Origin of the sequence: Streptomyces chisholmiae, assembly GCF_031845445.1 — a bacterium.
GTDB lineage: Bacteria > Actinomycetota > Actinomycetes > Streptomycetales > Streptomycetaceae > Streptomyces > Streptomyces chisholmiae.
Map to the genome: position 1 here is coordinate 228,573 of NZ_JAVREO010000005.1, position 111,895 is coordinate 340,467.

A 111,895-nucleotide genomic window follows, 5' to 3' on the forward strand; every position below is an offset into this window, starting at 1 on the left:
GTAGGGGCGCGCTTCCTGCCGCAGCCCGACAAGGTGATCCTGGGGCTCAAGCTCAACCAGTGGGGCATCGCGCTCTCGGTGACCTCCGCCTGGGCCGGGTTCTGGTCGCTGGTCGGCGGGTTCGAGGGCACCGACGCCGGGGTCGGCCTGATCCTGGGCTTCATCGCGGCGCTGGCGCTGGCCGGCTTCGCCGCCGCCACCCCGATGGTGCCGGCGCTCCAGGCGCCGCTGACCACCTCCTCCCCCGCGCAGCCGGGCCAGCCCGGTCAGCCCGGTCAGCCCTACGGTGGCGTGCAGCAGCAGCCGGGCTACGGCTACCCGGCCCAGCAGCAGCAGCCGCAGCCGGGCGGGTTCCAGCAGCCGGCGCCCGCGCAGGCCGCCGCCGACCCGAACTTCCAGCCGTTCTGGTTCGCCGTGCCGGCCGCCAGGCCGCTGTACGGCGAGGACGGCTCGCCGACCCCGGTGGCCGAGCTGGCCCCCGGCACCTGGTACCTGGCGGTCGAGCAGCGGGGCCAGACCCTGGTGGCGCAGACCCAGGACGGGCGGCGCGGCGTGCTGCAGGACACCTCGGGCATCCAGCGCGGCTGAGCCGATCTGTCCGCGTGACGGCGCGGGAGTTCGCGGTCGAGGTCAGCGGGGGCAGTCGCGGCAGTCGCGGTCCAGGCCGCGGGGCAGGCGGGCGCCGCCGAAGACGGCGGTGGTCGGCGGGTCCCCGGTGAGCGCGGCGACGGCCAGCAGCACCGCGCCGGCGGTCCAGGTGGTCTGCTCGACCGGCCAGAACGCGTCGTCCGGGTAGACGTACCCGGTCCAGTACCGGCCGTCGGCGGTGCGCAGCCGGCCGATGGCGCGGAGGATCTCGACCGCCTCCCGTTCCCGCCCCACCGACCAGAGGGCCAGGGCGAGTTCGGCGCTCTCGCCGCCGGTCACCCAGGGGTTCTCCCGGACGCAGCGCACGCCGAGCCCGGGCACCACGAACTCCGCCCAGTGCCGGTCCAGTCGCTCGCTGGCGGCCTGCCCGCGCACCGCGCCGGCCAGCACCGGGTAGTACCAGTCCATCGAGTAGCGGGACTTGTCGAGGAACAGCTCCGGGTGGCGGCGGACCGCGTGGCCGAGCCGACCGGCGGCGATCTCCCAGTCGGGCTGCGCCTCGCCGGCGAGTTCGGCCAGTGCCAGGGCGCAGCGCAGCGCCTGGTAGCCGGAGGCGGAGCCGGTCAGCAGCGCGTCCGGCACGGCCCGCCCGTCGGCCTCCTGCCGCCAGCCCAACTGGCCGCCGTCTCGCTGGAGTCGGAGCACGAAGTCGACGGCGGCCCGCACCGTGGGCCACAGCCGGCGGCGGAACGCGTCGTCGCCGGTGGCGAGGTAGTGGTGCAGCACGCCGACCGCCGGGTAGGCGCAGAAGTTGCTCTCCCGGCCGAGGTCGCTGGGTCGGGTCGGGTCGCCGTCGGCATAGCCGGCGTACCAGGAGCCGTCCGGGTTCTGGTGCTCGGCCAGCCAGTCGTAGGCGGCGGCGGCGCGCCGGTGTTCGCCCGCGGTGTCCAGCGCCATGGCCGCCTCGACGTGGTCCCAGGGGTCGAGGTGCTGGCCGGTGGACCAGGGTATGGCGCCGTCGGCGCGCTGTTGGCCGGCGATCCAGCCGGCGGTCGCCTCGGCCTGGGCGGCGGTGAGCACCCCGGGCAGCACCAGCCGGCCGGTCTCCTCAGCGCCCGCCACGGTCCACCTCGCCGCCGGCGACCGGCGAACCGGTGCCGTGGGTGGGGGACTTGGCGGCGGGCGGCTCGGTCGCGGGCGATGGCGCGGCGTGCGGCTTGGCGACGTGCGGCTTGGCAACGTGCGCTTTGGTGACGTGCGGCTTGGTGACGTGCGGCTTGGTGGCGTAGGCCACGAAGCTCTTGCCGAGCACCGGGTTGAGGGCGCGTTCGGCGACCCGGGTGGCCAGCGGCTTCTTCATCAGGTCCCAGACCAGCAGCCTGTGGTAGGCGCGCACCGGCAACGCGCGGTCCTTGTCCACCCCCACCGCGCACTTGAGCCACCAGTAGGGCGCGTGCAGCGCGTGCGCGTGGTGGGTGCCGTACGGCCGCAGGCCGGACTCGCGGAGCCGGGCCAGGAGTTGGTCGGCGCGGTAGATCCGGATGTGCCCACCCTCGACCTCGTGGTAGGCGTCGCTCAGCGCCCAGCAGACCCGCTCGGGCCCGTACCTGGGCACGGTCACGGCGATCCGGCCGCCCGGCCGCAGCACCCGGACCGCCTCGGCCAACAGGCCCTTGTCGTCGGGGATGTGCTCCATCACCTCGGAGACGATCAGCGCGTCGAAGCTGTCGTCGGGGAACGGCAGCGCCAGCGCGTCGCCCTCGACGGCGATGGCCGAGGCGCCGGCCGGGGCTTCGCCCGCCTCCCGCATCGCGGCCAACCAGCCGGCGACCTCGCGCACTTCGGCGCCGTCGCGGTCCAACGCCACCACCCGGGCGCCGCGTCGGTAGCACTCGAAGGCGTGCCGGCCGGCGCCGCAGCCCAGGTCCAGGACGCGGTCGCCGGGGGCGAGCGGGAAGCGGGAGAAGTCCACGGTCAGCACGTGGTCAGCCCTTTCTGTGGTCGGTCGGCACGGCACGGGGCGGCCCGGGGCGGTCGGTCGCTGGGGGGCGTTGAGGGAGCGGTCGGGCGGGAGGAACTGGGTGGTCGGGTGGGAGGAACTGGGTGGTCGGGCGGGAGGAACGCAGCGGTCGGCGGCGGGGGTTGGCCCCGTCGGGCTGGCGGGGCGGCGGGCGCGGGTGGTCAACGGACGGTGCGTGGCGCTGAGTTGCGGGACGGCGCGGACGTGGGTCGGTTCGACGGGCGGCGGGTGGTGCGGGACGGGGCGGCGACGGGTGGGCGACGGAGGGGGTCAGCGGGGCGCGGGGGCGCCCCGGGTGCGGCCGGGGCGCTGCGCGGCGATGGCCGCCCGGTAGTGGTCCGCGGTGGCCCGCGCCGTGTGCTGCCAGGTGAAGCGGCCCAGCACCCGCGCCAGCGCGGCGGCGGCCAGCCGTTCGCGCAGCGGGGCGTCGTCCAGCAGCCGGCCGAGCGCGGCGGCCAGCGCCTCGGCGTCGCCCGGCGGCACCGCCAGGCAGGCCTCCCCGTCGGGGCCGGTGACCTCGGGGATGGCGCCGCCGGTGGTGGCCACCAGCGGGGTGCCGGCGGCCATCGCCTCGGCGGCCGGCAGACAGAACCCCTCGTACAGGGAGGGCACGCAGGCGAGTTGGGCGCCGCGCACCAGGTCGGCCAGCTCGGCGTCGCTGATGCCCTTGACGAACTCCACCGCCCGGCCCAGCCCGAAGCGTTCCAGGGCCTCGTGCACCGGCCCGGTGGTGGGCCGGTTGCCGACCACCACGAGGTGGGTGTCGGGGCGTTCGGTGCGCAGCTTGGCGAGCGCCTCGACGAGGTGGACCAGCCCCTTGAGCGGGGCGTCGGCGCTTGAGGTGGTGACGATCCGACCCGGCACCCTGGGCACCGCCGGGTCGGGGTGGAAGACCCGGGTGTCCGCGCCGATCGGCACCACCGCGACGCGGGCCTCGGCCACCCCGAAGTCCTCGACGATCTCCCGTCGTGAGGAGCTGGAGACGGTGAGCACGTGCGGCAGCCGGCGGGCCACCCGGCCCTGCATCCGGGTGAAGCCGTACCAGCGGCGCACCGCGTACCGGCGGCGCCAGCCCTCGGCGGCGGCCAACTCCAGCCGGCGGTCCACGGTGATGGGGTGGTGGATGGTGGTGACCAGCGGCAGGCCGAGCCGCCGGCTGCCCAACAGGCCGTAGCCCAGTGTCTGGTTGTCGTGCACCACGTCGAACTCGTGGCGGCGCGCGGCGAGTTCGCGGCGGGCGCGGAGGGAGAAGGTGAGTGGTTCCGGGAAGCCGCCGGTCCACATGGTGCCGACCTCCAGCAGGTCGATCCAGTCCCGGTACTCGCCGCGCCTCGGGGTGCGGAACGGGTCGGGCTGCCGGTAGAGGTCCAGGCTGGGCAGCCGGCGCAGGGTCACCCCCGGCTCCGGGTCCAGCTCGGGGTAGGGCTGGGCGCCGATCACCTCGACCTGGTGGCCCAGCGCGGCCAGCTCCCGGGAGAGGTGGCGGACATAGACCCCCTGACCGCCGCAGAACGGGTTCCCCTTGTAGCTGAGCAGCGCGATCCTGATCGGGCGATCCGCCCCGGCCTCCGCCGCCACACCCGCTCCCTCGGTCGTTCCGCACTGTCCTCACGCGCCGGCGCGTGCCGGCGCGTGCGTACCTACTCGCGGGTACGCACCCTACTCGCCCGTCGACGGGGGGAATTGCGGCGGGTGGGGCGATTATCACCCTGGCCGGGGGCGGACACCAGGCTGCCCCCCGGTCCGCGGCGCAGGGCGGCGCGGCGGGCGGGGCCCGGCCGGCGGGGGCGAGGACCGGCCAGGGCCGGCGGCCGGGGAAGCCCGGTCGTTCCCCGGCCGGCGCCCCGCCGGTGCCCTGGGCCGCGGGGTCAGCGCCGGCCGACGGTGGCCGAATCCAGGCCGTTAGAGTGACCCCCATCAGTTCACTCACGAGCGGGGGAAGCCGGTGCGAATCCGGCGCTGACCCGCAGCCGTGATCGCGACGCCCGTGGGCGCCCGCGTGAGCCGGAACGCCCGCCCGTGAAAGGCACTGGCTTCGGTCGCCGCCCGGCGACCGGCACCGTCGAGGAGTACGGCGTCGCGCCCGGTGCCGCTTGGCGCTGCGCGCGCCATGGCGGTCAACGCGCCGGCGGCCGGCACAGCGAAAGGCTTCCGCGTGTTCTTCCCCCGTAGCTCGGTCAGGGGCGCGCCGCACGGCGCGGCGCCCGACGCCGCCGACGCGCGCGCCCGGGCGCGGCGCCCGGCGTTCGCGCTGCCGACGGCCGTCGCGCTCGGCGCGCTGGCCGTCGGCGTGGCGGCGGCGCCGGCCGCGGTCGCCGACGAGACGGCACCGGTGCCGGCCGAGGCCCCCGACGGCCTCTTCGGCGACGCCGACCCGCAGTACGACGGCGTGTGGCGGCAGTCCTACGCGCTGCTGGCCCAGCACGCCGTGGGCCACGACACGGCGCCGGAGGCCGTCGACTGGCTGGTCCAGCAGCAGTGCGCGGACGGCTCGTTCCTCCCCTTCCGGGCCGACCCGGCCGAGCCCTGCGCCGACGTGACCGCGGCCGACTCCAACGCCACCGCGCTGGCCGTCCAGGCGCTCGCCGCCGTGGGCGGGCACCAGGACACGGTGGACGCCGGGGTGTCCTGGCTGGCCGGGGTGCAGAACGAGGACGGCGGCTGGGGCTTCAACCCGGGCGCCGCCAGCGACGCGAACTCCACCGCCGTGGTGGTCGGCGCCCTCGTGGCGACCGGCGCCGACCCGGCCGAGACCCGGCGGGACGGCAACTCGCCGTACAGCGCGCTCGGCACCCTGCAACTCGGCTGCGACGCGGCGGAGGACGAGCGCGGCGCCTTCGCCTGGCAGCCGGACCCGGAGTCGGGCGAGCTGTTCGCCAGCGACATGGCCACCGTGGACGCGGTGCTCGCCGCCTACGGCAGCGGGCTGCTGGTGGACCCGGAGACGCCACAGGCGCCGGTGACCCCGCTGGACTGCGCCGGCTCGACGGACGAGGGCGAGAGCACGGACGAGGGTGAGGGTGAGGAGGGCCGGGACGGCGCGGCCGACGGCACCGCCGCCCCCGACGAGGAGCCGAGCCCGCAGGCCCGGGCCGGGTCGGCCGGCGCCGCCCAGCTGGTCGAGGTGCTGGCGGACGGTGACGACCACCTGGTCTCCACGCCCCCGGGCGGGGAGCCGCAGCCCGACTTCGCCAGCACGGCGCGGTCGGTGCTGGCGCTGGCGGCCGGCGGTCACCGGGAGGAGGCCGAGGCGCCGCTGGAGTGGCTGCGCGCGCACCACACCGAGTGGGCCGACTACGCCCAGAACCCGACGGCGCTGGGCCTGCTGGTGCTGGCGGCGCACGCGACCGGCGGTTCGGCCGAGGACTTCGGCGGCACCGACCTGGTGGCCCAGCTCGGCCAGTTGGGCCCGGCGGCGGCCGACCAGAACGGCGCGGGCGAGGACGCCTCGGACGACGGCGGATCGAGCCCGGTGCCGTGGATCATCGGCGGCGGTCTGGTGATCGGCATCGGCATCGGCGCCCTGCTGAGCTTCCGCCGCCGTCCGGAGACGGACGCGGAGACGGGCCAGGAGGCGGACACCGACACCGACGCGGGCCCGGCGGACGGGCCGGCGGACGGCGCGGCGGCGGCCGGCGGCGAAGCGGCCGGGAACGGGGCCGCCGGTGGCACGGCGACGGCCGGCGGGGCCGCCGAGGCGGCGGACGCCGACGGTGACGCCGGGGCCGGCGGCGGGGCCGGGGCAGGCGATGGCGCCGACGCCGACGTTAGGACGGCGGCCGGCGAGGCAACCAGCGGCAAGGGCGCGGCCGATCAGACGACCGACGCCGAGGACGGGCGCGGCACGGACGCGGCCGGCCGGGAGGCCGGCGAGCGGCGGCCTGACCAGCCGTGAGTGACGGTCGGGCAGCCTCGACGGGTGGGGGCAGGACCGCCGGCCCCCACCCGCCCCACCGGCGCGCGGGCGCACCCGCGCGCCGGCTCGCACGCCTGCTGGTGGCGGGTCTGGCCGCGCTGCTGGTGGCCGCCCCGGCGGCGGTCGCCGCCGACACGACGGCCTACCGCTACTGGTCGTTCTGGACCTGGGACGCGGCCGAGGCCGGCTGGGTCTACGCGGCGGAGGGTCCCGGCACCGCCCGGCCCGCCGACGGGGCCCTCGTCGGCTTCCGGTTCGGCGTGGGCGCGGAGGCCGACGACCGGCGACAGCCGCGCGGTGACGCCGGGTTCGCCGACATCTGTGGCGCGGCGCCGGACGGGCCGAGCGTGGCGCTGGTGCTCGACTTCGGCACCGCCGCGGACGCGCCGGCCGGCGCCGAGCCGCCCGAACCGCGCGCGGAGTGCCTGCCGCTGCCGGACCGGGCGACGGTCGCCGAACTGCTGGCCGAGGCGGCGCCCCCGTTGCGCTACGACCAGGCGGGGCTGCTGTGCGGCATCGCCGGCTACCCGGAGCGGGGCTGCGGCGACGAGGTCGGCGACGGCGCCGACCAGGCCGCCGAGGGTGACGAGGCCGGCGGGGGCGGCTCGGCCACGGTGCCGCTGCTGGTCGGGGCGGCCGGGATCGGGCTGCTCGGGCTGGCCGGCTGGGCCCGCGCCCGGCGCCGTGCCGACTGAACCGGCCGGCGCCCGCCCGGCTCGCGGCCGGCTGCTGGGCGCGTTGCGCGCGCCGGTCGCGGCGCGCGGCAACGCGCTGCACGCCGGCGCGTGGTGGCTGTGGGCGCTGGGCCTGGCGACGGCCGCCTCCCGGACCACCAACCCGCTGCTGCTTGGCCTGCTGGTCGCGGTGGCCGGCTATGTGGTGGCGGCCCGCCGCACCGACGCCCCCTGGGCCCGGGCCTTCGGGCTGTTCCTGCTGCTCGGCGCCGTGGTGGTGGCGGTGCGGGTGCTCTTCGCGCTGCTGCTCGGCTCGCCGATCGGCGGGGCGCGGGTGCTGTTCACGCTGCCCGAGGTGCCGCTGCCGGAGTGGCTGGCCGGGGTGCGGCTGGGGGGCCGGGTGACGGCCGAGGCGCTGTACTTCGCGTTCTGCGACGGCCTCCGGCTGGCCACCCTGCTGATCTGTCTGGGCGCGGCGAACGCGCTCGCCGACCCGGCGCGGCTGCTGAAGTCGCTGCCGGGCGCGCTCTACGAGATGGGAGTGGCCGTGGTGGTGGCGATGCAGTTCGCGCCCCGGCTGGTCGGCGACCTGGTGCGAACGCGCCGGGCGCAACGGCTGCGCGGGCGCGCGGATCGGGGCGCGCGCTCCCTGGTGCGGGTGGCGCGTCCGGTGCTGGAGGGCGCGCTGGAGCGGGCGGTGGCGCTGGCCGCGGCGATGGACGCCCGGGGGTACGGGCGGACGGCCGCGGTGCCGGCGGGGGTGCGGCGCACCACGCACGCGTTGTTGCTGGGCGGGCTGTTCGGGGTCTGTGTGGGGAGTTACGGGCTGCTGGCGTCGGCGGGCGCCGGCTTCGGGCTGCCGCTGCTGCTCGCCGGGGCGCTGGCCGCCGGCGGCGGGCTGTGGCTGGGCGGCCGGCGGGGCGCGCGCACCCGGTACCGGCCGGACCGTTGGGGTGCCCGGGCCTGGCTGGTGTCGGCGGCGGGCGCGGCGGCCGCGGTCGGCGTGGTGCTGACCGGCGGCGCCGATCCGGCGGCGCTCAACCCGCCGGCCGTGCCGTTGACCGTGCCGGCGCTGCCGCTGACCGCGGCCGGCGCCGTGCTGCTGGGACTGGCCCCGGCGCTGGTCGCCCCGGTGCCGGCGGCCGGCCGGCGGGCCGGGCGCGGGGAGGTCGCGCGGTGATCCGGTTCGACTCGGTCTCGGTGCGCTACGCCGAGGACGCGGCACCGGTGCTGGCCGGGGTCGATCTGACGGTGCCGGAGGGCGAGTTGTGCCTGCTGGTCGGGCCCTCGGGAGTGGGCAAGTCAACGCTGCTCAACGCGGTCTGCGGGCTGGTGCCGCACTTCACCGGCGGGGTGCTCGGCGGCCGGGTCACGGTGGCCGGCCGGGACACCGCCGAGCACCCGCCGCGGGAGCTGGCCGACGTGGTGGGGACGGTGGGCCAGGACCCGCTGGCGCACTTCGTCACCGAGACGGTGGAGGACGAGCTGGCCTACGGGATGGAGTCGCTCGGCGTGCCGGCGGACGTGATGCGGCGGCGGGTGGAGGAGACGCTCGACCTGCTGGGGCTGGCCGAGCTGCGCGACCGGCGGCTGGACTCGCTCTCCGGCGGGCAGCGGCAACGGGTGGCGATCGGCTCGGTGTTGACGCCGCACCCCCGGGTGCTGGTGCTGGACGAGCCGACCTCGGCGCTGGACCCGGCCGCCGCCGAGGAGGTGCTGGCGGTGTTGCAGCGGCTGGTGCACGACCTGGGCACCACGGTGCTGCTGGCCGAGCACCGGCTGGAGCGGGTGGTGCAGTACGCGGACTCGGTGCTGCTGCTGCCGGGCGCGGGCCGGGCGCCGGTGCTGGGCGACCCGGCCGAGGTGCTGGCCCGGTCGCCGGTGCGGCCACCGGTGGTGCGGCTGGCCGAGGTGGCCGGCTGGTCGCCGGTGCCGCTCTCGGTGCGGGACGCCCGGCGGCGCGCCACCGGGCTCCGCGAGCGGCTCGCGAGCCGGCGCTCGCCGGCGCCGCGCGCCGGGCGCGCGGGCCGGGCGGGAGCGCCGCTGGCCGAGGTGCGCGAGCTGACGGTGCGGCGCGGCGGCGTCGAGGTGCTGCGCGGGGTCCGGCTGTCGTTGGCGGCCGGCGAGACGGTGGCCCTGATGGGCCGCAACGGGGCCGGCAAGTCGACCCTGTTGGGCAGCCTGATGGGGCTGCACACCCCACAGCGCGGCGGCGTAGGACTGGCCGGAGCAGGAGCGGAGACCGAGGCGGCCGGCGTGGTGCCGCACCGGACGGCGCCGCGCGACCTGCTGCGGCACGTCGGGCTGGTGCCCCAGGACCCGCGGGACCTGCTCTTCGCCGAGACGGTCGCCGAGGAGTGCGCCACGGCGGACGCCGAGGCCGGCGCGCCGGCCGGCGGCTGCCGGGCGCTGGTGCGCCGACTGCTGCCCGAGGTGCCGGACGAGGCACACCCGCGGGACCTGTCCGAGGGGCAGCGGCTGGCCCTGGCGCTGGCGGTGATCCTGGCGGCCGCTCCCCCGCTGCTGCTGCTCGACGAGCCGACCCGAGGCCTGGACTACGCGGCCAAGGAGCGGCTGGTGGCGATCCTGGACGAGCTGACGGCGGCCGGCCACGGGGTGCTGCTGGCCACCCACGACGTCGAGTTGGCGGCCGAACTGGCCGACCGGGTGGTGGTGTTGGCGGACGGCGAGGTGGTCGCCGAGGGGCCGACGGCCCAGGTGGTGACCGGCTCCCCGGCCTTCGCCCCCCAGGTGGCCAAGGTGTTGGCGCCGGGGCCCTGGCTGACCCCGGGCCAGGTGGCGGCCGCCCTGGCCGACAAGCCGGCGGGGCCGGCGGGTACGGCCGCCGAAGCCGCCCCGCCGGCCGGGAAACCAGAACCGCCGGCCGGGGAGGCGGGACCACCGGCCGGGCAGCCCACGTCTCCCGACCCGCCCACCGCGCGGCAGCCGCCCGCCGGGCCGGCGCCGGGGCGGCTGGCCGCTCGGGGCTGGTGGCGTCGGCGGGGCGGCTCGTGAGGGGCACCGGGCGGCGGGTGGCACCGGTGCCGCTCGGCCCGCGTTCGGTGCTCGCGCTGCTGCTGGTCTCGGCGGTCGGGGTGGCCGGCTTCGGCTGGCCGCTGCTGGCCGCGCCGGGCTCGGGGCTGGCCCACTCGGCCGACGCCCCCTGGCTCTTCGCGCTGCTGCTGCCGCTGCTGCTGGCCGTGCTGCTGGCGACGGTGGCCGAGGCGGGACTCGGGGCGAAGGCGGTCGCCATGCTCGGGGTGCTGGCCGCGGCGGCCGCCGCGCTCCGGCCGCTGGGGGCCGGCACCGCCGGACTCCAGCCGATGTTCTTCCTGCTGGTGCTGGCGGGGCGGGTGCTGGGCCCCGGCTTCGGCTTCGTGCTGGGCGCGCTCTCGCTCTTCGCCTCGGCGCTGCTCACCGGCGGGGTCGGCCCGTGGCTGCCGTTCCAGATGCTGGCCATGGGCTGGGTGACGATGGGCGCCGGGCTGCTGCCCGGGGCCGACCGGCTGCGCGGGCGGGCGGAGTTGGCGCTGCTGGCCGGCTACGGGGTGGTCGCCTCGCTGGGGTACGGGCTGGTGATGAACCTCCAGGGGTGGCCCTACCTGGCGGGCATGAGCAGCGGGATCTCATTCGTCCCTGGCGATCCGCTGCCGGCGAACCTGGGACGGTACCTGGCCTATGTGGTGACCACCTCGCTGGGCTGGGACGTGCCCAGGGCGGTGCTCACCGCCGGGCTGATCCTGCTGTGCGGCGGCACGGTGCTGCGGGCGTTGCGGCGGGCCACCCGGCGGGCGGCCTTCGACGCGGCGGCCCGGTTCACGCCGGCGGACACCGTCCGGGACGCGCCGGCCGAGACGCCTGCGGTGGCCGCACCCGAAGCGCCGGCGCGCGCGGACGGAAACGCGCCGGGTGACCCGCCGGCGCGCGGCACACCCCCGCCGTAAGCCACCCGCCGACAGGCGCCCGCCACCCGCCGGCAGGCGCCCGCGCGCGGAGCGCGCCCCGGCCGCCCCGCCGTAGGCCGCCTCGGCGGCTCCGGTCCGTCGGCCACCTCACGGCGCGGTGGTGTGCGTCTCCAGCATCGTCCGGGTGGCCGGGCCGTAGACACCCGGCTGGTCGCCCGTCACCCCGTAGGCCATCTGGAAGCGGGCCACCGCCTCCCGGGTCTGGGTGTCGTAGCGGCCGTGCGCCTCCCCGTTGTAGACCCACCGCAACTGGCGCAGCCGGTTCTGCAACTCCACCACCGCCGGCCCCTGGTCGCCCTCGACCAGGGTGCCGTCCGGGTCCGGCTCGGGGTCGGGTTCCGGGTCGGTCGGCTCCGGGTCGGTGGGCTCCGGCTCGGCCGGCGGCGAGGTCTCCGGCTCGGGCGCGGTGGGCTCGGGGTCGGGCTCCGCCGGCTCGGTCGGCGGTGTCTCGGGCTCGGAATCGTGCGGGCCGGGCCCGGTGGGCTCCGGGTCGGCTGGCTGTTCCGGGGTGGCCGGCGGTTCGGGCGCGAACGGGTCATCGGGCCCCGGATCGGCCGACTCCTCGCGCTCGGGCGTGGGCCGGGGCGCGTGCTCCGGCTCGTCGGCCTGTTCCTCGCCGCCGTCCGGCATCACCAGGCTGGGCGAGGGCGGCAGGGTCTGGAAGGCCTCCTCGTTGCGTCCGCCGCCGTTGAGGAAGGAGGCGGCCAGCGCGGTGCAGCCGACGACGGCGGCGACGGCACCCCCGGCGGCGAGCGAGATGCGGTTGCGGGGGCGCGGCTTGCGGTGCGAGGGGGTGGGCCGGGTCAGCGTCACCGGCACCTCGACGCCCAGCTGCTCCAGGCCCGGGCCCCACTCCCGCCAGGGCGCCCCCGGCCGGGCCCTGGGGCGTTCCTCGTCGAGCGGGAAGAGCGCCACGTCGGCCGGGTCGGGCTCGTGTTGCGCGGGGCCGACCGGCTTGGAGAGGGAGTGCGTCAGGCAGTCACAGCTCGGCTCGCCACTCGGCAGCCACAGACGGCCACAGATCAGACAGTCGAGCCGGTCCGTCACCGCGCCTGCCCTCCTGGTCGGTTGGCAGCGATTATGCACCACCCCCATGGGTGAACGTGGGCCAACTTGTTGGGGAAGCCGAGGCGGACAAAAGCCAGCAAACTGACGGTGGGGCCGACCGTTTCCGGTCATCCCGCAGCCGCCAGCGACCCCAGGAGGCAGCCATGGCCACGGGGCCCTCCCCCGCCGACGCCGCCCTGCCGTCGCACCGGGAGGGGGCGGCGCGCGGCCGGCTGCTGCTGTCCATGGCGGCGTTGCTGCTGGGGCTGTTCCTGGCCGCGCTCGACCAGACGATCGTCGCCACGGCGCTGCCCACCATCGTCGGCGACCTGGGAGGTCTCGAACACCTCTCCTGGGTGGTGACCGCCTACCTGCTGGCCGCCACGGCCGGCACCCCGCTGTGGGGGAAGCTGGGCGACAGCCACGGCCGCAAGGGGCTCTTCCAGCTCGCCATCGTCATCTTCCTGGTGGGTTCCGCGCTCTGCGGCCTCGCACGGAATATGCCAGAGCTGATTGCCTTCCGGTTCGTCCAGGGGCTGGGTGGCGGTGGCCTGATCGTGCTGTCGATGGCGATCGTCGGCGACCTGGTCTCCCCCCGGGAACGGGGCCGGTACCAGGGCCTGTTCGGCGCGGTCTTCGGCACCACCAGCGTGCTGGGGCCGTTGCTCGGCGGCCTGTTCGTGGACCACCTCGGCTGGCGCTGGGTGTTCTACATCAACCTGCCGTTCGGCGCGCTGGCGCTGGTGGTGGCGGCGACCGTGCTGCACATCAGCGCCGGGGACCGCCGGCACCGGATCGACTACGCCGGCACCGCGCTGATCGCCGCGTTCGCCATCGGCCTGGTGCTGGTGGCCTCGCTGGGCGGCACCACCTGGCCGTGGCTGTCCTGGCAGGTCGTCGGGCTCGCGGTGGTCTCGGTGGTGTGCCTGCTGGCGTTCGTCCGGGTGGAGCGGACGGCGGCCGAGCCGGTCTTCCCGCTGGAGCTGTTCCGGGTGCGGACGTTCGCGCTGTGCGGGGCGATCTCGTTCGTGGTGGGCTTCGCGATGTTCGGCGCGATGACCTACCTGCCGACCTTCATCCAGGTGGTGCACGGGGTCTCGCCCACCCTCTCCGGGGTGCGGCTGCTGCCGATGGTGCTGGGCATCCTGCTCTCCTCCACCCTCTCCGGCCAGCTGATCAGCCGCACCGGCCGGTGGAAGGTCTTCCCGGTGGTCGGCACGGCGGTGACGGCCCTCGGGCTGCTGCTGTTGCACACCCTGGACGAGCGCAGCGGCATCGCGGTGATGAGCGTGTGGTTCGCGGTCTTCGGACTGGGGCTCGGGCTGGTGCTCCAGGTGATGGTGCTCGCGGTGCAGAACGCGGTGGAGTACCGGAATCTGGGCGTGGCGACCTCGGGGGTGACGTTCACCCGGTCCATCGGCGCGGCCTTCGGGGTGGCGGTGTTCGGCACGATCTTCAGCCACCGGCTGGGGGACGAGCTGCACGCGGCGCTGCGCGGGGTGGCGCTGCCGCCGGGGGTGAGCGAGGACCGGCTGCTGCACGATCCGCAGCGGGTGGCGGCGCTGCCGGCGGCGGCCAGGGAGAGCGTGCTCGGCTCCTACTCGGACGCGATCACCAGCGTCTTCCTGTACGCGGTGCCGCTGCTGGTGGTGGCGCACGCGTTGGCCTGGGCGCTGCGGGAGGACCCGTTGCGGGAGGGCGTGTTGGCCCCGGACCTCGGGGAGAGCGTGCCACCCAACCCGGTGGAGCGGACCTCGCGGGCGGAGTGCGCGCGGGCGCTGTCGGTGCTGGGCAGCCGGGCCGGCCGCCGGGACCTGTACGCGCGGATCGCCGCCGAGGCGGGCACCGACCTGCTGCCGGCGGCCTGTTGGCTGCTGCTGCGGATCAAACGGTACGGCTCGGCGGAGCCGGGGCTGCTGGCGGAGCGGACCGGGGTGCCGCTTGAGGTGCTGTTGCAGGCGGCGCAGCAGTTGGAGGAACGCGGCCTGGCCGCGCGGGAGGGGCATCCGCTGGTGGCCACCGAGGCGGGGCGGGCGGTCACCGAGCGGCTGGCGCGGGCCAGGGAGGCGGCCCTGGCGGAGCTGCTCGGCGACTGGTGGGGGCCACAACGGCCGCGCGACCTGGTCGAGTTGGTGCACGAGTTGAGCGGCGAGCTGGGTGGCTCGCGGGCCGAGTGGCCCCGCTCGACCGGCTGACCGCCGGCGCCGCGCGGGGCGTTGGGGGCGCGCGGGGCGTCGGGGGCGGCGACTTCCCGGGTGAACGCTCCGGGAACGTCACGGTAACGCGGGCGTGATGGGGTGGCGCGACGCCACCCCCGTTTTGTATCGTTGAAAAACAAAGTGGCCCCGCCCGCTCCCCGACCGTTGCCGGGCGGGACCACTTCGTGCCCCCCGCGACGCCCCGCGCGCCCGCCGCCACCGCCAACCTCCCCAGACGACGCCCTGATCGGACCGCTACCGAAGGACGGCCCCCCTTGCGCACCACAGAGACCGTTGGCGTGTTCAGTGCCCTGCTGCTCGACATGGACGGCACCCTGGTCAACTCCGATGCCGTGGTGGAGAGAGTCTGGCGCCGGTGGGCCGTGGAGCAGGGGCTCGACCCCGCCCTGGTGCTGCCGGTGGTGCACGGCCGGCAGGCGCACTCCACCATGGCCGAGCTGCTGCCCGACCGCCCGATGGAGGACAACCTCAGGGACAACGCGCTGATGCTCGCCGAGGAGGCGACGGACGTCGCCGGCGTCACCGCCATCCCCGGCGCCCGGGAGTTCCTGGCGGCCATCGAGGACGCCCCGCACGCCCTGGTGACCTCGGCCGACAGCGCCCTGGCGAAGGCCAGGATGACCGCCGCCGGGCTGCGCATCCCCGACCACCAGGTGACCGCCGAGTCGGTCAGCGCCAGCAAGCCGGACCCGGAGGGCTTCCTCAAGGCCGCCCACGACCTCGGCGTGCACCCCTGGGACTGCGTGGTGCTTGAGGACTCGGCCGCCGGCATCGAGGCGGGGCTGACCGCCGGGATGCGGGTGGTCGGCGTCGGCCCCCGGGCCGCGGCGCACGGACCGACGGCCCAGGTGGACACCCTGGAACAGCTGCGGGTCCGGCCGGCCCCCGACGCCTGCGTCCGCCTGACCATCGTCGGCTGACCGCCGACCGAACGTCGGCTGACCGCCGTCGGTCGGCCGTCGACCGACCGGTTCCGGCCGGGGCCGTTCCCTGGCCGGAACCGGTCGAACGGGCGTCGAACGCACCTCGGCGGACGGGTCAGCCGCTGATCGCCTCGTAGAAGCTGAAGCCGGCCAGCACCAACATCAGCAGCGCCGCCACCCGGCTGATCACCCGCAGCGGCACCCGCTTCATCAGCGCCTTGCCACCCAGCACGCCGACGCCGGCCACCGCCCAGAGCGCCAGCACCGCGCCGACCGCCACCGACAGCGGATCGTCGTACCGGGCGGCCAGGTTGGCGGTCATGATCTGCGTCAGGTCGCCGAACTCGGCGACCAGGATCAGCATGAAGCCGCTGCCGGCCACCCGCCAGAAGGAGGTGCTGGCCGGCGTCCGCACCGACTCCGCCTCCTCGGCCTCGGGGTTCTTCCTGCTCTCCCGGAACAGCAGCAGCGCGCCGCCGAGGAAGAGCACCCCCACCACCGCCTGGAGCGGACGTTGCGGCAGCAGGGTCAGCACACTGCCGGCCGCGACCGCGAGCGCCACGTGGATGGCGAACGCGGCGGCGATGCCGGCGAACACGTAGGAGGCCCGGAACCGGGCGCCGAGCACGAGCCCGGCCAGGGCGGTCTTGTCGGGCAACTCGGCCAGGAACACGACGCCGAAGACGACGGCGGCGGTGGGGAAACTGAACACGGTAGACCTTGCTTGGGCTCGGGCCGCCGGCCGAGACACCTCGCGGGGAGCGCGGACCTCGGCACGGCAGCGTCCAGATGAACACTGTCGGCCGAAGGTCTCGCTGCGGCACGGCACAGGCCGTGGTCCGCTCCGGGCGCCGGGCCCGGCCGCTGGTGGCGGCGGGCCAGTATGTCGAACGCTCCGGCGTAGAGCTACTCCCCTTCAGTGCCCGCCAGCCTACTCGCTCAGCCCCGGCCGGTCTCCCCCGCCCGCGGGTCAGCGCCCGGCCGCTGCCCCGGCGGCACCGGCGGGGCCGGCAGCGGGTGCACGTGTCCCCCCTCGCCCGCCAGCACGGGCCCGTCGCCGGGCGCCGCGGCCGCCTGGTCGGTCGCCGCGGCCACCCGGCTCGGGTCGTCGGCGCCCGCCCCGTGGCCCGGGCCGCCGGACGGCGCGCCGGTGGCGACGACGCCGGGCGGCGGCGCGGGCAGCGGCGCCGCCGGCAGCGTCACGCCCGTGCCACGCCCGGACTGCGCGACGCCCTGGAACGGCAGCGTGAAGCACGCCACCCGGGCGCCCGCGTCGCCCGGCGTGCCGTGGTGCCCGGTGGCGGTGGCGTGCTCGTGGAGCACCACCGAGTGCGCCTCGTCCGCCCGGAACAGCCAGTCCTGCCGCGCGGTGGACCGGCCGGCGCCGCGCCCGTCGGCGGTGACGTCCAGCCACACCTCGTTCTCCGGGTTGGCGGCCCGCGGGTCGTCGCTCGGCTCGTCCTGGTAGTGCGGGCCCGAGTCCCCTGGCCGGTCACCGCAGGGGCTCGTGTGTACGTGGGCGCCGTAGGTGTGGCCCGGGTTGACCCCCTCGACCCGGAGTTCGACCCGGGTCCGCCCCTCGACGACCCGCTGGGTGACCGCGATCGCGGCCCCCGCCGGCACCAGTTCCTCGTCGTAGGTGACGGCCGCCTCGACCACGGCGGGCCGGAAGTCGCCGGCCGGCGCCGCGAACACGCCGGACCAGGACCAGCCCGACGCGTCGTCCGCCGCCGTCCGCTCGGCGGCCGCCGCCGGACCCACGGTGCCGGCAGCCGCGGCGAGCAGCACCGCCAGTCCGCCCGTGACCAGTGACTTCATGGTCTGCTCCTGTCGCTAGACGATGTCTGGGGCTCACCCTGCCGGGCGGCGCCGTATGATGCCGGGCACACGCACCCAGGTGCTCCTGCCGAAGGACGTCGGCGTACGCTGGACGGCGGAACCGCCATGTTCCGCGAGATGGACCAGTCGTCGCGGGCGTAGCCACACGCCTCACGTGCCGGCGGGCGGTCGCATCACGGGGAACGGGGAGAGATCGTGCAGGAGACCTTGGGGATATTGCTGTACGCCCCCTGGATCTACGTGGCCGTCGTGCTCTCCATCACGCTTGACGTCTTCTTCCCCGTGCTGCCCAGCGGCGCCCTGGTGGTCACCGCGGCCGCCGTCGCCGCGGACGCCGCGGCCAACGTCACCGCCCTGCCCGAGCCGCCGACCCCGGGCGGCGTGCTGCCGCAGGTCGCGCTGCTCGCGCTCTGCGCGCTGACCGCATCGGTCGTGGGCGACCTGCTGGCCTGGTGGATCGGCCGGCGCGGCGGGCGGCGCTACGGGCCGGCCATCGCCCGCTCCCGCCGGCTGTCCCGGGCGCACACCCGGCTGGACGACGCGCTCAAGCGCGGCGGCGGCGCCCTGGTGGTGCTGGCCAGGTTCGCGCCGGCCGGCCGCGCCGTGGTGAGCCTCGGGGCGGGCGTCGCCGAGCGGCGGGCCAGGGACTTCCTGCCCTGGTCGGCGCTGGCCGCGCTGGCCTGGACGGCGTACAGCGTGGGCGTCGGCTACCTGGGCGGCCAACTGCTGGGCGCGAGCTGGCTGAGCGCCGGCCTCTCCCTGCTGGCCCTGGTCGGTGCCGGCGTGCTCGCCGCCCGCGTGCTCCGCCCCCGCCCGCAGCCCCCGACGGCGGACGCGTAGCCGCCGCGGAGCGGCGGGCGCCGGCCGGCGCCACGTCCCCGGGGGCGGGTGGGGCAGAGGCGGCAGGGCCGGGGCGGCGGCGCGGACGCCGCCCGGCGGCGGGTGGCGGCTGGCGGGTGGCCAGGCATCCCGTCGATGCGGAGGACGCGTGGGCGGCGCGGACAACGCTGGGTAAGTGGGGGCTATCAACGCGGAGTCGGCGGGCGCGGCATGGGCGTTACCGCGGCCCGGGGCGGCGACGCGTGCCCGGGGACCGGCGGCGGCGTGGGCCTCGTCCAACCGGCGCGCCTGGAGGACCGCGTCGCGCGCCCCAGGCCCTGGGGCTTTCCGCCGCTGGCGGGGCGCGCGGGCGACTATCCCGCGCTGGCGGACGTCAGGAGGTGGTGGCGCCCACCGTCTCGGTCAGGGCCCGGCGGAAGGCCGCCGCCGCCTCGGCCGCCACCCCGGGGCGGCGGCGGGTCGCGGCGTAGACGCCGCGGCGTGGCGGGTCGGCCAGCTCGCGGATCGCCAGGTCCTGACGGAGCGCCGGCACCAGCAGCCGGGGCGCCAGCGCCACCCCGTGGCCGGCCGCGACGAAGGCCTGTTTGCCGAGCCAGCTGCCGCACTCGATGTCGATCCGCGGGGTGAAGCCGGCGCGGGCGCAGGCCGTGGCGAGCGCCGAGGCGGCGCCCGCGTAGTCCTCCACCCAGGTCTCGTCCGCCAGTTCGGCGAGCGGCAGGACCGGCAGCGCCGCCGCCGGGTGCTCCCGGGGCAGCACACAGACCAGCACGTCGTCGAGCAGGTGGGTCAGGGTCAGGTCGGTCTGGGCCGGGAGGCCGGGCGGGTAGCTGGTGATGACCGCGAGGTCCAGCTCGCCGTCCAGCAGCCGGGGCAGCAGCCGTGGCGTGACGTCCTCCGCGAAGGTGACCCGCACCTGCGGCTCGGCGGCCCGGAACGCGCCCAGCGCGGGGGGCAGGAGCGCGGCCGCCGCGCTCGGCACCGAGCCGACCCGCAGGTTGGTGACGGGCCGGTCCCGGGAGGCGCGGACGTCGCGTTCGGCGTGGTCGACGCGTTGCAGGATCGCGGCGGCGTGCTCCAGCAGCACGTCGCCGGCCGGGGTGGGCCGCACGCCGCGGGCGTGCCGGCGCAGCAACGGGGTGCCCAACTCGGCCTCCAGCGCGGCGATCTGCCGGGAGAGCGCGGACTGGGTGTAGCCGAGGGCGCGGGCGGCGGCGGTGAGCGAGCCCGTGCGGTGCACCTCGCGGAAGGAACGCAGCGCGGTGATGTCCATGACCGGCACCCTACGCCAGCCATGCGGGGCGAGCATGGCATCCCTGCGAGATATGCGCTGGTGGGATCGGTGAGTCCTGGCGCAGGATGCCGGCATGACGGAAACGGGACTCACTCATCTCGCGGCGCCCGCCGGCGTCGCGCCAGCCTCCGGCTACGCACAGGTGGTCGTCGGGACGGGCCGGCTGGTCGTGCTCTCCGGCCAGGTGGCGCTGGACGGACGCGGGGAGTTGGTCGGGGCCGGGGATCCGGCGGCGCAGACCCGGCAGGTGTTCGAGAACCTGCGGCGCTGCCTGGCGGCGGCCGGTGGGACGTTCGCCGACGTCGCCAAGTTGACCTACTTCGTGACCGACACCGGGTTCCTGCCGGTGGTGCGCGAGATCCGGGATCGTTTTGTCGACACCGCGCGGCCGCCGGCCAGCACCGCGGTCCAGGTGGCCGGGCTGTTCCGCCCGGAGCTGCTGCTGGAGGTGGAGGCGCTCGCGGTGCTCCCGGAGACCCCGCGATGAGGGTGGCGGTGTGCGGGCTGGGGCGGATGGGGGCGGTCTTCGCGGCGGCCCTGGTCGCGCGAGGGCACCGGGTCACGGTGTGGAACCGGACGCCGAGGGAGGTGCCGGGCGCCCGGACCGCGGGCACCGCGGCGGAGGCGGCCGGTGGTGCGGCGGCCGTGGTGGTGATGGTGCTCGACGGGCCGGCCGCCCGGTCGGTGCTGCTCGGCCCGGCGGGGGTGACGGCCGGGGCCGACCGAGGCGCCCTGGTGGTCAACGCCACCACGCTCGACCCCGGCACGGCGCGGGCGTTGGCCGAGCGGGTGACGGCGGCCGGGCAGCGCTACCTGGAGGCACCGGTGCTGGGCTCGGTACCGGCGGCCCGGCAGGGCACGCTGCGGGTGCTCGCCGGGGGCGCGGCCGAGGACGTGCGCACCGCGGAACCGCTGCTGCGCGCCTGGTCGCACGCCGGCGCCCTGCGGCACGTGGGCGCCGTGGGCGACGCGTCCGCGCTGAAGCTGGTCGCCAACCTCGGCCTGGGGGTGGCGGCGACCGGGCTGCGGGACGCGGTCCGGCTGGCGGCCGACCTCGGGCTGGCCCGGGAGGACGTGCTGGAGGTGCTGGCCAGCGGCCCGCTCGGCGGGCTGGTGGGGGGCAAGCGGGACCGGCTGGCCCAGGGGGCGTACGCGGCGGCCGACTTCACCGTCGCCGCGCTCGCCAAGGACCTGGCGCTGGCGACGGGCGCCGCCGCTGGGTCGCTGCCGGTGGCCGAGGCGGCGGCCCGGGTCGTCGGCCGGGCGGCGGAGCGGGACGGCGGCCTGGACATCGCGGCGCTGGGCGCCGCCCCGGAGCGCGCGCCGAGGGCCTGACCCCGCACGGCCCTGACCCCGCACGGCCTGACCCGCACGAGCCTGACCCCGGCGGGTCAGGGGGCGCGCGAAGCCGCCGCGCGCCGGCGGGTCCGCCGGCGCCGGCAGGTGCCGGGCGCCCGCCGGGGCCGGCCGGGTCAGTCCAGCCGGCCTATCCCGCCGTACCAGGAGACGTCGGCGCGGTCCGGGCGGTCCGCCTCGGCCACGTCGTCGTTGCGCCAGTCGCAGACCACCTGGACGCCGGGGTCGATCAGGCTGAGCCCCTCGAAGAGGCCGGTGAACCGGTCCCGGTCGCGCAGCGTCAGCGGCACCCCCTGGGCGCGGTAGGCCCGCTGCACGCCCATCGCCGCCTCCGGGGCGATGTCGGCGGTGGCGTGCGACAGGATGAAGTGGCTGCCCGGAGCGACGGCCTCGCGCAGGGTGCCGACCAGCCCTTCCGGGTCCTCCTCGTCGCTCACGAAGTGCAGCACCGCCACGGCCAGCACGCCCATCGGCTGCTCGAAGTCCAGCAGGGACCGGACCTGCGGGTCGGACAGCACCGCCTCGGGCTGCCTGATGTCCCCCTGGATGACGGCGGTCAGCGCGTCCCTGGCGAGCAGCGCGCTGCCGTGGACCAGCACGATCGGGTCGTTGTCCACGTAGACCACGCGCGAGAGCGGGTCCACCCGCTGGGCGACCTGGTGCACGTTCTCCGCCGTCGGCAGGCCGGAGCCGAGGTCGAGGAACTGGCGGATGCCGGCCTCCCTGACCAGGTGGCGCACCGCACGGCCGAGGAAGGCGCGGTTCTCCCGGGCGGCGGTACGCAACAGCGGGAACGGCGCCAGCGCCGCCTCGGCGGCCTCCGCGTCCACCGTGTAGTGGTCCTTGCCGCCCAGGAGGTAGTCGTACATCCGGGCCGAGTGCGGCTGGTCCGTCCTCAGGTCCAGCGCCTCAACCGACTGCCCGTCGCCCTGCCCAGTCACCACGCGGTCCTCCACTCCGAGGAAACGATCATGCGATCAACGTCCCCGGCAGCGTAGTCAATGACCGAAAGCCCGTCAGCTCCGACCGGCATGTGCCGCTCGTAGAAAGGGAGTTGGCCGAAATCAGTGGGCGTCGGCCGGATCGGGCGTGGCCCAGCGCAGAGCGCTCGCCGCCGGCCTGGCCAGCACCCGCTCGATCTGGAAGTCCACCATCCGCTCGGCGCCGTCCAGGGCGGCGGCCCGCGCCGGCGACCAGTCCACCCGGGCCCGGCCGGTCAGGTGCAGCAGGGTGCCGTCGGCCCAGTCGACCACCAGCAGCCCGGCCCTGGGGTCCCGGGCGAGGTTGCCGAGGGTCATGTACATCGCGTTGCCACGGTAGTCGGGCCAGCTGATCAGGTCGGGGGCGGTGACCCGGAGGAAGCCGGGTGGGCCGCCGCGGTGCGAGGCGTCCATCGAGCCGTCCAGGTCTCCGCTGGCGACGAAGCAGGTGTCCGCGGCCGCCACCAGCGCCTGCTGGGCGGGGGTCAGCGCCGGCGTGACCCGGACAGGTGGGCGCCGGCGCGCGGCGGGCGCGAGGTGGGTGACCACACGCCGGGTGATGTGGCGCGGGCAGTTGGCGTACACCTGCGCCACCCGCAGCCGCAACTCCCCTTCGGCCGGCCGGACCCAGCCGTTGACCCGCATCCGGCGGCGGGTGGCCGGCTCGACGGCGACGGCGCCGACCGGGGTCTCACCCGCCGCCGTCAACACCTCGGCCAACGGGTCGTCCGGGTCCGGCGCCGCGCGCACGGCGACGGTCCGCTCGTCCGGCGCCGTGACGAAGCCGGCCGGGCCGGTGAGCTGGCTGGCCCAGACCCGGCCGGCCGCGTCCCGGGCGCCGACCACCAGCGTCGTCCGCCCGGCGAGGAAGCCGGCGGCCACCTCCGGAATCCGGTCCCGGATGGCCCGTTGGGCGTGGTCGGCGCGCGCCAACGCGCCGGCGCGCCGCTGCACCCCGCGCTCCCCCGGGTGGTAGTCGGTGGTCATCGCGTCTCCAGGGTTCGGCGAGCCCGGCGGCTCAGAAGAAGCCGCAGGTCGGCGCGGCGCCGGCCGGGGCGAGGGCGGGGTCGGCGCCGGTGGCGGCGAAGATCTCCAGCCGGATGCCGTCCGGGTCGGCGAAGAAGACGCCGCCTGAGGCGGCTCCCTCGCCGTGCGGCACCACCCCCTCGTAGGCGAACTCCACCCCCAACTCCCGCAGTGCCGCCTCCCGTTCGCGCACCTCGTCGATGGATTCGGCCTGGAAGGAGAGGTGGTGGAGACCGGCCAGGTCGGCGGCGAAGCCGCCGGAACCCTGCTGCCAGAGGGTGATCCGCAGCTCGCCGTCCCGCCCCAGGAAGGCCCAGCGGCGGTCGCCGTCCCGGCCCTCCTGGAGCAGGTCGAGCCCGAAGACCGAGCGGTAGAAGGGCAACGAGCGATCGAGATCGGTGACATTCAGCCCGATGTGTCCGGTGGTGAGCGACAACGTGGCCTCCTCGGCCTGGATCCTGACTAACCGTTACCGACAACCATAGGAGTTAGAGGCGAGCGGGTCAACCGGTATAGCGCGCCATACCGGTGAGAGGCGCACGGCGCGGTGCTGCGCGCCGGCCCGCGTTAGGGTGGGGCGCCATGGCAGCCGACGACCCCCGCCCCCTGCTCGGCGAGCCCCTCTCGCTCGACCTGCTCAACACCCGCTGGCGGCTGACCGCCGAGACCCAGGACCTGCTCACCGACGTCGCCGGCCTGGCGATCTGGCTCCGCGCCAACGACCTGCACGAGCTGTGCCCCGCCGACGAGCCCACGCTGGCCGCCGTTCGCCAGGCCAGGACCGCCCTGACCGCCGCCGTCGCCCACCCGGCGGCCCCGGGCCGGGACGCCCGCGCCGCGGTCAACGCCGTGCTGTCGCACGGCCGGACGCGCCGGACACTGACCGCCGACGGCCCGGCCGAGGAGGCCGTCACGGACTCCGCCGCCTGGCTGCCCGGCTGGCTGGCGGTGGACGACTACCTGCGGCTGCTGCGGCTGGACCCGACGCGGATCAGGGGCTGCGCCAACGACAGCTGCCTGCTGCACTTCTTCGACACCTCGCAGAACCGCCGGCGCCGCTGGTGCTCGATGGCGCTCTGCGGCAACCGGGCCAAGGCGGCCCGCCACTACGCCAGGGGCCGGGCCGCCGGCTGACCGGACCCCCGCGGAGCCACCGGCCGGCCGGTCCGGCGCCAGTCCACCGCCCGTCCGCCGTCAGTCGGGCAGGTGCGCGGTGTCGCCGAACTCCGCGGCGCGCAGCCGCGACCCGTCCGCGATCCAGCGGCTGAGCGAGGCGTTGGGCACCGGCGCGGCGGCCGGCGGTTCGGCGCCGATCCCCTCGATCACCCGCCCCGCCGCCACCAGCACCGCGTCGTGCGCCACCAGCAGCACCCGCCGGCCCGGCGCGGCGGCGGCCAGCTCGGTGAGGAAGTCCCGCACCCGCAGGGTGACATCGGCGAGGGACTCGCCGCCAGGCGGCCGGTAGCGCCACTCCCCGACCGCCGCCCGCCGCGTCGCCTCCTCCGGGGCGCGGCGCTCCACGGCCAGCGGGGTCAGCAGCTCGAAGACGCCCATCTCACGGTCCCGCAGCCGTTCGTCCACCAGCGGCGCCGGCGCAGCCGGCCACGCCTCGCCCACCGCGTCCCAGGTCTCCCGGGCCCGCGCGTAGGGCGAGCAGACCACCAGCTCGGGCCGCCTGCCGGGAGGCAGCGCCGCCAGCCGGCGCCCGAGGGCCACCGACTGCTCCCGGCCGCGCCCGGTGAGCGGCACGGTCGCCTCCCGGTAGGCGAGGCTGCCGTCCGCGTGCCCGACCCGGGCGGCCTCGGCGAAGACCACGTTGGAGACGCTCTCCCCGTGCCGGACGGCGAGCAGCTCGGCCAGGGGCAGGGACGGTGGCAGGGCGCGGATCGACATCGCCCCAGTCTGGGCTCCGCCGCCGTCGGAGCCGGGGAGCCGGCCGCCGACCCGCGCCACGCCGCCCGGCCCGGCGCAACGAGCGACGGCGTCGGCCGAGCCGACGGCCGGGCCGGCGCGCACAGCGGGCGTCCACGCCGGCCGGGGCCCAAGCGGCTGGCCCACTGTGCCCGCTGGCGGGCACAGTGGGCGACTCCCCGGCCAGGTCAACCCCCGGGCCGGGCAACGGGCCAGGGCACCGGCCGAGCCGACGCCCCCGACGCGCACCGCGCGCGTCCGCGCCGGCCCCGGCGGCGAACAGCAACGGCACCGGGACGCCCAGCCCCACGACAACGGCCGACCGGCCGGCCGATCCACGCCACCCGGCACCGAACGCCCCGTGCGTGCCCCCTCCGGCGACGGCCGACCGCGCCCCGCACCCCCGGCACCCCGGCACCCCGGCACCGCCGGTCTGGGCGACGGGGCCGGCCGCTCGCCCGGGGGTCAGGGCTCGGCGTTCCGGTCGATGCCGAGGGTGGCGACCAGGTCCTCGTGGAGCTCGAACCAGACGCGGTGGCAGGAGTCCAGGTCGGTGCGGTCCACCCAGCCGCCGTCGCCGGCCGCGGCACGCCGCAGCGCCGCGCCGAACCGGGTGTCGTAGCCCCGGAACCGGCTGAGCACGCCGGTGAGGCGGGCGACGAGCGGGCCGACGGCCCGGTCCACGGCGGCCAGCTCCCGCAGGACGGCCGCGTCCCAGGCCGGGTCGGCGTGGTCGTTGGCGGCGAGCGGGTCGCCAGGGGCCGGCCGCAGCTGCCAGTCGGTGCAGGCGCGCCGCAGCCAGGCGTTCCACGGCAGGAAGTCCCGGTAGACCCGCCGCACTTCGGCCGCCCGGCCGGTGTGGCCCAGCTCGACCGCCAACCGCCGCTCGTTCTCGGCCCGGCCCGCCTCGGTCAGCGACCAGCCGGCGGTGCCGGCGAAGGCGGTGTGCGTCACCCAGCCGCGCGCCTCGGCGGCCCGCAGCGCCTCCGCCGTCGCGGCCACACCGAGCCCGAACCGGTCGGCGACCGCCGGGGTGTCGGCGAAGCCGGTGAGCCGGACGGCGTGCGGCACCAGCAGGTCGAACGGCGAGTCGTGGGGCACGTCCCGGGTCACCCGGCGGCGTCCCGCCGGGAGAGCAGCCGCTGGTAGTGCTGCTGGCACGCCTGCGGGGAGTTGAAGCCCAGCGCGTCGGCGATCTGCGGCCAGGTCAGGCCGGCGGCCCGGGCGGCGAAGAGCAGGCCGGCCTCCAGCCCCTCCGCCTCGGCCCGGGCGGCGGGCAGCAGCGCGAGCGCGCCGAGCAGGTCGTCCGGGGCCAGCTCGGTGGCGCGCCAGAGGGCGTACCTCGCGAGGTCGGCCGCGGCGGGCGGGACGGGCGGGGGCTGCCAGGGACGGGCGTCGAGCTGGTCGGCGCCGAGCGCCAACAGCCGCTCGCGGGCGTCCTGTTCGCGCCGCGCCTGGTCCTGGTCGGCCCGCGCGGCCGGCTCGACCTCGTGCTTGCGTGCCATGCCGCCGAGCATGCAGAATCAACAAAAGATTGTCAATATTCTGTTGATGAAGGGGGTGGCGGTGCCGAACGGGGAGGGCCGCCCGGCGCTGGTGCCGCTGCGCGCGGCCGAGGCGGAGACCTGCGGCGGGAAGGCGGGCGCGCTCGGCGGGCTGCTGCGGGCCGGGCTGCCGGTGCCCGACGGCTTCGTGCTGCCGTTCGACGCCTACCGCGCTGCGGTGCGCGGCGCGGCTGAACGGCCGCCGGCGACCCCGCCGTTCCCCGCCTGGCTGCGCGCCCCGCTGGGCCGCGCGCTGGCCGGCCTGGGTGAGCGGCCGCTCGCCGTGCGGTCCTCGGCGGCGCACGAGGACGGCGCCGGGGCCTCGGCGGCCGGCCAGCACGAGAGCGTGCTCGCGGTGCGCGGCGCGGCGGACGTGATCGACGCGATCCGGGTCTGCTGGACCTCGCTGCACACCCCCCGCGCGCTGGCCTACCGCGGCCGCCGGGTGGCGGAGCCGCTGATGGCCGTCCTGGTCCACCGGCTGGTGGACGCCGAGGTGTCGGGCGTGTTGTTCACCGGCGCCGGCCCCCGGGACGAGGTGCGGATCGAGGCCGCGCGGGGGCTGGGCACCGGCGTCGTCGGGGGCACCGTCACCCCGGACGCCTACCGGGTCGGCGCGGACGGCTCGGTCAGCCGCGTCCCCGGCGTCCAGCCGACCCGGCTGGACCGGGACGGCGACCGGCTCGTCAGCCGCCCGGTCCCCGCCGCCGACCTGGGCCGGCCGGTGCTCGACGACGCGATCGCCGGGCGGCTCGCCCGGCTCGGCCGGGCGGTCACCGAACGGCTCGGCGGGGCACGGGACATCGAGTGGGCGGTCGCCGACGGCCGCCCCTGGGTGCTCCAGGCCCGGCCGGTCACCGTCCGCCCGCCGGCACCCCCGCCGGCCCGGGGCCACCCGGCTCCGGGCACGCTGACCGGCACGCCGGGCAGCCGGGGCACGGCGACCGGGGTGGCGCGGGTGCTCCGCACCCCCACCGACCTGGGCCGGGTGCGGCCCGGCTGCATCCTGGTCTGCCCGCACACCGACCCGTCCTGGACGGTGCTGCTGCGGGCGGTGGCCGGCGTCGTCACGGAGGTCGGCGGCGTGCTCTCGCACGCCGCGATCGTCGCCCGCGAACAGGGCGTGCCGGCGGTGCTCGGCGTCCCGGACGCGACCAGCCTCATCCGGGACGGCAGCCGGATCAGCATCGACGGCACCACCGGCGCGATCACCACGGTGTCCCCCTGAACCCCCCGCCCGCGCCCGCCCCCTGGCCAGGGCACCGCCGGCGGCGGACCGGCCGACGCGCGGCGAACCGGCGCCACGGGACGGCGGGTTGGGGGAAACCGGAAAGGAAACCGGACAGGGCCGGGAGGGGACCGGAAGAGAAGGGGTGGGTGCAGACGGGTTCGAACCGCCGACATCCGCCTTGTAAGGGCGGCGCTCTACCGCTGAGCTATGCACCCCCGGGCGAACCGGTGGCACAGCCTACACGGGGACCGTCCGCCCGGGTTCGACAGCGGGCACTCCCGACCGCTCTCGCATCGTTGACCGGATGGAAGAATGGCGAGCCAGGGGGACTCACCTGGCTCATCGACCACGGGGAGAAGAAGACGTGACAAGCGGCCGAGTGGCGAGGGATCTCACCGTCTCCGTGGTGCTGCTGCCGCTCACCCTGGCGTCGGTCGCGCTGGCGGCCCTGCCGGGGTCGTTCACGCCGGGCGGCACCCGCCGCTGGGGGCGCGGCCGGTCGGAGGAGTCGCGGGCCAGGGCCCAGCAGGCGAAGGACTCGGCGGCGACCGCCTTCTACGAGCTGGACACCGCCCAGCGCGACCTGCGGATCACGCTGGAGACGCTGTCCGCGGCCGAGGAGTCCCCCGAGTCCCGGCGGGCCGCCGCCCGGTTCGCCACCCTCGGCGAGCAGGTGGACCGGATCAGTCACGACTACATCAGCACGCTGGACGCGCACGACCTGGACGCCGAGCAGTTGGACGCGGGCGAAGCGAACCGCGCCTACCGGGAGCTGAGCCGGGTCACCGACGAGCTGGTGCGGGCCCGCGGCGATCTGACCCGGTTCGAGCAGAGCCTGACGCCGCTGGTGAGCCGGGCGCAGGAGCAGCTGGCCCAGGTGGTGCCTGCGGTGGACCGGGCGAAGGCCGCGCTGCTCGCGGCGACCGAGGCGCTGGACGGGGCGCGCCGGTCGGGGCTGAGCGCCGACGAGCTGGCGGCCCGGCTGGCCGGGCTCGGCCCGGAGCTGCGGGCGCTCAACGAGGGCGCCGGGCAGCACGGGGTGCGGCCGACGATCCAGCGGGCCGAGCGGGTGCTGCGGGAGGCCCGGGCGATCGCGGCTGAGGCGGCCCGGCTGCCGGAGCGGGCGGCGGAGATCGACCGCCGGCTGACCTCGCTGCGCACCCGGGCGGAGGCGATCAGTCACCGCGCCGAGTCGGTCGGGCCGGTGCTGAGCGAGCTGCGCCGCCGGTTTATGGCCAACTGCTGGCAGGACCTCCAGCGGGTGCCTGAGCAGGCCGAGGAGGCGGTGCGGGAGGCCGGCGAGGCGCTGGCCGCGGCCCGTGCGGAGCGGGCGGCGCAGCGGTTCGACGCGGCGACCGGGCAGCTGTCCCGGGCGCACGAGCTGCTGGGTGGCGCGGACGAGGCGGTGTCGGCGGCGGGCGACCGGCTGCGCCGGCTGACCGAGATCGCGCGGGACGCCTCCGGGGAGGTCGAGCGGGCCAGGTTCGCGGTGCGGGACGCGCAGCGGCTGGCGATGCGCGGGCGCACGGTGCCCGACCCTCGGCACGCGGGGCCGCTGGACGCGGCGGTGGCCCGGCTGGAGCGGGCGGTCGCGGAGCTGGAGGAGGGCGGGCGGAACCCGGACTACTGGCGGTTCCTGACCGAGCTGGAGGCGGTGCGGGAGTCGGCGGCCTCGGTGGTGGAGGCGATCCGCGCCGGCCGGTAACCCCACGGACCCGGGCCGGCCGGGTCGGGCGGAACGGGTTGGGCGGTTGGGCCGGGACAGGCCGGGCGGAACGGGCCGGGCGGTTGCGCCAGGCCGGTCGGCCGCGCCGGCCGATGGCCCGACGGACCCGGGCCGGCCGCCAGGCCGGGACGGGCCGGACGGGTTGGGTCGGACGGGGCCGGGTACGCGGGACGGGACATCGCGCCGGCCCGCGGCCGCGCGGGCGGCGACGCACACCCGATCCCGAGGAGGTCGCCATGGCGGCATCGGTGTCGTCCCTGATCGGGACGGACGCGCGGGGCGAGCCACGACTCCCCAACGGCGGGCCGCTCGGCCTGCTGAGCCAGGCCAGGCTGGAGCAGGACCGGCCGGCGGACCGACGGCTGAACCGCTTCTACCGGACGGGCGCCGGGCTGGTCGGCCTGGGCCTGGTCGTCTTCGGCGTGCTGGGCATCACCCAGCACCTGGGGGCCTTCTCCACCGGCGACGACTCCGTCTGGGGCCTGAACACCAACGGCGCGCTGAGCTGGCTGTCCGTGGCGGTCGGGCTGCTGCTGGGCGTGGTGATGCTGCTCGGCGGCAACCTGGCGTCCTCGTTCTGTCTGGGCCTGGGCGCGCTCTTCCTGCTCAGCGGCTTCGTCAACCTGGCGCTGATCAAGACCGACGCCAACGTCCTCAACTTCGAGATCCCGAACGTGATCTTCAGCTACGTGGTGGGCCTGGTGCTGCTGACCATCGGCATGTACGGCCGGGTCAGCGGACGGCTGCCGCACGACAACCCGTACTGGCGGGTCCGCAACCGCGCCGCCGCGCGGGACGTGGAGCGCCGGGCGGAGCTGGCCGAGCGGCGGCGCGGTGAGATCAGCGAGGAGTGGCGGCGGGCGGACCGGGCACGGGAACGGCGGTGGGCGCGGGACCGTCAGCGACGTCGGCTGCTGCCGGGGGCAGCGCGGCGAGCAGCGCGCGCAGAATCGACTCCCCGCAGCTGACCCCGCGTTCGGCCAGCCCCACCACGTGCGGGGCGGTCCAGCCGCTGGTCGCCAGCTCGCCGTGGCCCGGCCGCCAGGCCAGGTCGGCGGCGAGCAGCAGGTCCCGGTCGAGCAGCGAGTCGCCGGCCGCCAGGGTGCGGTCGGTGCCGGCCCGCCTGGCCACCTCGGCGACGGCGGCGCTCTTGGTCAGCGGCGCCGGCACCGCGTAGAGCTTCCGGCCCTGGAGGGAGACCGTCCAGCCGAGCGGGGCGGCCCACTCGGCGAAGGTCGCCAGCCAGGTCTCCGGCAGTCGCTCCCGGTCCACCACCAGGTAGGCGAAGAGGTCCTCGGCGACCCGGTCGCGCAGCAGCCAGGCCGGGTCGGCGGTCGCCCTGATCCGGGCCCTGACCTCGTCGAGCGGGGCGCACTCGGCGGCCAGCCGGCCGCGCACCGCACGGTGCCAGTCCTGGTCGGCGACGCCGTCCACCAGCAGCTGCCCGCCGTTGGCGCAGATCGCGTACCGCGGCGGCGGGCCCGGCAGCCGCACCCGCAGGTACTGCTCCGGGGTGCGGGTGGTGGTGGGCACGAAGACGGCGCGCGGGTCGGTGGCGAGCGCCGCGAGCAGCCCGGCGGCGGTCTCGGTCAGGTAGGACTGCGGCTGGCTCTGGTAGGTCTCCACGGTCAGCAGCCGGGGTGCCCGCCGGTCGGGCTCGGTCAGCTCCAGGGCGCGGACCGAGTAGATCAGGGTGCGGTCCAGGTCGCTGGCGACCAGGGTGCGGGCCCGGCTCATCAGGTGGTCGTCCTTCCGTCGGCGCCGGTGGCGCCCCTGGTGTAGCGGGGGTGGATCAACCCCACGCAGCTGTAGGGCAGTTCGTCGATCTCCTCGACCGGCACCCCGCGCTGCTCGGCGAGCAGCCTGATGTGGTCCAGGTCGGCGCCGGCGCCGCGCCTGGCCAGCACCCGCCAGGGCACCCGGCGCAGCAGCACCCGGGTGGTCTCCCCGACGCCGGGCTTGACCAGGTTGACGTCGTGGATGCCGTACTCCTCGCTGATCCGCTCCACGGCACGCCAGCCGACCCAGGTCGGGGACCGGTCGGCGGCCAGCAGCGCCGCGGTGTCCTCGGCGACCGCGGCGCCGACCTCGTCGAACCGGGCGCTGACCGCGTCCAGGAAGTGCCCGGAGAGGTCGGCCTCGGCCAGCTCCCGGTAGTACTTGGCGCCGTGGAAGTCGTCCGGGCCGACCAGGTCGGCGCGGAGCACGGTCCGGGAGACCAGCCCGGAGACGGTGGAGTTGAGGCAGGCCGAGGGGATCAGGAAGTCGTCCCTGGTGCCGTAGGTGGTGACGCAGCCGCCAGGGTCGGCCAGCACGGCCAGGTCTGGGGCGAACCCGGGGTGCGGCGCGAGCGCGTCGGCCAGCTCCCGGGTGATGGCGCCCTTGCCGGTCCAGCCGTCGACGAAGACCACGTCGGCCGGGTCGTGGTGGGCGGCCAGCCAGCGCAGCGCGGTGTGGTCGATGCCCCGGCCGCGCACGATGGAGACGGTGTAGTGCGGCAGGTCGAGCCCGTGGGTCCGCCGGGCCCAGCGGCGCATCAGCACGCCGACCGGGGTGCCGGCCCTGGCCAGCGAGACCAGCACCGGCGGCCGGCCGCGTTCGGCGAGCACCGCCTCGGTGACGGTGCCGACGGCGCGGGCCACCCGGCCGGCCGAGGCGGCCAGCGCGCTGTGGAAGAGCCGCTGGTACTCGGCGCTCGGCTGGTACTCGACCGGCAGCGACTCGGCGTAGTGCGCGCCGCCGGACTGGATGGCCTCCTCGCGCTCCTCCCTGGGCGCCTCCAGGCGCACCGCGGAGAGGTCCTGGAGCAGCCAGCCGACCTCGTCGGGGGCGTAGGAGGAGAACGCGGGGCCGCGCAGCGGCGGCGGCAGCGGCCGGGGCGCCGGCAGCGCGGCCAGCAGCACCCGGCCGGCGTGCGGGGCGAGCCGGGCGAGCAGCCCGTCGGCGGCCCACAGCTCGGCGGTGTCGCCGGCGGCGTCGGTGACGACCAGCACGGCGTCCCAGCCGCCGCCGGTCACGTTGTAGGCGTAGCGGGGGCCCGGGTCGGCCGGGGCGTCGTGGGCGGGGAAGACGAGCCGGCTGCGGATCGCGTAGCCGGGGTCGTCGACCGGCAGCACCGGGGAGCGGGTGGTGGTGGAGAAGCGCACCTCGGCGGCGGCGCCGAGCGCGTTCTGGAGCGCCTCGGCCAACCGCAGCGGGGCGTACATCAGCTCCTCGGTGCCGAGCACCAGCACCCGCGCGGCGCCGGCCGGCAGCTGGGCGGCCAGCTGGCCGCCCAGGGCGGGCAGCGCGGCGGCCAGCCGGGCCCGGTGGGCGGCGGTGAAGCCGTGCCGGCCGCCGTCCGGCACGTCGGCCGGCCAGTGGAGGGCGAGCCGGGCGGGCGCCTCGCCGGCGCGCGGCGCCGGCACCCGGGCGGTTTCGGGCGCCGGGTCGGCTGCCTCGGCGGACTCGTCTGCCTCGGCCTCGCAGGCGGCGACCAGCGTGGCGCCCCTGGTCAGCACGTCGGCGGGCAGCGTCACCGCGCCCTGGGCGAGGGCCACCACCCGTACGGAGGCGCCCAGTTCGGCGGCGAACTTGGCCAACTCGGCCCGGTCCGCGTCGGACCTGGTGTCCACCAGCGCGGCGACCACGTAGTGGTCCCTGGGCCAGCGGCGGTGCAGGGTGGCCACCGTGTTGCGGACGGTGCGCCCGGTGGACAGCTCGTCGTCGACCAGCACCAGCGGCCCGTCGCCGGCCAGCAGGCCGGGGTCGGACGGCAGCAGCAGGTGCGAGGTGTGGTGCGAGTGCTCCTCCTCGAAGCCGCCGACCGGCGCGACGCCGGGCACCGGGCGGCGGGTGGAGTGCAGGTAGCCGGCCGCGCCCAGGCCGTCGGCGACGCTGTGCCCGAGCCCGGTCGCGGTCTCCGCGTAGCCGAGCACCACGGCCCGGCCGGCCGCCGCCTCGCCCAGCTCGGCGGCCACCCGCCGGCCCAGTTCGAGGCCGGTGCCGTGCACTACCTCGGGCCGCTGCGGCACGTGCTTGCCGAGCACCCGGGAGACCAACAGGTGCGCGCGGCGGGGGTTGCGCCGCAGCGCCAGCCCCAGCAGCTCGCGCGCCCCGTCGCCGGCCAGTCGTACGCCGAGTCTGTGGGTGACCCAGTCACCCGGCCATATCGGGGCGGTCACGCGTTGCCCGCCGCGAGGAGATCCACGAAGTCCACTCCGTCCCTGGCGACGCCGAACACCTCGGCGCGCAGCATGGTCCTCTCGGCCCAGGCGCGGTGCGGCTTCACCTCGTTCATCTTGTTGGTGTAGGCGGACCGCAGCACCCCGCCGCCGTCGGCTCCCCGGCGCAGGATGTCGGCCGCGTCGCTGAACTCCTCGTGGCTGACCACGGAGAGGGCGTGCACCGGCGCGACATGGGAGGGGTGGATGCAGGTCTTGCCCTGGAGGCCGTTGGCCCGGTCCAGTTTGATCTCCCGCAGCAGCGCGTCCATGTCGCGCTCCAGCAGCCGGGCGCGCAGCTCCTCGGCGCGGCCGCTGAACGGGGTGTTGCGCAGCTGCGGCTTGAAGATCCGGCCGGGCGCCCGGAAGTACTCCCAGACCGGGCCGGTCACGGTGTAGCCGGAACCGTCGGCCCGGCCCAGCACGTTGACCACGTCGGCTATCACCGAGGCGACCAGGCCGATGTCGTAGGCCGTCATCTCCGGGGTGCGGCGCAGCCCGTAGGCGGAGCAGAAGTCCGTCACCCCCAGGCGCACCGCGGGTATGCGCTCGCGGTACTTCTCCACCAGGGCGGCCACCGCGCGCAGCCCCTCGTGGCGGCTCTCCAGGTGCAGCAGCTCGGGCGACTCAAGCACCGGCATCACCAACAGCCGCCGCCCGCACAGCACCTCGGCCGCGACCAGCGCCTCCAGGAAGGCGGCGCCGCTGGCCGGGGTGAACTTCGGCACCACGAAGCCGGTGAGCGACGCCACGTCGTCGCCGAGCCGGCGGGTCAGCGAGACCAGCTGCTCCGGCTCCCTGACCCGCACGAACAGCAGCGGCAGCGTCTCAGGATCGGCCTCGGCGGCCAGCCGGCGGAACTGGGCGACCAGGTTCTCCTCGGCGCCGGCCACCTCGTCGTCGCCGATGGAGTCCTCCAGGCAGAGCACCATGGAGACCACACCGGCTCTGGCCTGCTTGCGGACGTCATCGGCCAGCCGGGGCCGGGTGGCTGGCGCGTAGAGCGTCGCGCCCAGGGCGAAGCCGAGGGTCCGCACCGGCGAGCCGGGGCCGAACGCGGCCGGCTCCCGGTGGAACAGCGCACGCCGGCGCGCGGCTGAGAGGTGCCCGAAGTGCCGCATGGTGTGTGTCCGTTCTCCCCACCCTCCGGTCGTCGGATGACGTCACCGGTTTCTCGCCATCGTAAGGGCGGCATTGTTTCGGGCGGATGGCCGCAGGCAGGATTCGGGGTATGACCCCTGTGCCCAATCCCGGAACACCGCTGCGGCTGGCGGCCGCCCGGGTCCGGGTCGAGCTGTGCTGGAGCTGGCCGGACGGCCAGGCCGGAGCGCCCGACCTGGACCTGTCCGCGCTGCTGTTGGGGCCGGACGGCCGGGTGGCGCGGGAGGGCGACTTCGTCTTCTACAACCAGCCGAGCCACCCGTCGGGGCTGGTGCGGCGGCTGCCGCGGGCGAGGGCTGGAGACGGCTTCGCCGACGTGCTGACGGCCGAGTTGGCCGGGCTGCCGGCCGGCATCGTGCGGCTGGTGCTGGCGGCCTCGGCGGACGGCGGCTTCCACGCCGAGGCGAGCGGGCCGACGCTGGTGGTGCGGGACGCGGAGGACGGCTCGGCGCTGGCCGAGCTGCCGCTGCGGCCGGCGCCGGCCGAGACGGCGCTGCTCTGCGGCGAGCTGCGGCGGGCGGAGGACGGGGGCTGGGAGTTGGCCGTGGGCGGCCGCGGGTTCGCCGGCGGGCTGGTCGCGCTGGCCGCCGAGTTCGGCATCGGCGCGGCCCGCCGGCCCCGGTCTGCGTCCTGGGGCTACCCGCAGGCCGACCCGGCGTTCGCGCTGCCGCCGCAGGGTCCGCAGTTCCTGCCGGCCGCCGAGGTCTGAGCCGGCCCGGCCACGCGGTGGCGGGCCGGCGGCCGCGCCGGCGTCAGTAGAGCGCGGGGGTGTCGTGCAGGCTCTTGCCCTGCCGGCGGCGCAGCAGGCCGCGGCGGGCCGCGTAGGCGCCGATGACCGACCAGGCGCCGCCGCCGGCGAGGAGCAGCGCCATCTTCCCGGCCGGGTCGACCCGGTCCGCCACCTCCATGGACACCTCGCCCTCCGGGTCCACCAGCACGGCGAGCGTGGTGCCCACCGCGTACGGCGGGGACGAGCCCTGGTAGACCAGCGTCTCCCCCAGCGCGACGCCGTCGGCGGTGCGCACCAGGTCGAACTCGTGCCGCTTGCCGGAGACCTCCACGTCGGCGACGGTGACCTCCGCGCGCTCCCCACGAAACTCCAGCGCCGCCTCCGGCGCGTACTGCACCGCGCCGACGAGCACCGCGACGCCGGGCAGCAGGGCCAGGAAGCCGAGCCAGAACGCCTGGTGGACGCCCACCACGGCGACCACGAAGCCGATGGTGAGCACGACGCCCACCACGATCGGCACCGCGACCACCGACAGCGACAGGTAGGAGGCCAGCGCGATGGCGGCCACCACCACCCAGGCCGCGAGCACCAACACCAGGGCGCGCCACCAGGCGCCCGCCGCCGACCAGTTCTTCCGCGGTGCCATGTGCCCGCCCCCTTCGTCAGCCGAACCGTACCGGAAGGACGCGTGAGGGCTCAGGCGGGGCGCTTCCCCGCGGCTTATGTGCGGCTTGCGGGCGGCCTCTTGTGGCCTACTTGCGGCCCCGGCCCCAGGTCATGCCCCAGCCGTAGAGCCGGTCGATCTCCGACTGGAAGCCGTAGACGTACTTGACCTGCCGCCGGGCCACCAGCTGGCCGTTCTCCGACTCGATCAGCACCACGGCGCAGGAACGCGCCTGCGGGGGCGGGTCGGTGCAGCCGATCTCCACGTTCTTCCCGTCCGGCGTGGCCAGCGTGACGGTCACGTCGGCCCGGTCGAAGGTGGGCGCCCCGTCGTAGATGTAGACGAAGATCAGCAGCCGCTTGAGGTCGTCCTTGTTGTCCAGGTTGATATAGAGATGCTCGCCGGAGCCGGTGCCGAACCGGTCGTCGCCGCTGAGCTTGATGTACGGCGCCTCGTTGAACTCGCCGAGCAGCCCGCCCAGCGACTGCACCACGCCCTTGGAGCCGTCCGTCAGCTCGTACAGGCAGGCCAGGTCGAAGTCCATGTTGGCGACACCGTGCGAGTGGCCCTTGATCTCGGCCGGCTTGAACACCTCCAGCGGATGGCGCCAGTTGTCCAGCCACTTGCGCTGGGAACCGCCGAAGTCGCTGTTGGTGCGGATGCGCCAGGAGAGGTCGACGCGGAGCGTGCCGCTGTCCCGGCCCTCACCGGTGAGGACGGCGGTGGAGTTGCGTCGGGTCAGCTCCGACGCGTAGCTCATCGGCCCGCCGACCGTGTCGAACCGCTGGTTGCCGGCGCCACCGCGCCAGTACGACCACAGGGAGACCATGCGGCCCCACCCCTCACCTCTCCCCCTCCCTTCCGGGAGGGCGCTCGCCACGCCTCGGACCCGCTACGGGGACGGTCCTGGACCGTCCCCGTATGCAGGCTTCCGCGTTTACCCGGGCCTCACACCCCGGCCGAGACCTGCTTCTGTTCCTCGCCGGCCGCGGCGTCCCGCCGGTTGGCCCGGAGGGAGGACCAGAAGGCGGCACCGATCAGGCCCACCCCGACGAGGCCGGTCACCACCTCGGGCAGGTGCCAGCGGATGCTGATCAGCAGCATCACGGCCAGCGCGCCGATCGCGTAGTGCGCGCCGTGCTCCAGGTACCGGTACTCGTCCAGGGTGCCCTGGCGCACCAGGTAGATGGTCAGCGAACGGACGTACATCGCGCCGATGCCCAGGCCCAGCGCCATCCAGAAGATGTGGTTGGTGATGGCGAAGGCGCCGATCACCCCGTCGAACGAGAAGGAGGCGTCCAGCACCTCAAGGTAGAGGAAGAGGAAGAACGCGGCCTTGCCGGCCAGCCCGACGGCGGTGGGCTGGCGGCCGGCCCGGCGGGCGGCCTCCTCGGCCTCGTCCAGCTTCTCCTGGTCGTCCTCCAGGCGGTGCTCGAAGTAGCCGGAGAGCCCGCCGACCAGCAGGTAGGTCAGCAGCCCGGCGAGACCGGAGAGCAACACGGTCTCGGTCTTGTCCACGTGCGCGCCGCCGTGCTGGTAGGCCTGGCTGGCGACGGTGGTGGCGGTGAGCAGCAGCGCGGCCAGCGCGACGCCGACGGAGAAGGCGTCGATCTTGCCCAGCTTGGCGAGCGGGCGCTCCAGCCAGCGGGCCCACATCACCTCGCGCTCCTCGAAGATGAAGTTGAGGAAGATCATCAGCAGGAACATCCCGCCGAAGGCCGCGATGGAGGGGTGCGCGTCGGTGACCATCTCGGAGTACTGGTCCGGGTCGTCGAGCGCCAGCTCGACCGCCTCTATCGGGCCGACCCCCGCGGTGACCGCGACGATCAGCACCGGGAAGACGAGCCGCATGCCGAAGACGGCGATGAGTATCCCGATGGTCAGGAAGATCTTCTGCCAGAACTCGTTCATCCGCTTCAGCACGCCGGCGTTGACCACCGCGTTGTCGAAGGAGAGCGAGATCTCCAGGACGGAGAGGATCGCCACCACGGCGAAGCCCTCCCACCCCCAGAAGTAGAGCGCCACGAGCAGGCCGGCGATCGTCACGCCGAATGACCAGCCGAAGGTTTTCAGTATCACGATGAGTCCAGTCTTCCGCGCGAGGCCGCGACGGTTGTGCGGGGGAACAGGAAAGGCGTCGAACCCGATAACGCTCCCCCGACCCGGGGGGTGCCCGCCCGGCGCGCGACGGCGGAGCCGGGGGCGCGGCGCGCACCGGCCGCGCCCCCTGACCCGCTCACCATCGTCGGTCCCGGCTCACAGCGCCTTGAGGGCCGAGACGTAGTCGTTCAGGTCCCGCGCGTTCGGCAGGTCGTTGACCACCGACCAGCGGACCACACCCGAGGTGTCGATCACGAAGGTGCCCCGCACCGCGCAGCCCTTGTCCTCGGCGAAGACGCCGTAGGACCGGGCCACCTCGCCGTGCGGCCAGAAGTCGGAGAGCAGGGGGTACTCGAAGCCCTCCTGCTCGGCGAAGACCCGCAGGGCGGGCGCCGGGTCGCAGGAGACGGCCAGCAGCTGCACCTCGTCGTTGACGAAGCTGGGCAGCCGGTCCCGCAGCTCGCACAGCTCACCGGTGCAGACGCCGGTGAAGGCGAAGGGGTAGAACAGCAGCACCACGTTCTTCTCGCCGCGGAAGTCCGCCAGCGAGACGGACTGACCGTGCTGGTCTCGCAGCGTGAATGCGGGTGCCTGGGTACCGGGCTCGATCGCCATGCGCGGGTAATCCGTTTCCCTGAGGACGGCAGAGTGACGGGCCCCAGCCTACGTGGCCCCCGCGAGCCCGGGCGTGCCCCCGGGGTGGTAAGCACCCGACCTGGTCGAGGCGTTGCTCGCGGGGGCACCTGGGTCACGCGCTGTTACTTCTTGCCGGCCGTCTTCGGGGTGACCAGCCGGCTGCCCGACCAGTCCTTGCCGGCGTTGACCGTGCTGGTCTGCGCCAGGCCGGCGGTCTGGGCCGCCTCGCCGATGTCGCTGGGCTCCACATAGCCGTCGCGCCCGGTCTTGGGCGTCAGCAACCAGACCGGGGCCCCCGGGTCGATCAGCGTGGTGGCGTCCACCAGCGCGTCGGTCAGATCGCCGTCGTCGTCGCGGAACCACAGCACCACCGCGTCGGCCACGTCGTCATAGTCCTCGTCCACGAGGGCCTCGCCGGTGATCGCCTCGATCCCCTCGCGCAGCTCCTGCTCGGCGTCCTCGTCGTAGCCGAGTTCCTGGACCACCTGCCCGGGCTGAAAACCCAGCCTGGCGGCTGGGTTGGTCCGCTCCTCCGCGTGGTCCGCGGTCGCGCTCACGGATAGCTCCTGTCCTGTCTCGGGTAAGTACCAATGGGCGCCGCGCGTGCGCGCGGCATGGGGCGTAGTCCACACGGGCCGGGCGGATCGCGCAAGTACCCGCCCCCCGAGCCCGCCCAAACGTTGACGTCTTGGCCCATGGCACAGGTGATCCACGCCATAGCGCGGGGAACGGGTGTTCGCGGTCGCGGCAGGCCGGAGGCGTAGGCTGACTGGTCGGCCCTCGGATCGAGGGGTGCCGTCGGAGAGCCGTCCGGACCTGCCGCTCCGGCCCGTGAGGTGAGGATTACCCCCCAGTAGAGATGACGTTTCGCCGCCGGCGGTACACGATGGAGGCGGCGCGACACAGCAGAGCAGACAACTCACAGTGAAGGAACAGCGTGGCTTCCGGATCAGATCGCAACCCGATCATCATTGGCGGCCTTCCCAGCCAGGTCCCGGACTTCGACCCTGAGGAGACTCAGGAGTGGCTCGACTCACTCGACGCCGCCGTCGACGAGCGGGGCCGGGAACGGGCGCGCTATCTCATGCTCCGGCTGATCGAGCGCGCCCGCGAGAAGCGGGTGGCCGTGCCAGAGATGCGCAGCACGGACTACGTCAACACCATCGCGACCAAGGACGAGCCCTACTTCCCCGGCAACGAGGAGGTGGAGCGCAAGGTCCTCAACGCGACCCGGTGGAACGCCGCCGTGATGGTCTCCCGCGCCCAACGGCCCGGCATCGGGGTGGGCGGGCACATCGCCACCTTCGGCTCCTCGGCCTCCCTGTACGACGTGGGCTTCAACCACTTCTTCCGGGGCAAGGACGGCGGCGACGGCGGCGACCAGGTGTACTTCCAGGGGCATGCCTCGCCCGGGATCTACGCCAGGGCCTACCTCCTGGACCGGCTCACCGAACAGCACCTCGACGCCTTCCGCCAGGAGAAGTCCAAGGCCCCCTACGGCCTGTCGAGCTACCCGCACCCCCGGATGATGCCGGACTTCTGGGAGTTCCCCACGGTCTCCATGGGGCTCGGCCCGATCGGCGCCATCTACCAGGCGCGGATGAACCGCTACCTGCACGCGCGGGGCATCGCGGACACCTCGAAGTCGCAGGTCTACGCCTTCCTCGGCGACGGCGAGATGGACGAGCCCGAGTCGCTCGGCCAGCTGACCCTGGCGGCCAGGGAGGGTTTGGACAACCTGACGTTCGTCGTCAACTGCAACCTCCAGCGGCTCGACGGCCCGGTGCGCGGCAACGGCAAGATCATGCAGGAGCTGGAGTCCCAGTTCCGGGGCGCCGGCTGGAACGTGATCAAGCTGGTCTGGGACCGCAGCTGGGACCCGCTGCTGGCGCAGGACCGGGACGGCGTGCTGGTCAACAAGCTCAACACCACGCCCGACGGCCAGTTCCAGACCTACGCCACCGAGACCGGTGCCTACATCAGGGACCACTTCTTCGGCAGTGACCAGCGGCTGCGCGACATGGTCGCCGGCATGTCCGACGACCAGATCCTGCACCTGGGGCGCGGCGGCCACGACCACCGCAAGATCTACGCGGCCTACCAGGCGGCCAAGGAGCACCGGGGCCAGCCCACGGTGATCCTGGCGCAGACCATCAAGGGCTGGATGCTGGGGCCGAACTTCGAGGGCCGCAACGCGACCCACCAGATGAAGAAGCTCACGGTCGAGGACCTGAAGCGGTTCCGGGACCGGCTGCACCTGCCGATCCCCGACAAGGAGCTGGAGTCCGGCCTGCCGCCGTACTACCACCCGGGTCGGGACTCGGAGGAGATCCAGTACATGCACGACCGGCGGCGCGAGCTGGGCGGCTACGTGCCGACCCGGGTGGTGCGCGCCAAGCCGCTGACGCTGCCGGGCGACAAGGCGTACGCGGCGGTCCGCAAGGGCTCCGGGCAGCAGCAGGTGGCCACCACGATGGCCTTCGTGCGGCTGCTGAAGGACCTGATGCGGGACAAGGAGATCGGCAAGCGGTTCGTGCCGATCGCGCCGGACGAGTACCGCACCTTCGGCATGGACTCGCTCTTCCCCTCGGCGAAGATCTACAACCCGCTGGGGCAGACCTACGAGTCGGTCGACCGCGACCTGCTGCTCTCCTACAAGGAGTCGCCGACCGGGCAGATGCTGCACGACGGCATCAGCGAGGCGGGCTGTACCGCCTCCCTGATCGCCGCCGGCTCGTCGTACGCGACGCACGGCGAGCACCTGATCCCGATCTACGTCTTCTACTCGATGTTCGGGTTCCAGCGGACCGGTGACCAGTTCTGGCAGATGGGTGACCAGCTGGCGCGGGGCTTCGTGCTCGGCGCGACCGCCGGGCGCACCACGCTGACCGGTGAGGGCACCCAGCACGCGGACGGGCACAGCCACCTGCTGGCCTCGACCAACCCCGCGTGTGTCGCCTACGACCCGGCCTACGGCTACGAGATCGCGCACATCGTGCGGGACGGCCTGCGCCGGATGTACGGCGAGAACGCCGAGGACGTCTTCTACTACATGACGGTCTACAACGAGCCGATCAACCAGCCGGCCGAGCCGGCCGACGTGGACGTGGAAGGCATCCTGAAGGGCCTGCACCGGGTCAGCGTCGGCTCCGCCGGCACCATCCCGGCCCAGATCCTGGCCTCCGGCGTGGCCGTGCCGTGGGCACTCGAAGCCCAGGGCATCCTCGCCGAGGAGTGGGGCGTGAAGGCCGACGTGTGGTCGGCGACCTCGTGGAACGAGCTGCGCCGGGACGCGGTGGAGGTCGAGGAACACAACCTGCTGCGCCCCGAGGAGGAGCAGCGGGTGCCCTATGTCACCACCAAGCTCCAGGGCGCCGAGGGTCCGTTCCTGGCCGTATCCGACTGGATGCGTTCGGTTCCGGACCAGATCGCCCGGTGGGTGCCCGGCACCTACCAGTCGCTGGGCGGCGACGGCTTCGGCTTCGCCGACACCAGGGGCGCGGCCCGCCGGTTCTTCCACATCGACGCCCAGTCGATCGTGCTCGGCGTGCTCACCGAGCTGGCCAAGGAGGGGAAGATCGACCGCTCCGTGCTGAAGCAGGCGATCGACCGCTACCAGCTGCTCGACGTCTCGGCGGCCGACCCGGGCGCCGCCGGCGGCGACGCCTGAGGCGCGGGTCCACACCCGAGCGCGGTGCCCGGTGGTCGGTCGACCACCGGGCACCGCGCCGTCTCGGGCCCCGACCGAACCCCCGCCCGCCGCACCGGAGATGGCCGGGGGCGGGCCAGCGGGCCGGCCCGGCGGGCGCGTGGCGCCAAGCTGACGCGAACACACCCATCCGGGGGAAGCCGTTTCGTCGGTGCCGAGCCTTACGATGACCCGCATGGGTGATGTGCTGGCCGGAATCCACTCCACATGGGAGTTCGACACCGACTCCGTACTCATCCGCTTCGAACGGGGGATTCGCACGCCGAAGCTGTTCCAGGTGCTGGGCGAGCGCCGCATCCCGTACGAGGCGCTGAGTTCGGTCGAGTTGGCCCCCGGGGCCCGCAAGGGCACCGTGGTGCTGCACGCCGTGCCGCGCGCCGGCGCCGATCCGCTGGTCGAGGCGGCGGCCGGCCAGCTGCGGCAGGCCGCCGACCCGTACCGGCTGGTGCTGCCGGCCGAGCGGGAGTCGCTCGCCGCCTACCACGCGGGCGAGTTGCGGGCCGCGCTGGGCCCGGCGGCCGGCCAGGACGCGGACCGGTACCTGGTCGCGGCCCCGGTGGCCCCGCTCCAGTTCAAGGCGTACGACGGCAAGGTCTCGTTCGACAGCAAGGTGGTCAGCTTCCGCTGGTTCTGGACGGGCGCCTCGTCCGCCAAGTGGAAGGCGGGCGACCAGACCTTCCCGGTCAGCGAGTTGGCGCACGTCGAGTGGCGCTCGCCGGAGATAGCCGGCGGCCATCTGCGGCTGCTGCGGCGCGGCGCGGACGGCCAGCCTGAGCCGGAGCAGGACCCGGTGGACCAGGACCCGGCGGCGGTGGTCTTCGGCCCCGGCTACGGCCTGGTGCACGAGTCGCTGCCGCTGGCCGCCGCGGTGCTGGAGGCGATCCACGCCGCCGAGCCGGAGGGCGCCGGGCCGCGCGACGGGGTCGCCGGCAAGCGGCGCGCCGACCCGGCGGACATCGCGGACCGCATCCGACACCTGGGCGACCTGCGGGACTCCGGGCTGGTCACGGACGAGGAGTTCACCGCCAAGAAGCGCGAGCTGCTCGCCGAGCTGTGAGCCGCGTCACGGCTCAGCGCGCCGCAGGCTCGGCGGCCCCCACCATGTCCGCGTAGAAGCCGATCTTGAAGTCCAGCACCGAGAGCGTGCCCTGCAGCTCGCCGATCCGCCGCAGCACGTCCTCCCGGGTGGCCACCAGCAGCGCCCGCCGTTCGGCGAAGGTGTGGTCGCCCTCCCGCATCAGGTCGGCGTAGCGCACCATGTCGGCGACGGCCATCCCGGTCAGCCGCAGCTTCCCCACGAAGGCCAGCCACTCCAGGTCCGTGTTCCGATACCGGCGCTGGCCGGTGTGCGAGCGGTCCACGTGCGGCATCAGACCGATCCGCTCGTACCAGCGCAGGGTGTGCACGGAGAGCCCGGTGTGCCGGGCCACCTCGCTGATCGTGTAGCGGTCCTGCCCCGCCGGCCGGGGGAACGGCCGGTCCACCGAGGCGCAGAGATCCTCCTCCGGCGGCGCCTGGACATCGTCGGCGGCGCGCGGGGGCGACGAGGGCTGTGCTTCGGGTCGCTCCGTCTTCGTCAGGGTCATGGAGTCAACGCTAGGGCGTTGGAGCGCACTCGAAGCAAGGCCTCCCGGGCCGTTCCGGCCTTGTCGGACGGGGCCGCCGGGCGGCGCTGTCAGCGTCGCGTACTACGCTCGGTGGCATGCGAAGCCTTGCGTTGGTCGACAGTTGGCCGGTGGAGACGGTGGCCACGGGCGTGGTCCTGGCGGACGGCACGCCGGCCGGCTGGCGCGGCCCGGTGGAGCGGCCGTTCCCGCTGGCCTCGGTGACCAAGCCGCTGGCCGCCTACGCGGCGCTGATCGCGGTCGAGGAGGGCGCGATCGAGCTGGCCGAGCCGGCCGGCCCCGAGGGATCGACGGTTCGCCACCTGCTCGCGCACGCCTCCGGCCTCGCCTTCGACGAGCCGCGGGTGATGGCCCCGCCCGGCGAGCGCCGGCTCTACTCCAACGCCGGCTTCGACGCCCTGGGCGACCACATCGCCAAGGCCACCGGCATGCCGTTCGCCGAGTACCTGCGGCAGGCGGTGTGCGAGCCGCTCGGCATGACCGGGACGGAGCTGCCCGGCTCCCCGGCGAAGGACGGCGTCTCCACCGTCGCCGACCTCATACGCTTCGGCGCCGAGCTGCTGCGCCCCCGGCTGCTGGCGCCCGAGACGCTCGCCGAGGCGACCGCCGTGGTCTTCCCCGGGCTGAACGGCGTGCTGCCCGGCTTCGGGCACATGCGGCCCAACGACTGGGGGCTGGGCTTCTCGCTGCGCGGCCACAAGTCGCCGCACTGGACGGGCGCGCGGTCCTCGCCGCGCACCTTCGGGCACTTCGGCCAGTCCGGCACCTTCCTCTGGGTGGACCCGGACGCCGGCGCCGCCTGCGCCACCCTCACCGACCGCGTCTTCGGCCCGTGGGCCGCCGCGGCCTGGCCGCCCTTCACCGACGCCGTCCTCGCGGAGCTGGCCGAGCCGGGCCCGGCCGCCTGACTCAGTCGGCCAGGGTCCAGAGCAGCGCCTCGACGGGGGCGTCGGCGGTCGCGGTCAGCGTGGTCGGCGGCCCGTCGGCGCCGGTGAGCCGGACGCTGTCGCCCGCGCCGACGGGCCGGCCGGCCAGCCGCCCGGCCCCGGCGACGAGTTGCAGGTGCCGCAGCGGCGCCGCCGGCAGCGGCCGGCTCTCCCCCGCCGCCAGCCGCAGCAGCCGCAGGCCGGCCGCGGTGCGCGGCAGCCGGTACTCGGTCCCGGCCGGCAGGCCGCGCACCACCTCGTAGGTGGGCGGGCCGCCCGGCTCGTCCGGCACCAGCCACATCTGCGCGAACCGCAGCGGCCCCGGGCCCGCGTTCCGCTCGCTGTGCCGCACCCCGCTGCCGGCGGTGAGGCGTTGCAGGTCGCCGGGGCGCACCACGGTCCTGGTGCCGGTGTCGTCCTCGTGGGTCAGCTCGCCCTCGATGACCCAGCTGACGATCTCCAGATCCCGGTGCGGGTGGGAGGGGAACCCGGCGCCGGGGGCGAGACGTTCCTCGTTGCAGGCGGTCAGTTGACCGAAGCGCAGGTTGTCCGGGTCGTAGAAGGCGCCGAAGGAGAAGGCGTGCCGGGTGTCGATCCCGGCGTCCGGGTCGCCGCCCCGGTAGCGGTCGGCGGCGGGCACGATCCGGATCTCGGTGGGCGGCATGGGCTCACGTTAGCGCTCCCCGCCCGGTGGGTCGGACCCCCCGGGCATGGGCCGGGAGGAAATGAGGCAGGCTGGTCCCCGTGTCCGATGCCGATGAGAAGCAGGCGCATACCGCCACCGTCCGCCGTCTTGAGCAGTCCTCGGGCAAGCTCGCCGCCGCCGCCATCGCGCGGATGGACCAACAGCTGCCCTGGTACCGGGCGATGCCGCCGGAGAACCGCTCGTGGATCGGGCTGGTCGCCCAGGCGGGCATCGCCGCTTTCACCGAGTGGTTCCGGCACCCGGACGCGCCCCAGGCGATCAGCACCGACGTCTTCGGCACCGCGCCCCGCGAGCTGACCAGGGCGGTCACCCTGCGGCAGACCGTGGAGATGGTGCGCACCACGATCGAGGTGATGGAGTCGGCGGTGGACGAGCTGGCGCCGCCCGGCGGCGAGACCGCGCTGCGCAACGCGCTGCTGGTCTACGCCCGGGAGATCGCCTTCGCCACCGCCCAGGTCTACGCCCAGGCCGCCGAGGCCAGGGGGGCCTGGGACGCCCGCCTGGAGTCCCTGGTGGTCAACGCGGTGATCTCCGGGGAGGCCGACGAGAGTGACGTCTCCCGCGCCTCGGCGCTGGGCTGGCGGGCCCCCGAGCACGTGGTGGTGGTGCTGGGCAGCGCGCCGAACGGCGACAGCGAGCTGACCGTGGAGGCGATCCGCCGGGCCGCCAGGTACGCCAAGCTCCAGGTGCTGACCGGGGTGTTGGGCAAGCGGCTGGTGGTGATCGCCGGCGGCAGCGACGAGCCGGTGCAGGCGGCGCGGGCGCTGATCGGGCCGTTCGCGGCCGGCCCGGTGGTGGCCGGCCCGGTCGTCGGCGACCTGCTCTCGGCGACCCGCTCGGCCCGGGCCGCGGCGGCCGGCCTGCGGGCCTGCGCGGCCTGGCCGGACGCGCCCCGCCCGGTGCTGGCGGACGACCTGCTGCCGGAGCGGGCGATGGCCGGCGATCCGGCGGCCCGCACCCTGCTGGTGGAGGAGATCTACAGACCGTTGGAGCAGGCGGGCTCCGCGCTGCTGGAGACACTGAGTGTCTATCTGGAGCAGGCGAGCAGTCTGGAGGGTGCGGCCAGAATGCTTTTTGTCCATCCCAACACCGTCCGCTACCGTCTGCGACGTGTGACTGATGTCACCGGGTGGCCCCCTTCCGATGTGCGCTCGGCCTTTACCCTGCGCATCGCGTTGATGCTCGGTCGACTCGCGGATGGAGATGCATCCTCCTGATACTTAGAGGTTCTCTACAAATCCGACGACCGTTCTTCGTTCTCGCCACCATCGGTGGCGGACCCCTCACCCGGGAGAGAGTGAGAAGGTGCTCGTACTCGTAGCCCCAGGCCAGGGCTCCCAGGCCCCTGGCTTCCTGCAGCCGTGGCTCGAACTTCCTGGTGTGGCCGCCCGCCTCGGCGAGTGGTCCGACGTCGTGGGTCTCGACCTGGTCAGATTCGGGACCGAGGCGGACGCCGACGAGATCCGGGACACCGCCGTCGCGCAGCCCCTGCTGGTGGCGGGCGCGCTGCTGTCCGCCGACGCGCTCTTCGGCGCCGAGGCGGCGCCGACCCCGGCCGAGGCGCTCGGCGCCATCGCCGGCCACAGCGTGGGCGAGCTCCCGGCCGCCGCGATCAGCGGGGTGCTCACCCCGGCCGAGGCGATGGCTCTGGTGGCCCGCCGGGCGACCGCGATGGCCAAGGCCGCCACGGTGGCGGAGACGGGCATGTCCGCCGTGCTGGGCGGGGAGCCGGACGAGGTGGCCGCCAAGCTGGCGGAGCTGGACCTCGTCGCCGCGAACAACAACGGCGGCGGCCAGGTGGTGGCCGCCGGCGCGCTGGACCGGCTGGCCGCGCTGGCCGCCGACAAGCCGGCGGGCGCCCGGGTGCTGCCGCTGAAGGTGGCCGGCGCCTTCCACACCGCGTACATGGCCGCCGCGGTGGCCGAGATGGCCGAGGCCGCCCGGCAGGTGACGCCGGGCGACCCGCGGGTGCCCTTCGTCTCCAACGCGGACGGCGCCGTGGTCCGGGAGGGCGCCGAGGTGCTCCGCCGGCTGGTGGCCCAGGTCTCCAACCCGGTCCGCTGGGACCTGTGTGTGGACACCTTCCGCGAGCTGGGCGTGACCGCGCTGATCGAGCTGCTGCCCGGCGGCACCCTGTCCAGCCTGGCCCGCCGGAACCTGCCGGGCGTGGCCCGGGTCGCCATCAAGGGCCCCGAGCAGCTGGACCAGGCGCGCGCGCTGATCGCGGAGCACGCCAGCCAGTCCCCGAAGACCCCCGAATAGGAGCCGGACATGCCCCCCGCCACACTCAAGGCCAGCCGAGGCGCGCCCTATGCGCGGCTGGTCGGCGTCGGTGGCTACCGGCCGACCCGGGTGGTGCCCAACGAGGAGATCCTGCGCCATATCGAGTCGTCCGACGAGTGGATCAGGTCACGTTCCGGGATCGCCACCCGGCACTGGGCCGGGCCCGACGAGACGGTCGCCGAGATGGCGCTGGCCGCGGCCGGCAAGGCCGTCGCGGACGCCGGGATCACCGCCCGCCAGGTGGACGCGGTGGTGATCTCCACGGTCACGCACTTCTCGCAGACGCCATCGGTGGCGACCGAGATCGCGCACCGGCTGGGCACCGAGCGGGCCGCGGCCTTCGACATCTCGGCGGCCTGCGCCGGCTTCGGCTACGGCCTGACCATCGGCAAGGCCCTGATCGTCGACGGCAGCGCGGAACACGTGCTGGTGGTCGGCGTGGAGCGGCTGTCGGACCTGACGGACCTCACCGACCGGTCCACCGCCTTCCTGTTCGGCGACGGCGCCGGCGCCGTGGTGCTCGGCCCCGCCCAGGAGCCGGCGCTCGGCCCCACGGTCTGGGGCTCGGAGGGCGACAAGGCCGGGGTCATCCGGCAGACGGTGCCGTGGGACGAGTACCGGCCGGGGGACAAGTTCCCCGCGCTGCAGCAGGAGGGCCAGTCGGTCTTCCGCTGGGCCGTCTTCGAGATGGCCAAGGTGGCCCAACAGGCGCTGGACGCCGCCGGGATCACCGCCCAGGATCTGGACGTCTTCATCCCGCACCAGGCCAACATGCGGATCATCGACTCGATGGTGAAGACGCTCAAGCTGCCGGAGCATGTCGCGGTCGCCCGGGACATCGAGACCACTGGCAACACCTCGGCCGCCTCCATTCCGCTCGCTATGGAGCGGATGTTGGCGTCCGGTCAGGCGAGAAGCGGCGACACCGCGCTCGTCATCGGCTTCGGGGCGGGGCTCGTGTACGCGGCCACGGTCGTTACGCTCCCCTAAGCGAGGACCCGACAACCCCGGGCCCGGCCACAGCCCGGGCCCACCCGACGGTCCACGGACCACAACCACGCGGTACCGCACCGCAGCACACGAAGGAGCGCAGTCATGGCTGCCAGCCGGGAAGAGATCATCGCCGGTCTCGCCGAGATCGTGAACGAGATCGCCGGTATCCCCAACGACGAGGTCACCGAGGAGAAGTCCTTCACGGACGACCTGGACGTCGATTCGCTGTCCATGGTCGAGGTGGTCGTCGCCGCCGAGGAGCGCTTCGGCGTGAAGATCCCGGACGACGACGTCAAGGGCCTGAAGACGGTGGGCGACGCGGTGGGCTACATCGCCGACCACCAGAGCTGACGGGCGTCACGCCCGCGGCACACGCGCTGTTCGCCACCCCGGTCCCGGGTGGCGGCGGCACCATCCCCGATCTAGCGGAGTAAGAGAACTGTGAACGCGACCAATCGAGCGGTGGTTGTCACCGGTGTCGGCGCAACCACACCGCTGGGTGGCGACAGCGCGACCACCTGGGAGGCCATGCTCGCCGGCGAGTCCGGCGCCCGGCCGTTGACCCAGGAGTGGGCCGCCGACCTGCCGGTCACCTTCGCCGCGACGGCCGCGGTCGAGCCGACCGAGCTGCTGCCCCGGCCGCAGGCCCGCAAGCTGGACCGATCCGCCCAGTTCGGGCTGATCGCGGCCAGAGAGGCGTGGGCCGACGCGGGGTTCCAGGGCAGGGCGGGCGAGGACGCGCCGGTCGATCCGGACCGCTTGGGTGTGGTGCTGGCCTCCGGCATCGGCGGGGTGACCACGCTGATGGCGCAGTACGACGTGCTCAAGGAACGGGGGCCGCGGAAGGTCTCGCCGCACACCGTCCCCATGCTGATGCCGAACAGCCCGTCCGCGAACGTGAGTCTGGACGTGGGCGCGCGCGCCGGCGCGCACACGCCGGTGAGCGCCTGCGCCTCGGGCGCCGAGGCGGTGGGCTACGGCGTGGAGATGATCCGCACCGGGCGCGCCGACGTGGTGCTGGCCGGCGGCACGGAGGCCTGTGTGCACCCGCTGCCGATCGCGGCCTTCGCCAACATGATGGCGATGTCCAAGAACAACGAGGACCCGAAGACCGCCTCCCGCCCGTTCGACACGGCCCGCAACGGCTTCGTGCTGGGTGAGGGCGCCGGTCTCGTGGTGCTGGAGTCCGCGGACCACGCGGCCCGCCGGGGCGCGCGGGTCTACTGCGAGCTGCTCGGTCAGGGCCTGTCGGCGGACGCGCACCACATCGCCCAGCCGGAGCCGACCGGCCACGGCATCGCCCAGGCGCTGCGGCACCTGCTGGCGAACACGGACCTCAAGCCGGAGCAGCTGGCCCACGTCAACGCGCACGCCACCTCGACGCCGCAGGGCGACCTCGCCGAGCTGCGGGCGCTGCGCCAGGTGCTGGGCGAGAGCCTGGACGGGGTGGCCATCTCGGCGACCAAGTCGATGACCGGCCACCTGCTGGGCGGCGCCGGCGGGGTGGCCACCGTGGCCGCCGCCCTGGCGCTCTACCACCGGGTGGCGCCGCCGACGATCAACGTGGACAACCTCGACCCGGAGGTGGACGCGGACATCGTCGTCGGCAAGCCCAGGGAGCTGCCCAGCGGCACCATCGCCGCGCTCAGCGACTCGTTCGGCTTCGGCGGGCACAACGTGGTGCTCGCCCTGCGCTCGGTCTAGCGGGCCGTCCCGACGCGCGAGAGGGGGCGTTCCCCGGTCCGGCCGGACCGGGGAACGCCCCCCTTCGTGCGGTGTGGTGCGGGCCCGGTCAGGGGCAGCGGACGACCTGGCCGGCCCAGGAGAGGCCGCCGCCGAAGGCGAAGAGCAGCACCGGCGCCCCGGCCGGGATCTCCCGCCGCTCCACCAGCTTGGCCAGCGCCAGCGGCACGGAGGCGGCCGAGGTGTTGCCCGAGTCGACCACGTCGGTGGCGACCACGGCGTTCGGCGCGTCCAGCCGGCGGGCCAACGACTCGATGATCCGCAGGTTGGCCTGGTGGGTGACGATGCCGCCCAGCTCGGCTGGGCTGACCCCGGCCCGCTCGCAGGCCTGGCGGGCGATCGGGGCCAGCTCGGTGGTGGCCCAGCGGAAGACCGTCTGCCCCTCCTGGGCGAACTGCGGCTGCCACTCCCCCTCGACCCGGACCGCGTCCCGGCGGCTGGGGTCGGAGCCCCAGACGACCGGGCCGATGCCGTCCTCGGGGCCGCCGGCGCCGAGCACGGCGGCGCCGGCGCCGTCGCCGAGCAGCACGCAGCTGGCGCGGTCGGTCCAGTCGGTGATGTCGGACATCTTCTCCGCGCCGATCACCAGCGCGTGCCGGGCGGCGCCGGCCCGGACGGCGTGGTCGGCGGTGGCCAGCGCGGTGGTGAAGCCGGCGCAGCCGTTGTTGAGGTCGAAGGTGACCGCGTCGGGGATGCCCAGCTCGCCCGCGACCCGGGCGGCGATGGACGGCACCCGGTCCCGCGCGCTGCAGGTGGCGACCACCACCAGGCCGATCTCCTCGGGCGCTAGGCCGGCCCCGGCGAGCGCCTTGCCGGCGGCCGTGGTGGCCAGGTCGGCGACGGACTCCTCGCGGGCGATCCGCCGGGTGGCGATCCCGGTGCGCTGCCTGATCCAGGCGTCGTTGGTCTCCACCATGGTCGCCAGGTCGTCGTTGGTCAGCACCTGCTCGGGCTGGTAGTGCCCCAGGGCGTGGATGCGCGTCATGGTCCGCATGATAGCGACCGACCGGTCGGTCGTTAAACCGTGGTGGTCCTATAGTTGACCCCATGAGTCCCCGCAACTCCCTGGCCGAGGCCCGACGGACCCGGGAGCGGATCGTCCAACGCAGCGTGGACGTCGCCTCCGTCGAGGGGCTCAGCGGGTTGACGCTGGGCCGCCTCGCGGGGGATCTGGGCATGAGCAAGTCCGGCCTGCTGGGGCACTTCGGCTCCAAGGAGGCGCTCCAGCTGGCCGCGCTCCGCCAGGGCGCGGTGATCTTCGACCGGGAGGTGTGGCGCCCGGCGGCCGGGGCCGCGCCGGGGCTGCCGCGGCTGCGCGCGGTCTGCGCGGCCTGGATCTCCTACCTGGAGCGCGGGGTCTTCCCCGGCGGCTGCCTCTTCGTCAGCTCGACCTTCGAGTTCGACGGCCGCGGCGGGCCCGTACTGGCGCTGCTGCGGCGGCAGTTCCGGGCCTGGGCCGGGCGGCTGACCGGTGAGCTGCGGAGCGCGGTGGCGCGCGGCGAGCTGCCGCCGGAGACCGACCCCGAGCAGCTGGTCTTCGAGCTGTACGGGGTGATGATGAGCCTCAACCACACGCTCCAGCTGTCCGCCGACCCGGCCGCCGTGACGCGCGCCGAGCGGGCCGTCGACCGGCTGCTGCCTCAGCCGGCGGGCGGCCCGTCGGAGAAGCTGGCGTAGTAGGAGGCGGCCATGTCCTGGCCGCCGTGGCCCTGCGCCGAGGCGCGGGCCAGCCGGTCCAGGCCGGCCGCCGCCACGTCCAGCCGGACGCCGGCCCGCTCGCCGGCGTCCACGATCAGCCGGGCGTCCTTGAGCGCGGTGTCCACCGCGAAGCTCGGCGCCAGGTCGCCGGCCTCGATGGCCGCCGCCTTGGTGCGCAGGTAACCCACGTCCAACGGGCCGCCGGCGATGGCCTCCAGGAACGCGGCCGAGTCGACGCCCAGGCCGTGGGCGAGCGCCAGTGCCTCGGCGGTGCCGTGGGTGATGGCCAGCACCCAGCTGTTGCAGACCAGTTTGAGCCGGGTGGCGGCGCCCGGGGTGGCGCCCAGCCAGATGACCCGGCTGCCGATCGCGGCCAGCACCGGGGCGAGCCGGCCCCTGGTCTCCTCCGGGCCCGCGACCAGCACGGTGAGCATGCCGGCCTCGGCCGGCTGCCGGGTGCCGAGCACCGGCGCGTCGACCAGGGTGAGGCCGTGCTCGGTGGCGAGCGCGACCAGCCGGTCCAGGCCGGCCAGCCCCGCGGTGGTGCACTGGAGCCAGACGGCGTCGGGGGCGAACGCGCCGGCCGCCTCGGCGACCACGTCGGCGGTGGCCTGGCCGTCGTGCAGGACGGTGAGGACGACCCCGGCGCCGGTCACCGCGTCGGCCGGGCTGTCGACCACCCGGATGCCGTCGGCCGCCAGCGGCGCCGCCTTCGCCCTGGTGCGGTTCCAGATCCGCACGTCGAGGCCGGCCTGCGCGAGGTTGCGGGCCATCGCGGCGCCCATGATGCCGGCGCCGAGCACCGCGATGGAGGTCGGTTCCGTGGTCGGTTCCGTGGTCGGTTCCGTGGTCGGTTCCGTGGTCGGTTCCGTGGTCGGTTCCGGGTGGTCGGTGCCGGCGGGGTCGTGGGGCGGGGGAGCTGCGCTGTCGGTCATGGCACCGCACGCTAGGCGCTGGCGGCCGGAACGTCGCGGGGCCGCGCCGCCCCTGGCGGCGCGGCCCTAACTGGCGTCCGCCGGCCGGGTGTTGTCGCCGGTCAGACGACCTGGTGCAGCCAGCGGACCGGGGCGCCCTCGCCGGCGTGCCGGAACGGCTCCAGCTCGTCGTCCCAGGGCTTGCCGAGCAGTCGGGCGATCTCGACCTGGAGGTCGCTCTCGCCGGCGGCGGCCCGGGTGGCGGCGGCCCGCAGCCGGTTCTCCGGGATCATGATGTCGCCGTGTGGGCCGGTGACGGCGTGGTAGAGGCCGAGGTCGGGGGTGCAGCTGTAGCGCTCGCCCTCGGTGCCGGCGCCCGGGTCGGCGGTGACCTCGTAGCGCAGCAGCTGCCAGCCGCGGAGCGCGGAGGCGAGTTGGGAGGCGGCGGCCGGCTCGCCCTGCCAGGACAGCTCGGCGCGCCAGGTGCCGGGAGAGGCGGGCTGCCGGGTCCAGTCCAGACTGACCCGGGAGTTGAGCACGGCGGCCGCGGCCCACTCGATATGGGGACACAGCGCGCGGGGCGCGGAGTGCACATACAGAACACCACGTGTCGTCATCGGGACCTCCACTTCCCAACCTGCGCCCGCGTCGCGCCTCCGGGCGCCCCACCATGCCTCCGACCGCGCACGAACAGTAAACACCATTGCCGCTCTTTCTCGGCAAAGCGGACAGCGTGTGACGTGCGGTCACCTCTTAGTCTTGGTAGGGGGTAACGCAGCCGTGCTGCCCGCCCCTGCCAGAACCAAGCTACCGCTCCGCGGGGTGCCCGCCAGGACAACGCGAGTCCCGGCACCGGGGGCACGCCCGAACAGCGGGAGACCAAGGGAGTTCCCCATGGCCGTGCGTCCGCGCACCACGTTCGCCTCGCTCGCGCTGGCCGCGCTGCTGCTGGGCTGCACATCGGCCGGTCAGGAGCCCGGAGCGGGCGCCGCGGACGGGGCGCCCGACGGGGACGCGGCGGCCGCCGACGAGCCGACCGAGGAGCCGGCGCCGGTGTGGAACACCGAGCCGGCTTCGATAGCGGCGATGGGTGACTCCATCACCCGCGCGTTTGACGCCTGCGCCCTGCTGTCCGACTGCCCGGAGGCGTCCTGGGCCACCGGCACCGACCGGGAGGTGGACAGCCTGGCCCGCCAGCTGCTCGGCGACGAGGTCGAGTTGGCCGACCGGGCCTGGAACGTGGCGGTCTCGGGCGCGGTGATGGCGGACCTGCCGGCCCAGGCGGCCGAGGCGGTGGCGCTGGAGCCCGAGCTGGTGACGGTGCTGATCGGCGCCAACGACGCGTGTGCCAGGGACGTCACGGAGATGACCTCGGTGGACGCCTTCCGGGCCGACTTCGCCGAGGCGCTGGCGCTGATCCGGACGGAGCTGCCGGAGACCGGCGTCTTCGTCTCCAGCGTGCCGGACCTGGAGCGGCTCTGGTCCCAGGGGCAGGGCTCGGTGCTGGCCCGGGCGATCTGGCAGCTGGCCAGCGTCTGCCCGTCGATGCTGGCGGACCCGGGCGAGCGGGGCGCCACGGCGACCGAGCGGCGGGCCGAGGTCAGCGAGCGGGTGCTGGCCTACAACGAGGTGCTGGCCGAGGTGTGCGCGGCGGACGCGCTCTGCCGCTACGACGAGGGCGCGGTGCACGGCTACGCGTTCACCACCGAGCATCTCAGCGACTGGGACTGGTTCCATCCCAACCGGGAGGGGCAGTCGACGCTCGCGGCCCTGGCCTACGAGCAGGTCACCCGGGTATCGGTGGACTGAAGCGCCGCCCCGCCCGAAGATTCCCGTACCCGCCGCCCATTGACAGCGGAACGCCTCGGTGAATACGTTCTGGTCAGCATTTCGAACGTATGACGATATACCGAACAGGTGGAGGTCTCAGCCCGTGCGCATCACCGGAATCAGCACGCATGTCGTGGGCACCCCGTGGCGCAATCTCACCTACGTCCAGGTGCACACCGACGAGGGACTGACCGGCGTCGGCGAGACCCGGATGCTCGGGCACACCGACGCGCTGCTCGGCTACCTGAAGGAGGCCGAGGCCAACCACATCGCCGGCTCCGACCCGTTCGCCGTCGAGGACCTGGTCCGCCGGATGAAGACCGGTGACTACGGGCGCGCCGGGGAGATCGTGATGTCCGGCATCGCCTGTGTGGAGATGGCCTGTTGGGACATCAAGGGGCAGGCGCTCGGGGTGCCGGTCTGGCAGCTGCTGGGGGGCCGGGCCAACGCCTCGGACAACCGGATCAAGGCGTACGCCAACGGCTGGTACACCGTGGAGCGCACTCCGGAGGCGTTCCACGCGGCGGCCAGGGCCGTGGTGGACCGCGGGTACCTGGCGCTCAAGCTGGACCCGTTCGGCACCGGCAGCTTCGAGCTGGACCACGCCGAGACGCTGCGTTCGCTCTCCCTGGTCGAGGCGGTGCGGGACGCCATCGGGCCGGAGCGGGAGCTGCTGCTGGAGATGCACGGCCGGTTCAGCCCGGCGACGGCGATCCGGCTGGCCAGGGAGCTGGAGCCGTTCCAGCCGTCCTGGCTGGAGGAGCCGGTGCCGCCGGAGAACCTCAAGGCGCTGAAGAAGGTCGCCGAGAAGACCACGCTGCCGATCGCCACCGGGGAGCGCGTCCACGACCGGATCGAGTTCCGCGAGCTGTTCGAGTCGCAGGCCGCCGACATCATCCAGCCGGACCTGGGCCACCTGGGTGGCATCAGCGAGATGCGCAAGCTGGCCGCCACCGCGGAGACCCACTACGTGCTGGTCGCGCCGCACAACGTGGGCGGCTCGGTGCTGACCGCGGCCAGCCTGCAACTGGCCGGCTGCACGCCGAACTTCAAGATCCTGGAGCACTTCAACGACTTCGCCGACGCGGAGATCAAGAAGGTCGTCAAGGGCGCGCCCGAGGTGGTGGACGGGTACTTCACCCTCTCCGAGGAGCCCGGCCTCGGCGTCTCGCTGGACACCGAGGCGGCGGCCGAGTTCCCGCAGCAGCAGGCCAGGTTCGACCTCTGGGCCGAGGGCTGGGAGAAGCGCGAGGGCAGCAAGGAGCGGACTCGATGAGCCGACCGGCGCGGCGGCTGGTCGTCGAGCGTCCCGGGGAGTTCCGGCTGGTCACCGGCGAGCGGCCGGAGCCGGGGCCGGGCGAGGCGCGGGTCGCGGTGCACGCGGCCGGGATCTGCGCCAGCGACCGGGAGCTGTTCGACGGCACCCGGCCGGCCGACTACGTCCGCTATCCGGTGGTGCCGGGCCACGAGTGGTCCGGCACCGTCGAGGCGGTCGGCGCCGGCGTGGACCCGGCGCTGCTCGGCCGGGGCACGGTGGCGGAGGGCTTCCGCGCCTGCCAGCGCTGTGACCGCTGCCGCGCCGGGGAGCAGACGTTGTGCACCGCCGGCTACGCGGAGACCGGCTTCACCGAGCCGGGCGCCTTCGCGGACCATCTGGTGGTGCCGGCGCGGCTGTTGCACCCGTTGGCGCCCGAGGTGGACCTGACCTCGGCGGCGTTGTTGGAGCCGGCCGCCGTGGTGGCCGCCGCCGTGCTGCGCGGCGCCCCCCGCGCGGCCGAGCGGATCGCGGTGCTGGGCTGCGGCACGTTGGGTCTGCTGGCGGTGCAACTGCTGTCCGCCTTCAGCCCGGTGGAGCTGCTGGCCGTCGATCCCCGGTCCAGGCCGCTGACGTTGGCGGCCGGGATGGGCGCGACCGCGGCCGTGACACCCGGGCAACTCGACTACGAAGCGGCCGGGTTCGACCTGGTCGTGGAGACCGCCGGGGCGCCGGGCACGGCGGCCGACGCCTGCCGGCTGGCCCGCCGGGGCGGTCGGGTGGTGCTGACCGGGGTGCCGGAGCCGGGCGCGCGGGGCCTGGACCCGGTGCTGCTGGTGGTCAACCAGCTGACGGTGGCCAACGTCTTCGGCGCGCCGCCGGCCGCCTGGTCCTACGCCGTGCACGCCTTCAACCACGGCCTGCTCCGCCCCGAGAAACTGATCTCGCACCAGCTTCCCCTGGAGTCGTTCGGGGAAGCGATGAGACTGGTCGGGAGCGGCGACCCGGGGGTGGGGAAGGTGCTGTTGCGGCCCTGACCCGGGGCCCGGCGGGGCCGGCGCCCCGCCCATCGTCCGAACCCTGATCGACATACCGAACGACCGCACGTCTGGAGCATCGTGTCTGACCCCGCCGCATCCTCCCGCCCCGGCGACGCCGCGCTGGCCTCGCTCGGCCTCACCCCGCCCGCCTCCCCACCCGCCGACTCCTCCCCGCACACCTTCCCCGACGGCGGCACCTGGCGCACCGAGATCCCCTCGGTCGAGGGTCCCGAGGCCCTGGCCACGGTGCTCGGCGAGGCGGCCCGGCTGGAGGTGCCGATCCACCGGATCAGCCAGGGCAGCGGCGTGTGGATGCTGACCGACGCCGAGATATCCGAGATGGTGGACGCCTGCGCCGCCGCCGGCACCGAGCTGTGCCTGTTCACCGGCCCCCGCGGCACCTGGGACATCGGCGCCGCCACCCGCACCCCGTCCGGCGGCGCCGGGTTGCGCGCCCGCGGCCAGCGCGCGGTCGCCGGCTGCGTCGAGGACGCCATCCGGGCCACCGAGTTGGGCGTCCGCTGCCTGCTGGTGGCCGACGAGGGCGTGCTGTGGCTGCTGCACCAGCTGCGCGAGCGGGGCACGTTGCCGGCCGACACCACGCTCAAGGTGTCGGCGCTGATCGGCCCGGTCAACCCGGTCTCGATCGGGGTGCACGAGCGGCTGGGCGCCGACTCGGTGAACATCCCGTCCGACCTGACCCTGGAGCACCTCAGCGAGATCCGCCGGGAGACCCGGGTGCCGCTGGACTTCTACCTGGAGGCCCCGGACGACCTGGGCGGCTACGTCCGGATGCACGAGATAGCCGAGCTGGTCCGGCGCGGCGCGCCGATCTACCTCAAGTTCGGCCTCAGCAAGGCCCCCGCGATCTACCCGTACGGCGCGCACCTGCGCGACGTCACCCTGGCCTCGGCCCGCGAGCGGGTCCGCCGCGGGCGGCTGGCCCTCGATCTGCTGGACCGGCTCGGGGCCGCCGAGGGCATGTCGCCGCTCGGCTCCCGACTGCCGGGCCAGCTGCGTCGCTTCCCCGGCGAGGCGACGCGGTAACAGGCCGTGGGTCACCGGCCAACTGCCTTCAGAACAGGGGCGGTTGAGCGTTCCGGTGGGCCCGGTCCCGGCACTTCCAACAGAACAGTTCATCCAGCATTCTCGTACGGCAACAACCGCACCACGGCACCAACAGCACAAGCGCAACGACAGCACAACTGAGTAGGCGTCACACCGTCGAAAGGAACTGATCGTCCATGTCTCGTGCCCACGCCGCGACCCGCACCCTCGCCGTCGCCGCCGCCCTCGCCCTGTCCCTGACCGCCTGTGGTCAGGACTCGGGCGGGGGCGGTGGTCGTGATGCCGATGCCGAAGGCGGCACCGTCGGCATCGCGATGCCCACCAGGTCGTCCGAGCGGTGGATAGCCGACGGCGACAACATGGTCGCGCTGTTCGAGGAGGCCGGCTACGAAACCGACCTCCAGTACGGCGAGAACCGGGTGGAGAACCAGATCGCCCAGATCGAGAACATGATCGCCAGAGGCCACGACCTGCTGGTGATCGCCGCCATCGACGGCACCTCGATGAGCAACGTCCTCCAGCAGGCCGCCGACGCCGACATCCCGGTGGTCTCCTACGACCGGCTGCTGCTCAACTCCGAACACGTCGACAGCTACGCGACGTTCGACAACCACCAGGTCGGCCAGCTCCAGGGCCAGTACATCGTGGACGCGCTCGACCTGGAGGGCCGGCCCGACGAGAGCTTCAACATCGAGCTGTTCGCCGGCTCCCCCGACGACAACAACACCCGCTACTTCTTCGAGGGCGCGCTCGGCGTCCTGGACCCCTACCTGGAGAGCGGCCAGCTCGTCGTGCGCAGCGGCCAGACCGAGCTGAACGCGGTCACCACCGAGCGCTGGGACGGCGGCACCGCGCAGAACCGGATGGACGACCTGCTGACCGCGCACTACCGGGGCGAGCCGCTGGACGCCGTGCTCTCCCCCTACGACGGGATCTCCATCGGCGTGCTCTCCGCGCTGCGCAGCGTGGGCTACGGCTCGGGGGACACCCCGTTTCCGGTGGTCACCGGGCAGGACGCCGAGTTGGCCTCGGTGAAGTCGATCATCGCGGGCGAGCAGACCCAGACCGTGTACAAGGACACCAGGGAACTGGCCCGGCTGGCGGTGGCGATGGGCGAGGCGCTGCTGGCCGGCGAGGAGCCCGAGACCAACGACACCGAGAGCTACGACAACGGGGTCAAGGTCGTCCCGGCCTTCCTGCTGGAGCCGGTCAGCGTGGACGCCGACAACTACCAGATCATGATCGACGAGGGCTACTACACCGAGGCCGACATCACCGGCTGACCCACGGGGAGGTGGGAACGAGGGAGAACTCCATGGCACAGCACGTGCTGGAGATGCGTGGCATCACCAAACTCTTCCCCGGCGTCCGGGCCCTGGACGGGGTGGACATCTCGGTACGCGCCGGTGAGGTGCACGCCGTCTGCGGCGAGAACGGCGCCGGCAAGTCCACCCTGATGAAGGTGCTCAGCGGGGTCCATCCACACGGCTCGTACGGCGGCGAGATCCGCTTCGAGGGCGAGCCGTGCGCCTTCCGGGACATCCGGGCCAGCGAACGGCGCGGCATCGTGATCATCCACCAGGAACTGGCGCTCATCCCGCAGCTGTCCATCGCGGAGAACATCTTCCTGGGCAACGAGCGGGCCAGCCGCGGGGTGATCAGCTGGTCGTCCACCCTGGTGGCCACCGAACAGCTGCTGCGGCGGGTCGGCCTCTCCGAGCGGCCCGGCACCCGGATCTCCGAACTGGGCGTCGGGAAGCAGCAGTTGGTGGAGATCGCCAAGGCGTTGGCGAAGCGGGTCAAGCTGCTGATCCTGGACGAGCCGACGGCCGCGCTGAACGACGAGGACAGCCGCAAGCTGCTGGAGCTGATCGGCGAACTCCGGGAGCAGGGCGTCTCCTGCATCCTGATCTCGCACAAGCTCAACGAGATCCGGCAGGTCGCCGACACGGTCACGGTGATCAGGGACGGCCGGTCCATCGAGACGCTGACCGTCCGGGAGCGGCCCGGCGAGCCGCCCCGGGTCTCCGAGGACCAGCTGATCGAGCGGATGGTCGGCCGGGAGCTGGACCAGTACTTCCCGGAGCGCACCCCGTACACCGGGGAGCGGGCCGGCCAGGTGGCGCTGACCGTGCGGGACTGGACGGTGCGGCACCCGGTGGACACCACCCGGGTGGTGGTCGACGCGGTCTCCTTCGAGGTGCGGCACGGCGAGATCCTGGGCATCGCGGGGCTGATGGGCGCCGGTCGCACCGAGTTGGCGATGAGCGTCTTCGGCCGTTCCTGGGGCCGGTACGAGCGGGGCACGGTGGAGCTGCACGGCCGGCCGGTCCCGACCCGGACGGTGCCCGAGGCGATGGCCCACGGCCTGGCCTACGTCACCGAGGACCGCAAGACCTACGGCCTGAACCTGATCGACGACATCAGCCGCAACATCTCGCTGGCCGCGCTGCCCCGGATGGCCAGCCGTGGCCTGGTGGACGGGCACGGCGAACGGCGGGTCGCCGAGCGGTTCCGCACCTCGATGAACATCAAGGCACCCACCGTCTTCGAACCGGTCGGCCGGCTCAGCGGCGGCAACCAGCAGAAGGTGGTGCTCAGCCAGTGGATCAACGCCGAGCCCCAGGTGCTGATCCTGGACGAGCCGACCCGGGGCATCGACGTGGGCGCCAAGGCGGAGATCTACGCCGTGATCGACCAGCTCGCGGCGCGGGGCAAGGCGGTGGTGGTGATCTCCTCCGAACTGTCCGAGCTGCTCGGGCTCTGCGACCGGATCGCAGCCATGGCCTTCGGCCGGCTGACCGGGGTGCTGGACCGGACCGAGGCCACCCAGGAGGCCCTGATGCGGCTGATGACCAGGACCGAGGTCCCCGGGGACCGGACCGAGACGGGAGAGGGATGAGATGAGCCAGGCCACTCTCGACAAGGGCGCCGGCGACCGGCGCGACCCGGAGGGCTCGGGACCGGGCACGGTGCGGTCGCTGGCGGCGCAGGCGTTGACCGCGCTGCGCAACAACATGCGGCAGTACGGCATGGTGATCGCCCTGGTGCTGCTGCTGGGGCTGTTCCAGGTCTGGAGCGAGGGCGACATGCTGTTGCCCCGCAATGTCACCAATATCCTTCTTCAGAACAGTTACATCCTGATCCTGGCCATCGGCATGATGATCGTGATCATCAACGGCCATATCGACCTGTCCGTGGGCTCGTTGGCCGCCTTCACCGGGGCCGCGGCGGCCGTGATGATGGTCGACCACGACGTGCCCTGGCAGCTGGCGCTCCTGGTGTCGCTGCTGATCGGCGCCGCGGTCGGCGCCTGGCAGGGGTTCTGGATCGCCTATGTCGGCATCCCGTCCTTCATCGTGACCCTGGCCGGGATGCTGCTGTTCCGGGGCGCGACCCAGATCCTGCTGGACGGGCAGTCGGTGGCGCCGTTCCCCGAGGGCTTCCAGGAACTCAGCCAGGGCTTCCTGCCCGAGGTCGGCCCGGACACCAACTACCACAACCTGACGCTGCTGTTGGGCGTCGCAGTGTGCGCGGTCGCGCTCTTCCAGGAGTGGCGGGCGCGGCAGCAGGCCAGCGCGTTCGAGTTGCAGGTGCTGCCGTACCGGATGTTCCTGCTCAAGTGCGCCGCCATCGTCGCCGCGGTGCTGGCGTTCACCCTGACCCTGGCCAGCTACCGGGGCGTGCCGGTGGTGCTGCTGATCCTGGGTGGCCTGCTGGTGGCACTGGGCTTCGTGATGCGGAACGCGGTGGTCGGCCGGCACATCTACGCGCTGGGAGGCAACCGCGCGGCGGCCCGGCTCTCCGGCGTCAAGGACCAGCGGATCACGATGCTGGTCTTCGTCAACATGGGCGTGCTGGCCGCACTGGCCGGCTGTGTCTACGCCTCCCGGCTGAACGCCGGCACCCCGGGCGCCGGCAACCTCTTCGAACTGGAGGCGATCGCGGCCGCGTTCATCGGCGGCGCCTCGATGAGCGGCGGGGTCGGCACCGTGCTGGGCGCGGTGATCGGCGGCCTGGTGCTCGGCGTGCTCAACAACGGGATGTCGCTGGTCGGCATCAGTCAGGACTGGCAACAGGTGATCAAGGGCCTGGTGCTGCTGGCCGCCGTCGGCTTCGACGTGTGGAACAAGCGCCGGGCGCGCTCCTAGGGCGGCCCACGACCATCCCGAACCCCGATACATGATGCTATGAGCACACTTGATCTTTCAGAAGGAGCCAATCCCCGATGACCACCTCAAGACGAGCCGTGATCGCCTCGGCGGCGGCCGGACTGACCGTCGCCGGCGTCGGTTCGGCGGCGGCCGGCGGCCGGGACGGGGCGGCGCCCCGGCCCGAACCCTTCGGGCAGCTGCCGGACGGCACCGAGATCCAGCGGTGGACCCTGGCCGCCGGCGGCCTCCGACTCGGCGTGCTGAGCCTCGGCGGGGTCGTACAGACCCTTGAGGTGCCGGACCGGGACGGTGAGCCGCTCAACGTCTCGCTCGGCTTCGGCGAGCTCGACCCCTACCTGAACGACTCCCCCTACCTGGGCGCGCTGATCGGCCGGTTCGGCAACCGGATAGCCGGGGGCCGGTTCACCCTCGACGGCACCGAGTACCAGGTGCCGGTGAACGACGGCCCCAACAGCCTGCACGGCGGCACCGAGGGCTTCGACAAGCGGGTCTGGGACGTCACCCCCCACGGCAGGTCGGGGCTGACCCTCACCTACACCAGCGCCGACGGCGAGATGGGCTACCCAGGCGCGCTGACCGTGCGGGTCGACTACACGCTCACCGACGAGGCGGAGTTCCGCATCGACTACACGGCGACCACGGACGCGCCCACCGTGGTCAACCTGACCAACCACACCTACTTCAACCTGGCGGGCGAGGGCAACGGCGGCGTCTACGACCACAAGCTGAGCCTGGCCGCCGGCCGCTACACGCCGGTCGACGAGACCCTGATCCCCACCGGCGAGCTGGCCGAGGTCGGCGGCACCCCGTTCGACTTCCGGCGCGGCAAGACCGTCGGCGAGGACATCAGGGAGAGCCACCAGCAGATCCGCTACGGCCAGGGCTTCGACCACAACTACGTGCTGGACAAGGGCAGCACCCGCCGGCCCGAGCGGTTCGCGACGGTGTACGAGCGGGGCTCGGGCCGGCTGATGACGGTGTCCACGACCGAGCCGGGCGTGCAGTTCTACAGCGGGAACTTCCTGGACGGCTCGCTGGTCGGCACCTCCGGGCGCGCCTACCGGCAGGGCGACGGGCTGTGCCTGGAGACCCAGCACTTCCCGGACTCGCCCAACCAGCCGGACTTCCCGTCCACCGTGCTCCGCCCGGGCGAGACCTACCGCTCCACCACGGTCTACGCCTTCGGCACCCGCTGAGCGGCGCCCGCTCCGGACGTGCCTGGGCCCGTGACCCCGCCGGTCACGGGCCGAGGCACGTCCGGGGCCCGCGCGTTCGGGGCCCGCGCGTTCGGGGCGGGGCGCGTTCGGGGCACCGCGCGTTCGGGGCACCGGTCAGCAGGCGGAACGGAGGCGGGCCGCGGGCTCAGCTGGCCGGGGCGCCGGTCGCCAGCGCCGGCTGGGCCACCGAGAGCACCATCTCCCGCAGCCGCTCGGTGTAGCGCCGCATGCTCGCCCCGGCCGCCTCGGTGTCCGGGAACCGGGTGGCGAACTGGAGCCCCTCGTGCACCCTGTTCAGCCAGACGCAGACCTGGTCGCCATAGGAGACCCGGACCAGCCCGTAGGCCCGCAGCTCCGCCCAGTGCTCGGCGAGCGGCACCGCCCGCCCGTCCACGTAGGAGACGAAGGAGCACGGGTCGGGCGAGGGCGCCGTGAACTCCTCGCCCAGCAGCCCGAGCGCGCGGGCGATCGGCATCCCGGCCAGCGGCCGGTTCGCCCGCAGCGCGGACCGCACCATCTCCAACGCCTCGTCGAACCCGGCGGCCCGGCCCACCGGGACCTCGATCGGCGCGCCGCCCACGTACCAGCCGACCGAGTCGGACCAGCGGGACTTCACCCGGGTGTGGAACGGCACCACCGTGCGGTAGACCTCGTGCCCACCCAGCTCCCGGACGATCAGCGCCGTCGCCGCCAACACCCCGACCAGGGTGCCGCCGTACGGCCGGCAGTGCGCCTCGAAGGCGGCCGCCGCCGGGTCGTCCACCAGCATCTCCCGCTCGAACCGCTGGACCGGCAGCGGCCCTTCGGGATCGACGCCCAGCTCCACGGGGAACGGGGGCAGCACCCCGCCGCAGCGGGCGATGAACTCCCGCCAGCGGGCCACGATCGCGTGGCCGTCGTCCATCGCGTCGGCCGCGCCCCGCTCGCTGGCGCAGAAGTCGATGTAGCTGCCCACCAACGGCATCGCGGGGACCTCACCGCGCAGTTCGGCCGCGTACAGCTCGTGGATCTCGGCGGGGATGCGGTGGATCGAGTGCGCGTCCACGTTGCTGTGGTCGAACGCCAGGTAGAGGCTGGCGCCGTCCGGCCGCAGCACCGCGGTGTAGAGGAAGTTGGGCCAGCTCAGCGCGTCAGCCGCGGCGTCGAAGCGGTCCTGGAGGTAGCGGACCAGCGTCGCCGGCTCGGCGAAGTGCCCCACCTCGGTCCGGCTCAGCGACACGGACTCGGCGGGCAGCGTGAACCGCCGCACCTCGTCGCCGACCCAACGGAAGCCGCTGCGCAGCGTCTCGTGCCGCAGGGTCCAGGCGTGCAGCGCCCGGCCCAGGGCGTCCAGGTCGATCCGCCCGGGCAGGTCGAAGGCGGTGCCCAGCCAGTTGGGCGCGCACAGGCCGGTGGCCCGGATCGTACGGGCCGTCCTGAGGTGGAACTCCTGCACGTAGGCCGGTGGTCGGGAGTCCTCCGGCGCGGTGCTCGCGGCCGCGACGGCCGGCGCGGGCAGCGACCACTCCACGAGGTGCCCGGGGCGCAGCTCGCAACGCTGGATGTCGGTCATTCGCACGGGGGTTCTCCGATCACACGCCACGGGGACAACGGATGGCGCGGGTGGGGGGCGGACGGGGGCGGATGGTCGGGACGCGGCGCGAGGGGGGCCAACCGCGTCCCGGGCGGCCGCCGTCACCGGGCCGCCACCGGGCCGGACACGTGGGGCATGGACCGGTGGCACACCAGGACCAACGCGCCGGGCGGCGCCCGGTCACGCTTCGCGGCCAACGCGGCGCCGGCTGCGCCCTGTTCGGCCCTGTTCAGTCCTCTTCCGGCCTATCCGGATGCTTTTTGGCCGAGACGCTGACGTTTTTTGCTCATTTCGGGACCGGTTCCCGCGTCCCGGGCGGGCTGCCGCCCGGGACGCCCCCTCACTGTCAGTGGTGGCCGCCATCATGGGCTCATGAGCAACGCACCCGTCGGTCCACCCGAGCCGTCCACCCCGCCGCGGTCGCGAGAAGCGGCCGCACCACCCCGGCCGACCGAGCCGTCGTCAGGGCCGGTCGACGACCGCGTCTGGCGGCTGCGCCGCCGGGACGACGGCGAGGAGTTGGCCCGGCTGGTGGTGACGGGCGGGGACATGCCCTGGCTGCACGCCCGGGTCGAGGCGCTGCCCGGCCTGGCGGAGTTCGAGCCGCTCTTCGCCGAGCAGGAGCGGGCCCTCGAGGCGGAGGACTGGGAGGCGGACGACGCCTGTTACCAGCGGATCCGCGCCGCGCTCACCCTGACCTTCCCGGACGGGCGGCCGGTCCCCGAGTTCCTGCTGCATCTGCACGGCGACGGCACGGCCGGCTGGCGCTGGCACCACGAGCCGTTCCCGGAGCCCGACCGGTGAGCGCCGGCGCCGCCCGGCGGCCGGCGGCCTCAGGGCAGCAGTTCGAGGCCGATCGACGGATAGAGCGCGCGCAGCGGCTCCGGGGTCGCGGTGATCACCGGCCACCGGCGGGCCGCGGCCAGATAGGCCACATGCCCCGGCGTGGTGGCCGACGGCCGGTGCGCGGAGCGCAGGATGCCGGAGCCGACGGCGTGCGCCTCGTCCAGCGGGGCGAAGGCCACCAGCGGGAACCGCAGGATCGCGGTCAGCGCGTCCCGGCCGTGCGGGTGCAGGTCGGCGGCGGCGTCCGCGACGCAGCTGGCGGGCGCCAGCAGCGGGATGACATGCCGGTGCGCGGTGCTCAGCAGCGCCCGCATGTGCGGGGCGCCCCGGGCGGCGGCGAGCAGCGCCGTGGTGTCCAGGATCCGGCCGCCTATCGCGGGGGCGGCGCCGGCGGGCGCCTCGGGGTCCGTCACGCGGCGCCGCGTTCCACGCCCGTGGTCCGCTCCTCGGCGGCGTCCAGACCGAGGACCCGGTCCGCCCAGGCGTGGTGCTCCGCGTCGAGCGGCTGGTCGCCGAAGAGCCGCCGCAGCGTCTCGTCCACCTCGGCGGTGGCCTCCTCGCGGCGCAGCAGCTCCTGGATATGGCCGGAGACGCTGGGGATTCGGCCGGCCGCCTCGGCGGCCTTGAGCCGCATCAGCTGGTCCTCGGGCAGCGAGATCGCCGTCTTCCGCATGGTCATACCTTAGTAGTACCACGCGGGGCCGGGCGAGGCCAGCGCCGGCCGGGACCGGATTGCGGGCCCGGCCGGGAGCCGGTCTAGTGGAAGGGCGGGGAGGCTGTCGGGCCAGGGAGCGAGGGATGACACAGCGGACCGCAGCGGACGCCGCGTTGGCCACCGAGACCGAGCGGCTGCGCCGCCGCGACCTGCGGCTGGCGGCCACCGAGGCCGCCGTCGAGCGGCTGACCGAGGACCCGGGCCGCCGCCGGGAGCTGACCGCCGAGATCGACGAGCTGCTCGCCGGGCACGATCCGCGCCCGGGCGACACGGTGCTGGTCGACACCAGGGACGGCCGCCTCGACTGCCGGCTCCGCCGGGAGGCGGACGCCTCGGCCGAGGCCGCCGCCGAGGCGGAGGGCATGCCGCCGCCCGGCTGACCGCCCGGCCCGGGCGGCCCCCCGGGCCGGGCGGTCAGTGCTCGCCGCCGCAGCAGGGGTGCGGGTCGGGGATCTCGAAGGGGATGAAGCCGGTGCGGGCCGGGGTGAGGCGCAGCAGCAGGGTGTCGTCCCGACGTTCGGGGCGCAGGTGGTCGTGGGTCTCGACCAGCGCGTCCGGCGCGGCGGTGGCGCCGCCGAGCACCCGCACCGCCTCGATCGCCGTGCGGGAGAGCAGTTCGGCCACGGTGAGCAGGGCGGGCAGGTCGGCCTGGCCGGGGAAGAGGACGACCCGCCCGCCGTCCGGCGCCGCGGCCAGCGCGGTGGCCGCGTCCGCCGCCCACGCGGCCGGCCCGCGCGGCGCCGCGCCCGGCGCGGCCAGCGCCGCCTCGGGCGCCGCCTTGGCCAGCCGGCGGGCCACCGCCCCGGCGGTGTCGGCGTCCGGCAGCCCGAGGCTGAGCCCGAGCCGGCCGTCGCCCACCCGGTGGCTCTGCCCCAGCGCCTCGGCCGGCAGCGGCAGTTCGGTTGCCAGCCGGTGCAGCAGCCGGTCGGCCGCCGCGTTGCTGGTGTGCCCGGCGGCCAGGCCCAGCCAGTGCGTGGGGCGCGCCGCCCCGGCGGACGAGGACGCGGCGGTGGACAAGGTGGTTGCGGAGGAGACGCGCGGCACGGGAACCGTCCAGGGGTGCGGCGACCGGCGGCGCCCCGCGCCCCGGTCGGTGGAACGAGCGGGCCCCAGCGTGGCGGCGCGAGGCTGACACCGCGCGAACCGGGGGTGAACGGGCGGCCGGCCCCCGGCTGAACTCCCCGCGCCACGGCCTGCCGACCGGCCGCCAAACGGCTCGACGGGGGCCGCCGCCACGGGGTGGAATACCCGCATGAGCAGCGAGGCGCACCCGGACTCCGGGCTGACCGAAAGCGTGTGGAGCGACGCCGACTTCGCGACGATGGGCTGGCACGACGTCACGGTGCACGCGTTCTGCCTCCAGCCGGGTCTCGACGAGAACCCCATGCCACGGCTGCTGCTGGACCTCGACTACCTGCTGCGCTGGGTGCGTCCGGTGCCGCCGGAGCGCAACTTCAGCTTCTGGATCGCCCCCGCCACGCTGGTCTTCGAGGACTGCCACAGCCTGGTGGGCGACCTGGACTTCCGGGGCACGCTCCCCCGCCTGGAGCTCTCCGGGCTGACGCGCGAGCCGCCGGAGAGCGAGGACCGCGACCCCGAGTGGTGCCTGGTCGGCCACGACTTCGAACTGACCTTCCACGCCGCGGGCTTCCGCCAGTACGTCCGGCGCGCCCCGGTCCTCGCCCGCCGCTCGACCCTCACGCCCGTCGAGCGCGGCGGCGTCTCGTTCGCCGAGACCCCGTTCGACTGAGGCCGGCCGAGCGGCCCCGGGGGCGCCGGCACGCGGCACACCCCGGGGCCGTCCGGCCGCCCCAACCCGGACCACTCCAACCGGACCGCTCCAACCCGGACCGCTCCAGCCCATACCACACAACTCGGACCCGGCCGGGTTCAGAACGGAGTCAGGCCAGGCCGGGTCTGGTCAGATCAGCCCCCCGTGCGGGCCGGCTCAGGTCGGGATGACCCAGATGGGGTTGGCGTAGAACCACAGGTCCTCCCACGGGTCGGCGTCGCCGACCACGTCCAGGGCCGGGCCCGCCGGGTCGACCTGGGCGCCGTTGAGGCCGGTCTGCACCCGCTTGCCGTCGGTGCCGCGGAGCCGGACGTAGCCGGGCTCGGAGACCCGGCCCAGGTCGTAGGTGAAGGAGACGGTGCCGCTGGTCTCGTTCACCTCCCAGGACCTGACCACCCGGGCGTCGGGGGTCTGGAAGGCGTCCCGGTCGGTGACCTCGCCGGTGACCGCGCCGCGGATCACGTCGACCCGGGCCAGCCGGGGCACGAAGTTGGCCCAGTTCGGGAGGGCGGCCAGGGCGATCTCGATCCTCAGCTCGACCTTGGTGCCGCGCCGCACGGTCAGCGTGTCGCCGAGGGTGACCGAGCGGTTGCCGCCGCGCAGTTGGACGTCGAGGCCGGCGATCAGCCCACCGTGATCCACCCAGATCCGGCCGGCCCGGATGCCGTCCATCACCGCGGCGTAGGAGAAGCCCTGCGCCCCGACGTGGGTGCGGCTGTACTGGCCGGGCCAGAAGTCCCCGGCGCCCAGGTTGAGGCCGGCGCCGGCGTAGACCGGGTCGCCGTGGAAGCCGTTGCCGTTGAAGTCGGAGCCGTCGGGGCGCCGGGAGGTGTCGGCGTAGTTGACGTGTGAGTCGGAGTTGGCGGTGATCCACCAGGGCTTGCCCTCGGCGAGCAGGCTGTCCCACAGGCCGCCCACGGTGGCGGTCATCCAGTCGAAGCCGCCCCAGGTGCGGTAGCTCTCCGCCGGGTAGCCGGGGAAGGAGTCGGCGCCCGGGCTGCCGCCGTAGTAGCCGCGCGCGTCACCGGAGCCGTGCGGGCTGGGGATGCCGGCGGCCTGGTGGCCGGGGGCGCCCTCGAAGCCGACGGCGATCCGGGGCTGGGCGTCCCGCCAGGCGCGGATCTCGTGCGGGGAGTCGACGCCCTTCCGGGACGGGTGGTTGGCCAGCATCAGCGCGTCCCGCACCTTGCGGCGGCGGACCTGCTCGGCGAGGAAGTCCAGGCCCGAGATGGCGAGCGCCTCGTTGGTCGGGGTGTTGCCGGTGGCGTTGTTGACGCCGCCGTCGTAGTCCCGCTCGAACTGCTTGAGCACGCTGACCTCGTCCCGTCCCGGGTGGACGAAGACGGTGCCGTGCTCGGCGGCCGGGATGTTCCACTCCAGGCCCTGGAAGACGAGGGCGTTCTCGTAGGTCTCGCGGGCGGCGCGGATCTCGGGGTTGACCTTCTCGACGCCGATCCGGCTGTGGTTCTCGTTGCCGTGGTCGGTGATGACCATCCAGTCCAGGCCGAACCGGGAGCCGTTGCGGACCTGGTCGTCGACCCGGTACATGCCGTCGGGGCTGAACTGGGTGTGGATGTGGTGGTCGCCGGCGAGCCAACGCAGCCGGCGCGAGCCGTTGTTGCCGTTGTTGCCGCCGCCGCGGCCGACCTGGCTGGCGGCGGCCGGGGTGCCGGTGGCGCCGGTGACCAGGCCGGCTCCGGCGATGCCGGCACCGAGCAGGCCGGCGGAGCGGAGCATCCCGCGCCGGGAGAGCTGGCTCGGGCTGAGTTCCTCGTCCGGCACGTTCAGGTCGAGGGCCTCGGGCAGCGCGCCCTGCTCCGTGGCGCCGTGCTGGTGGTCGTGGTCGTGTCCGTGGTGGTGGTGCCCGTGATGGTGCCCGTGGCCCATGTTCTGCTCCCGGCGGTTCGTTCGGTGCTCAACGTCGGCACTCTCGAACCGCCGCATGAACGACGGATGAGCGGAAACCGTCAGCGACACACCGTCCGATGGGCGACTTTCGGACAGGTGAGCGAACAGCGGGACGCCCCGCCGCCGCCCGGACCGGTTGGTCGCCGGGCGGCGGCGGGGCGGCCGGGCCCGGTCAGCCGAGCCGGATCAGGTTCCAGGAGAGCGGCTCCAGGGTGGCCCTGAGGGTGCCGTCGACCAGCGTGGTGCCCGCGCCGGCGTGCGGGGTGACCCGGTCCGGCTGGTCCGCGGTGTTGCGGGCGTCGGGGTCGGCGTCGGCCAGCACCGAGTGCTCCACCACCTCGGTGAGGTCGAGGCCGGCCAGCGCGACCTCCAGGGGCAGCGCCTGGTCCTGGCTGCGGTTGACGGCGAAGACGCTGACCGCGCCGGTCTCCTCGTCGCGCACCGCGGTGGCGTGCAGCAGGTCGACCGTGCCGAACCGCTTGGTCTCGTGGGTCGGGCTCTGCGGGCGGACGTCGAGGACCGTGCCCCGGCCGTACTTCGAGGCCTGGGCGAAGGGGTAGAAGATGGTCTGCCGCCAGGCCGGGCCGTCGGGCACGGTGGCGATCGGGGCGATGACGTTGACCAGCTGGGCCTGGCAGGCGACCTTGACCCGGTCGGCGTGCCGGAGCAGCGCGATCAGCAGCGAGCCGACCACCACGGCGTCGGTCACCGAGTAGTTGTCCTCCAGCAGGCGGGGCGCCTCGGCCCAGTCCGCGCCGCGGCCCTCGTCGCTGAGGGTGGGACCGCTGCCGTCCTGGTACCAGACGTTCCACTCGTCGAAGGAGAGGTTGATCCGCTTCTTGGACTTCAGCCGGGCGCCCACGTGGTCGCAGGTGGCGACGACGTTCTCGATGAACGACTCGGTGTCGACGGCGGAGGCCAGGAAGGAGTCGCGGTCCCCGTCGGTCGGGTAGTAGTAGGCGTGCAGCGAGATGTGGTCGACCAGGTCGTAGGAGTGTTCCAGGACGGTCGACTCCCAGGCGGCGAAGGTCGCCATGCCCTGGCTGGAGCTGCCGCAGGCGACCAGTTCGACGTCGGGGTCGATCTGCCGCATGGCGCGGGCGGTCTCGGCGGCCAGCCGGCCGTACTCCTCGGCCGTCTTGTGGCCGGTCTGCCAGGGGCCGTCCATCTCGTTGCCCAGGCACCACAGCCGGATGTCGAACGGGGCGGCGTCCCCGTGCTCGGCGCGCAGGTCGGAGAGGGCGGTGCCGCCCGGGTGGTTGGCGTACTCCTGGAGCTCGATGGCCTCGGCGACGCCGCGGGTGCCGAGGTTGACCGCCATCATCGGGGTGCCGCCCACCTTGCGGACGAAGTCGATGAACTCGCTGAGCCCGAACTGGTTGCTCTCGGTGGACTTCCAGGCCAGGTCGAGGCGGCGCGGCCGGTCCTCCCTGGGACCGACCGAGTCCTCCCACTTGTAGCCGGAGACGAAGTTGCCGCCCGGGTAGCGGATGGCGGTGACCCCCAACTCCCGGACCAGGTCCAGGACGTCGGTGCGCAGCCCGGCCTCGTCCGCGCTCGCGTGGCCCGGCTCGTAGATGCCCTGGTAGACGCAGCGGCCCAGGTGTTCGACGAAAGAACCGAAGATCCGCCCGTCCACCGGGGAGACGGCGAAGGCGGGGTCGAGGGTGAAGCGGGCGGTGTGCTCAGCACTCATGCGGGTCCCTGCTTGCTCACGGGGTCACGGGTCACGGGGTCCAACCGCAGCCGTTCGGTATTTCGTACTGCGATCGCAACTTCGAACAAAATCTATGGTCGGAACGATCCCCCGTCAACGGGGTGCAGGGGATCGTTCCGACCGTTCGGGGCCGTTCGCGACGGCCGCGGCCGGTCACTGGCCGGCGATGCCGGTGTGCGCCACGCCGCGCACGATCTGCCGCTGGAAGAAGACGAACACGATCAGCAGCGGCAGCGCCGCCAGCAGCGCGCCGGCCATCAACTGCGCCCAGCGGACGCCGAACGAGGACTGCACGGTGGCCAACCCCACCGGCAGCGTGGCCAGGTCCGGGTCGGTGGTCACCAGGTAGGGCCACATGAAGTTGTTCCACGAGCTGATGAAGGTGAAGATCGCCACCGCGGCGAGCACCGGCCGGGAGAGCGGCAGCACGATCTGGCCGAAGATCCGCCACCGCCCGGCGCCGTCGATCCGGGCCGCCTCCTCCAACTCCCGGGGCACGCCCTGGAAGAACTTGTAGAGGATGAAGACCATCGCCGGCGCCGAGACCTGCGGCAGGATCACCCCCCAGTAGGTGTCCACCAGGCCCATGGTCCGCACGTTGGCGAAGAGCGGCGCCGTGATCACCGTGCCGGGCACCATGATCCCGGCCATGGTCAGCCCGAACAGCAGCCGCCGGCAGCGGAACTCGGTACGGGCGAAGCCGTAGGCGGCCAACGCCGAGACGGTCAGCGTCAACACGGTCACCCCGCTGGACACGATCACCGAGTTGACCAGCCACTTGGGGATGTTGCCCTCGCCCAGCACGCTCCGGTAGGCGTCCAGGTTCATGTTGGACTGGAGCCAGCGCAGCGGCAGCTTCTGGGTGTCCCCCTCGGGCTTGAGCGAGGTGGCCAACGCCCAGCCGAACGGCACCAGCCACAGCCCGGCCAGCAGCGCGCCGATCGAGGTCAGCGTGAGCTGCCCGGCGTTGCGCCGCAGCCACACGCCGAACGGGCGGCGGCCGGGCCGGGCGGGACGACCGGGACGACCGGCCGGCGGGGAGGGCGGCGGGGACGACAGGCTCTGCGCACTCATCGGACGTTCTCCTCACGGTTTCTGACCAGCCAGAGCCGCGCCAGGGTCACCACGACGACCAGCAGGAAGACGAGGTAGGAGATGGCCGAGGCGTAGCCGATCCGGTAGCCGGTGAAGCCCTGCTGGATGATGTACTGCACCACCGGCCGGGTCTCGTTGTTCGGCCCGCCCTCGTTGATCAGGAAGATCTGGTCGAAGACCTGGAGCGAGGCGAGGATCTGCAACACCACGATCAGGCCGGTGATCTGACGCACCATCGGCACCGTGATGTGCCACATCCGCTGGAGCGGCCCGGCGCCGTCCAGGGCGGCGGCCTCGTAGAGGTGGCCGGGGATGGACTGGAGCGCGGCGAGGTAGAGCAGGAAGCTGAACCCGACCGTCCACCACAGGGTGGCGAGCACCATGGAGAACATCGCCCAGTCGCCGTCGAGCAGCCACGGCACCCGGTGGTTGATGGTGTGGTTGAGCAGCCCGAAGTCCGGCTCGTACAGCCAGCGCCACAGCTCGGCCAGCACCGCGGACGGCAGCAGGAACGGCGCGAAGAACGCCAGCCGCCAGAACCACTTGCCGTGCCGGATGTTGTGCGCCAGCAACGCCAGTCCGAACGCGAAGAGCACGATCAGCGGGGTGATCATGGCGGTGAACCGCAGGGTGTTGCCCAGCGCGTCCCACATCTCGCCGTCGTCCAGCGCCTCGCGGTAGTTGTCCAGGCCGATGAACTCGGTGTTGATGCCGGCCAGGTTGGTCTCGTTCAGGCTGTACCAGAGCCCGGAGACCAGCGGCCAGACCAGGAACAGCGCGTAGACCACCAGGAACGGCGCCACGAACCAGCCGCCGTGCTGGAGTGCCCGGCCCAGCCTGGCCCGCGGCCCCCGGTCCTCGGGGGCCGCTCCCCTCACCTCGTCGACTGTGGTCACGCGGCACTCTCCTCGCCGAAGGGGTTGCGGGTGTCGAGCAGCCGCCGCAGCGCCGACCGGATGCCGGCCACCCCCTCCGCCGGGCTGACCGTGCCCATGGCGGCGGCCGACAGGTGGTGGCCCACCTCGTTCTGGCCGCGCGACGAGGTGCCGAAGAACCACGCCGGCGGGTCGAAGGCGGCCATCTCCATGGCCGTGCGGTACTCGGCCTGCGGCTCCATCTCCAGGTAGGCCGGGTCCGCCAGCACCGGGAGGTAGGCCGGCACATGGCTGGCCCGGGCCCAGTCCAGGCTGTGCCGGGAGAGCCAGGCGACCAGCTGGTGCGCGACCTCGTTGGCACCGCCGCCCCGGCCGCGCTGGTGCGGCAGCACCAGGCAGTGCGCCTCCGCCTGGGTGGCCGGGACGCCGAACAGGTTGGGGTAGGGCATCGCGCCGAAGTCCAGCCCGGCGTGCTGGAAGTCCACGGTCAGCCAGTTGCCGAAGAGCACGAAGCCGCCGCCGTTGACGAAGTACCCGACGAGGTCCTGGCCGGGGATCGCGTACTCCTCGGCGACCAGCCGGGCCATCAGCGCCAGCACCTCCTCGGCCCGGTCGTCGTCCAGCGCGATCTCGGTGCCGTCGGCGGACAGGATCTCGCCGCCGGTCTGGGTGTACAGGCCGAGGAAGGTCCACCAGCACTCGCCGGCCATCAGCGCGTTCCAGCCCAGCGGCGACTGGCCGATCACCCCGCGCACCTCGTCCAGCGCGGCCAGGAAGGCGTCCACGCCGGCCAGTTCGACCAACCGGCCCCGCTCGTCGAGGAGTCCGGCGCTCTCGCAGGCCGGCCGGTTGTAGTAACAGAGCGAGGGGTGGATGTCGAGCGGCAGCCCGTAGAGCCGGCCGTCGACGGTGGCCCGGTCCCACAGCCGGGTGTTGAAGTCCTCCCGGCGCACCCCGTGGGCGGCCAGCAGGTCGGTGTCGAACGCGTCGAGCAGCCGGCCGGGCGCGAAGCCGCCGAGCCGGCCGAGGTGCAGCACGCCGACCTCCGGCGCCCGGCCGCCGGCGCCGGCCATGGCGAGCTTGGTGTAGTAGCGGTCGCCCCACGCCAGGGTGGTGTCCTCGACCTCGATGCCCGGGTGGGCGGCGCGGAAGTCGTCCAGCATGCCCCGCATGTTGGCGCCGTCGCCGCCGCTGAAGAGGTTCCAGAACCGGATCCGGTGGTCGCCGCCGGCCAGCGCCGCCGGCGACCCGCACGCGGCCAGCGGCCCGAGCGCCGCCAGTGCCCCGAAACCGGCGGCGCCACGCAGCAGTTGACGTCTGCTCGGCCGGACGGGCGTCGAGGAGTCAGGGGCCATTCCACACCTCTCGTTCGACATACCGAATGGAGATCGATAATTCGAACGCGAAGGTAGGAGGGCGGGCAGCACTCGGTCAACAGTTCTGACAGAACCGGGCGGATTCGCTCGCCCGCGAAAAACGGCCGAACCGGCCGATCCCGAAGGGAATCGACCGGTTCGGCCCGAGGTCCACGCGTGCCCGACCGGCGCCCGGCCGGCCCCGGCTCAACCGTCCAACCGCACCAGCATCTTGCCGATGTTGCCGCCCCGCATCAGGTCCAGGAACGCGTCCACCGCGTGGTCGATCCCGTCCACCACGGTCTCCCGGCTCACCAGCCGCCCGTCCCGCAGCCAGCCGGCCGCCTCCCGCAGGAACTCCGGGCGCAGCCCCCAGTGGTCCCCCACCAGGAAGCCCTCGATGCGCAGCCGCTTGCCGATCACCACGCCCAGGTTGCGCGGCGCCGCGGGCGGCTCGGTCGCGTTGTAGGCGGAGATCATGCCGCAGACCGCCACCCGGCCGTGGGTGTTCAACACGTCCAACGCGGCCTCCAGGTGGTCGCCGCCGACGTTGTCGAAGTAGACGTCGATCCCGTCCGGCGCGGCCTGCGCCAGCTGCTCGCCGATGGGCGCCGCCTTGTAGTCCAGGCCGACGTCGAAGCCGTACACCTCGGTGAGCGTCCTGGCCTTCTCCGGCCCACCCGCGCTGCCGATCACCCGGCTGGCGCCCAGCAGCCGCGCCAGCTGCCCGGCCGGGCCGCCCACCGCGCCGGCCGCGCCCGACACGAAGACCACGTCGCCCTCGCGCACCCGGGCGACCGCCTTCAACCCGGCGTAGGCGGTCAGCCCCGTCATCCCCAGCACCCCGAGGTAGGCGCTCACCGGCACCTCCCCTCCGGCGGGCACCGCGACCGCGTCATCGGCGCGCAGCACGGCGAACTCCCGCCACCCCAGCCGGTGGGTCACCACATCGCCCACGGCGAACCCGGGCGCCCGGGAGGCCAGCACCTCGCCCAGCGCGTCCCCGGTCATCGGCTCGTCCAGGCCGAACGGCGGCACGTACGACTTGGTGTCGTTCATCCGCCCCCGCATGTACGGGTCCACGGAGAGGTAGCGGTTGCGCACCAGGATCTCGCCCTCGGCCGGCTCCCTGACCGGCACGGCGCGCAGCGCGAAGTCGGCCACCGCCGGCCAGCCGGACGGCCGGGCGACCAGGTGCCACTCGCGGCTGGTGGTGGGCAGGGTCATGGGTTCGCCTCCTGGAGACTCGGGGTCGGCACGCTCGCACACCCGTGAGCGGGCCATCCCCCGGGCAACACGAAGCGCCCCCACACCATTCCACCCACCCCGCGACCGGGGCCCCAACGCCACGGGGAGCAGGGCCAGTTGGGGGAACCGGACGCCCGCCCCGCCGGATGTTCCGCGCCTGGGGCGGCATCCGCGGGGCACGGGCGGGACCGGCCGCGACAGGACCGGCCCGGGCTCCTGCCGGCCGCTCCTACCGGCCGGCGAACGGCGGCTGCGCCACCCCGCGCCCCAGCCCCGGCAGCACCAGCAGCGACCCGGCCAGCGGCTCGGCCCCCGGGTCGGTCCCGACCCGGGCCGTGCTCACATACAGGTCGGTCAGCCCCGGCCCGCCGAAGGCGCACGCGGTGGTCCGACTCGCCGGCAGCTCCACGGTCCGGTCCAGCACCCCGTCGGGCGTGAACCGGCGCACCGCGCCCCCGTCCCAGAACGCCACCCACAGGCAGCCGTCCGCGTCCACCGTCATCCCGTCCGGGAAGCCGGCCAGCCCGCCGGTGTCCACCAGCGTCCGCCGGTCGGCGACCCCGCCGTCCTCGGTCACCCGGAAGGCGTCCACCCGCCGGGTCGGGGTGTCGACGTAGTAGAGCGTGCCGCCGTCCGGGCTCCAGCCCAGGCCGTTGCTGACGGTCGCCTCGGGCAGCACCACCTCGACCTCGCCCGCCGGCGTCAGCCGGACCAGGTTCCCGCCGCCGGCCCGCTCGTCGTAGCGCATGCTGCCGGCCCACAGCGCGCCGTCCGGCGCCACCGCCGCGTCGTTGCCGCGCCGCCCCGGCACCACCTCGCGGTGCAGCCAGCGGAACCCGCCGTCCGGGCCGTACCGGCCGATCCCGTCCCGCAGGTTGACCACCAGGCCGCCGTCCGCGGTCGGCTTGACCGCGCCCACGTGCTGCTCGGTCGGCAGCACCACCCGCCGGCCGCTGGCCGGGTCGAAGCTGTGCACCCGGGCGCCCAGGATGTCCACCCAGAGCAGCCGCTCGGCCACCGGGTCCCAGGTCGGCCCCTCACCCAGCTCGGCGCGGGCCCGTACCGCGATCTCCCAGCCGTGTCCCACCATGTCCCCTCTCTCGTTCCCCTTCCCCCACTTCCCCGACTTCCCCCGCTCTCCGCCCGCCCGGGCCGCGCTCCCCCGCGCCCGACCGTCAGCCGGGCTGGCTGTGGCCCAGGCGCTCGGAGAGCTGCCGGGCACCGTGCCGGGCCAGCTCGGCCAGCTCCCCCTGCCGCCGCTCACTCCAGCGGATCATCGGCACCGAGACGCTCAGCGCCGCGACCACCCGGCCCGCCCGGTCCCGCACGGGCGCCGCCACACAGCTCACGTCGGCGTTGGACTCCTGCCGCTCGACGGCGAAGCCGCGCTCGGCGGTCTCGGCCAGCACCCGGCGCAGCTCGACCACGTCGGTCAGCGAGTTGGCGGTCATCGCGGGCAGCTCGCCGGCCGGCAGCCGGGCGTCCAGCTCCTCGGCGGTCAGGGAGGCGAGCAGCATCTTGCCGACCGCGGTGCAGTGCGCGGGCAGCCGGCGGCCGGCGGCCGAGACCATCCGGACCGCGTGCGTGCTGTCCACCTTGGCGATGTAGATCACGTCGGTGCCCTCCAGCACCGCGACGTGCACCGTCTCGCCGCAGCTCTCGGCCACCAGCCGGGCGACCTGCTGGCCCTCGGCGGCCAGGTCGAGCTGCTCCGCGTAGCGGCTGCCCAGCTGGTAGGTGCGCACCCCGAGCCGGTACCGGCCGGGCTGCTCGGCCACCGGCACCAGGTAGGAACGCGCCGCCAGCGTGGTGACCAGCTCGTGCACCGTGGTGCGCGGCAGCTGGAGCCGGCGGGTGATCTCGGGCGCGGACAGGGTCCCGTCGCCTTCGAGGAAGAGTTCCAATATGTCCAGCGCTCGACTGACCGCCGGTACCCGTCGCCCCATGCCCGATGCCTCCCCGGCCCCGCTCCGCCCGCGCCACCGCGGGAAAAATGTTCGGCATCCCGATCGTGCGACGACATGCCGAACACCACGCTAGCCATCGGCGGGACTTCGAGCAATGCCCGCCGCCCGGCCCGGACCCGCCGGAGCCGGGCGGCGCCACCGGGTCAGCCGGACCAGCCGACGTCAGCGGGTGGTGCCCCAGTCGTCTGCGAACGTCTCGTCCGAGGCGGACTCCCGGCCGCCCACCGCGCGCAGCTTGCCGGCGACGCCCTCCGGCAGCCGGTCCCCGGCCCGGTCGACGACCGCCCCGGCGGCCCGGGCGGCCGCCTGCCGGCCGGCGAGCGCGGCGGAGTCCACGCCGTTCCTGACCGCCGGGTTGGACCTGACGCGCTCGGCCGAGGCCCGCAGCTGCTCGTACCGCTCCCGCCCGGCCTTGGCCCCCAGGACGTAGCCGACCGCCAGGCCCGCGACGAACACCAGCTTGCGCATGGGACGCTCCTCTTCTCGCTTCGGGTTGATCTTCTCCTGAGCCGCCCGACCTCCCATAACCGGGTGACCCGGATACGGATTTCGAAGCACCCCGTCACATGCGCTAATGTATGGCCCGCAGCGCGGTGTCGCTTCCACTCCGGTGGGAGCCGACTCCGAGCGGAGCAGTCCCCTGTAGCTCAATTGGCAGAGCAGCCGGCTGTTAACCGGCAGGTTACTGGTTCGAGTCCAGTCGGGGGAGCATCGCCCAGAGGGCCCCGTTCGGGGCCCTCTTCGCGTTCCCCGGCATCTCTTCCCGGCCCGTTGGGAACCGATCACCCCATGTCCGGTGTCCCCGCTTGTGGATCACCGCCCGCCCCGGGCGGCAGATCGTATGAGCAGCTATGCTGCGGCAGACGGCGCGCACAGATGTGCGCGGCACGCCGAGAAGGGGCAGTAGCTCAGCCGGTTAGAGCAACGGACTCATAATCCGTCGGCCGTGGGTTCGAGTCCCACCTGCCCCACCTTCTCGCCCGCCCCGGGAGTCCACCGCGACCTGGGCCTTTCCCGAAGCGGCCGGCTCCGCAAGCGGTCCGGGGAGCGAGTGGGACCACCTGCCGACTCCCCTGCCGGCCCGCTGCTGGCCCGGGGCGCACGAGAGACGCGTGCGCCGAGCACTTCCCCGACGGGCGTCCTGGGGCGTCGCCAAGGCCGGTGGCCGCCGCTCCCGTCCCTCGCGGCGCGCCGGCCGCGCCCTCGCCCTCCGCCCGTCACCAGGGGCCGCCCGGCACCGGAGCGTGTCCCGCCGCGAGGGCTCCGGAGCGGCCGGCGCGGTGGCCGACCCGCCGGCAGCCGGACCGTGGGGCGCCCCGTGGCGTGGGCCCCGTGCACCGGGGCGAGCCGCCCGGCGCGGGCGCCACCGCGCCGGGCGGCCGCGACCGGGCACGCGCCGGCGCCCCGACCGGACGGACACGGAACGCACACCGTATGCGACCGATCGCGACGCGTAACTTCCTGTCTGGCTTGGCAGTTGGCAGGCGGAGAACCCCAACCGGCGGTCCGCCGTGGGGACATGAGGGAACAAGGAGTTCGACGATGAACGCCAGCTCTGTGCGAAGGCTGTCCCGTTGGCTGGCCGCCGGCGCTTCCGTGGCCGCGGCCGGCGTGCTCCAGACCGGCGTGGCGCACGGCGACGAGACGCACCACAACTCGCACAACGGGCCGAGCGTCGCCCTGGTCAGCACGGGGCAGATCGACGACCCGATGGAGGACGTCCTGGAGCACACCCTCAACTTCGGCGACGGGTACGGCTGGCACTGACCGACTCACGGGGACGCCGGGAAGCCGGGAAGATGGGAAGCCGGGAGACGGGCGCGGGGCGCTACGCCGGGCCGTCCAGCGCGGCGAGCCCCCGCCGCACCGAGTCCGCCACGGCGTCGAGGTGCGCCCGCTCCCGCACCCGCCAGTCAGCCACCAGCCGGAACGAGTCCCCGGGGAACCGGGGGAAGACGTGCAGGTGGAAGTGGAAGACCTCCTGGAAGGCCGCCGCCCCGTCGGCGAGGAAGAGGTTCACCCCGGCGCAGCGGAGGTCGCTCCGGCGCAGCGCCCGGCCGAGACGGTGCGCCAGCTCCCACACCCGCGCGCCCGTCTCGGGTGGCAGGTCCTCCAGCCCGACCACGTGGGTCTTCGGCACGACCAGGAGGTGCCCCGGGGTCACGGGCTGGAGGTCGGCGAAGGCGATCAGGTGCTCGTCCTCGCAGACCACACTCGCCTCGGCCCGGCCGTGTGCGATGGCGCAGAACACACAGGCTTCGTCGTTGCCCAAGGTCGCTCCCGGTGTGGCGGATGGCCGGGCCCACCCGCGCCGTCCGGGGACGGCGCGGGGCGCGGGCCGTGGGCACGACTGTGCCGGACCGGGGCGCCGGGGCCGGGGCTCCGGCGCGCGGGTTCACGCCTTCGGCGGGCGCGGGCGGCGGCGGGTGCCGGTCAGCCCCGGCTCGCGGTGGCCCCCAGGCGCCGGGCGTAGATCAGCGAGAAGTACCGGTAGGAGGCGGAGAGCCGCAGCGGCGGCACGCAGGACCGGTTGGTCTCGTTGAAGTGGCTGACGATGTACGTGTGGCCGGCCTCGTGCAGGCGCGCCAGGATCTCGTGCAGGGTCTGCGGCAGTTCGGCGAAGCCGTGGTACTCGATCAGCACCTGGTCGACCCGCTCCAGCCGGTCCCCCAGCTCGGCGATGACCTCCGCCTCCGCGCCCTCCACGTTCAGCTTGAGCAGGGAGACGGGCTCGGCCGTGTAGGGACTGAGGCGGCGGGTGTCCACGACGAGGGGCTCGCCCCGGGTCACCGCGTTGAGGCTTCCGCTGTCGCGGCCGGTCACCGTGAAGGTCCGTCGGCCGTCCGCGTCCGCCAGCGCGGCCTGGACCGGCTCGACGTTCTGGACGCCGTTGCGCTCCAGGTTCCGGCACAACAGCCGGAATATGTCGGGATCGGGTTCGAAGACGACGATGCGCGCCTCAGGGAAGAGGGCGCGGAAGCGCAGCACGCTCAGGCCGAGCCAGCCGCCGCCGTCGATGATCCGGGCCGGCTCGGCCAGCTCGTCGACGTCGTAGATCCGGTCGCCGAACAGCAGCCGCAGGGTGTAGGCGAAGGCCCGTGGGGCCAGGTAGTCGAGTTCGTAGGGCCCCAGGCGGACGGTGCCGCTCGGCGGGCAGCCGGGGGCCAGGAGGCCCTGGACGACGGACTCCAGCTCCGCCGGGTTCAGGTCGACGGCGGGACGGGCGGGGGCGTGCGGTTCCATGGCACCTGTCTTCCCTCAGGAGAGCCCGCGGTGGGCTCTGTTGGGCGTGGCGGGCGGCCCGGGGCCCGGGCCGCCCGGGCGAACTTGGCGGGCGTTCCGCCGACGGCCCCCGGCCGTGCGGCCCGGCCGGTGCCGAGCGCCCGCCCCGGGCACGGCCGGGAGGCAGGGCGAGGGGGACCGTCAGGGAGCCGCCTCGACACGGGGGAAGAGGGGGGCGCCCTTGGTCACGACACTGCCGGCGAGCCCCTCCAGGCAGCGGTCCGCGCCCGGCACCTCCTCCGGGTCGCTGCCCAGCGAGGTGAGGATCTCCCGGCCGGCCGCCGGGAGGAAGGGGAGCACCAGGCGGGCGATCTGCCGGACCGCGCCGGCCAGGTGGTGCAGCGTGGTGGAGAGGGCCTCCTGGGCCTCGGCGCCGTCGTCCTTCGCGAGGTGCCAGGGGGCGCGTTCGTCGATATAGGCGTTGGTCCTGCGCACCAGGTCCCAGATCCGGGCCAGCGCCTCCCGGTGGTCGTAGCCGCTCATGGCGGCGACGGACCGCTGCTCGGAGTCGGCGATCTGCCGGAGCAGCCCCTCCTCCAGCTCGGTGCGGGGGCCGGACTCGGGCACCACGCCGTCCCGGTACCGGGTGGTCATGCTCGTCACCCGGCTGACCAGGTTGCCCAGCCCGTTGGCCAGGTCCGCGTTGTACCGCTCGATCAGCCGTTCCTCGCTGAAGTCCCCGTCGGTGAAGGGGGAGAAGGCCGCCAGGAGGTAGTAGCGGACCGCGCTCGCGCCGAACCGGTCGATGAGGTCGCGGGGGTCGACGGCGTTGCCCAGGGACTTGCTGATCTTCATCCCGGAGGCGGTGATGTACCCGTGGACCACGACGTCCGTCGGCAGCGGCAGCCCCGCTGACATCAGCATCGCCGGCCAGTACACGGCGTGGAACCGGGTCACGCCCTTCCCCACCACGTGCACACGGCGCTCCGCCTCGGCCCAGTAGCGCTGGTACTCGGGGGTGTCGCGGTCCCAGCCGAGGGCGTTGACGTAGTTGGTGAGGGCGTCGATCCAGACGTACATCACCTGGCTCGGGTCGTCCGGGACCGGGATGCCCCAGCCGCGGGCGCGGGCCGTCGAGCGGGAGACGCTGATGTCCTCAAGCCCGGAGCGGACGAAGCTGGTGACCTCGTTCCGCCGGGTCTCGGGGACGATCCGGATGGTGCCCTTCTCCAGCGCTTCCAGCAGCTGGTCCTGGTAGCGGGAGAGCCGGAAGAAGTAGTTGTGCTCGGAGACGCGCTCCGGCTCGGTGAGGTGGTCGGGGCACTTGCCGTCCGCCAACTCGTCCGGGGCGTAGAACTGTTCGCAGCCGACGCAGTACAGCCCCTCGTAGTCCTTCGTGTAGATGTCCCCGCGGTCGACCATGCGGCGCCAGATGGCGGCGGCGCCCCGCAGGTGGTCGGCGTCCACGCTGGTCCTGATGAACCGGGTCAGGTCGGTCCCCAGCTCGGCGGCGAGCTCCTCGAAGAAGACGACGTTGCGGTCGACCAGCTCCTGGACCGGGACCCCCTCGCGCTCCGCGACCAGCACGTTCTTCAGGCTGTTCTCGTCGGACCCGCTGAGCAGGTAGGTGTCGGTGCCCATGGAGGACATGTGCCTGGCGAAGGTGTCCGTCTGGACGTACTCCAACGCGTGCCCCAGGTGCGGGTTGGCGTTGACGTAGGGGATGGTCGTGGAGATGAAGGCGGCCTGGTTCATGGTCCTCGGGTTTCTAAGACCTGCGGGGCGTGTGATGGCTGGACGTACCCTCTCAGCATAGATCCTGAATGGCGGTCAGCCGGTTGGGTCACGGCGGCCGAACGCGACCGCCCACACCATTCGCACCCGCAACTCTACGGCCGGCGGCCGCGGGTGGCCACCGTCGCTTGACGGTCCACGGCGCGGCCGGTATCTCTTGGCGGGCGGGAGTGCGCTCGGGGCTCTCGCGCGGGGCGCGACGGGGGAGTTGGGGACCATGCGGGCACGAGCGCCTGAGGCTGCGCCGCCGACCATCGAAACCAGCTGCCACCTGGTCAGACACGGCTGGGCCGACTGGTCGGTCGCGGGCCGGGGAGAGCCGGCGCTGGCCGCGGACCTGATCCCGTTGACCCCGGCGGGAGAGGAGCGCGTGCGGACCGCCGGCGACCGGCTGCGGGCGCACCGGCCGACCCTGGTGGTCTCCTCACCGGTCACCAGGGCCCTCCAGTCCGCACATTTGCTGGCCCGCGACCTCGACCTGCGGCTCGCGGTCGAACCCGACCTGCGCGAGTGGCTGCCGGGCGGTGGCCCGGAGGCCGCCGAACAGGTGTCCTTCCGGGCGGCGCTGGCCGAGATGCTGGCGGCGGACGGCGAGTGGCCGGACGGACGCCGCCGGCCCTGGGAGCCCCTGTCGGCGGTGCGGCGCCGGGTGGTGCGGGCCCTGTCGGCGTACGCCGCCGAGAGGCTCGTGGTGGTCACCCACGGGGTGGTGATCTACGCGCTGACCGGTCAGGACGCGCCGCCCGGCGGGCTTGTCCCGGTGCCCGTCGGGGAGTTACGCGTCGACCGGCCGTCCGGGCCGCCGCTGGTGGCCAGCGGGCCGCCCACCGGGGCGCAGGCGCTCCGGCTGCGGCAGCCGGGGCCGGAGCCCGCGCCGCTGTGGGACCAGGTCCTGCTGGCCTGGGAGGTGCCCGACCGGATCGAGGTGCCGGCGCTGGACCGGGCGCTGCTCGACCTCGTGGCCGAACACCCGCCGCTGCGCAGTCGGTTCGTCCGGGACGCGAGGGGCGGCGCGGACCGGCGGGAGGTGTTGGAGCGGGGGGAGATCGCCTGCTGGGTGGTGGACCCGGGGCCGGCGGACGGCGCCGTCGGCTGGGTCTGTCGGGACGTCGGGGACCGGCTCTCCGGGGTGGAGTGGCCGCTGCTCCGGGTCACCGTGGTGCGGGGCGAGCCGGACCTGCTCTGCCTGGTGACGCACGGCCTGATCGCGCGGACGGAGGAGGCCAGGCGGCTGGGCGTCGCGTTGCTCGACCGCTACCACCGGGAGCGGGGCGACGGCGCCGGGCGCCCCGCGCCGGCCGGCCCGCTCCGCGCGGCGACGGACCCGCCGTCCTGGGCGGGTGACGCGGCGCACCACCTGGTGCCGGTCCTGGACGCGGCGCAACTCGCCGGGGTGCGAAGCCGGTTCGCGGCCGGTCCGGCGGGGCTCGCGGACATCGTGCTGGCGGCGCTGGGCCGGGTGTCGGGCGCGACGGACCCGGGCACGGGGCCCGCCGTCGCGCTCCTCGGCGGCGAGCGGTCCACCGGCGGGCCGTGGCCGCCGCACGGACCGGCGACCCGGATCGAGGTGGTCACGCTGCCGCCGGGCGCCCGGCCGGCGGAGGTGGCGCGGCTGCGCCGCGCCGCGGCCGGGCGGGCCGCCCCGGACCTCGCCGGGTGCCGGTACGTCGTCGAACTGGAGGCGGCCCCGGCGGCGTTGGCGTCGCCGGGGGCCCAGGAGCGCGCGCCGGAGCCGCGGTGGGCGGCCTGGCGCGGCTCCCGGCCCGTCCTCGCCTTCCGGGAGACGGCCGGTGGCCTGGCACTGTGGCGGCCACTGGGGGACGGCGCGGCCGGCCGGCGGTCGCCGCACCGCCTGGTGGCCGACCTGCTGCGGCGCTGGGCCACCGGCTGAGGTGCCCGGCGAACCCGCCGATCGGGGGTCAGCCGGGCGCCGGGGGTCAGCCGGGCGCGGGCAGGGCGGTCAGCTCGACGTCCCGCTCGGCACAGCTCGCCAGGAACCTCGGGTCGAGCAGTGCCGCCGTGTCGGAGACCCGGATGTCCCTGGCCCACTTCCAGCGCCGCGAGTCGGGCGAGCACAGGGTCAGCAGCTCCGGGCGGTCCTCGGCCGGGTGCGCGACGACCATGTGGGTGCCGGGCCCCAGCCCGGCGACGTGCCGGGCCAGCGCCTCGGCCTTGGTCGCCGGGTCCTGGAGGGAGAGGTGCCAGAGCGAGTCGAGGGCCATCGGCACCCCCGGCGCCGGCACCTCGTCCCGGCAGGGCAGCCCGAACTCGGCGCTGATCCGGGCCAGCAGCCCGGGGTCCAGGACCCGCACGTGGGACTCCAGATGGGTCAGGCGCACTCCCGCGGTCGTGGCGGCCCGCAGCTGGGCCCGCAGCTCGGCGGCCGCCTCCCCGAGGTCGGCCTGGGCGCGCAGCCGCGCCAGGTCGTCGGGAAAGGCGCCGTCGACCGCCCGCAGGGAGGGCGCCGCCGTGAGCGGCCCCCAGCGCAGCCCCTCCCACTCGCAGAGCAGGGCCAGGTGGGCGCCGAGCGGCAGCCCGGCCGCCAGCGCCGCGGCGATGGCCCGCGGCGCGTCGGGCGCCGGCACGATCACCGAAGCCTGGGTGACCACGCCGGCCTGGAAGCAGCGCAGGATGCCGTCGCTGACGGCCGGGCAGGCCCCGTGGTCGTCCGCCTGCACGACCAGCCGGACCCGGCCGGCGTCCGCCGACCGGGCGGGGCGGGGCATCAGAACATCCTCCCGTAGCCGCAGGTGCGGCACTGCGGGAGCGCGAACTCGCCACGGATGTTGCCGCGGTGCACGGCCAGCCGCTCCGGCGAGGACCAGGCCTCCTCGACGGTGGTGTCGGCCATGTTCCCGAACACCTTGCGGGCCAGGAAGTCCTCGCAGCACAGGATCAGTTGGCCGTGGGCGTTGATGTGCATCTCGTTCATCACCACGCCGCACGCCTTGCGTTGCCTGACCTCGATCGGGATCAGGCCGGCCCGGTTGGAGGCGTTCAGCTTGATCTGCTGGGAGGTCTTGTACCGCAGCTTGGGGTGGCTGCCGCCGGCCCGGTCCAGGATCCGCGCCACGCCGGGCGGCATCTTCTCGCCGTGCTGCGTGACGATGAAGGCGTCCACGCTGGGCAGCAGCCGGTCGAACAGTTCGGGGGTCAGGAAGTCCCCGTTGGTGTAGAGGGCGATCCTGGCCAACGGCATCGCCTCGCGGGCCAGCTCCAGGAGGTCCGGCATCCGCTGGTCGGCCAGCGGCTCACCGTAGTTGTGCGGGCTGAACTGCTGGCAGTAGTTGTTGTCGCCGAGATCGCGGACGATCTTCTCGAACAGCTCCGTGGGCATCTGCACCTCGTTCCGCCGCAGGCCCCGGTCGAAGACGCTGTTCGGGCAGTAGTCGCAACGCCGGTTGCAGTACGTGGTCGTCTCAACCTCGACGAACATCGGCTGGTGGTCGGAGAAAACCCCCATGGTGCACCTCTCCTAGGACGGGGACGGGACGGCGGGGACGTGGTAGACGTGCCAGCGGCGGCCGTTGGTCGGCTCGGTGAGCCGCACCGGCCCGGCGCCGCCGGTGGCCGTGGCGAGCAGCGCGTCGAGTCGGGCTACCGCGGGCAACCAGCGGCTGCCCTGGTCGGCGCGTGGTTGGTAGCAGGAGGCGACCAGCGTCCCGCCGGGCAGCAGCAGGCGGCGTGCGCGCGCCAAGGCGGCGGCGGGGTCGTCGAGGTAGTAGAGGACCTCGCCCGCGACGATCAGGTCGAACGCCGGGACGGCCAGGGGCAGTCGGCCCACGTCGGCGCAGAGGAAACGGTGGCGGGCGGGCGACGGCTGCGGGGGCAGGGCCTGGAGGGACCAGTCCACGCCGAGGTAGCCGCCCTGGTATCCGTCCCCGCCGAGCACCTCGCGGAGCACGCCGGCGCCGCACCCGATGTCGAGGACGCTTCCGGCCCCCGTGCGCCCGGCGAACGCGGCGAGGTGGTCGTACCGGACGGACTCGCCCCGCCCGCCCAGGTAGTCCCACCGTCCGGCGCGGTACTGGGTGTCCCACTCGGCGCGGGTGACCCGCGGCCGGGTCACGACGCTCCCCCGCCGGTGCCGTGCCAGCGCCCGGTGTCGGCGACCGCCTCGGTCAGCGCTTCGGCGGCGGCGGCGACGGCCGCGTCGATCTGGCCGGTGGTGTGCGCCGCCGAGACGAAGTTGACGTCCCGGCGCAGCAGGAAGCCGCGGCGGGCCATGCCGGCGAGCAGTTGTTCGGCCCGGCGCGCGTGGTCGGCCGGTTCCGGGGCCAGCCGGAGGCAGGGCATCGGGTCGTAGCCGACCAGCACCGGCGCCAGGCCCAGCCGGGCGGCCTCGGCGTTGACGCCGTCCCGCAGCCGCCGGCCGAGGGTGGCGATGTGCCGGTAGTAGTCGCCCCTGGCGTACTCGCGCAGGGCGACGCGCATCGCCTCCAGGGCGAGCAGTTCGCCGCCGAAGGTGGTGGAGACCCGGAGCCGGGCGAGGTCCGCCAGCACACCCGCCGGGCCGGCGACGGCGGCCAGCGGCAGCCCGGCGGCCAGTCCCTTGGAGAGGCAGACCAGGTCCGCCCGGACCCGGTGCCACTGCCCGAGACCGCCGGGGGCGAGCCGGAAGCCGGTGACGATCTCGTCGAGGACCAGGAGGGTGCCGGTGCGGTCGCAGGCCGCGCGCAGGTCGTGCAGGAACTCGGCGCGCAGGCGCCGGTGGTAGGGGGTGCTCAGCAGAACGGCGGCCAGCTCGTCGCCCTCGTCCCGCAGCGCCGCCAGGAAGCGCTGGTCGTCCGCGTCGTCGTCCAGCGTGTGCCGTTCGCCGAGCCGCGCCGCGGCGGCCGGGACGCCGGGGCTCGGGCCGCTCAGCTGGTCGTGCCAGCCGTGGTAGCCGGCCAGCAGGATCCGCTCCCGCCCGGTGTGGTGCCGCGCCAGCCGGACGGCCGCGGCGCAGGCCTCGGCCCCGGTCTTGAGGAACCGGACCATGTCCACCCCGGGGAGGGCCGCGGTGAGTTCCTCGGCGGCCGCGACCTCGCTCGGGCTGGGCAGGGACAACAGCGTGCCGCGGCCGAGACGTTCACGGAGCACGTTGTTGATGGCGGGGTGGTCGTAGCCGAGGGTGGCGGCGCCCAGGGCCATCACGAAGTCCACGTAGCCGTTGCCGTCGGCGTCCCACAGGACCGCGCCCGAGCCGCGTTCGGCGTACCCGGGGTAGGCGCCGGGGGCGAAGTTCTCCGGCCGTTTGTGGAAGGTCTGGGTGATCCCGGGGATGACCGCGGCCGCCCGGGTCAGCAGCGCGGCTGACCGGGCCAGCCGCAGCGGCCCACCGGAGGTGGGGGGCGGGGGCAACTCCTCGGCGGCGGCCCGGTGTTCGGGGGTGATCGCCTTGTACCCACCGCGTCGTTCCAGCCAGGCGCGGCCGATGTCGTCGGCGACCACCCGCGGCGTCCACAGCACGTCGTGGTCGCCGGTGGTCTGTTCGGCGATGATCCGTTCCCGGACGCGTTCGTCCGGGCAGCGGAGCGGGTCGGTCAGCGCCAGCGCCCGGGCGATGGTGGGCGCCCAGACCTCGGTGCGGTGCAGGTGGGGGCAGAGCGGAAGGTAGTGGGCGGCCCAGCTGGCGGCGGTCAGCCGCAGCAGCCCGGCGCGGGACGCGGGGACCGGCTCCACCTCCGCGGCTCGTTCGAAGGTGCCGCCGCGCGCCACGTGCGAGTTGGTCAGCACGATCTGGGTGCCGCCGTGCGTCGCCAACTCCTCGACGAGCAGGTCGAGGTCGATCGGGCCGGTGAACTCCCAGTCGTCCTCCAGGTGGACCCCGATCGGGGCGGTGGTGCGGGCCAGCAGGATGGCGAGGGCGCCCTGCAACCCCACCTGCCTGGGGAGCCGGTCGACGACGACCTCCCGCACCCGCGGGTGGGTCTCGGGCAGCGTGCGGAGGAACTCCTCGACCCGGCGGCTCTCCTCCTCGGGTATCTCGTAGGCCGGGTCGATGGTGACGAACACCCGGTAGTGGCCGGAGAAGGAGACCTGGGAGAAGAAGCTGCGGTAGGTGGTGATGATGGTGTCGCGGCCCACGGACGTGGTGGTGATGTCGACGACCCGGCCCGGGTCGGCGGGGCCCTGGCGGTGGTTCAAGGCGTGCCCTCTCATCAGTAGAACCTGCCGGCCTCGCTGACCAGGACCACCGCGCCGGTGCCGGAGCACGTCGAGCACGGTCCGGTGCGCGGCGGGGTCAGGTGCCCGAGGACCGGCAGACGGTGTCGGGCCGCGCACGTGTCGCAGACGGTGCGCAGCAGGTCGCTGTCCCACAGGGCGCGCCGGAACCTGCGGTCCGTGTGGGCCCGCAACCGCCGGTCGCTGGCTGCCAGTTCGGCCCTGAGGGCGGCGTCCTCGGGGAGCGCGTCGACGGGGTCCCGGCGGAGCGGCAGTCGGCGGGTCAGCGTCGTCGTGCGGCCGTGGGTGACGACGAGGGGGGCGCCGGACCTGAGCCAGCGCCGTTCGGCCCGGCGGCGGTGGCCACGGAGCGGGGCGGCGCCGGTGCTGGCGACCCGGACGCCCTGGGCGGCCAGCCGGCGGAGCCAGTCGGCCACTTCGGGAGGCGCCTGGCCGTCCCCCTGGTGGGTGACCCCGACCTGGACCGGGGCCAGGCGGGACGGCAACAGGAGGTGGCGGGGGTCGCGGTGGTGACCGGCGACCAGCGCGAGCAGCTTGCCGGTGAAGCCGATGTCCAGCACGGCGTCGAGGACCCCCAGGGCCCGGGCGCGCTCCTCCGACATGAGGTAGGACGTCGACAACACGGTCGGCCTGCCGTCCGGCAGACAGGTCACGGTGAGGTGGCAGGGCACCCCGTAGCCGGGGTGGGCGTCGGTGGTCACCGAGACCACGGGCAGCGCGAGGTCCGCCAGGAAGTCCTCCAGCGCGCGCTGGTGCCGGTCGAGGGTCGCGAGGGCCTCGCCGGCGGGCACCAGGTGGGTGACCTGGACCGCCGGCCAGATGTACCGCTCCCGGAAGAGCGGTTGCACCGGTCCGCGGAAGTGCCGCAGCAGCCCGCCGACCGCGACCAGCGGGCCGTCGTGCCCGGCGGCGGTGAGCGCGCGCACGCTGGCGTCCAGGTTGTCCGGGCGCAGCACCCAGGACGGCCGGTGGTCGCGGGCCGGCCGGGTGCTGTACACGTTCCGGTAGTCGGGGAAGACCTCCCGGTAGGGGCCGCGAGGCAGCAGGAAGGGGTGCTCGACGCGCTCCGGGTCGCTGAACTCGGCGAGCCGCCGCAGGTAGGCGTCGACCAGCAGCTCCACGCAGGCAAGACCGCGTTCCCGCCAGACCGTGCTGCCGCTGAAGTAGCCGCCGGGCGCGACGAGTTCGGCCTCGGTGAGGGCCCGGAGGTAGGCGGTGTCAAGCATGGCCACCGTCCCCGGGGCCACCCGTCGCCGGCACGGCGGCGGCCCGCAGGCACGGCCGGCCGTGGAAGTCGCCGACGGCGGCCGCCCAGCGCACCGGGGCGTCCGCCGGCGGGGCGACGGCCCGCGCCAGACCGGCCAGTTCCGCGGCGTCGCCGACCGCCTGGACGAGCAGCAGCCGCTGGTGCTGGGCACCGGAGGCCAGGCCCCAGCCGAGCGAGTAGACGCGGCTCATGCCCAGCCGAGGCCAGCCGCGCAGCAGCAGGTCGAAGTCGGTGCCGAAGGACCGCAACGACCAGGGTTCGCCGCGCTGTCCCGCCTCGGCGTCCCCGAGGGCCCGCACCACCTCGGTCCGGTGCGGGTAGCGGACCCGGCCGCGGCCGTCCGCGGGCACCGCCGGCACCTCGCCGACCCGTTCGAAGCGGTCCACGCGCAGGGCGCGCAGGATCGGGCCGAGCGCCGGGCAGGGCCGGTCCCCGTCAGCGGACGGCCGCATCGATGACCTCCAGGACCCGGCGCCGGGTGTCCAGGGCGCAGCGCGCTCCGAGGGGCAGGGTGGGCATCGGGTCGGTGTGTCCGAGGTGGGGGCCCAGGAGACAGGGCACGGAGCGAGCGGCGAACCGTTCCGTCAGGCGCTGTTCCAACTCCGCCTGGAAGCCGGCGCCGCCCCGGAACGAGTGCCCGAACACCAGGCCCGCCATGCGGTCGAAGACGCCGAGCATCGCGAGGTGGTCGAGGTCCCGGTCGATCAGGTCCAGTGTGGTGGCCGTGGTCTCCAGGCAGACGACGGCGCCGTCGAAGTCGGGGAGGAAACGGGTGCCGGCCAGGCAGCACAGGGTCTCCAGGTTCCCGCCGAGCAGCGGCCCCGAGGCGGTGCCGTCGCCGAGCCAGGTCCACTCCGCCGCCGGCTCCGTCAGCCGGGGCCGGTGGTCGGCCGAGCCCCAGGCCAGGAACTCCTCGGTCCACTCGGCGACCGGTTCGATCCTGCCGAGGGGACGCGGGTCGGTCAGCGCCCGCAGGAAGCCGGCCGCCGTCGGCGGCAGCACGTCCGGGTACTCCGCCAGCTCGGGCAGCACCGTCGGACCGTGGAAGGCGACCACTCCGGCGGCGCGCACCGCGCCCAGGAGGAGCGCCGTGATGTCGCTGTACCCGACGAGGATCTTGGGGTCAGCGCGCAGCGCCGCCCAGTCGACCAGCTCCAGCAGCCCGTTGCTGCGGTAGCCGCCGATGGCCGCGACGACGGCCCGCACCTCGGGGTCGCGGATCAGCCCGTTGAGCTCCGCGGCCCGTTCTTCGGCGCTCCGCGACCCGCCCCGACTCGCCGCGACCGGCCCGACGCTGACCCGGAAGCCCCTGGCTTCCAGCGCCCGCACGCCCCGGTCGAGACGTTCGGGGAACAGCACGGGTCCGGAGGGGGCGGCGATGCCCACGACATCGCCCGGGCGGAGCCGGTGTGGTCGGAGTAAAGGCCGGAACGCTTCCGCCTGCTGCACAGCTCTCCCCGCTTCAGTAAGGATCACTATCGCGAATCGCTAGGGGGCACGATAACGTGTGGAACAGGTCGGGCGGCACCCCGTAAGGCGGCGGCCCTCCCCCTGATCAAGGAGCGTGGACGTGACCGGGGCAAGCAACGCCGTGGTGGCGGGCAACCGCCTCCCCTGGCCGGAGGCGCCGCACGAACTTACCGGTGCGGTCGGCGAGTTGCTGGGTTCTCCCATCATCCGACATCAGACACAGTGGGGCGGTTTCTCTGCGGGCATAGCCAGCCGGGTGCGCTGCGCCAACGGCCGTCCGGCCTTCGTCAAGGCCGTCGAACGCACGGCTGACGAGTTCGCCACAATGCTTTACGAGCGGGAATCAGCGATTGCCGTGCGGCTGCCTGGGACGTTGCCGGCGCCCCGGTGCCTGGGCGTGGTCAGGGAGCGCGGCTGGCTCGCCCTGGTCTTCGAGGACGCGGGGGCGTCCGCGGTGGAGCTGCCCTGGGACGACCGCCGACTGGACCGCGTCACGGCGCAGCTCACCCGGCTGACCGCGCTCGCCACCCCGAGCCCGGTCTCGGGCCTGGAGCCCTGGGGTGGCGACCTCGCCGACTGGCGGAACTGGGCGGCCCTGACGGCCGACGGCTCGGCGGAGCGGCACCTGCCACCGCGGTGGCGCCACGGCGTCGCGACGTTGGCCGCCCTGGAGGCCGGACTGGAGGAGGCGAGAGCCGGCGAGACGCTGCTCCACTCCGACCTGCGGTCCGACAACATCATCATCCGCCCCGACGGCGGGGTGGTCTTCGTCGACTGGGCCCAGGCCGCGGTCGGGGCCGCCTGGATCGACCCGCTGATCTTCGCGCTCTGCGCCGCCGTGCAGGGCGCGCCGGACCCCGACCGGCTGCTGGCCGCGCACCCGGCCGGGCACGGCGCGCCGGCCGAGCTGGTCAACCGCGTGCTGGCCGCACTCGCCGGGCGCTTCGCGGTGGTCTCGACGACCCCGGGGCCGCCCGCCGTGCGGTCCTTCCAACGCCTGGAGTCCGAGGTCGTGCTGCGCTGGCTCGACCGGCGGCTGACGTAGCGGGACGCCTCAGGCCGCCGCTTGTGGGCCGTTGACCCCGCGTGTCATGCTCCGGTCGTGAATCCGCTGCTGCTGCCGGTGCTCGCCTACCAGGGGCTGCGCGTTCGGGCCGCGACCGAGGTGTTGCCGCCGGCTGACGGACCGACCAGCGGCGAGGCGCCGGCCGCCGGGGCCGGGGCCGGGGACGCCGGAGGGGACGAGGGCGGTCCGGCGCCGTTCCGGCTCGCCGTGGTGGGTGAGTCGACGGCCGCCGGCTGCGGGGTGGCGACGCACGCCGAGGGCTTCGCCGGCTGCCTGGCCCGCGAGCTGGCCGGACGCACCGGACGTCCGGTGAGCTGGGAGGTCGTCGGGCGGCACGGGGCCACGATCCGGCGCGTCCGGCACCGGCTGCTCCCCGAACTGCGCGGCACCGACCTGGACCTGGCGGTACTGCTGGCCGGCGTCAACGACGTGCTGGCGCGACGTTCCCCCACCGAGTGGGGTGAGGAACTGGCGGCCACCATCGACGAGTTGGCCGATCGGGCCGCGCGCGTCGTGGTGCCGGGCATCCCGCCGTTCCGCGCCTTCCCCTCGCTCCCGACCACGCTGGGCCGCTATCTGGCCAAGCGGGCCGGGGCACTGGACGCGACCTCCCGGCGGGTGTGCGCGGCCCGGCCGGCCGCCGCGTGGCTGGACTCGACCGGACTCGCGCCGGTCGGACCGGACTTCTTCTCCCGGGACCGCTTCCACCCGTCGGCCGCCGGCTACCGCCGGTGGGCCGGCGCGGTGGCCGCCGGGCTGCCCGACTGAGCGGCCCGGCCACCCGGGGTGCCACGGGGGCACCCCGGGGACCGGGGTCAGCCCTCCATCGCGGTGAGCACCTCGCCGAGCAGCTCCACCAGCCGCTCCTCGGAGAAGCCCATGGCGTCACCGCTGTCCCAGTCGGCCCCGCCCAGCCGGATCCTGACGTACCGCTCGCCGATCACGTACCCGGCGTCCAGGTGGGTGCCTATGCCGTTGCCGTACGCGCTGTCCTCGGTGGTGTGCACGAGGTACCCGGACTCCCCGACCGGCAGCGCGTAGAGCGGACCGAGCGTCACCTCGGTGCTCTCGGTGAACGGGTCCACCTCGTTGGCTATCACGCCGCGCAGGTCGCGGCCCAGGTCCTCGGTGGGGAGCAGCCCCTCGGGCGCGCCGCCGTAGTCGTACTGGGTCACCTCGATCCGGTAGTGCGGCAGACCGGCCTCGGCAAAGCGGGGATGCTCGGTACCGATGGCGTACGCGCACTGGGTGGAGGGGAGGGTCCCGCCGTTCGGGCTCTCGGCCTCGACGCCCAGGCTGTACCGCTCGGCCACCGACGCGACGGCGGCGCAGCTCTCCGCCCCGGAGCCGTCCGGCAGCAGCGGCTCGGTCAGCTCCGGCAGGCCGGGGTACTCGGCCAGCTCGGCCGGCGTGATGAGGGGCTCCCCCGTGGCCCCGTCGCCGGCGAGGGTCTTCACCACGTCCACCAGCTCGCCGCGGGTGGTCTCCACGGTGAGCGGCTCGCTGTCGGTGTCGGAGTGCAGGTAGACCAGACTGCCGCTGATGTGGAGGTAGAAGGTGTCGTCGCCGGAGCGGAAGGCGGCCGTGGCGCTGCCGGATGGCCCACCGGTCCAGACGTTCTGGTCGATGAACCCCTCCTCCCCGGCGGGGAACCCGGCCAGCTCGCTGAAGGTGAAGGTGGTGTCGTCGGCGAGGTTCTCCCTGGCCCGCTCGGCGGTGGCGAGGTAGGTGTCGTAGGCGGCGCCGTCGCCCCGGGTGAGGGCCACGACGGCCTGGAGGTTGTGGGAGCCGTCGGCGAGCTGCGAGGTGCCGGGGGCGCCCAGCACGCACTGGATGGTGTCGCCGGCGCTCGAACCGCCGAAGAGCGCGTAGCCGCGGGCGGCCAGCAGCTCCTCGACCGCCAGGCACATCCCCTCCTGGCCGTCCTCGTGGCGCAGCGCGCCGGCGTCGGGGAAGGGCAGCTCCGACAGCTCCGGGTGGACCGCCAGGTCGGATCCGCTGTCGCCGTCGTCACCGAGGAGCAGCACGCCGGCCGTGACCGCCCCGGCGATCAGGACCAGCGCCAGCACGAGACCCAGCAGGGCCCCGGAGCGCCGCCGGCGGGCCGGGGGCGGCGGCCCGGGGTGGGCGGCCGGGCCAGGCCGCTGGCCGGGGCCGGGCGGGTAGCCGTAGCCGGGCGGGCCGTTCGGACCGGGGCCGGCCTGGGCCGGATACCCGTGGCCCGGGTGGGCCGGGAGCGGGCCACCGGGCTGCCGCGCCGGTGGCTGCTGGTAGTTGGACATGCTTCCCCTGTACTGCTCGTGCTCACGGTCGGCCCGGCTCGCGAGAGACCGGGCCAGGCACCACTCTGTGGACGGCGCTTTCCTTCGGCTTTCGTTCGGCTCCGCCGGCCCGTCGCGCGGCCGGGGGCGCTGTCGGCGCCGGCGGCGCGCCCGGCCGCCGGGGTCAGTCGGCGCGGGCCGGGGCGGCGGGCCCGACGCTGGGGGCGGGCGGCTCCCCGGCACCCTCGTCCCGGACCGTGACGCCGAGGACCACCAGCAGCACCGCCGCCGCGACGCCGCAGGCCATCCGACGCCAGCTCGTGGTACCGGTCATTCCGCACGCACCCCCGCACGCCGCGTCAAACCCGTCGCCCACAGGACGCTTGGGCGGGGACGGCCAGTTCCGCGATTGCCAGATTGCTCACGGTTGGCGGCAGTTGATCTCGCCTTGCGGCAGATTGATCGCATGTGATCGCCTCGGCGGGCGCGGCAGCCGTGTCGGCGGCGCCCCCGGTCGGCAGCGGCGGTCCGGTCGGCGGCACGTCCGGTCGGCCGCGGCAACGGCCGTCGGGTGCGCGGCGCGCCTGGTCGGCAGCGGGCCGGCGCCGTGGGCCGACCGGGCGCGGTGGGACGTCGAGCCGCCCCACCGAACCGATCGCGGCGTATCGACGTCCCTGTCGGCGACGGCGTCTACGGCGGCGTCAGTCACGCTGTCAGTGGGCGTCGCTACGATGTGCCAGCACAGAGCAGACGGTCGAACAGCCCCGTGCCGGGGCGTCGGCCGTGCGCGGTGTGGTCGGGGATCGAGCGGTTTCGGGGGGCCGGGGATGACGGAGACTTACGGGGCGCCGGGGACGGTGCCGGTGGGCGGCGAGGCGGCCGGCGGGGCGCGCGCGCCGAGTTGGCGCCGGATCGTGGCGTGGCTGGTGGACTTCTCGCTGGTGCTCGTGGTGGCGACACTGCTCGGCACCTTCACCTTCCAGCGGATCAGCGCCATGCTCACCGACGCCCCCGGGCTCGCCGAGACCGGGGTGTGGAAGGTCGTCACCTCGGGGGGCGACCTCGGCGACGCGGGCCGCGCGTTGGGCGAGTCCCTGTGGAACCGTTCCGTCCGGGCGGTGCAGCAGGGCTTCGGGCTGCTGGTGCTGGCCGTCTTCCTCTACCAGTTCCTGGCGCTGGCCTTCGCCGGCACCACGCTCGGCAAGGGCCTGGTCGGCCTGCGGGTGGCCGGTGCGCGCGAGCCGCGGCCGGGCACGGAGGCGCCCGGCCCGTGGCGGCCGAGCCGTCGCCAGGCGGCGGTGCGGGCCGCCGTCACCACGGTCGCCGACACGGCGCTGCTCGCCCTGGCCTGCGTGCTGTTGATGGCGGGGGCCTTCCTGGCGGCCGGCTTCGTGCTGGTGCTGGCCGTCGTGGTCTATCTGGCCAACGCGATACCGGCCCTGGTGGGCCGGCGCCGCTCGTTGGCCGACCGCTTCGCGGGTACCCGGGTGCACGGTGGCCTGCTCGGGGCGACCGCGGCGGCCACCGCCCGGTACACCGCCCAGGGCGGGCGGGCCGCCTGGCAGGCCGCCCAGCGGGTCGCCGAGTCCGAGCGGACCAGGGCCGTCATCGGCCGGGGACGCCAGCTCATACCGGGCGGCCGCCCGGCCTCGGCGCCCGCCGACCCGCCCGACCCGACGAGCGCCACCGCCGTGCCCGGCGCGCCGGGCGGCGCGGGGGTCCCGGCCACCGCGTCCGCCGACCCGGCCGGTCCGAATGCCCCGGCCGGTCCGAGTGGCCTGGCCGGTCCGGGCGGTCCGGCCGGCGAGCCCGGCCGGACCGGGGTGCCGCCGGGTCAGCCCCCGGCTGCCGCGGGCTGACCGGGAGCCGGCCGGTTGCCGGTTGACCGGTCGGTCCAGGGCGGGGAGCGTCCGCCGCCGGGTCAGCCGGGTCAGCCGGGTCCGCGGGGCCGGCGGGCTTGGCGTAAGGGGGCCGGTGGACCGGCGCCGGGGCGGTCGCACACCGGGCGCGATGCGGGCAAACGATCACCTTAGCAGCGAACCTGCACAGTACGGACCGCTGTTGAACACCTTCCCCTGTCGCCTTACGGTCGGTGAGCACGAGAGGCCGCGCCACGGCAGTCCCGCCGGGTGGCCAGGGGAGGTCGAGAAGCACCATGACCGGGTCGCCGCTGGACGGGGCGCCCCCGTACGGCAGTTCGCCGCGCCGTGCGGCAGCACACCGGATGCCGCCCGGGGCGCCGCCTGGGGTCGCGACGCCCGCCTGTACCGAGCCGGACGCCGGCTGGCAGGGCCCCTGGCTCGGCCCGATCGACCCCGTTTCGGGGCGCCCCCGGCTCGGCCAGCCGCCGCCCGACCAGGCTCTCGCCCCGCCCGCCCAGGCCGTCGACGGCTGGCCCGAGCCGTGGGCCCAGCCGTGGACGGAGCCCTGGGCACAGCCCTGGACCGGGCCCTGGGACGGACCGTCGGCCGGGTCGGCGCCACGACCGGCGGCGCACCCCCCGCCCGAGGCGGCCCCCTGGGCGGACCCCGCCCCGGGCCTGGCCGCCGGGCCCGAAGGCTGGCCGGTGCCCGGGCCGGACGGCGTCGACCCGGTGCGGGCCCGGCTCCGGCTGGCCGTCGAGGACCTGCGCCTGCCCGGCGTGCTGCCGCTGGTGCTGGCCCGCCACCACCGCGGCCGGACCCGGGCCGGCCGCGCCTTCGGCCTGGCCTGGGCCTCCAACCTGGACCAGCGGCTGCTGCTCAGGGACAGCTCCGTGCGGCTGGTCACCGAGACCGGCGGCCTGCTCGACTACCCGGCGCCGGCGGCCGGTTCCGGCCCGCCCGGGCCGGCCGCGCCCCCCGCGCTGCCACTCCGCGGCCCGCGCTGGCCGCTGGTCTGGGACGGCACCCCCGGCGGGGCGATCAGCGTGCGCCGCCCCGACCTCGGTCTGACCCTGCGGTTCCGTCCGCTGGCCGGCGGCTCCGGGGCCGAGCTGCCGTTGGTGGCCGTCGTGGACAGCCGGGGCAACGCGCTGGACCTGCGGCATGACGCGCGGGGCCGACTGACCGAGGTCACTCACAGCGGCGGCTACCGACTGGGGATCGACAGCGACGCGGCCGGCCGGATCGTCGAGGTGCGGCTGCTCAGCGCCGCCGCCCGACCGGCGCTGTTGCGCTGCCGCTACGACCACGCCGGCAACCTGACGGAGGTCGAGGACGCCGCCGGCTCGGTCGAGGGCTACGTCTACGACGGGAACCGGGCGATCGTCGAGTTCCGCGACCGGGCCGGCGACGTCTTCCGGTACCGCCACGACCCGGCGGGCCGGGTCACGGCGGTGGCCGGCCCGCGCGGGTTCCGCTCCCGGCTGCTCGTCCACGAGGGTCGGCACACCACGGTCACCGACGCGTTGGGGCACCGCTGGCTCTTCGAGCGGGACCCGGCCGGCCGACTGGCCGCACTGACCGACCCGTTGGGCCAGGTGACCAGGTACGCCACCGAAGCCGACGGCCGGTCGCACGTCCGCACCGACGCCCTGGGCCGGACCACGGAGCACCGCCACGACCCGCTCGGCCACCGCACCGAGACGATCTGGCCCGACGGCACCCGCCGCACCGTGGAGTCGGACGAGCACGGCCGGCCGGTGCGGCTCACCGCGGAGGACGGCGCCCGCACCGAGCTGACCAGGGACGCGCACGGCGACGTCACGGCGGTGACCACGCCGGACGGCCGGACCGTCCGGCTGGACTACCACGCGGGCGGCGGCCTGGCCGCCGTCACCGACGCGCTGGGCGCGCGGTGGCGCTACGCCTGCGACCGGGCCGGCCTGCCGCTGACGGTCACCGACCCGGCCGGGGAGGTCACCCGGCTGACCCGGGACGAGCGGGGCGCCGTGGTGCGGATCACCGGACCACGGGGCGGGCAGCGGCGGTTGGAGCGGGACGCGGTCGGCCGGCTCGCCTCGGTCACCGAGCCGTCCGGCGCGGCGCACCGCTGGCGGCGCGACCCGCTGGGCCGGCCGCTGTCCCACACCGACCCGGCCGGCGCGACCACCGAGTGGGCGCGCGGCCCGCTGGGGGTCTGTCGCACCCTGGTCCGCCCGGACGGCGGCACGCTGAGCTACCGGCACGACGCGGAGCTGCGGCTGATCCAGGTCACCGATCCGGCCGGCCGGGAGTGGGAGTACGCGCACGACGCGGCCGGCCGGCTCACCGAGATGGCGGACGTCGGCGAGCGCCCGCTCCGGCTCCGGCACGACGCGGCGGGGCAGTGCGTGGGCTGGACCAACGGCGCCGGGCAGCGGGTCTCGCTGCGCCTGGACGCCCGGGGCCGGGTCACCGAGCGGCGCACCGAGGCCGGCCTGGACCGCTTCGGCTGGGACCCGGTGGGCCGGCTGAGCTGGGCGGAGAGCAGCGAGGCCCGGCTGACCGTGGAGCGGGACGGGGCCGGCGCGGTGCTGGCCGAGACGGTCAACGACCGTACGGTGGTGACAGAGCGGGACGCGGCGGGCCGCCCGGTGCGGCGTCGGTTGCCGTCCGGCGCCGAGACGCGCTACGCGTACGACCCGGCGGGCCGGCTGGTCGGGTTGACCGCCGAGGGGCACCGGGTGGCGCTGGAGCTGGACCCGGACGGGCGCGAGGTGGCGCGGCGGATCGACGGCGCGGAGGCGCTGCGGCAGAGCTGGGACGCGGACGGACGGCTGACCGAGCAGATCCTGCTGGCCGGCACCGCGCGCCGGCGCGGCTGGACCTACCGGGCGGACGGCGCGCTGACCGGCAGCACGGACGAGGTGACCGGTGCGGTGGCCTACCGGCGGGATGCCGCCGGGCGGCCGCTGTGGGTGCGGGAGTCGGCCGGCGAGGTCTCCTTCCACTACGACCGGTTGGGCCAGTTGGCCGGCCCGGAGCGGGAGTTCGCCGGCCCGCTGCTGGTCGCCGACGCCTCGGGGGCCGCCTGGCGGCAGGACGCGCGGGGGCGGGTGGTCTCGGTGACCAGGAAGCTGCCGTCCGGCGCGGTCGGCACCTGCCACTACACCTGGGACGCGCTGGACCGGCTGACGGACGTGGTGATGCCGGACGGCCGGCACTGGCACTACGTCCACGACCCGCTCGGCCGGCGGGTGGCCAAGCACCTGCTGGACGAGTTCGGCGAGGTGCGCGAACGTTCGCTGACGGACTGGTCGGGCGGGCTGCCGGTGGCGCGGACCGAGCCGGACGGCTCGGTGACCAGCTGGCACTGGGCGCCGGACGACCACCGGCGGCCGCTGGTGCAGACGGAGTCGGGCGGTCGCGGGTACGCGCTGGTCACCGATCCGGCGGGCACCCCGACCGAGTTGGTCGACGAGCGCGGGGACGTGGTCTGGCGGCGCCGGGCCACGCCCTGGGGCGCGCCGACCGGGCAGGGTTCGGACACCGCGCACTGCCCGCTGGGCTTCCCCGGCCAGCTCTACGACGAGGAGACCGGCCTGTTCTACGACTTCCGGCACGGCCACCGCTACTACGACCCGGCGGACGCCCGCTACCTCAGCCCGGTCGCCGACCCGGCCGCCCCGTTCACCCCGCCCCCGCGTCCCGTCTGAGGCCGGGGCGCGCGCCGGGGCCCGCGCGCCGCTGGCGCGGTGCGGGGGAGGGCGCGGCGCGGGGGAGGGCGCGGCGCGGGGGAGGGCGCGGGCGGCGGCACGGGCGGGCGGCGTGGTCAGTCGGTCCAGAGGCAGAACGGGTGGCCCGCTGGGTCCAACAGCACCCGTACGTCGTCCTGCGGCTGCCGGTCGGCCAGGGTGGCGCCGGCGGCCAGCGCGTGGGCGGTGGCCGCCGCCAGGTCGGGCACCCGGAAGTCCAGGTGCAGCATCAGCTGTTGCCGCGTCGGCGTGCTGGGCCAGACCGGCGGCACGTAGTCGGGCTCGCTCTGGAAGGACAGGGCGGTGCCGCCGCCGGGCGGCACCAGGCGCACCCAGTCCGGCTCGTCGTCCGCCGTCTCCCAGCCGAGCAGCCGCCGGTAGAAGTCGGCCAGTTCCCCGGCCACGGGCGCGTCGAGCACCACGCCGGTGAGAGTGAGGGCGCTCGGGTCGGTCGTCGTCATGCCCCTCCCCTTACCCCAGGCGGCGCGCCGGTGACCAGCGTTCCGCCGGACGGTGACCGGTCGGGGTGGGTTCCGTGGCGGCCGGGCACGGCGCGTGCGGAGCGCGGTCCTCGGCGCTAGGGTCGCCTTCCGATCGCCGGAGGAGGAATCCCTTGACCTACTACGCGGACCTCTCCCCCTACACCCGCGCCCCCGACAGCGTGCCCGCCGGGGTCAGGGCGCTGAACGTGGGCTGGCTCTCCTGGACTAGGCGCTTCCCCCGCTACGGCCGGGGCCAGACGCCGCAGGATCACGACGCGTTCGTGGCCGCGCTGGCGCTGCTCTGCCGGGACGGGCGGCGGGCGGAGACCCGGCGTTTCCACCCCTGCGGTCTGGCCCACCGGATCGCGGAGCCACGGCGGCCGGTCCGGATCGAGGTGGCCGGGCGGTCGGTGCCGCTGGGCAACGCGGAGGTGGTCGCGGTGACGGCCGACGGCACCTGGCTGATCGCGCCGTCCCTGGTCCACCACTATGTGACCCGGCACCGCTACCGGCCGCCGGAGGAGTTCGTCAGGGCCGTGTTGGACGCCAGGGCCTCGGCCGGCGGGCCGGCGCCCGAGGCGGAGGTCAGGGCCGGCTTCCGGCGCTGAACGTCAGCTCGAAGACCGGGTGGTCGGCGGCCACCGCGCGCAGTTCGGCGTCCGTCGAGTCCCGGGTGACGCCCCGGAAGTAGGCGCCGACCTGCGGCTGCCACCGCTTGAGGTAGGCGCGGAGCAGCTCCGGCCGGGCCGCCTCGGCGACCTCGACGGCGGTGAAGGCGTTCTCCCGCCGGCCGAGCCGCAGCCGGCCCTCGCCGGCGGCCCGCAGGTTGTGCGTCCACTGCACGTGGCCGCGGGGGGCGACCAGGTAGTACCGGCCCTCGACCACCAGCAGGTTGACGGGGGCGCGCCGGTCCGTGCCGGACTTCCGCCCGCGCACCACGAGTTGCCGCGAGCCGCCGACCCCGAGGCCGAGCCGGTGCAGCGCGGAGACCAGCGGGTTCGCGAGCCGGCGGGCGACCCAGTCGGGACGCCGGACATAGGGCCGGGGGCGCCGGGGGGCGGGATCGGTGACGTTCTGCTGGGTGGACACGGGAACCTCCGGGTGGACCGAACCAGGAAATGTGAGCACTGCTCTGACTTGTGAGCAACAGTGACAGGAGGCGAGAGCAAAAGCAAGAGCACCGCTCTCTTTGATGGTCACCGATCCAATCTCTGGCAGACTGCACGCCATGACTGCCCCCCGCACCACCACCCTCCGCACGGCCCGCGAGCGGGCCCGTGCGGAGGTGACCCAGGCGATCAAGGAGGAGGCCTGCCGCCAACTGGCCGCCGAGGGCGCCAGCAAGCTCTCGCTGCGCGCCGTCGCCCGCGAGCTGGGCATGGTCTCCTCGGCGCTCTACCGCTACTTCCCCGGCCGGGACGACCTGCTGACCGCGCTGATCGTGGACGCCTACAACGCCCTGGGCGACGCCGTGGAGCAGGCGTTGGCCGCCGGCCACGACCGGGACCCGGTCGAACGCTGGACCGCCGTCTGCCACGCCGCCCGGGACTGGGCGGTGGCGCACCCCCACGAGTACGCCCTGATCTACGGCACCCCGGTGCCCGGCTACGCCGCCCCCGATGACACCTCAGGACCCGGCGTGCGGCTCCCCCTGGCCCTGGTCGCCGTCGCCACCGCCGCGCAACGGGCCGGCCGGCTGGGCCCGCCCGAGGGCGAGCCGGCGCCGCCCGAGGTGCTGGCCGACATCGCCCCGGTGATCCCCGAACACGCGCCCGAGCTGTCCGAGGCGTCCGTGGCCGCGCTGATCGGCGCCTGGGCCCAACTCCTCGGGCTGCTGAGCTTCGAGATCTTCGGCCAGTTCGGCGACGTCCTCCCGGCCCGCCGGGCCTTCTTCGCGCACACGGTCACCCGGCTGGCCCGGTCCGTCGGCCTGCGCCCCGCCCCGTCGGCGGGCGCCGACGGCGGAGCGGCGAGCCCCGCCGGCTGAGCCGGCCGGCCGACCGCACCCGGCCGCGCCCCGAGCCGACCGCGCCCGGCGGCCCGGTCAACCGGCGGCGGGCGCGACGGTGGCGTCGTCGGTGGCGGCGTCAGTGGCGGCGTCAGTGGCGGCGGGCGGGACCAGGACCAGGGCCAGCGGCACCGCGACCAGGCACACCGCGCTCAGCACCAACCACACCAGCGTGTAGCCGCCCAGCAGGTCCCGGGCGGCGGCCGCCGCGAAGGCCGCGACGCCGGCGCCCAGTTGGTGCGCCGCGGTGATCCAGCCGAAGACGACCGGCCCCTCGGCGCCGAACCGCTCGTTGGCCAGGGTGATCACCGGCGGCACGGTGGCCACGTCCACCAGGCCGTAGACCAGGGTGAACGCCAGCAGCTCAGGGCCGGCGCCGGCTGCCAACGCCTGCGGCAGCGCCAGCAGCGTCAACGCCCGCACCGTGAAGTAGCCGGCCAACAGGCGACGCGGGTCCAGCCGGTCCGTCAACCACCCGGAGGCCAGCGCCCCCAGCGCGGAGAAGACGCCGATCAGCGAGAGCATCGAGGCCGCCACCGTGGCCCCGAGACCGTGGTCGTGCGCGGCCGGCATCCAGTTGGACCACATGATCCCGTTGGTGGTGGCACCGCAGATCGCGTACATGCCGGCCAGCAGCCAGAACGGACCGGTGCGGGCGGCCCGGCCGAGCACCCGCACGCCCCGGGCCGCCGCGCCCCTGGCCGGCGGCGGCTTGGGGACCGGGACCCGGGCCCCGTAGGGCGCGACACCCCGGTCCGCCGGGTGGTCGCGCAGCGCCAACGTGACCAGCGCCGCGACCACCAGCCCGGCCAGCGCCAGCGTCACCACCGGTGGCCGCCAGCCGTACCGCTCCACCGCCGAGGCGAGCAGCGGCAGGAAGAGCAGCTGGCCCAGGTGGCTGGCCGCGCCGAGCCCGCCGGCCACCAACCCGCGCCGGCGGTGGAACCAGTGGGCGCTGACCGTCGCCGCGAAGGTCATGGTCAGGCTGCCGGTGCCGATGCCGACCAACACGCCCCAGTAGAGCGTCAGTTGCCAGGCAGCGGTCATCACCGAGGTGAGCAGCGCCCCGACGCTGACCAGCGAGAGTGCCACCAGCACCACGCGGCGGACCCCGAACCGGTCCATCGCCGCGGCGGCGAACGGCGCCGTCAGCCCGTAGAGCACCATGTTGACGGCGGTGGCCAGCGCGATCTGGCCGCGGTCCCAGCCGTACCCCTCGTGCAGCGGGGTCACCAGCAGGCCGGGCACGGTGGAGAAGGCACCGGCCGTCACGATGGCGACGGCGGCCACGGCGGCGATGCCCCAGGCCGGGTGCGGCCGGCGCCGGGAGCGGGCCACCGCGCGGCACGGCGGGCCCGAGCCCCTCCCGGGCTGGGCTGGCGGGGCGGGCGGCGCGCTCGGATCGCTCGTTCGGCAGGTCATGGCCCCAGCCTGGCGACCACGACCACCCGACCCCCAGTGGCCGGAAGGACCAACCGCGCAATAATCGGGCCATGACCGTTCCCTCCACCCCGCTGACGGCCGGCGGCGCCGCCGCGGCGCTCCCGGGCCGCCGGCACCGGGTCGTGGTGCTCGCCAGGCAACACCTGCTCAGCATCGAACTGGGCATCGTCCACCAGCTGTTCGGCCAGGCCAGAGCCGGTGGCTCGGTGACCGGCGAGCCGCTCTACGAGGTGCTGACCTGCGTGCCCGAGCCCGGCGACATCCCCACCGACGGCGACTTCACCATCGCCGTCCGGCGCGGCCCTGAGGCCCTCGCCGAGGCGGACACCGCGCTGGTGCTCTCCTCGCCGGAGGACTACGTCCAGGACCGGCCGACGCTGACCGCCCCACTGGCCCGCGCCCTGTCCCACCTGCGGCCGGGCACCCGGGTGGCGTCCATCTGCACCGGGGCCTTCGTGCTGGCCTCGGCGGGGTTGCTCGACGGACGCACGGCGACCACCCACTGGCGGCACTCCGACACCTTCGCCCGGCTCTTCCCCCGGGTCACCCTGGACCGCGACGTGCTCTACACCGACGGCGGCGACGTGCTGACCTCGGCCGGCTGCGCGGCCGGCCTGGACCTGTGCCTGCACATGATCCGCCGCGACCACGGCATGGCGGTGGCCAACGACGTGGCGCGCCGCACCGTGGTGCCGCCGCACCGGGAGGGCGGACAGACGCAGTACATCCGGGAGCCGGTGCCCCAGCCCGCGTCACCCGGCACGGCCACCGCCCGGGACTGGGCGCTGCGCCGGCTGGGCGAGCCGCTCACCCTGGCCATGCTGGCCGAGCGCGAGGCGATGAGCGTGCGCAACTTCACCCGCCGGTTCCGGGTCGAGGTGGGGATGTCGCCGATCACCTGGCTGACCCGACAACGGGTGCACTTCGCACGGGAGTTGCTGGAGGAGACCGAGCTGTCCGTGGACCGGGTGGCCGAGCGGACCGGCCTGGGCAGCGCCGCCAACCTGCGGCAGCACTTCCACGCGGCGCTCGGCGTCTCCCCCAGCGCCTATCGCGCCACCTTCCGGGGCCGGCCCTGAACGGCCGGGCCACGCCCCCGGCCGGGCTCAGCGCTGGCTGTCCAGGAAGGTCAGCACGGCCAGCACCCGCCGGTGGCCACCGTCGGTCGCCGGCAGGCCGAGCTTGGCGAAGATGTTCCCGATGTGCTTCTGCACGGCGTTGTCCGTGACCACCAGCCGCTCGCCGATCTCCTGGTTGGCCAGGCCCTGCGCCATCAGCGTCAGCACCTCCCGCTCCCTGGGGGTGAGGCGTTGGACCGGATCGGCCCGACCGCTCGCCAGCAGCTGGCTGACCACCTCCGGGTCCATCACGGTGCCGCCGTCGGCCACCCGACGCAGCGCGTCGAGGAACTCGCCGACCCGGCTCACCCGGTCCTTCAGCAGGTAGCCGACCCCACCGGTGCCGCTGGCCAACAGCTCCCGGGCGTAGACCTTCTCCACGTACTGGGAGAGCACCAGAATGGGCAGGCCCGGCTGGCGGGCGCGGAGTTCGAGCGCGGCCCGGATCCCCTCGTCGCGGAACGACGGCGGCAGCCGGACGTCGGCGAGCACCGCGTCGGGGCGCTGCTCCGCGACGGCGGCCAGCAGCCCGGGGGCGTCCGGCACCACGGCGGCCACCTCGACGCCCCGGGTCTCCAGAACCAGCTGGAGCCCGGCGGAGAGCAGCACGTTGTCCTCGGCGATCACGACCCGCACGGCAGCTCCACCCGCAGCACGGTCGGGCCGCCGACCGGACTGCGCACCTCCACCGTCCCGTCGAGCGCGGCCACCCGGCGGCGTATCCCGACCACCCCGGAGCCGCGCCCCTCGTCCACCCCGCCGCGGCCGTTGTCCTCGACGGTCACCCGCAGCCGATCCGCCGTCCGGGCCAGCCGGACCTCCGCCCGCTCGGCACCGCTGTGCTTGGCGACATTGGTGAGGCTCTCGGTGACCACGAAGTAGGCGGCGGCCTCCACCGCGGCCGGCACCCGGCCCAGCTCCGCCAGGTCGAGCCGGGTGGGCACCGGCGCCCCGGAGGCGACCGAGGCCAGGGCCCCCGCCAGGCCACGGTCGGCGAGGATCGGCGGGTACATCGAGCGGATCACCTGACGCAGCTCCACCATCGCCTCCTCGGCGCCCTCCTGAGCCTCCCTCAGCAGCCGGGCCAGGGCGCCCGAGTCGTCCGGCAGCTCCTCCCTGGCCACGCCGAGCCGCATGGCGATGGCGACCAGCCTGGCCTGCGCCCCGTCGTGCAGATCCCGCTCGATACGGCGCAGCTCGGCGCCGTGCGCGTCCACCACCCCGGCCCGGCTCTCGGTCAACTCGCCGACCCGCTCCGCGAGGCGCTCCTCGGCCGAGGGCGCGAGCGCGGCCAGGCAGTCCCGCGCCTGCCAGCGTATGAAGGGCGGCAGCACCCAGCGGGCGAGCGCGGCGAGCAGCGCGAACTGCACGGCGCCCAACAGCAGCGCCGAACCCCACCCCTCGGCCGGCAGCCCCAGCAGGCTGGCCTCTCCCTCCGGCAGCAGCGGCCAGAGCGGCACCACGACCGCCGTGCCGGCCAGGCCACCGAAGCAGAGCAGTCCGAGGAGCCCCAGTGGCAGGCCCGTGCCGACGAACCGCGGCACCCAGCGCAGCGCCCGGCGCACCGCCGGCTCCCGGGCCAACCAACGCCACTGCGCGGCCACCCCGCTCGGCAGGACGGCCCGCCGCGGCTCGACCGACTCCCCCAGGACCCGTGCCGCGCGCCGTCGGTGCAGCTCGGCCCATCGGCAGAGGCCGAGCACCAACCGGGGCAGCACCAGCAGGCCGAGGCCGCCGAGCACGACGCTGAGGAGGCCCACCAGCAACACCGGCAGCACCAGGATCGTGGCGATCGCCGAGGGCAGCCCCACCAACGCGTAACGGGCGTCCCGCCCCAGGATCTTCCCACGCACGGCCCCAGTCTGCGGCACCGGCGGCCCGCGCACAGTACAGCAGGCTGTAGTCTTCGCGGCCCCGCCAGCTGGTGTGGACCCGGGAGGCCCGCCCCCCGGGACCCACCCACCGGCCGCTGGTCAGCGGCCCGTCACCGGTCCGGTGTTGGGCCCGCCCGGCACCGGACACCGCGGCACGGACCCGCGGGGCACCACCTCACGCGGCACCGCCCCGCGCGGGCCCGACCCGGGGTCACGGCCCGCGCGGGCCCGGGTCACTCCCGGGTGAGGTGGAACAGCACCGCCTGCTCCGGGTGCACCGCCGGGATCTGCAGACCGACCCGCTCCAGCACACTGCCGCGCAGGCCGCCGGCCCCCTCCTCGGTGAGCCAGCGCGGGCGGCCCCGCCACAGGCCGGGGCTCTCCGTGCCGGGCGGCAGCACGTCCAGCCGGTAGCTGGCGTCCGGGTCCAGCCCGGGCAGCCGCACCCGCGCGTGCGGCGAGGTCTCCGGGGCACCGACGGCGACCAGCGCGAAGACCGCCTCCGCCTGGTCGCGGGCGACGACGCCGTGCACCCACAGCGCCGGGTCCTGGTGGTCGGCGCGGACCATCCGGCCGCCGTGCAGCAGGCCGCGCAGCCGCTTGTACTGCGCGACCCAGCCGGCCAGCTCGGCGCGTTCCTCGTCGGTGGCCCGGGTGATGTCCCACTCGATGCCGAAGTGGCCGAAGAGCGCGGTCCCGGCCCGGAAGGACAGGTCGTGGGTGCGCCCGGTGGTGTGCGAACGGGGCGAGCCGACGTGCGAGCCGACCAGCTCGGGCGGCAGCAGCGCCATCGTCCAGCGGTTGATCTGCTGCCGTTCCAGGGCGTCGATGCAGTCGCTGCCCCAGACCCGGTCGGTGTGCTCCAGGATGCCCAGGTCCACCCGGGCGCCGCCGCCTGAGCAGGACTCGATCTCCAGCCCCGGGTGGGCGGCCCGCAGCTGGTCCAGGAGCCGGTAGACGGCCAGCGTCTGGCCGCGCACGGCGGCGGCCCCGTCCGGCGAGTGGCCGGCGTCGCCCAGCTCGCGGTTGTGGTCCCACTTCAGGTAGCTGATGTCGTACTCGGTGAGCAGCGCGTCCAGCCGCTCGTGGACGTAGGCGTACGCCTCGGGGTGGGTGAGGTCGAGCACCTGCTGGCCGCGGAGTTCGCCGGGCAGCCGGCCGCCGGTGGCCAGGATCCACTCGGGGTGGGCCTCGGCCAGCCGGGAGTTGGGATTGATCATCTCCGGCTCGACCCACAGGCCGAACTCCATCCCCAGGCCCCGGACATGGTCGACCAGCGGGTGCAGCCCGTCCGGCCAGACCGTCTCGTCCACGTACCAGTCGCCGAGGCCGGCGCCGTCGTGGCGACGGCCGAGGAACCAGCCGTCGTCCAGGACGTAGCGCTCGACGCCGACCTCGGCACCCCGGTCGGCCAGCTCCTTGAGCTTGGTCAGGTCGTGGTCGAAGTAGACGGCCTCCCAGGTGTTGAGGACGACCGGCCTGGGCTTGGTCGGGTGGTGCGGCCGGGCCCGCAGCTGGTCGTGGAAGCGGGCGCTGAGGCCGTCGAAGCCGTGGTCGCTGTGGCTGGCGTAGAGCCAGGGGGAGGTGTAGTCGGCGCCCGGGATGAGGGTGATCTCGCCGGGCATCGGCAGTTCGCCGCCGCCGAAGACGGCCTGCCCGGTGGGCAGCCGGTCGGCCCACAGCCGGTGGTTGCCGCTCCAGGCCAGGTGCAGGGCCCAGATCTCGCCGTGCCGGAAGCCGAAGTCCCGGGTGCCGAGGGCGAGCAGCAGCGGGGCGTCGTGGCCCGGCCGGCCGCGGCGGGTCTCGCGCACCCAGGAGCCCACGTTGAACGGCTGCCGCTGCGGGGAGCGCTCGTGGGTCCAGCGGCCGGTGAGGTCGAACAGCTCGGTGGCCTCGGTGGGCACCGGCAGGGTCAGGCCCAGGCCGTCGAGGGTGTAGGGCTGCTCGTCGTGGTCGTTGCGCACGGTGGCGCGGGTGCGCAGCAGCCCGGAGTCGGTGAGTTCCAGGTCGATGGTGAGGCCGAGCGCGGCCACCCGGTCGCTGGCGACCACCCGGAGCGCCCGGGGCGCGCCGGCGGGCGCGGGGTGGACGGTGACGGTGGCGCCGGCCCGGTCGTTGAGCTCCACGGGGTCCGGCGCGTCGGCCGGCACGGTCAGTTCGGCCGAGTCGACGGTCAGCAGCGGCGACCAGTCGGTGCCGCCCGGGCGGTGGCCGAGCAGGCCCGGGTAGCCCTGCCAGCCGGCGCCGTGCTCGGCGAGCAGGCCGACGGCCGGCGGGATGTTCCAGTTGCCCGGGTGGTTGGGGTCGTCCGGGTTGCCGGGGGACGGCGGCAGCGCGGTGTGCGCGGCGAGTCCCGCCAGGCCGGCCTCCCCGAGCGGGCCGAGGTCGGAGCCCCAGTGCAGCACACGGGGAAGGCGGGGCCCTCCGAGATCAACGACCAGACTGACACCTGCGGCCCGCAGGTGTACGAGGGACGGGGGCTCAACTGGCGCCACGGGGGCGCACCTCCTTGGGTGGTAATGCTCGGCGGCCAACAGCGCGCACGCTGTTCGGTCATGAGCGAAAATGTTGTCGGTGGATTGACCTGTGTCAAGCGCGAACGGGAACGGCGTCTCCGTCGGGCCGCCACGCACCCCGTAGGCTGCCCGGATGAACGAGGACCAGCCCGCCCAGCCGACCGCCGGGGACGCGGCGGACGGCGGGGCCTCCCACGGGCGGCGGCCGGCCCGGGGCCCGGCCGGCCCCGACCCGACGGGCCGGATCGCGCCCCCGCTGGTGGGCGACGAACGCCAACTGCTGCGCGCGTACCTCGACTACCACCGGGCCACGCTCGCCTGGAAGTGCGAGGGCCTCACCGACGAGCAGCTCCGCCGTCGCTCCGCTCCCCCGTCGTCGCTCTCCCTGCTCGGCCTGGTGCGCCACCTCGCCGAGGTGGAACGGGCCTGGTTCCGCCGGACGATCAACCGCGAGGAGGTGCCGCTGGTCTGGTCGGACAGCGGCGACTTCCAGGTCGCCTACCAGGCGGAAGGGGCGACCCGCGCGACGGCGTTCGCCGCCTGGCGGGAGGAGGTGGCCGCGGCCCGCCGGATCGAGGAGGCGGCCCCCTCGCTGGACCTCACGGCGCCGCACGCCAGGACCGGCGAACCGGTGTCACTGCGGCTGGTGATGCTGCACCTGATCCACGAGTACGCCCGCCACAACGGGCACGCCGACCTGCTGCGCGAGGCGATCGACGGCAGCGTCGGGGCCTGACCCCGAGGCCCC

103 protein-coding genes, 3 tRNA genes, 1 pseudogene and 1 riboswitch (1 of these 108 running past the window's edge) are annotated in these 111,895 nt (G+C 74.9%); of the genes and pseudogenes, 48 read left to right on the top strand and 59 right to left on the bottom strand.

Going from position 1 to position 111,895, the window contains the following annotated elements; all coding sequences use genetic code 11:
- Nucleotides 1-588: the 3' portion of a DUF5336 domain-containing protein gene (locus tag RM844_RS10615; RefSeq protein WP_311666780.1), read on the top strand. Its footprint begins 183 nt before the window's first position; the window shows 588 of its 771 coding nt (coding positions 184-771); its start codon lies beyond the left edge, outside the window; its stop codon occupies nt 586-588.
- A gap of 42 nt (nt 589-630) precedes the next feature.
- On the opposite strand, the gene RM844_RS10620 is transcribed toward RM844_RS10615, so the two are convergent.
- The 3 genes from RM844_RS10620 to RM844_RS10630 all read right to left on the bottom strand — a co-directional run bounded on the left by RM844_RS10620 (nt 631) and on the right by RM844_RS10630 (nt 4,186).
- Nucleotides 631-1,710, bottom strand: a complete 1,080-nt coding sequence (locus tag RM844_RS10620; RefSeq protein WP_311666781.1) for a prenyltransferase/squalene oxidase repeat-containing protein — start codon at nt 1,708-1,710, stop codon at nt 631-633.
- Nucleotides 1,697-2,569, bottom strand: coding sequence for a class I SAM-dependent methyltransferase (locus RM844_RS10625; RefSeq protein WP_311666782.1), 873 nt, complete (start codon nt 2,567-2,569; stop codon nt 1,697-1,699). The genes RM844_RS10620 and RM844_RS10625 overlap by 14 nt, the downstream gene beginning before the upstream one ends.
- Nucleotides 2,570-2,878: 309 nt before the next feature.
- Nucleotides 2,879-4,186, bottom strand: coding sequence for a glycosyltransferase family 4 protein (locus RM844_RS10630; protein WP_311666783.1), 1,308 nt, complete (start codon nt 4,184-4,186; stop codon nt 2,879-2,881).
- A gap of 323 nt (nt 4,187-4,509) precedes the next feature.
- Nucleotides 4,510-4,643: riboswitch (cobalamin riboswitch) on the top strand.
- 120 nt (nt 4,644-4,763) lie between these two features.
- Here RM844_RS10630 and RM844_RS10635 point away from each other — a divergent pair.
- The 5 genes from RM844_RS10635 (at nt 4,764) to RM844_RS10655 (ending at nt 11,142) form a co-directional block, all read left to right on the top strand.
- Nucleotides 4,764-6,503 carry a prenyltransferase/squalene oxidase repeat-containing protein gene (locus RM844_RS10635; RefSeq protein WP_311666784.1) on the top strand — a complete coding sequence of 580 codons (1,740 nt, stop codon included), beginning with the start codon at nt 4,764-4,766 and terminating at the stop codon, nt 6,501-6,503.
- Between the two features lie 101 nt (nt 6,504-6,604).
- Nucleotides 6,605-7,219, top strand: a complete 615-nt coding sequence (locus tag RM844_RS10640) for an SCO2322 family protein (RefSeq protein WP_311666785.1) — start codon at nt 6,605-6,607, stop codon at nt 7,217-7,219.
- On the top strand, nt 7,209-8,378 hold the full coding sequence (locus RM844_RS10645) for an energy-coupling factor transporter transmembrane component T (protein ID WP_311666787.1): 1,170 nt from the start codon (nt 7,209-7,211) through the stop codon (nt 8,376-8,378). Before RM844_RS10640 ends, RM844_RS10645 begins: the two co-directional genes overlap by 11 nt.
- Entirely contained in the window at nt 8,375-10,213 is a 1,839-nt protein-coding gene (locus RM844_RS10650; RefSeq protein WP_311666788.1) for an ABC transporter ATP-binding protein, read from the top strand. Before RM844_RS10645 ends, RM844_RS10650 begins: the two co-directional genes overlap by 4 nt.
- Nucleotides 10,186-11,142, top strand: a complete 957-nt coding sequence (locus RM844_RS10655) for an ECF transporter S component (protein WP_394814484.1) — start codon at nt 10,186-10,188, stop codon at nt 11,140-11,142. Before RM844_RS10650 ends, RM844_RS10655 begins: the two co-directional genes overlap by 28 nt.
- Nucleotides 11,143-11,250: 108 nt before the next feature.
- Here the strand turns inward: RM844_RS10655 and RM844_RS10660 are convergent, their stop codons facing one another.
- On the bottom strand, nt 11,251-12,210 hold the full coding sequence (locus tag RM844_RS10660) for a peptidoglycan-binding domain-containing protein (protein WP_311666790.1): 960 nt from the start codon (nt 12,208-12,210) through the stop codon (nt 11,251-11,253).
- Between the two features lie 164 nt (nt 12,211-12,374).
- Between RM844_RS10660 and RM844_RS10665 the strand changes: the two genes are divergently transcribed.
- Complete coding sequence (locus RM844_RS10665; RefSeq protein ID WP_311666792.1) at nt 12,375-14,405, top strand: MDR family MFS transporter; 2,031 nt, start codon at nt 12,375-12,377, stop codon at nt 14,403-14,405.
- Nucleotides 14,406-14,731: 326 nt separating this feature from the next.
- The gene (locus tag RM844_RS10670) at nt 14,732-15,349 is read left to right on the top strand and encodes an HAD-IA family hydrolase (RefSeq protein ID WP_311666950.1); all 618 of its coding nucleotides are present in this window, start codon (nt 14,732-14,734) and stop codon (nt 15,347-15,349) included.
- A 118-nt stretch (nt 15,350-15,467) separates the two neighbouring features.
- Here RM844_RS10670 and RM844_RS10675 read toward each other — a convergent pair whose 3' ends face one another.
- Both RM844_RS10675 and RM844_RS10680 read right to left on the bottom strand, forming a co-directional pair.
- Entirely contained in the window at nt 15,468-16,064 is a 597-nt protein-coding gene (locus RM844_RS10675; protein ID WP_311666793.1) for a TMEM165/GDT1 family protein, read from the bottom strand.
- A gap of 227 nt (nt 16,065-16,291) precedes the next feature.
- Nucleotides 16,292-17,170, bottom strand: coding sequence for a superoxide dismutase family protein (locus RM844_RS10680; RefSeq protein WP_311666794.1), 879 nt, complete (start codon nt 17,168-17,170; stop codon nt 16,292-16,294).
- Between the two features lie 216 nt (nt 17,171-17,386).
- Between RM844_RS10680 and RM844_RS10685 the strand changes: the two genes are divergently transcribed.
- A complete protein-coding gene (locus RM844_RS10685; RefSeq protein ID WP_311666795.1) occupies nt 17,387-18,031 on the top strand; it encodes a DedA family protein in 645 nt (214 codons plus the stop codon).
- 373 nt (nt 18,032-18,404) lie between these two features.
- Here the strand turns inward: RM844_RS10685 and RM844_RS10690 are convergent, their stop codons facing one another.
- Complete coding sequence (locus tag RM844_RS10690; RefSeq protein ID WP_311666796.1) at nt 18,405-19,301, bottom strand: LysR family transcriptional regulator; 897 nt, start codon at nt 19,299-19,301, stop codon at nt 18,405-18,407.
- Between the two features lie 94 nt (nt 19,302-19,395).
- Here RM844_RS10690 and RM844_RS10695 point away from each other — a divergent pair, with 94 nt between their 5' ends.
- Together RM844_RS10695 and RM844_RS10700 are read left to right on the top strand one after the other, a co-directional pair.
- Complete coding sequence (locus RM844_RS10695) at nt 19,396-19,809, top strand: RidA family protein (RefSeq protein ID WP_311666797.1); 414 nt, start codon at nt 19,396-19,398, stop codon at nt 19,807-19,809.
- Nucleotides 19,806-20,657 (top strand): NAD(P)-dependent oxidoreductase, encoded by an 852-nt coding sequence (locus tag RM844_RS10700; protein WP_311666798.1) that lies wholly within the window; start codon nt 19,806-19,808, stop codon nt 20,655-20,657. The genes RM844_RS10695 and RM844_RS10700 overlap by 4 nt, the downstream gene beginning before the upstream one ends.
- A gap of 137 nt (nt 20,658-20,794) precedes the next feature.
- Here the strand turns inward: RM844_RS10700 and RM844_RS10705 are convergent, their stop codons facing one another.
- The 3 genes from RM844_RS10705 to RM844_RS10715 form a co-directional block, all read right to left on the bottom strand.
- Entirely contained in the window at nt 20,795-21,622 is an 828-nt protein-coding gene (locus RM844_RS10705) for an SAM-dependent methyltransferase (protein WP_311666799.1), read from the bottom strand.
- Between the two features lie 120 nt (nt 21,623-21,742).
- Entirely contained in the window at nt 21,743-22,645 is a 903-nt protein-coding gene (locus RM844_RS10710; RefSeq protein ID WP_311666800.1) for a pyridoxamine 5'-phosphate oxidase family protein, read from the bottom strand.
- 31 nt (nt 22,646-22,676) lie between these two features.
- Nucleotides 22,677-23,120 carry a VOC family protein gene (locus tag RM844_RS10715; RefSeq protein WP_311666801.1) on the bottom strand — a complete coding sequence of 148 codons (444 nt, stop codon included), beginning with the start codon at nt 23,118-23,120 and terminating at the stop codon, nt 22,677-22,679.
- A gap of 146 nt (nt 23,121-23,266) precedes the next feature.
- Between RM844_RS10715 and RM844_RS10720 the strand changes: the two genes are divergently transcribed.
- Complete coding sequence (locus RM844_RS10720) at nt 23,267-23,818, top strand: CGNR zinc finger domain-containing protein (RefSeq protein WP_311666803.1); 552 nt, start codon at nt 23,267-23,269, stop codon at nt 23,816-23,818.
- A 60-nt stretch (nt 23,819-23,878) separates the two neighbouring features.
- Here the strand turns inward: RM844_RS10720 and RM844_RS10725 are convergent, their stop codons facing one another.
- From RM844_RS10725 to RM844_RS10735, 3 genes are all read right to left on the bottom strand, one after another.
- Entirely contained in the window at nt 23,879-24,577 is a 699-nt protein-coding gene (locus RM844_RS10725) for a histidine phosphatase family protein (protein WP_311666804.1), read from the bottom strand.
- Between the two features lie 483 nt (nt 24,578-25,060).
- Entirely contained in the window at nt 25,061-25,696 is a 636-nt protein-coding gene (locus RM844_RS10730; protein ID WP_311666805.1) for a transcriptional regulator, read from the bottom strand.
- Between the two features lie 8 nt (nt 25,697-25,704).
- On the bottom strand, nt 25,705-26,100 hold the full coding sequence (locus RM844_RS10735) for a DNA-binding protein (protein WP_311666806.1): 396 nt from the start codon (nt 26,098-26,100) through the stop codon (nt 25,705-25,707).
- 10 nt (nt 26,101-26,110) lie between these two features.
- Between RM844_RS10735 and RM844_RS10740 the strand changes: the two genes are divergently transcribed.
- The gene (locus tag RM844_RS10740) at nt 26,111-27,367 is read left to right on the top strand and encodes a PEP/pyruvate-binding domain-containing protein (protein ID WP_311666807.1); all 1,257 of its coding nucleotides are present in this window, start codon (nt 26,111-26,113) and stop codon (nt 27,365-27,367) included.
- Between the two features lie 146 nt (nt 27,368-27,513).
- On the opposite strand, the gene RM844_RS10745 is transcribed toward RM844_RS10740, so the two are convergent.
- Nucleotides 27,514-27,585, bottom strand: a tRNA-Val gene (locus RM844_RS10745).
- A gap of 89 nt (nt 27,586-27,674) precedes the next feature.
- Here RM844_RS10745 and RM844_RS10750 point away from each other — a divergent pair.
- Both RM844_RS10750 and RM844_RS10755 read left to right on the top strand, forming a co-directional pair.
- Nucleotides 27,675-29,075 carry a hypothetical protein gene (locus tag RM844_RS10750; RefSeq protein ID WP_394814478.1) on the top strand — a complete coding sequence of 467 codons (1,401 nt, stop codon included), beginning with the start codon at nt 27,675-27,677 and terminating at the stop codon, nt 29,073-29,075.
- A 257-nt stretch (nt 29,076-29,332) separates the two neighbouring features.
- Nucleotides 29,333-29,758 (top strand): annotated as a pseudogene (locus tag RM844_RS10755) (DUF4383 domain-containing protein); the annotation flags it as partial.
- A 178-nt stretch (nt 29,759-29,936) separates the two neighbouring features.
- Here the strand turns inward: RM844_RS10755 and RM844_RS10760 are convergent.
- Genes RM844_RS10760 through RM844_RS10770 form a run of 3 tightly spaced genes read right to left on the bottom strand, consistent with a single transcriptional unit; the run spans nt 29,937 to nt 34,419 of the window.
- Nucleotides 29,937-30,833, bottom strand: coding sequence for an HAD family hydrolase (locus RM844_RS10760; RefSeq protein ID WP_311666810.1), 897 nt, complete (start codon nt 30,831-30,833; stop codon nt 29,937-29,939).
- Entirely contained in the window at nt 30,833-33,259 is a 2,427-nt protein-coding gene (locus RM844_RS10765) for a phosphoribosyltransferase (protein ID WP_311666811.1), read from the bottom strand. Before RM844_RS10765 ends, RM844_RS10760 begins: the two co-directional genes overlap by 1 nt.
- Complete coding sequence (locus RM844_RS10770; protein WP_311666813.1) at nt 33,256-34,419, bottom strand: HpcH/HpaI aldolase/citrate lyase family protein; 1,164 nt, start codon at nt 34,417-34,419, stop codon at nt 33,256-33,258. Before RM844_RS10770 ends, RM844_RS10765 begins: the two co-directional genes overlap by 4 nt.
- 110 nt (nt 34,420-34,529) lie before the next feature.
- Between RM844_RS10770 and RM844_RS10775 the strand changes: the two genes are divergently transcribed.
- On the top strand, nt 34,530-35,168 hold the full coding sequence (locus RM844_RS10775; RefSeq protein WP_311666814.1) for a TerD family protein: 639 nt from the start codon (nt 34,530-34,532) through the stop codon (nt 35,166-35,168).
- 43 nt (nt 35,169-35,211) lie between these two features.
- Here the strand turns inward: RM844_RS10775 and RM844_RS10780 are convergent, their stop codons facing one another.
- From RM844_RS10780 to RM844_RS10800, 5 genes are all read right to left on the bottom strand, one after another.
- Nucleotides 35,212-35,835, bottom strand: a complete 624-nt coding sequence (locus RM844_RS10780) for a hypothetical protein (RefSeq protein ID WP_311666815.1) — start codon at nt 35,833-35,835, stop codon at nt 35,212-35,214.
- Nucleotides 35,836-35,941: 106 nt separating this feature from the next.
- Nucleotides 35,942-36,682, bottom strand: a complete 741-nt coding sequence (locus tag RM844_RS10785) for a Tellurium resistance (protein WP_311666817.1) — start codon at nt 36,680-36,682, stop codon at nt 35,942-35,944.
- 119 nt (nt 36,683-36,801) lie between these two features.
- Entirely contained in the window at nt 36,802-37,932 is a 1,131-nt protein-coding gene (locus tag RM844_RS10790; RefSeq protein ID WP_311666818.1) for a DUF475 domain-containing protein, read from the bottom strand.
- Nucleotides 37,933-38,109: 177 nt separating this feature from the next.
- Nucleotides 38,110-38,568 (bottom strand): peroxiredoxin, encoded by a 459-nt coding sequence (locus tag RM844_RS10795; RefSeq protein WP_311666819.1) that lies wholly within the window; start codon nt 38,566-38,568, stop codon nt 38,110-38,112.
- Nucleotides 38,569-38,711: 143 nt separating this feature from the next.
- A complete protein-coding gene (locus tag RM844_RS10800; protein ID WP_311666820.1) occupies nt 38,712-39,146 on the bottom strand; it encodes a DUF3052 domain-containing protein in 435 nt (144 codons plus the stop codon).
- A 380-nt stretch (nt 39,147-39,526) separates the two neighbouring features.
- Between RM844_RS10800 and aceE the strand changes: the two genes are divergently transcribed.
- Both aceE and RM844_RS10810 read left to right on the top strand, forming a co-directional pair.
- On the top strand, nt 39,527-42,259 hold the full coding sequence (gene aceE / locus RM844_RS10805; protein WP_311666821.1) for a pyruvate dehydrogenase (acetyl-transferring), homodimeric type: 2,733 nt from the start codon (nt 39,527-39,529) through the stop codon (nt 42,257-42,259).
- 214 nt (nt 42,260-42,473) lie between these two features.
- Nucleotides 42,474-43,355, top strand: coding sequence for a DUF4429 domain-containing protein (locus tag RM844_RS10810; RefSeq protein WP_311666822.1), 882 nt, complete (start codon nt 42,474-42,476; stop codon nt 43,353-43,355).
- Nucleotides 43,356-43,368: 13 nt separating this feature from the next.
- Here the strand turns inward: RM844_RS10810 and RM844_RS10815 are convergent, their stop codons facing one another.
- Entirely contained in the window at nt 43,369-43,884 is a 516-nt protein-coding gene (locus tag RM844_RS10815) for a MerR family transcriptional regulator (protein WP_311666823.1), read from the bottom strand.
- Between the two features lie 116 nt (nt 43,885-44,000).
- Here RM844_RS10815 and RM844_RS10820 point away from each other — a divergent pair, with 116 nt between their 5' ends.
- On the top strand, nt 44,001-44,831 hold the full coding sequence (locus RM844_RS10820) for a serine hydrolase domain-containing protein (protein WP_311666824.1): 831 nt from the start codon (nt 44,001-44,003) through the stop codon (nt 44,829-44,831).
- Between the two features lies 1 nt (nt 44,832).
- Here RM844_RS10820 and RM844_RS10825 read toward each other — a convergent pair whose 3' ends face one another.
- A complete protein-coding gene (locus RM844_RS10825; protein WP_311666826.1) occupies nt 44,833-45,513 on the bottom strand; it encodes a pirin family protein in 681 nt (226 codons plus the stop codon).
- 80 nt (nt 45,514-45,593) lie between these two features.
- Here RM844_RS10825 and RM844_RS10830 point away from each other — a divergent pair, with 80 nt between their 5' ends.
- From RM844_RS10830 to RM844_RS10850, 5 genes are all read left to right on the top strand, one after another.
- Entirely contained in the window at nt 45,594-46,772 is a 1,179-nt protein-coding gene (locus RM844_RS10830; protein WP_311666827.1) for a PucR family transcriptional regulator, read from the top strand.
- A gap of 88 nt (nt 46,773-46,860) precedes the next feature.
- Entirely contained in the window at nt 46,861-47,817 is a 957-nt protein-coding gene (locus RM844_RS10835; protein WP_311666828.1) for an ACP S-malonyltransferase, read from the top strand.
- A 9-nt stretch (nt 47,818-47,826) separates the two neighbouring features.
- Nucleotides 47,827-48,828 carry a ketoacyl-ACP synthase III gene (locus tag RM844_RS10840; RefSeq protein WP_311666829.1) on the top strand — a complete coding sequence of 334 codons (1,002 nt, stop codon included), beginning with the start codon at nt 47,827-47,829 and terminating at the stop codon, nt 48,826-48,828.
- 105 nt (nt 48,829-48,933) lie between these two features.
- A complete protein-coding gene (locus RM844_RS10845; protein WP_122182353.1) occupies nt 48,934-49,182 on the top strand; it encodes an acyl carrier protein in 249 nt (82 codons plus the stop codon).
- Nucleotides 49,183-49,272: 90 nt separating this feature from the next.
- A complete protein-coding gene (locus tag RM844_RS10850; protein ID WP_311666830.1) occupies nt 49,273-50,535 on the top strand; it encodes a beta-ketoacyl-[acyl-carrier-protein] synthase family protein in 1,263 nt (420 codons plus the stop codon).
- A gap of 88 nt (nt 50,536-50,623) precedes the next feature.
- Here the strand turns inward: RM844_RS10850 and RM844_RS10855 are convergent, their stop codons facing one another.
- Nucleotides 50,624-51,559, bottom strand: coding sequence for a beta-ketoacyl-ACP synthase III (locus RM844_RS10855; protein ID WP_311666831.1), 936 nt, complete (start codon nt 51,557-51,559; stop codon nt 50,624-50,626).
- A 62-nt stretch (nt 51,560-51,621) separates the two neighbouring features.
- On the opposite strand from RM844_RS10855, the gene RM844_RS10860 reads away from it, so the two are divergent.
- The gene (locus tag RM844_RS10860; protein WP_311666832.1) at nt 51,622-52,251 is read left to right on the top strand and encodes a TetR/AcrR family transcriptional regulator; all 630 of its coding nucleotides are present in this window, start codon (nt 51,622-51,624) and stop codon (nt 52,249-52,251) included.
- Here RM844_RS10860 and RM844_RS10865 read toward each other — a convergent pair.
- Both RM844_RS10865 and RM844_RS10870 read right to left on the bottom strand, forming a co-directional pair.
- Nucleotides 52,215-53,207 (bottom strand): NAD(P)-dependent oxidoreductase, encoded by a 993-nt coding sequence (locus RM844_RS10865; RefSeq protein WP_311666833.1) that lies wholly within the window; start codon nt 53,205-53,207, stop codon nt 52,215-52,217. The genes RM844_RS10860 and RM844_RS10865 overlap by 37 nt on opposite strands.
- A gap of 101 nt (nt 53,208-53,308) precedes the next feature.
- Nucleotides 53,309-53,803 carry a DUF3145 domain-containing protein gene (locus RM844_RS10870; protein ID WP_311666834.1) on the bottom strand — a complete coding sequence of 165 codons (495 nt, stop codon included), beginning with the start codon at nt 53,801-53,803 and terminating at the stop codon, nt 53,309-53,311.
- A gap of 277 nt (nt 53,804-54,080) precedes the next feature.
- Here RM844_RS10870 and RM844_RS10875 point away from each other — a divergent pair, with 277 nt between their 5' ends.
- The 8 genes from RM844_RS10875 (at nt 54,081) to RM844_RS10910 (ending at nt 63,750) form a co-directional block, all read left to right on the top strand.
- Complete coding sequence (locus RM844_RS10875) at nt 54,081-54,995, top strand: SGNH/GDSL hydrolase family protein (RefSeq protein ID WP_311666835.1); 915 nt, start codon at nt 54,081-54,083, stop codon at nt 54,993-54,995.
- Nucleotides 54,996-55,119: 124 nt separating this feature from the next.
- Nucleotides 55,120-56,292, top strand: a complete 1,173-nt coding sequence (locus RM844_RS10880; protein ID WP_311666836.1) for a mandelate racemase/muconate lactonizing enzyme family protein — start codon at nt 55,120-55,122, stop codon at nt 56,290-56,292.
- The gene (locus RM844_RS10885; RefSeq protein WP_311666837.1) at nt 56,289-57,308 is read left to right on the top strand and encodes a zinc-dependent alcohol dehydrogenase; all 1,020 of its coding nucleotides are present in this window, start codon (nt 56,289-56,291) and stop codon (nt 57,306-57,308) included. The genes RM844_RS10880 and RM844_RS10885 overlap by 4 nt, the downstream gene beginning before the upstream one ends.
- A gap of 81 nt (nt 57,309-57,389) precedes the next feature.
- Complete coding sequence (locus tag RM844_RS10890; protein ID WP_311666838.1) at nt 57,390-58,358, top strand: hypothetical protein; 969 nt, start codon at nt 57,390-57,392, stop codon at nt 58,356-58,358.
- Nucleotides 58,359-58,555: 197 nt separating this feature from the next.
- Entirely contained in the window at nt 58,556-59,662 is a 1,107-nt protein-coding gene (chvE, locus tag RM844_RS10895; protein WP_311666839.1) for a multiple monosaccharide ABC transporter substrate-binding protein, read from the top strand.
- A gap of 32 nt (nt 59,663-59,694) precedes the next feature.
- The gene (locus tag RM844_RS10900; protein ID WP_311666840.1) at nt 59,695-61,281 is read left to right on the top strand and encodes an ATP-binding cassette domain-containing protein; all 1,587 of its coding nucleotides are present in this window, start codon (nt 59,695-59,697) and stop codon (nt 61,279-61,281) included.
- 1 nt (nt 61,282) lies between these two features.
- On the top strand, nt 61,283-62,530 hold the full coding sequence (gene mmsB, locus RM844_RS10905) for a multiple monosaccharide ABC transporter permease (protein ID WP_311666841.1): 1,248 nt from the start codon (nt 61,283-61,285) through the stop codon (nt 62,528-62,530).
- Nucleotides 62,531-62,607: 77 nt separating this feature from the next.
- A complete protein-coding gene (locus RM844_RS10910) occupies nt 62,608-63,750 on the top strand; it encodes an aldose epimerase family protein (RefSeq protein ID WP_311666842.1) in 1,143 nt (380 codons plus the stop codon).
- Nucleotides 63,751-63,916: 166 nt separating this feature from the next.
- On the opposite strand, the gene RM844_RS10915 is transcribed toward RM844_RS10910, so the two are convergent.
- Nucleotides 63,917-65,323: a condensation domain-containing protein gene (locus tag RM844_RS10915; protein WP_311666843.1), complete on the bottom strand. Its 1,407-nt coding sequence runs from the start codon at nt 65,321-65,323 to the stop codon at nt 63,917-63,919.
- A gap of 122 nt (nt 65,324-65,445) precedes the next feature.
- Complete coding sequence (locus tag RM844_RS33535) at nt 65,446-65,577, bottom strand: DUF3008 family protein (protein WP_394814485.1); 132 nt, start codon at nt 65,575-65,577, stop codon at nt 65,446-65,448.
- Between the two features lie 139 nt (nt 65,578-65,716).
- Between RM844_RS33535 and RM844_RS10920 the strand changes: the two genes are divergently transcribed.
- Nucleotides 65,717-66,148, top strand: coding sequence for a hypothetical protein (locus tag RM844_RS10920; protein WP_311666844.1), 432 nt, complete (start codon nt 65,717-65,719; stop codon nt 66,146-66,148).
- A 29-nt stretch (nt 66,149-66,177) separates the two neighbouring features.
- Here the strand turns inward: RM844_RS10920 and RM844_RS10925 are convergent, their stop codons facing one another.
- Nucleotides 66,178-66,603 carry a PIN domain-containing protein gene (locus tag RM844_RS10925; RefSeq protein WP_311666845.1) on the bottom strand — a complete coding sequence of 142 codons (426 nt, stop codon included), beginning with the start codon at nt 66,601-66,603 and terminating at the stop codon, nt 66,178-66,180.
- Nucleotides 66,600-66,863, bottom strand: a complete 264-nt coding sequence (locus tag RM844_RS10930; protein ID WP_311666846.1) for a hypothetical protein — start codon at nt 66,861-66,863, stop codon at nt 66,600-66,602. The genes RM844_RS10925 and RM844_RS10930 overlap by 4 nt, the downstream gene beginning before the upstream one ends.
- Before the next feature lie 125 nt (nt 66,864-66,988).
- Here RM844_RS10930 and RM844_RS10935 point away from each other — a divergent pair, with 125 nt between their 5' ends.
- Nucleotides 66,989-67,285 carry a hypothetical protein gene (locus RM844_RS10935; RefSeq protein WP_311666847.1) on the top strand — a complete coding sequence of 99 codons (297 nt, stop codon included), beginning with the start codon at nt 66,989-66,991 and terminating at the stop codon, nt 67,283-67,285.
- A 34-nt stretch (nt 67,286-67,319) separates the two neighbouring features.
- On the opposite strand, the gene RM844_RS10940 is transcribed toward RM844_RS10935, so the two are convergent.
- Nucleotides 67,320-67,922: a hypothetical protein gene (locus RM844_RS10940; protein ID WP_311666848.1), complete on the bottom strand. Its 603-nt coding sequence runs from the start codon at nt 67,920-67,922 to the stop codon at nt 67,320-67,322.
- 235 nt (nt 67,923-68,157) lie between these two features.
- On the opposite strand from RM844_RS10940, the gene RM844_RS10945 reads away from it, so the two are divergent.
- A complete protein-coding gene (locus RM844_RS10945; protein WP_311666849.1) occupies nt 68,158-68,655 on the top strand; it encodes a hypothetical protein in 498 nt (165 codons plus the stop codon).
- 198 nt (nt 68,656-68,853) lie between these two features.
- Here the strand turns inward: RM844_RS10945 and RM844_RS10950 are convergent, their stop codons facing one another.
- From RM844_RS10950 to RM844_RS10990, 9 genes are all read right to left on the bottom strand, one after another.
- Nucleotides 68,854-70,584, bottom strand: coding sequence for a PHP domain-containing protein (locus RM844_RS10950; protein ID WP_311666850.1), 1,731 nt, complete (start codon nt 70,582-70,584; stop codon nt 68,854-68,856).
- A gap of 193 nt (nt 70,585-70,777) precedes the next feature.
- On the bottom strand, nt 70,778-72,301 hold the full coding sequence (gene arfA / locus RM844_RS10955; protein WP_311666851.1) for an arabinosylfuranosidase ArfA: 1,524 nt from the start codon (nt 72,299-72,301) through the stop codon (nt 70,778-70,780).
- A gap of 174 nt (nt 72,302-72,475) precedes the next feature.
- The gene (locus tag RM844_RS10960) at nt 72,476-73,396 is read right to left on the bottom strand and encodes a carbohydrate ABC transporter permease (protein WP_311666852.1); all 921 of its coding nucleotides are present in this window, start codon (nt 73,394-73,396) and stop codon (nt 72,476-72,478) included.
- Entirely contained in the window at nt 73,393-74,313 is a 921-nt protein-coding gene (locus tag RM844_RS10965; protein WP_311666853.1) for a carbohydrate ABC transporter permease, read from the bottom strand. The genes RM844_RS10960 and RM844_RS10965 overlap by 4 nt, the downstream gene beginning before the upstream one ends.
- Complete coding sequence (locus RM844_RS10970; RefSeq protein WP_311666854.1) at nt 74,310-75,647, bottom strand: extracellular solute-binding protein; 1,338 nt, start codon at nt 75,645-75,647, stop codon at nt 74,310-74,312. Before RM844_RS10970 ends, RM844_RS10965 begins: the two co-directional genes overlap by 4 nt.
- Before the next feature lie 207 nt (nt 75,648-75,854).
- Nucleotides 75,855-76,874 carry an NADP-dependent oxidoreductase gene (locus tag RM844_RS10975; RefSeq protein ID WP_311666855.1) on the bottom strand — a complete coding sequence of 340 codons (1,020 nt, stop codon included), beginning with the start codon at nt 76,872-76,874 and terminating at the stop codon, nt 75,855-75,857.
- A gap of 250 nt (nt 76,875-77,124) precedes the next feature.
- On the bottom strand, nt 77,125-77,985 hold the full coding sequence (locus RM844_RS10980; protein WP_311666856.1) for an SMP-30/gluconolactonase/LRE family protein: 861 nt from the start codon (nt 77,983-77,985) through the stop codon (nt 77,125-77,127).
- Between the two features lie 85 nt (nt 77,986-78,070).
- Nucleotides 78,071-78,841, bottom strand: coding sequence for an IclR family transcriptional regulator (locus tag RM844_RS10985; RefSeq protein WP_311666857.1), 771 nt, complete (start codon nt 78,839-78,841; stop codon nt 78,071-78,073).
- A 183-nt stretch (nt 78,842-79,024) separates the two neighbouring features.
- Nucleotides 79,025-79,330, bottom strand: coding sequence for a YtxH domain-containing protein (locus tag RM844_RS10990; protein WP_311666858.1), 306 nt, complete (start codon nt 79,328-79,330; stop codon nt 79,025-79,027).
- A gap of 168 nt (nt 79,331-79,498) precedes the next feature.
- Here RM844_RS10990 and RM844_RS10995 point away from each other — a divergent pair.
- The 3 genes from RM844_RS10995 (at nt 79,499) to RM844_RS11005 (ending at nt 80,629) form a co-directional block, all read left to right on the top strand.
- Nucleotides 79,499-79,571: transfer RNA gene (locus RM844_RS10995), tRNA-Asn, on the top strand.
- 188 nt (nt 79,572-79,759) lie between these two features.
- Nucleotides 79,760-79,833, top strand: a tRNA-Ile gene (locus tag RM844_RS11000).
- Nucleotides 79,834-80,404: 571 nt separating this feature from the next.
- A complete protein-coding gene (locus RM844_RS11005) occupies nt 80,405-80,629 on the top strand; it encodes a hypothetical protein (protein ID WP_311666859.1) in 225 nt (74 codons plus the stop codon).
- A 61-nt stretch (nt 80,630-80,690) separates the two neighbouring features.
- On the opposite strand, the gene RM844_RS11010 is transcribed toward RM844_RS11005, so the two are convergent.
- From RM844_RS11010 to metG, 3 genes are all read right to left on the bottom strand, one after another.
- A complete protein-coding gene (locus RM844_RS11010; RefSeq protein ID WP_311666860.1) occupies nt 80,691-81,134 on the bottom strand; it encodes an HIT family protein in 444 nt (147 codons plus the stop codon).
- Between the two features lie 161 nt (nt 81,135-81,295).
- Nucleotides 81,296-82,105 (bottom strand): FkbM family methyltransferase, encoded by an 810-nt coding sequence (locus RM844_RS11015; protein WP_311666861.1) that lies wholly within the window; start codon nt 82,103-82,105, stop codon nt 81,296-81,298.
- A gap of 180 nt (nt 82,106-82,285) precedes the next feature.
- Entirely contained in the window at nt 82,286-83,839 is a 1,554-nt protein-coding gene (gene metG / locus RM844_RS11020; RefSeq protein ID WP_311666862.1) for a methionine--tRNA ligase, read from the bottom strand.
- Between the two features lie 256 nt (nt 83,840-84,095).
- On the opposite strand from metG, the gene RM844_RS11025 reads away from it, so the two are divergent.
- Complete coding sequence (locus RM844_RS11025) at nt 84,096-85,769, top strand: histidine phosphatase family protein (RefSeq protein ID WP_311666863.1); 1,674 nt, start codon at nt 84,096-84,098, stop codon at nt 85,767-85,769.
- A gap of 46 nt (nt 85,770-85,815) precedes the next feature.
- On the opposite strand, the gene RM844_RS11030 is transcribed toward RM844_RS11025, so the two are convergent.
- From RM844_RS11030 to RM844_RS11060, 7 genes are read right to left on the bottom strand one after another with little or no spacing between them, the layout of a single operon-like run.
- Nucleotides 85,816-86,604, bottom strand: a complete 789-nt coding sequence (locus RM844_RS11030) for a ChbG/HpnK family deacetylase (RefSeq protein WP_311666864.1) — start codon at nt 86,602-86,604, stop codon at nt 85,816-85,818.
- Entirely contained in the window at nt 86,604-87,341 is a 738-nt protein-coding gene (locus RM844_RS11035) for a radical SAM/SPASM domain-containing protein (RefSeq protein WP_311666865.1), read from the bottom strand. Before RM844_RS11035 ends, RM844_RS11030 begins: the two co-directional genes overlap by 1 nt.
- A 12-nt stretch (nt 87,342-87,353) precedes the next feature.
- The gene (locus RM844_RS11040) at nt 87,354-87,947 is read right to left on the bottom strand and encodes a class I SAM-dependent methyltransferase (protein ID WP_311666866.1); all 594 of its coding nucleotides are present in this window, start codon (nt 87,945-87,947) and stop codon (nt 87,354-87,356) included.
- A complete protein-coding gene (locus RM844_RS11045; RefSeq protein WP_311666867.1) occupies nt 87,944-90,022 on the bottom strand; it encodes an aminotransferase class III-fold pyridoxal phosphate-dependent enzyme in 2,079 nt (692 codons plus the stop codon). The genes RM844_RS11040 and RM844_RS11045 overlap by 4 nt, the downstream gene beginning before the upstream one ends.
- Nucleotides 90,022-91,272 (bottom strand): hypothetical protein, encoded by a 1,251-nt coding sequence (locus RM844_RS11050; RefSeq protein WP_311666868.1) that lies wholly within the window; start codon nt 91,270-91,272, stop codon nt 90,022-90,024. Before RM844_RS11050 ends, RM844_RS11045 begins: the two co-directional genes overlap by 1 nt.
- Nucleotides 91,265-91,765 (bottom strand): hypothetical protein, encoded by a 501-nt coding sequence (locus RM844_RS11055; RefSeq protein WP_311666869.1) that lies wholly within the window; start codon nt 91,763-91,765, stop codon nt 91,265-91,267. Before RM844_RS11055 ends, RM844_RS11050 begins: the two co-directional genes overlap by 8 nt.
- Nucleotides 91,749-92,789 (bottom strand): S66 peptidase family protein, encoded by a 1,041-nt coding sequence (locus RM844_RS11060; RefSeq protein ID WP_311666870.1) that lies wholly within the window; start codon nt 92,787-92,789, stop codon nt 91,749-91,751. The genes RM844_RS11055 and RM844_RS11060 overlap by 17 nt, the downstream gene beginning before the upstream one ends.
- 94 nt (nt 92,790-92,883) lie before the next feature.
- Here RM844_RS11060 and RM844_RS11065 point away from each other — a divergent pair, with 94 nt between their 5' ends.
- Together RM844_RS11065 and RM844_RS11070 are read left to right on the top strand one after the other, a co-directional pair.
- Entirely contained in the window at nt 92,884-93,828 is a 945-nt protein-coding gene (locus RM844_RS11065; RefSeq protein ID WP_311666871.1) for an aminoglycoside phosphotransferase family protein, read from the top strand.
- Between the two features lie 57 nt (nt 93,829-93,885).
- Nucleotides 93,886-94,617 carry an SGNH/GDSL hydrolase family protein gene (locus RM844_RS11070; RefSeq protein WP_311666872.1) on the top strand — a complete coding sequence of 244 codons (732 nt, stop codon included), beginning with the start codon at nt 93,886-93,888 and terminating at the stop codon, nt 94,615-94,617.
- 47 nt (nt 94,618-94,664) lie between these two features.
- Here RM844_RS11070 and RM844_RS11075 read toward each other — a convergent pair whose 3' ends face one another.
- Nucleotides 94,665-96,131 (bottom strand): hypothetical protein, encoded by a 1,467-nt coding sequence (locus tag RM844_RS11075; RefSeq protein ID WP_311666873.1) that lies wholly within the window; start codon nt 96,129-96,131, stop codon nt 94,665-94,667.
- Between the two features lie 163 nt (nt 96,132-96,294).
- A complete protein-coding gene (locus tag RM844_RS11080) occupies nt 96,295-96,444 on the bottom strand; it encodes a hypothetical protein (protein WP_311666875.1) in 150 nt (49 codons plus the stop codon).
- Nucleotides 96,445-96,937: 493 nt separating this feature from the next.
- Between RM844_RS11080 and RM844_RS11085 the strand changes: the two genes are divergently transcribed.
- Entirely contained in the window at nt 96,938-97,969 is a 1,032-nt protein-coding gene (locus RM844_RS11085; RefSeq protein WP_311666876.1) for an RDD family protein, read from the top strand.
- A 296-nt stretch (nt 97,970-98,265) separates the two neighbouring features.
- Nucleotides 98,266-101,667, top strand: coding sequence for a DUF6531 domain-containing protein (locus tag RM844_RS11090; RefSeq protein WP_311666877.1), 3,402 nt, complete (start codon nt 98,266-98,268; stop codon nt 101,665-101,667).
- 116 nt (nt 101,668-101,783) lie between these two features.
- Here the strand turns inward: RM844_RS11090 and RM844_RS11095 are convergent, their stop codons facing one another.
- Nucleotides 101,784-102,167, bottom strand: a complete 384-nt coding sequence (locus RM844_RS11095; protein ID WP_311666878.1) for a VOC family protein — start codon at nt 102,165-102,167, stop codon at nt 101,784-101,786.
- A gap of 152 nt (nt 102,168-102,319) precedes the next feature.
- On the opposite strand from RM844_RS11095, the gene RM844_RS11100 reads away from it, so the two are divergent.
- A complete protein-coding gene (locus RM844_RS11100) occupies nt 102,320-102,796 on the top strand; it encodes a DUF7919 family protein (RefSeq protein WP_311666879.1) in 477 nt (158 codons plus the stop codon).
- On the opposite strand, the gene RM844_RS11105 is transcribed toward RM844_RS11100, so the two are convergent.
- A complete protein-coding gene (locus tag RM844_RS11105) occupies nt 102,774-103,277 on the bottom strand; it encodes a nitroreductase family deazaflavin-dependent oxidoreductase (protein WP_311666880.1) in 504 nt (167 codons plus the stop codon). The genes RM844_RS11100 and RM844_RS11105 overlap by 23 nt on opposite strands.
- A 139-nt stretch (nt 103,278-103,416) precedes the next feature.
- On the opposite strand from RM844_RS11105, the gene RM844_RS11110 reads away from it, so the two are divergent.
- Nucleotides 103,417-104,175 carry a TetR/AcrR family transcriptional regulator gene (locus RM844_RS11110; RefSeq protein ID WP_311666881.1) on the top strand — a complete coding sequence of 253 codons (759 nt, stop codon included), beginning with the start codon at nt 103,417-103,419 and terminating at the stop codon, nt 104,173-104,175.
- 57 nt (nt 104,176-104,232) lie between these two features.
- Here the strand turns inward: RM844_RS11110 and RM844_RS11115 are convergent, their stop codons facing one another.
- The gene (locus RM844_RS11115; RefSeq protein ID WP_394814479.1) at nt 104,233-105,618 is read right to left on the bottom strand and encodes an MFS transporter; all 1,386 of its coding nucleotides are present in this window, start codon (nt 105,616-105,618) and stop codon (nt 104,233-104,235) included.
- A 71-nt stretch (nt 105,619-105,689) separates the two neighbouring features.
- Here RM844_RS11115 and RM844_RS11120 point away from each other — a divergent pair, with 71 nt between their 5' ends.
- Nucleotides 105,690-106,718 (top strand): GlxA family transcriptional regulator, encoded by a 1,029-nt coding sequence (locus RM844_RS11120; RefSeq protein ID WP_311666882.1) that lies wholly within the window; start codon nt 105,690-105,692, stop codon nt 106,716-106,718.
- Nucleotides 106,719-106,745: 27 nt separating this feature from the next.
- On the opposite strand, the gene RM844_RS11125 is transcribed toward RM844_RS11120, so the two are convergent.
- From RM844_RS11125 to RM844_RS11135, 3 genes are all read right to left on the bottom strand, one after another.
- A complete protein-coding gene (locus RM844_RS11125) occupies nt 106,746-107,393 on the bottom strand; it encodes a response regulator transcription factor (protein ID WP_311666883.1) in 648 nt (215 codons plus the stop codon).
- Nucleotides 107,381-108,610, bottom strand: coding sequence for a sensor histidine kinase (locus tag RM844_RS11130; protein ID WP_311666884.1), 1,230 nt, complete (start codon nt 108,608-108,610; stop codon nt 107,381-107,383). The genes RM844_RS11125 and RM844_RS11130 overlap by 13 nt, the downstream gene beginning before the upstream one ends.
- A gap of 254 nt (nt 108,611-108,864) precedes the next feature.
- The gene (locus RM844_RS11135; protein ID WP_311666885.1) at nt 108,865-111,036 is read right to left on the bottom strand and encodes an alpha-galactosidase; all 2,172 of its coding nucleotides are present in this window, start codon (nt 111,034-111,036) and stop codon (nt 108,865-108,867) included.
- Between the two features lie 244 nt (nt 111,037-111,280).
- Here RM844_RS11135 and RM844_RS11140 point away from each other — a divergent pair, with 244 nt between their 5' ends.
- The gene (locus RM844_RS11140; RefSeq protein WP_311666886.1) at nt 111,281-111,883 is read left to right on the top strand and encodes a DinB family protein; all 603 of its coding nucleotides are present in this window, start codon (nt 111,281-111,283) and stop codon (nt 111,881-111,883) included.
- The last annotated feature ends 12 nt before the right edge of the window (nt 111,884-111,895 follow it).

Excerpts from the sequence above, each read along its gene's own strand:
- RM844_RS10855 (WP_311666831.1), bottom strand. The coding sequence starts at position 51,559 with ATGACGCGCATCCACGCCCTGGGGCACTACCAGCCCGAGCAGGTGCTG.
- RM844_RS10725 (WP_311666804.1), bottom strand. The coding sequence starts at position 24,577 with ATGTCGATCCGCGCCCTGCCACCGTCCCTGCCCCTGGCCGAGCTGCTC.
- RM844_RS10960 (WP_311666852.1), bottom strand. The coding sequence starts at position 73,396 with ATGAGTGCGCAGAGCCTGTCGTCCCCGCCGCCCTCCCCGCCGGCCGGT.
- RM844_RS11090 (WP_311666877.1), top strand. The coding sequence starts at position 98,266 with ATGACCGGGTCGCCGCTGGACGGGGCGCCCCCGTACGGCAGTTCGCCG.
- RM844_RS10920 (WP_311666844.1), top strand. The coding sequence starts at position 65,717 with ATGAGCAACGCACCCGTCGGTCCACCCGAGCCGTCCACCCCGCCGCGG.
- RM844_RS10735 (WP_311666806.1), bottom strand. The coding sequence starts at position 26,100 with ATGGCACGCAAGCACGAGGTCGAGCCGGCCGCGCGGGCCGACCAGGAC.
- RM844_RS11050 (WP_311666868.1), bottom strand. The coding sequence starts at position 91,272 with ATGCTTGACACCGCCTACCTCCGGGCCCTCACCGAGGCCGAACTCGTC.
- RM844_RS11045 (WP_311666867.1), bottom strand. The coding sequence starts at position 90,022 with ATGAGAGGGCACGCCTTGAACCACCGCCAGGGCCCCGCCGACCCGGGC.
- RM844_RS11080 (WP_311666875.1), bottom strand. The coding sequence starts at position 96,444 with ATGACCGGTACCACGAGCTGGCGTCGGATGGCCTGCGGCGTCGCGGCG.
- RM844_RS11030 (WP_311666864.1), bottom strand. The coding sequence starts at position 86,604 with ATGCCCCGCCCCGCCCGGTCGGCGGACGCCGGCCGGGTCCGGCTGGTC.
- RM844_RS10750 (WP_394814478.1), top strand. The coding sequence starts at position 27,675 with ATGGAAGAATGGCGAGCCAGGGGGACTCACCTGGCTCATCGACCACGG.
- RM844_RS11055 (WP_311666869.1), bottom strand. The coding sequence starts at position 91,765 with ATGCGGCCGTCCGCTGACGGGGACCGGCCCTGCCCGGCGCTCGGCCCG.
- RM844_RS10985 (WP_311666857.1), bottom strand. The coding sequence starts at position 78,841 with ATGGGGCGACGGGTACCGGCGGTCAGTCGAGCGCTGGACATATTGGAA.
- RM844_RS10935 (WP_311666847.1), top strand. The coding sequence starts at position 66,989 with ATGACACAGCGGACCGCAGCGGACGCCGCGTTGGCCACCGAGACCGAG.
- RM844_RS10680 (WP_311666794.1), bottom strand. The coding sequence starts at position 17,170 with ATGAAGTCACTGGTCACGGGCGGACTGGCGGTGCTGCTCGCCGCGGCT.
- RM844_RS10860 (WP_311666832.1), top strand. The coding sequence starts at position 51,622 with ATGAGTCCCCGCAACTCCCTGGCCGAGGCCCGACGGACCCGGGAGCGG.
- RM844_RS11095 (WP_311666878.1), bottom strand. The coding sequence starts at position 102,167 with ATGACGACGACCGACCCGAGCGCCCTCACTCTCACCGGCGTGGTGCTC.
- RM844_RS10815 (WP_311666823.1), bottom strand. The coding sequence starts at position 43,884 with ATGACCCTGACGAAGACGGAGCGACCCGAAGCACAGCCCTCGTCGCCC.
- RM844_RS10870 (WP_311666834.1), bottom strand. The coding sequence starts at position 53,803 with ATGACGACACGTGGTGTTCTGTATGTGCACTCCGCGCCCCGCGCGCTG.
- RM844_RS10825 (WP_311666826.1), bottom strand. The coding sequence starts at position 45,513 with ATGCCGCCCACCGAGATCCGGATCGTGCCCGCCGCCGACCGCTACCGG.
- RM844_RS10840 (WP_311666829.1), top strand. The coding sequence starts at position 47,827 with ATGCCCCCCGCCACACTCAAGGCCAGCCGAGGCGCGCCCTATGCGCGG.
- RM844_RS10845 (WP_122182353.1), top strand. The coding sequence starts at position 48,934 with ATGGCTGCCAGCCGGGAAGAGATCATCGCCGGTCTCGCCGAGATCGTG.
- mmsB (WP_311666841.1), top strand. The coding sequence starts at position 61,283 with ATGAGCCAGGCCACTCTCGACAAGGGCGCCGGCGACCGGCGCGACCCG.
- RM844_RS10775 (WP_311666814.1), top strand. The coding sequence starts at position 34,530 with ATGACCCCTGTGCCCAATCCCGGAACACCGCTGCGGCTGGCGGCCGCC.
- RM844_RS10740 (WP_311666807.1), top strand. The coding sequence starts at position 26,111 with ATGCAGAATCAACAAAAGATTGTCAATATTCTGTTGATGAAGGGGGTG.
- RM844_RS10885 (WP_311666837.1), top strand. The coding sequence starts at position 56,289 with ATGAGCCGACCGGCGCGGCGGCTGGTCGTCGAGCGTCCCGGGGAGTTC.
- metG (WP_311666862.1), bottom strand. The coding sequence starts at position 83,839 with ATGAACCAGGCCGCCTTCATCTCCACGACCATCCCCTACGTCAACGCC.
- RM844_RS11140 (WP_311666886.1), top strand. The coding sequence starts at position 111,281 with ATGAACGAGGACCAGCCCGCCCAGCCGACCGCCGGGGACGCGGCGGAC.
- RM844_RS10780 (WP_311666815.1), bottom strand. The coding sequence starts at position 35,835 with ATGGCACCGCGGAAGAACTGGTCGGCGGCGGGCGCCTGGTGGCGCGCC.
- RM844_RS10695 (WP_311666797.1), top strand. The coding sequence starts at position 19,396 with ATGACGGAAACGGGACTCACTCATCTCGCGGCGCCCGCCGGCGTCGCG.
- arfA (WP_311666851.1), bottom strand. The coding sequence starts at position 72,301 with ATGAGTGCTGAGCACACCGCCCGCTTCACCCTCGACCCCGCCTTCGCC.
- RM844_RS10690 (WP_311666796.1), bottom strand. The coding sequence starts at position 19,301 with ATGGACATCACCGCGCTGCGTTCCTTCCGCGAGGTGCACCGCACGGGC.
- RM844_RS10700 (WP_311666798.1), top strand. The coding sequence starts at position 19,806 with ATGAGGGTGGCGGTGTGCGGGCTGGGGCGGATGGGGGCGGTCTTCGCG.
- RM844_RS10900 (WP_311666840.1), top strand. The coding sequence starts at position 59,695 with ATGGCACAGCACGTGCTGGAGATGCGTGGCATCACCAAACTCTTCCCC.
- RM844_RS11120 (WP_311666882.1), top strand. The coding sequence starts at position 105,690 with ATGACCGTTCCCTCCACCCCGCTGACGGCCGGCGGCGCCGCCGCGGCG.
- RM844_RS10670 (WP_311666950.1), top strand. The coding sequence starts at position 14,732 with ATGGACGGCACCCTGGTCAACTCCGATGCCGTGGTGGAGAGAGTCTGG.
- RM844_RS10720 (WP_311666803.1), top strand. The coding sequence starts at position 23,267 with ATGGCAGCCGACGACCCCCGCCCCCTGCTCGGCGAGCCCCTCTCGCTC.
- RM844_RS10820 (WP_311666824.1), top strand. The coding sequence starts at position 44,001 with ATGCGAAGCCTTGCGTTGGTCGACAGTTGGCCGGTGGAGACGGTGGCC.
- RM844_RS10915 (WP_311666843.1), bottom strand. The coding sequence starts at position 65,323 with ATGACCGACATCCAGCGTTGCGAGCTGCGCCCCGGGCACCTCGTGGAG.
- RM844_RS10950 (WP_311666850.1), bottom strand. The coding sequence starts at position 70,584 with ATGGGCCACGGGCACCATCACGGGCACCACCACCACGGACACGACCAC.
- RM844_RS10865 (WP_311666833.1), bottom strand. The coding sequence starts at position 53,207 with ATGACCGACAGCGCAGCTCCCCCGCCCCACGACCCCGCCGGCACCGAC.
- RM844_RS11075 (WP_311666873.1), bottom strand. The coding sequence starts at position 96,131 with ATGTCCAACTACCAGCAGCCACCGGCGCGGCAGCCCGGTGGCCCGCTC.
- RM844_RS10770 (WP_311666813.1), bottom strand. The coding sequence starts at position 34,419 with ATGCGGCACTTCGGGCACCTCTCAGCCGCGCGCCGGCGTGCGCTGTTC.
- RM844_RS10980 (WP_311666856.1), bottom strand. The coding sequence starts at position 77,985 with ATGGTGGGACACGGCTGGGAGATCGCGGTACGGGCCCGCGCCGAGCTG.
- RM844_RS10795 (WP_311666819.1), bottom strand. The coding sequence starts at position 38,568 with ATGGCGATCGAGCCCGGTACCCAGGCACCCGCATTCACGCTGCGAGAC.
- RM844_RS10760 (WP_311666810.1), bottom strand. The coding sequence starts at position 30,833 with ATGAGCCGGGCCCGCACCCTGGTCGCCAGCGACCTGGACCGCACCCTG.
- RM844_RS11085 (WP_311666876.1), top strand. The coding sequence starts at position 96,938 with ATGACGGAGACTTACGGGGCGCCGGGGACGGTGCCGGTGGGCGGCGAG.
- RM844_RS11035 (WP_311666865.1), bottom strand. The coding sequence starts at position 87,341 with ATGGGGGTTTTCTCCGACCACCAGCCGATGTTCGTCGAGGTTGAGACG.
- RM844_RS10910 (WP_311666842.1), top strand. The coding sequence starts at position 62,608 with ATGACCACCTCAAGACGAGCCGTGATCGCCTCGGCGGCGGCCGGACTG.
- RM844_RS10990 (WP_311666858.1), bottom strand. The coding sequence starts at position 79,330 with ATGCGCAAGCTGGTGTTCGTCGCGGGCCTGGCGGTCGGCTACGTCCTG.
- RM844_RS10970 (WP_311666854.1), bottom strand. The coding sequence starts at position 75,647 with ATGGCCCCTGACTCCTCGACGCCCGTCCGGCCGAGCAGACGTCAACTG.
- RM844_RS10710 (WP_311666800.1), bottom strand. The coding sequence starts at position 22,645 with ATGACCACCGACTACCACCCGGGGGAGCGCGGGGTGCAGCGGCGCGCC.
- RM844_RS10785 (WP_311666817.1), bottom strand. The coding sequence starts at position 36,682 with ATGGTCTCCCTGTGGTCGTACTGGCGCGGTGGCGCCGGCAACCAGCGG.
- RM844_RS10665 (WP_311666792.1), top strand. The coding sequence starts at position 12,375 with ATGGCCACGGGGCCCTCCCCCGCCGACGCCGCCCTGCCGTCGCACCGG.
- RM844_RS11015 (WP_311666861.1), bottom strand. The coding sequence starts at position 82,105 with ATGGAACCGCACGCCCCCGCCCGTCCCGCCGTCGACCTGAACCCGGCG.
- RM844_RS10810 (WP_311666822.1), top strand. The coding sequence starts at position 42,474 with ATGGGTGATGTGCTGGCCGGAATCCACTCCACATGGGAGTTCGACACC.
- RM844_RS11115 (WP_394814479.1), bottom strand. The coding sequence starts at position 105,618 with ATGACCTGCCGAACGAGCGATCCGAGCGCGCCGCCCGCCCCGCCAGCC.
- RM844_RS11110 (WP_311666881.1), top strand. The coding sequence starts at position 103,417 with ATGACTGCCCCCCGCACCACCACCCTCCGCACGGCCCGCGAGCGGGCC.
- RM844_RS10945 (WP_311666849.1), top strand. The coding sequence starts at position 68,158 with ATGAGCAGCGAGGCGCACCCGGACTCCGGGCTGACCGAAAGCGTGTGG.
- RM844_RS10975 (WP_311666855.1), bottom strand. The coding sequence starts at position 76,874 with ATGACCCTGCCCACCACCAGCCGCGAGTGGCACCTGGTCGCCCGGCCG.
- chvE (WP_311666839.1), top strand. The coding sequence starts at position 58,556 with ATGTCTCGTGCCCACGCCGCGACCCGCACCCTCGCCGTCGCCGCCGCC.
- RM844_RS10930 (WP_311666846.1), bottom strand. The coding sequence starts at position 66,863 with ATGCGGAAGACGGCGATCTCGCTGCCCGAGGACCAGCTGATGCGGCTC.
- RM844_RS10875 (WP_311666835.1), top strand. The coding sequence starts at position 54,081 with ATGGCCGTGCGTCCGCGCACCACGTTCGCCTCGCTCGCGCTGGCCGCG.
- RM844_RS11005 (WP_311666859.1), top strand. The coding sequence starts at position 80,405 with ATGAACGCCAGCTCTGTGCGAAGGCTGTCCCGTTGGCTGGCCGCCGGC.
- RM844_RS11025 (WP_311666863.1), top strand. The coding sequence starts at position 84,096 with ATGCGGGCACGAGCGCCTGAGGCTGCGCCGCCGACCATCGAAACCAGC.